Below are 100,339 nucleotides of genomic sequence, written 5' to 3'. Positions count from 1 at the left end.
TCGTCGAAAAAATAGAACAAAATGGACAAAAATAGGTCGGATCATAGAAATCCGACCTATTTTGTCAACGGTCTGAAGCCATGGCAGACGCCATGGCTTTTTCATATTACTTGTCCAAAAATGAAGAAAGCATCCAAATTTGCTTATCAATTTCCTCTGTCAGGGCGATATAAAGGTCAGCGGTAGAATGGTCTGATTTGTCTTCCGCCAGTTCTATGGTATGCTGAATTTCATCGCGGATTTGACGGTAATCGCTGACAAGTGCGGAAACCATTTCTTCGGCCGTTTTTTCGGATCCGTTTTCCTCGATTGTGCCGTGGTCAAGGTATTCTTTCATTGTGGCGAGCGGCTGTCCGCCGATGGCCAGCAAACGTTCCGCGACCACATCTGCTGTTTCTGCGGCATGGTTGTAAAGCTCTTCGAATTTTTCATGAAGGGTAAAGAACTGCGGCCCTTTTACATACCAGTGAAAACGGTGAAGCTTCGTGTAGAGGATGAACCAGTTGGACAAATTTGTATTCATTGAGTTTTCAAGTACAGGATTTTGCTGTTTTAATTGTTGAGAGATCATGTGATATTTCCTCCTCGTGTTTTTCATTTGTTAATTATATTATAACAAATACAAAATTAAAATCAATACTAAATTATAATTATTTTAAATAACCTTTTTTAAACAAATTTTTTATGACCGCGTGTTCCCAAATCCGCCATGGCAGAGCGTTGTGGAGGAGGATCAGGAGGCGGACGCCCCTGCCGATCGGATAGCGCAGTCTGTTCAGCCGCTTTTTTACCGCGAGGCGGCAGATCAGGTCAGCCACATCATCAGGGTTTCCGTAATGTTTGCGGCCAGCCGCAATATAGGCGGAGATCCGCTCAAAATATGTACTGTACCGTGATTCAGCTTCAGGAGCAGTGACTTGGGCGGCAAACGATGTCTCCCAAATCGCCGTCTGATACGATCCCGGCTGGACGACGGCCACATCGATCCCGAATGGGCGGAGTTCGAGGCGGAGGCTTTCTGAAAAGCCTTCAACCGCATGCTTTGATGAAGCATATGCCGAGAAAGCGGGGAAAGCGATTCGCCCGCTGATGCTGCTCAAATTAATGATTTTGGCGCCGCCGTGTTTCTTCATATAAGGTAGGACCGCTTTCGTTACCGCCATCAGGCCGAAAACATTTGTCTCATACTGTTTTCTGTAGTCGTCAAGAGAGAGCTCTTCAGCAAATCCGCCGTATGCCGTTCCTGCATTATTGACGAGAACGTCTATCTGTCCGTACCGTTTCAGCTCATCGGTAAATGATGAAATCGATTGTTCGTTTGTGACGTCTAGTTCAGCGACGGCAATCGATGAATCGATTGAAAGCTCGGCTATGCGGTTCCGCAAAGCTTCCGCTTTTTCTGGATGGCGCGCCGTTGCGATGACGAAATGAGTGCCGGCGAGTTTTAAAGCGGTCAATAAACCAAATCCGCTCGTCGCGCCTGTTACGATGGCGATTTTATTATTCAATGAGTTTCCTCCATTCAAAATTTTGGCTTGTTGACAAAAAAAGGCTTGTCAGCGGCAGTTTATCATTGATAAAATTTAAAAAGTGCTAAAAGACCTATTTTTTATAAAAACGCAAGAGAGAAAGAAGGCAGGGTGACACGATGAATGTTAAACGATCCCTCCTGTTCATTATTGTACTATGTCTGACGCTGTTTTTTCATAGCTCGGCTCAAGCAGGAGAAAAAAACAAACCGGAAATTAAAAGCGTTTCCGCCATATTGATCGATGGGAAATCGGGGCAGGTCCTCTATGAAAAAAACAGCCGCAAAAAAATGTACCCGGCCAGCATTACAAAAATTTCCACGGCGATTTATGCAATAGAAAACGGAAATTTAGAAGATCGTGTGAAAGTCAGCAAAAATGCCGCTCAAACGGAAGGATCAAGCGTATATCTGGAAGCGGGGGAGTCGGTTCCATTAAAACGGCTGCTCCAAGGGCTTTTGATGAATTCGGGAAATGACGCAGGAACGGCGATCGCCGAACATGTCAGCGGAAGCGTGAAACAGTTTGCGGATGATGTGAACGCGTTTATTGCTGAGCATGCCGGAGTGCATGACACTCATTTTGTGAATCCTCACGGACTGTTTGACAAAAATCATTATACGACGTCCGCCGACATGGCGAGAATTACCCAGTACGCCATGAAAAACAAAACGTTTCGAGCGCTTTTTTCAGAAAAGCAAACGGCTTGGCACGGACAGACGTGGGACACGATGCTGAAAAACCATCACCGAATGCTGACAGGTGAGATTCCTTACAAAGGAATAACCGGCGGCAAAACAGGGTTTGTGGATGAATCAAAGCATACCCTTGTCACGACGGCAACGCGGGGCAGCCTTGATTTAATCGCCGTCGTCATGAAGGCCGATAGCAAGAAAATGATGTACAGCGATACAAAAACGCTTCTGGATGAAGGATTTCACAATTACGAGACACAAGAACTCAAAAAGGGAGAGGCGTTTACCGACCAGAACGGGACGAGCCATGAGCTGAAAAACCCTTTATACGTGACGAAAAAGAAAGGCGAAGCCCTGAGTGAAAATGTAGACAGCGACGGAATCCTTAACATTAAAGGGGAGGACGGCAGGCTGCTTCAGGCTTTGCAAATCGCAGAACCTTTCAGCGCGGAAATAGCAAGCGGCACAGGTGGTGTTCACGGCCAGCCGCAAAGTAAAGGCGGATTGTTTTTATTTGTGTTCGGCCTAATCGGTTTATTGACGGCCAGCTATGCGGTCAAACGGATGAGGCAGCTGTAATATGATTAGGGAAGAGGCGCGCCGGCTCACAAGCCGGCCGTTTTTTATTTGCCCTGAAAAGGCAAATTTATCTTATAATGGAAACAAGCCAATGAAAGGGGACGGGAATAATGACATTTCATCAACTTAAAGATACGTGGGATCTCGAGGTTTTCTTTAAAGGCGGGAGCGGCTCCGCCGAGTTCCGTCAATATTTAAATGAGATTAAAGCACTGCTTTCAACTTTTAAACGCTCTGCCGAGGCTCTTACCGTTTCAAAAAGCAGCCTTGATGAATTGAAAGAAACCTTGGCGCTTTTTGAAACAATTGATGTTAAAATCCGCGAAGCAGACGCTTTTGTCGGATGTCTCCAAGCCCAGGACACCGCGGATTTAAAGGCGAATGCCCTTAATTTTGAAGTCACCCAGCTCGCTGCCGATGCGCAGAAGGCGCTGGTCGTGCTTGACAGCAAATTTGCCGTTGTCCCAAATGAAGAATGGGAAGCGCTTCTACAAGATGAAGGCCTTTCCGATATCGCTTATATTTTGAATGAAAGAAGGGAGCGGGTAACGGAAAAGCTTAGTTCCGAACAGGAAACATTGATTCAAGGCTTGTCTGTTGACGGATATCATGCCTGGGGCGATATGTACGACAGCATCGTCGACCAAATTCAAATTCCGTATGAAGAAGATGGCGAGACGAAAATTTTGTCTGTCGGACAAGCGCAGAACCTGACATCTAAACCTGACAGAAAGATCCGCCGCTCCGTATCGGAAAATTTGGACCACGGCTGGGAACAGCACGCTGATTTGCTCAGCAGCACGCTGAATCACCTCGCCGGTTTCAGACTGAACGTCTATGAGGCAAGAGGCTGGGACAATGTATTGAAAGAACCGCTGAACATCAACCGCATGAAGCAGGAAACCCTTGATGTCATGTGGCAGGTCATCATTGATCATAAAAAGCCGTTTGCAGACTATCTTTCCCGGAAGGCGTCTGTGCTCGGGCTGATTAAACTGAGCTGGTATGACGTCGAAGCGCCGCTCGGTTCAGCGGCAAAGGAATATTCGTATCAAGAGGCAGCCGCTTTTATTACCGGGCAGTTTAAAACGTTTGGAAAAAAGCTCTCCTCCTTTGCCGAAAAAGCGCTCAGAGACAGATGGGTTGAAGCTGAGGACAGGGGAGGCAAACGCCCGGGCGGCTTTTGCGCCAATTTTCCTGACAGCGGGGAATCGAGAATATTTATGACATTTGCAGGAAGCCAGTCAAACGTGTCCACGCTGGCGCATGAGCTTGGCCATGCCTTTCATCAGGAATCCATGCTGGACGTCAGGCCGCTGAACAGGGCGTACGCGATGAACGTGGCGGAAACAGCGTCCACTTTTGCAGAAATGATCGTGGCTGATGCGGCATTAAAACAAGCCGGTTCAGACGAAGAAAAACTCGTCCTTCTGGAAGATAAGGTTCAGCGAAGCGTCGCCTTTTTTATGAACATTCACGCAAGATTCCTATTTGAAACCCGCTTTTACGATGAACGAAAAAACGGCGTCGTATCCGCCGGAAGGCTGAACGAGCTGATGGAAGAAGCTCAGAAAGAAGCGTTTTGCGGAGCGCTTGGCGAGTATCATCCGTACTTTTGGGCATCAAAGCTTCATTTTTATATTACGTCTATCCCGTTCTACAATTTTCCTTATACGTTCGGCTACTTGTTTTCACTTGGCATTTACGCGCAAGCGCTGAAAGAGGGAGCGGCATTTGAAGAAAAATATATTGCGCTCTTAAAAGATACAGCCTCCATGTCTGTTGAGGAACTGGCGATGAAGCATCTCGGCGCCGATCTGACAAAGCGGGATTTTTGGGAAGCGGCCATTCAGCCGGCTGTCCGCGATGCAGAAGCATTGTTAGCGATGATATAAAGCCTTCCGCTAAGAGATTGAATGAGTTTCCGCAAAGTGGACATAGCTAAGGATAATGTGCATAGAGGAGTTGAACGGTATGAACCTATTTCGGATGGCCGTTATCGCTCTTGTCATGATCCTAGTGACCGGCTGCCGTTCAATAGCGGAAGAACATGCTGAAGGTAAGGAGGCCGTTCCCGATAACGCCCCTGTTTCAGATGTGGAAAGCGTGCCTTACGCTGCATTTGCATTGGAAGTGAACTATGGCCGTGGAAAGCACAATACGTTTGAAGCCGTATACGACAAACAGGAGCGGGAAAAAGCATCGATTAAAGACCGCCTGAACGGAGCGAACCGCGAAGGGGAAGAAGCTTTAAACGAAATGAAAATGGTTTTAAGCGAACTTTCGATCGCCAAATCCGATTCAAAGCAGGACGTGATCAGCAATGTGCTTGAGGCTTTCAATCTTGATGAGCGATATGACCGGTTTCATCTGCGGGTGAAATGGCCGGATGGTACGTCAAGAATCTATCACGGAAAATAAGCAAAAGAGCATTTCCAACGGAGGAAATGCTCTTTTTTGCTTACGATTTTAAAAAGTATTTTTCGATGTCATCAAGGAACAGATACGCTGCTTTGACACCGCCGGCCGTCGTCCAGATCGCATCGTCGACTTCGTGGGCGTTTCCGGTTTTTACAGCGTTCAATTTTTTCCAAAGCGGATCGCTTGTCCAATCGTTTTGCCATGTTTCTGCGTCTTTTTTGCTTTCCACAGGTTTATATGTGAAATAGAACAGGACATCTCCGTCCATCTCAGGAATCGATTCCTTGTTTTCCGTCATAAAAGCAAACTTATCGTCTTGTTTTGCAAACAGCTTTTCCTGTTTTTCAGGGAAATTGAAGCCCAGTTGCTGCAAAATGATCCCAGGGAATGAATCTTTATAATAAATTCTTGATTGGCCGGCCATAAATCTGACAACTGAGACCTGCTTCTTCTTTTGTTCGCCGAGTTTATCGCTTAATTCGCTGACTTTTTTATCGAAATCTTTTAAAATTTCTTTGCCTTTCTCCTCTTTATTTACAGCTTTTGCATAGAGGGAAAAGTTGTCCTTCCATTCGCCGCGGAGCGTTTCAGAGAAAACGGTCGGAGCGATTTTTTCCAGCTTGTCGTAGATTTTTTCTTGTCTCATTTTATTGCCGATGATTAAATCTGGCTTCAGTTCGGCAATCGCCTCAATGTTTGGCTCGCCTTCAAGACCAACCACTTTGACGCCTTTCATGTCATTTTTAATATGATTATACCAAGGATCGCCTGTCCAGGATTTAACTGCGCCCACTGGCTTAATTCCCAATTTCAGCAACGCTTCTGTTCCTTCATTTGTCAGTACGACAACCCTTTTTGGATTGGCCGGGATCTGATCCTCTGTACCCATAGCGTGTTTAACGGTTATCACCTTTTTATTGTCTTCGCCTTTTGAAGAGTCTTCTTTACCGCCGCTGCATGCCGCAAGAAGTGAAATCGCTAACATAGCGATGAAACCAAGCATTGTCCGTTTTTTCATGTTTGTCCTCCTCAGAATGTTGTTGTTCAACATGATCATAATTTTCAGCAGGAATTTTGTCAATTGTTAATTGAAAATGATTTTCAAGATCAGTGATATCTGATACAATAACCGTAGATGTTTCGAGTCAAACTAGGAGAATTTTAATCTATGCTCTTAAGAACGAATAAATATAGAACAATCGTACTGCTGTCCTTTATTTTGCTTTTGATTGCCGCACTTTGCGCAAGTGTCGTATACGGCTATACGAATACGTCGTGGTCTGTGGCTTATAAGGCGTTCACCGATTTCAGCGGATCCAATGAACATCTTGTGCTGAGAAATGTGCGTCTGCCGCGCGCGCTGATTGCCGCAACTGTGGGGGCTTCCCTCGGGGTTGCCGGGGCATTGATGCAAGCGATGACTAAAAATCCTCTGGCGGAACCCGGTATATTCGGTATCAACGCCGGAGCCGGCTTTTTTGTTGTGTGCTCTCTGTTTTTCTTTCATGTCGGCTCGCTTCAGGCGATCGCCTGGATCTCGTTTTTGGGGGCTGCCGCTACCGCTTTAATCGTCTATTTTGTCGGTTCCCTTGGCAGGGAAGGTTTGACTCCGGTGAAGCTGACGCTTGCGGGGGCAGCGATGTCAGCAATGTTTTCATCGCTGACTCAAGGGTTGCTTTCTGTTAATGAGGCGGCGCTCGAACAGGCGCTGTTTTGGCTCGCCGGCTCTGTCCAGGGACGCGACCTGAGCCTATTGACGACCGTCCTTCCATATATCGTTCCGGCATTCATCATCAGCTTTCTGCTTGGATCTAAAATCAATGTCTTAACGATGGGGGAAGATGTGGCCAAAAGCCTCGGCCAGAAAACATGGCTGATCAAAGCGCTGATGGCGTTGGCGATTATCCTGCTTGCCGGCGGTTCTGTCGCTGTTGCCGGACCGATCGTCTTCGTCGGGCTTGTCATACCGCATTTTGCGAAATTTATTGTCGGCAATGACCACCGCTGGATACTTCCGTATTGTGCCGTACTGGGCGCAATATTGCTTGTCTTCGCTGATATCGGCGCCAGATACCTGATTATGCCTGAAGAGGTGCCGGTCGGCGTCATGACGGCCATCATCGGAACACCCCTCTTTGTGTATGTTGCGAGAAGGGGGTTCCAAAATTGAAGAATTATCGCAAACTGAGGATTGGAAAAGGAAGCATCTCATTTTTAATCGGACGAAAGGCGTTGCTTTCATTCATCATCTTAGCGCTGCTGACAGCTTGTGCAATCGTCTTTAGCGCCGGTATCGGCGAGCGTTTTATTTATCCGGGTGAAGTCGCGAAAACATTTCTCGGCCTGGGAAATCCGGCGGATGAGCTGATCATCATGTCTTTCAGAATGCCGCGGATTTTGGTGGCTTTGTTTGCGGGAATCTGTCTGGCGGCAGCCGGCTCGATCCTGCAAGGGCTCATCCGCAACCCGCTTGCTTCCCCTGACATCATCGGTGTGACGGGTGGGGCATCTGTCGCTGTTGTCTTGTTTTTAATGCTGTTTTCAGATAAAAGCAATGCGCTGATCGTCAGCATCAGCTGGCTCCCTGTCGCCGCATTTGTCGGCGCGGCGCTTGCCGGAATGATCGTCTATTTTCTGTCCTATAAAAACGGCGCCTCAACCTTTCGGCTCGTGCTGATCGGGATTGGTTTTTCAATGCTTGCCAAGTCCTTGACGACATTGTTTATGATCAAAGGACCGATATACAGAACATCTCAGGCAAACGTTTGGATTACCGGATCAGTATATGGTTCCAACTGGCAGGATGTGAATATTTTAATCCCGGTTGCGCTTGTCCTCCTGCTGATTTGCGTCATCTCCGCCAGAAACGTCAACATTCAGACGCTCGGCGAGGAGCTTGCGACAGGCGTGGGAAGCTCTGTTCAGCGGAATCGCTTTTTGCTCCTGCTTTTGAGCACCGCTTTTGCCGGAATCGCCGTCGCGTTTTCTGGAACGATCGGATTTGTCGGTTTGATGGCCCCGCATATCGCAAGAAGGCTTGTCGGTTCATCATTCGGCGCCCTCTTGCCGGTTGCCGCGCTGATCGGAGGATTGCTTGTGCTGATTGCCGACATCATCGGACGCACGCTTTTTTCTCCCGTTGAAGTGCCTGCCGGTGTGTTTACTGCAGCGATAGGCGCCCCTTACTTTATCTACTTGCTGTATAAAAGCAGAAACCAATAAAAGGAGAGATTTCATTTATGAGTGCCATTTCAACAGAAACGTTAAGCTTAGGTTATGGAGAAACAATCATTATTGATGAGTTAAACTTAACGATCCCAAAAGGTGAAATCACCGTATTTATCGGCAGCAACGGCTGCGGTAAGTCGACTCTCCTTCGGTCTCTCGCACGTTTAATGAAGCCAAAGGGCGGTTCAGTGCTTCTCGAAGGCAGCTCCATCGCCAAACTTCCGACGAAAGAAGTGGCAAAGGAGCTGGCCATTCTGCCTCAAGGCCCTTCGGCTCCGGAAGGCCTGACCGTTCTCCAGCTCGTTAAGCAGGGGCGGTATCCTTATCAAAACTGGCTGAAGCAATGGTCGGCGGAAGATGAAGAGGCCGTGCAAAAGGCTTTGAAAGCGACAAGAATGGAAGAACTGGCCGAGCGCACAGTCGATTCCTTGTCCGGAGGCCAGCGGCAGCGCGCCTGGATCGCGATGACGCTCGCTCAGGAAACGGATATCATTTTACTGGATGAACCGACGACATACTTGGATATGACGCATCAAATTGAAATTCTGGACCTTTTGTTTGAATTAAATGAACACGAAAAGCGCACGATCGTGATGGTGCTGCACGATTTGAACCTTGCCTGCCGCTACGCCCACCACCTCGTCGCGATTAAAGACAAAAAGATATATGCCGAAGGCCGGCCTGAATCCATTATCAACTGCAAGCTTGTGCAGGACGTTTTTGAAATGGACTGCGAAGTGACGAAAGATCCGCTTTTCGGAACCCCGCACTGCATTCCGTACGGAAGAGGAAGATGCATCGTCCAGCAGGTGGTTCAGTCCCATGCTTAATTTAACAAAAGAGGAGCTTGAGTCATTGCTTCGTTTTCGCCTAGGAACGAAGCAGACCGGCTCCTTATTCTCTGTTAAAGGAAACATGCTCCTTGATGAGGATTTTTTAGAACGTTATGTAGAAGATATGAAAGACAGGCTGAACGCTCCGAATCAAAAAGTTGCGGCTTCGATGCTCGTCAAGCGCAGCGGGATGCTTGCTGCGCTGCATTTCTATCTGTTTACGGTTTGCGGAAAACGCTTGCCAGCCGCTCCCGCTTCCGTATCGTGGGAGATAGAAGCCGATGATCAAGGGTGGACGCCGTCGTTTTATTTTCACAAAGGTGCTGAGCTTATCGAAGCGGATCGCACCGAAGAACTGAAAAAATTGACCGAGGATATCTTCAGGCGCCATCTTGGCGCCCTGATCGCGGCCTGTCGGCGGACATTTTTGATTTCAAAGCATATTCTTTGGGAAAATATTGCGGTTTATCTGTATTGGATGTATGACACGCTTCTGGAAGATCCGAAGCTCAAGGCGCGGGCGGCGCAAGATTTTCATTTTCTTCTTTATGAAGCTGAGCCCGGCCTTTTTGAAGAAGGGGCTGACGAAAACCCTCTCAAAAGGTTTTATCCCAGACAGGACGCGGAGGATCGGACACGCACGACTTGCTGTCTGTATTATGCAACAGACAAAAACGGCGTCAAATGCAGGACATGCCCGAGAAATAAACGTAAAGAAAGGGTGTCGTGAGTGGAAAAACTAAAGGAGCAGCTGGACGGACTTGTTGAGAAATATACGGAACTGCTTTTAGGCGAAACGGACGAAGAACTGAAAGAACAGGTGAAGATGTGGATCATCTACAGCCATATCGCCAAAAGCATGCCGCCCCTCGCCAAGCATTGGAACGGAGCTTATCCGGATGCGAAGCAGGAGATAAAAGAAGTCATCCGCCAGATTAAAGAACGAAATGAAGCGCACCGAGCGGCTAATCAAAAAAAATAAGCAGGGAGACTCCTCTGCTTATTTTTTGTTTATTGGTTTTGCTGATATGGCGACTGGTCTTGCAATGTAGAATGGAATTGCTGATAAGACTGCTGGATTTTCTGGGCATCTTCTGCCTCCACCTTGTACCATCCGTTTTGAAACATCACCTGGTACAATCTGCGCTGTACGTTTTGCGCCTCGTTAAACAGCGGCTGAACGGCCTGGTAAAGCGATTCATGGCTTAATTCATTAAGCGCTGTCGAGTATGCTGCCGTCATGTATTTTTCAGTTGTCAGCAGTTCGTTGACAAAATCCCTGTCATTCATCGCGCTCGTTTTCGGGACAGGGGTTTCCTGATTGCCGATTTTCTGTTGGTTTTGCTGATTCATCATTGACCTCCTATTGCATGTATGCCGACGGGTTTTGCGTTTGATTTTGACGAAGCTGCTCCAATATCACATTGTAATGGTGATGGTGCATTTGTCCAACCCTGTCGAGTTCTGTTTTAAGAGACTGATCCTGGCATTGATCCGCCATAAAATGCGCTTTTTTCATCGCGAGCAAGTTCCAGTTCAGCATATCCTGCAAATACAGATGATCCTTTGTTGAAATGACCGGCGGCGGTGTTGTCATTCCTTGCTGTTGCTGCATGCGTCTGCCTCCTTTTAGCGTTTATTTTTAGATTTCCTAACACATCGGAAATTTATACCGGATGCTTAAAGGGGCTTAGTGATCTTCAGGAACATCCATATTATGCTTTTTATATTGCTGGTTTTGGCTTGTCCGTTTTCCGCCCGCCTCCGCCTTTTTATAATCCGGACCTGCATCGCCTTTTATGCTTGCGGCGCTGACTGCGGCAGAAGATGGATTTTTTCTTTCGCGTACCAAGGCCTTCACCTCCTCTCTATTGGTTTGTCCCAAAAGCGGGGAAACATGTAACCGTGGCAAAATAATACCCGCTGAAAAAATTTCAGAAATTTTGCACCAAGTTATTGAACTCGCTTCCAAAATCTTTTAAGATGAAAGAAGACAGGAGAGTTTATTTTTTTGGAGCAAAAATGAATGAATATTCATTCAAAGTGAGGGAGGATCTTTCATGGTCAAGCATATTCGTAAAGCCGCCGTTATCGGTTCCGGTGTAATGGGTTCCGGAATCGCGGCTCACTTAGCCAATATCGGGATTCCTGTGTTACTGCTCGATATGGTGCCGCGTGAATTAACAGATGAGGAAAGAAAAAAAGGCCGCACTCTTGAAGACCCGGATGTGCGCAACCGGCTGGCACAGTCAGCCGTACAAAAGCTGCTAAAGCAAAAACCGGCTCCGTTGACTTCGAAGAAGAATATCAGCCGTATCACCACAGGGAACATGGAAGACGATTTTGAAAAAATTAAAGATGCCGACTGGATTATTGAAGTTGTTGTCGAAAAACTGGAGATCAAGAAGCAAGTGTTTTCAAAGGTCGATCAATACAGAAAACACGGAAGCATCGTCAGCAGCAATACATCAGGCATCTCCGTCAGGCAGATGGCGGAGGGAAGGTCCGCTGATTTCAAAAAGCACTTTTTAGGAACGCACTTTTTTAACCCGGCCCGCTATTTAAAGCTGCTTGAGGTGATTCCGATTGACGAAACGGATCCCGAAGTGCTGGCTTTTATGAAGAAATTTGGCGAAGACGTACTTGGCAAAGGGGTTGTTGAAGCGAAAGACACGCCAAACTTTATCGCCAACCGCATCGGAACATACGGCTTGCTTGTGACGGTTCAGGAAATGCTGAAAGGCGGCTACACGATAGGCGAAGTCGATTCGATTACAGGTCCGCTGATCGGGCGCCCGAAAAGCGCAACTTTCAGAACGCTCGATGTCGTCGGGCTTGATACATTTTCGCACGTTGCCAAAAATGTTTATAACCAAGTCACTGGCGAAGAAAAAAACGTTTTCCGGCTGCCTGAATTTATTGAAAAAATGCTCGAAAAAGGCTGGATCGGAAGCAAAGCGAAACAAGGTTTTTACAAAAAAGAAGGAAAAGACATTCTTGAGCTCGATCCGATGACGTTGACCTACAGCAAACGCCAAACATTAAAAACATCGGGACTTGAAGCGGCCAAGCAAAAGAAAGGCGCAGGAGCGAGATTGAAAGCGCTTATTTATTCAGACGACAGAGCGGGAAGCCTTCTTTGGAACATGACAGCTCCGACGCTTGTCTATTCGGCTGAGCTGTCAGGGGAAATCGCTGACAGCATAACGGCAATTGATCAGGCGATGAAATGGGGGTTCGGCTGGTCGGAAGGGCCGTTTGAAATGTGGGACAGCATCGGTGTGAAAAACGCGGTGCAAAAGCTTGAAGCTGAGGGCTGGAAAGTCGCGGACTGGGTGAAGGAAATGCTCGCAAAAGGACATGAGACCTTCTACATTAAGGAAAACGGAAAGACGTTCTATTACTGTTTTGAAAGCGGCGAATACAGGGCGCTTCAAGAAAACAAGAAAACGATCCATTTGTCATCACTCAAAGAAACAAAAGGCGTCATCAAGAAAAACAGCGGGGCAAGTTTGATCGATTTAGGCGATGATGTCGCACTGCTCGAATTTCATTCGAAAAGCAATGCAATCGGCTTCGACATCATCCAAATGCTGAAATTTGCTCTTGAGGAAGTAGACGCCAATTATAAAGGACTTGTGATCGGCAACCAGGGCAAAAATTTCTGTGTCGGAGCCAATCTTGCGATGATGCTGATGGAAGCTCAGGACGACAACTATATGGAAATTGACATGATCATCCGTCAGTTCCAGGAGACGATGATGAAAGTGAAATACAGTACCAAGCCGGTCGTCGCCGCTCCGTTCGGGATGACGCTTGGCGGTGGGACTGAGCTTTGTCTGCCTGCAGCCCGTGTTCAAGCTTCAAGCGAGTCATACATGGGCCTCGTTGAAACAGGCGTCGGTCTGATTCCGGGCGGCGGAGGCAATAAAGAGCTTTATTTAAACTACTTGAAGGGGCTGCCTGAAGGCGTTAAACCGGATATCCAGGAGGCCGCGATCAAGACGTTTGAGACAATTGCCCTTGCAAAAACGTCGACTTCAGCTCAAGAAGCGAAAGAGCTGAACATCTTAACCGCAGAGGATCAAATCAGCAACAACCAGGATCACTTGTTATACGATGCTAAAAAACTCGTCCTGACGCTTTCCGAAAGCGGCTACCGTCCGCCGGTTAAAAAGAAAGTTCCGGTGACGGGCGAATCCGGCTATGCGGCGCTCCTGCTCGGTGCGGAATCGTTAAAGCTGTCCGGCGCCATCTCTGAACACGACATGAAGATAGCGAAAAAGCTGGCGTTTGTCATCGCGGGCGGGAGAGTTCCGTTCGGCGCTGAAGTAACGGAAGAATACTTGCTCAATTTGGAAAGAGAAGCTTTCCTGAGCCTTGTGAGCGAACCGAAAACGCAGGCGAGAATGCAGCATATGCTTGTAAAAGGCAAACCATTGCGTAATTAAGGAGGGAAAATAATGAAAGAGGCAGTTATTGTATCGGGGGCGAGAACCCCGATCGGAAAAGCAAAAAAAGGCTCATTGAGGACTGTCCGTCCCGATGATTTAGGCGCATATGCCGTGAGAGAGACGCTGAAAAGAGCTGGCGGTTATGAAGGGAATATCGACGATTTAATCATCGGCTGCGCTACGCCGGAAGCCGAACAAGGGTTGAATATGGCGCGCAATATCGGCGCGCTTGCCGGTCTGCCGCACACAGTTCCGGCCGTTACGATCAACAGATATTGTTCTTCAGGACTTCAATCAATCGCTTACGGGGCCGAAAAAATCATGCTTGGAGCTGCCGACACGATCATTGCCGGCGGCGCTGAATCGATGAGCATCGTGCCGATGATGGGGCATATCGTCAGACCGAACGCGGCGCTCGCGGAAACAGCTCCTGAATATTATATGGGAATGGGCCATACGGCTGAACAGGTTGCCGTTAAATACGGCGTTTCCAGGGAGGATCAGGATGCATTTGCTGTCAGCAGCCATCAAAAAGCAGCCAAAGCGATCGCGGAAGGAAAGTTCGAAGATGAAATCGTCCCGGTGGACGTCACCGTCAGAGAAGTGGATGAACATCACAAGCTGAAGGAGCGGACGTTTACTTTCTCCGCCGATGAAGGTGTGCGCCCGGGGACAACTAAAGACGTTCTGTCAACGTTAAAACCGGCGTTTTCGGCGGACGGCTCGGTTACGGCAGGGAATTCCTCGCAGACGAGCGACGGGGCGGCCGCAGTGATGATCATGGACAAAGAAAAAGCGGATGCGCTCGGGTTAAAGCCCCTCGCAAGATTTCGTTCGTTCGCAGTCGGCGGCGTTCCGCCGGAGGTGATGGGCATCGGTCCTGTTGAAGCTGTCCCAAGGGCACTGAAGATGGCGGGACTTGAGCTCTCGGATATCGGTTTATTCGAATTAAATGAGGCGTTTGCATCGCAAGCGATCCAGGTTATCAGGTCGCTTGGCATCGATGAAGAGAAAGTCAATGTCAACGGCGGAGCGATTGCGCTCGGTCATCCGCTCGGCTGCACGGGAACAAAGCTGACGCTGACGTTGATCCACGAAATGCGGCGGAGAAGCGAGCAATTCGGCGTTGTGACGATGTGCATCGGCGGAGGCATGGGAGCAGCAGGGGTATTCGAATTAGTTTAATCACAAGGGGGATGGAACAATGGAACAAACAAAAGACCATATGAAAAAAGGCGGAGCCTTTCTGATTGAAGAGGTGACGGCTGATCAGCTGTTTACACCGGAAGATTTCACAGATGAACATAAAATGATCGCCAAAACGACTGAAGATTATATTCTCGGAGATGTTTTGCCATACATCGACGAAATTGAAGAGCACAATTTCGATCACTCTGTCAGGCTTCTGAAAAAAGCCGGGGAACTCGGGCTTCTCGGTGCTGACGTTCCTGAAGAGTATGGCGGACTCGGGCTCGATAAAATCAGCTCGGCGCTGATCACCGAAAAATTCTCAAGAGCAGGAAGCTTTTCGTTATCGTACGGGGCGCACGTCGGGATCGGCACGCTTCCGATCGTATTTTTCGGAACCGAGGAGCAAAAGAAAAAGTATCTGCCGTCCCTTGCAACAGGGGAAAAATTTGCAGCCTATGCCTTAACAGAGCCTGGCTCCGGATCTGATGCATTAGGAGCAAAAACAACAGCCGTTTTGAATGAGGCGGGAACCCACTATATATTAAACGGTGAAAAGCAATGGATTACAAACTCAGCTTTTGCCGATGTTTTCATCGTCTATGCGAAAATAGACGGCGAACATTTTTCGGCCTTCATTGTGGAAAAAGATTACGCAGGTGTTTCCACAGGGCCTGAAGAGAAAAAAATGGGCATCAAAGGCTCTTCGACCCGCACGCTCATCTTAGACCAGGTTCAAGTTCCGAAAGAAAACCTTTTAGGCGAACCGGGAAAAGGGCATGTCATCGCCTTCAATATTTTAAATATCGGCCGTTATAAGCTCGCTGTCGGGACAATCGGCGCTTCCAAACGGGTCATCGAGCTGTCCGCTTCATACGCCAATCAGCGCCAGCAATTTAAGACGCCGATCGCAAAGTTCAGCTTAATCGGGGAAAAAATCGCCACTATGTCAGCGAGACTTTATGCGATGGAAAGCTCTGTCTATCGTACGGTCGGGCTGTTTGAAGACAAAATGGGCACCTTGAGCGAAGAAGAGCAAAAAGACGGGCGCCAAGTCGCGAAATCGATCGCTGAATATGCAATCGAATGCTCCCTTAACAAAGTATTCGGATCTGAAACGCTTGATTATATCGTTGATGAAGGTGTTCAAATCCACGGCGGTTACGGATTCATGCAGGAATACGAAGTGGAGCGGGCTTACCGCGATTCACGGATCAACCGGATTTTTGAAGGCACAAACGAAATCAACCGTCTCATCGTCCCGGGCACTTACTTGAAAAAAGCGATGAAAGGCGAGCTTCCTCTGTTTGAGAAAGCGAAGGCGCTTCAAGAAGAGCTGATGATGCTCATGCCTGAAGAACCAGGTGACGGCGTTTTGGAACAGGAAAAGTATCTGCTGAGAAACGCCAAAAAAATCGCGCTCATGATCGCGGGACTCGCCGCACAAAAATATGGAAAAGCGCTCGACCAGGAGCAGGAAATCCTCGTGAATATCGCTGACATTGTCAGCCAGGTCTATGCCATGGAAGCAGCTATATTGCGTACTGAAAAAGCCATCCAGGCAACCGGCGAAGACAAAAACGCCCAGAAAATTCTTTATACGCAGATTTTTGCACAAGTTGCCTTTCAGGAAATTGAAAGCCATGCCAAGGAATCGCTCATTGCGATGGAATCAGGCGATTCGCTGCGCATGATGCTGTCCGCGCTCCGCAAATTAACGCGCTTTACGCCTGTCAATGTCATTGAGAAAAAGCGCCAGGCAGCCAAAGGAATCTTTGAAGCTGAGAAATATATCGTTTAAACGAAAAGCCCTGCTTAGGCGGGGTTTTTAGCTGTTATAGAATGGAGCACGGTTTTAGGTTTTTCATTCGATCTGTGTTAAAATTACCTCGATTAAATGAGAGGGGTGTGTATGTATGGCTTTGGATTTTTACTGGTATCCGAAATGCGGGACATGCCGCAAAGCGAAAAAATGGCTTGAAGACCACGGCAAAGAAATCAATGGGATACATATCGCAGAACAGCCGCCAAGCAAGGAAAAACTGAAAGAGCTCTACGAGAAAAGCGGGCTTGAATTGAAGAAGTTTTTCAACACGAGCGGCCAAAAATACCGTGAACTCGGCTTAAAAGACAAGCTGCAAAGCATGTCTGAAGATGAGCAGCTGGAACTGCTGGCTTCGGACGGTATGCTGATCAAACGCCCGATTGCGACAGACGGCAGTAAAGTAACGGTCGGTTTTAAAGAAGATCAGTTTAAGACATACTGGTTATAACACATCAAAATATGATATCTTCAATGTAGGATCGATTAAAACACTTTATGGAGGGGTTAGTATGAGCACACCGAAAGAGTTGCGTTATTCAGAAGAACACGAATGGGTGAAAACAGAAGGAGATAAAGTCAGAATCGGCATTACAGACTTCGCCCAATCCGAACTTGGAGACATCGTATTTGTCGAGCTTCCTGAAGAGGGAGACGAAATCAAAGCGGACGAGCCTTTTGGCAGCGTTGAATCCGTAAAGACCGTTTCTGAGCTATATGCCCCGATCAACGGAAAAGTGGTCGAAGTGAATGAAGATCTGGAAGACAGCCCTGAATTCGTCAACGAGTCTCCGTATGAAAAGGCATGGATGATTATCGTCGAGCCGTCCGATGCTTCTGAAATCGAAAATCTGATGACAGCCGAGCAATATGAGGACATGATAAAAGAAGACTAAGGATTATTCAGGATAGCCATGTGTCGTTTGGATACTCTATATCAAGAGGGGGTGTCCAAATTGACGCTGAAAAAAGAACGTATTGATATTACAGAACATGTGGAAAGCCGATTAAAAAACGGCGGAATGCAGCTGTACCATGAGAATGAGCTGATCGGCCGAATGACCGGCAAGGATCAATACGAGTTGAAATCTGGATATTCATTCCAAGATGAAAAATTTTACAAAACGGCGGATACCGTAAGCGGTCCGGATGCTAAATATGTAGACTGTGATGACCACCAAGGCTGGTGTTAATCGAGTCAGGCGGTGAATATTCACTGCCTTTTTTTACAAGTAAATCATTAAAGGTGATCATATGCCGGAAAATGAAAAAGTCATGATCGTCGAAGGGAAATCAGATAAGCAAAAAGTGAAGCATGTCATCGAAGAGCCCGTGGACATCATTTGCACAAACGGAACGATCAGCCAGGCAAAGCTCGATGAATTCGCCGAAACGCTGTTTGATAAAGACGTTTATATCCTGGTGGATGCCGATGAATCAGGGGAAAAGCTCCGCCGGCAGCTGATGAGGGAGCTCCCCCAAGCTTCGCATCTATACATCGATAGAGTATACAAAGAAGTCGCTTCCGCCCCGAGTCAGCATGTTGCAGAAGTATTATTTCGTTCAAACATCCGGGTACATACAAAATATTTATTATAAAACGTATTGAGGTGCGGTTTAACAGATGCAAGAACTTCAAGAAAAAGAGCTGAAACGGCTTGAGCATGAGACCTGTCTTCTATATGTATACACGACGTTCTGCGGAACGTGTCAGCTGGCCGGAAGGATGCTGGAAGTCGTTGATGAAATGATAAAGGACATTCCTTTTTATAAAAACAATCTCAATTATTCCCCGGCATTTGCCAAGCAGCAGGAAATAGAAAGCGTTCCGTGCTTTATCCTTTACAAAAACGGGCAAGTCGTCAAAAAAGAATACGCTTTTCACTCCGTTTCCTACTTATACGATACGATTAAACAAAATGTTGTTGATTAAGGGCACTTTTGACATATTTCTCGGGAAATAACCAGCAAAAACTTGTCGAGCAATTCCTAAAGGAACTCCTGCGGCAGACAGAGAATCTGTAAGTATGACCAATTTACAGGAGGTTATACAGTTGGAGAAAATGGGATTGATAGAAAGAGAGGACAAGGCTCTTTTTTTAAAACCTCTATTATCTACAACGGCTTTGCTGATTACGTTTCAAGGCGAGAAAGAAGCTTTTACGTTAGCGATCAACGAAAAAGGGGAAATGGAAAAATCTGCTCTTGCAGAAAAAGCTCATTTGACCTTTTTTGGAGAGCAAAGCGAGATTATTGACCTTCTTCACGGCGATATTTCATTACAGCATCTCGTACAGCGCGGCACTGTTCAAGTAAAAGGCTCTTTCAGAGCTTTATTGAAGCTTGAAGCGATTTTATGGCTGACGGACGGCTTTTTTAAAAACAGCGATCTTTATTCAGAGACATTTTAAACATTTGAAAAATCGGCACATTCCGTGTATAAGTCAGACAGGGACGGGCGTTTACGTTCGTCTCTTTTCGCCGTAGGCCGATTGTCTTACGAAAAATAGTTGACAACTATTTTTTCGCATGATATCCTACTTTAAGATCATAATAATCAAAAAATAAATATATGTTTCTCTTATCCAGAGAGGTGGAGGGAAGTGCCCTATGAAACCCGGCAACCATCAACACGTGTTGAAATGGTGCCAATTCACGCGAAGCATTATGCTTTGAAAGATGAGAGAAAGGCCCAGACTATTCAAAAGCCTTTCTGCTCATGTGTGCAGAAAGGCTTTTTTCATTGTTTGATCAGGAATTTAGACAACTATGAGAATTGAGCAAGAAAGCAGGTGATGGCTTTTGATAAATCTTCAAAATGTTTCAAAGATTTATCGGTCAAAGCATGGAGATGTCAATGCTGTCCAGGATGTCACCCTTACGATTAAAAAAGGTGAAATCTTCGGAATTATTGGATATAGCGGAGCTGGAAAAAGCTCCTTGATCCGTCTCTTGAACGGACTTGAACAGCCGACTTCAGGCACGGTTGAAGTAGCCGGCAGAACAATCAGCGAGATCAAAGGGAAGAAGCTGAGGAATGCGAGGCAGGAAATCAGCATGATTTTCCAGCACTTCAACCTATTGTGGTCAAGAACGGTTCGCGACAATATTGCGTTTCCGCTGGAGATCGCCGGTGTCAGCAAAGCAAAACGTCTGAAAAGAGTCGCTGAACTGATTAAGCTTGTCGGTCTTGAAGGCAAGGAAAACGCCTACCCTTCACAGCTTAGCGGAGGCCAAAAGCAGCGTGTCGGCATCGCGCGGGCGCTCGCAAACAATCCGAAAGTTCTCTTATGCGATGAAGCAACATCAGCGCTTGATCCGCAGACGACTGACTCGATCCTGGGTCTTCTGTCCGATATCAATGAAAGGCTCGGACTGACCATTGTCCTGATCACTCATGAAATGCATGTCATCAGGAAAATCTGCCACAGAGTGGCCGTCATGGAAAACGGAAAGGTCGTGGAAGAAGGCGATGTGCTGAACGTTTTCCTCAAGCCGAAGGAAGAAATGACAAAGCGCTTTGTTCAGCAGGTAACAGAACCGGTGGAAACACAGGAAACGCTGAAGCATTTCCTCGAAGAAACGACATCCGGGCGGACGATCAAGCTCACCTTCGTCGGTGAAGCGGCCGAATCGCCGCTGATCACACAGATCATTCGGAAGTTCGATGTTGAAGTCAACATCCTTCAAGGCAAAATCTCGCAAACTCAGGACGGCGCATACGGTTCATTGTTCATTCATGTCGACGGACATGAAAACGAGGTCAACGATGTGGTCGATTTCATCAAGAGCCGCCAGGTAGAAGCAGAGGTGATCACGAATGTTTGAAAAACTGTTTCCAAACGTAGATATGGAGCAGCTGTGGGAAGCTACGTATGAAACGATATATATGACAGGAATTTCCCTATTGTTTGCTTTTATCATCGGAGTGATTCTCGGAATGCTGCTGTATTTGACTTCAAAAGGCAACATTTGGCAGAATCGGATTGTTAACGGTGTAATCTCGGCAATCGTCAATGTGTTCAGGTCTATTCCTTTTATTATATTGATTATTTTGCTGCTCGGTTTCACAAAGTTTTTAATGAACACGATCCTGGGACCGAACGCCGCACTTCCGGCTTTAATTATCGCGTCCGCTCCGTTCTATGCCCGCTTGGTTGAAATCGCTTTGCGCGAAGTCGATAAAGGCGTGATTGAAGCGGCGAAATCGATGGGAGCCAAAACATCGACGATCATATTTAAAGTGCTCCTGCCCGAATCGATGCCGGCCTTGATCTCTGGCATTACGGTTACGGCGATTGCACTGATCGGTTCGACGGCGATGGCCGGCGCAATTGGGTCAGGCGGACTCGGGAACCTTGCCTATGTAAACGGTTTTCAGATGAACAATCCCGATATTATACTCATCGCCACTATTTTCATCTTAGCTATTGTGTTTATCATCCAGTTTATCGGGGATTTTATAACAAATAAATTAGACAAACGTTAGGGAGGACATCAACATGAAAAAAGGTTTATTAACAGCTTTATTCATCATTTTTGCAGGCATTTTGGCCGCTTGCGGATCTTCCAGCAGCGAAGGAGATAAAGACAGCAAAGTCATCACAGTCGGAGCGACGCCGACGCCTCACGCTGAAATCCTTGAAGAAGCAAAGCCGCTTTTGAAAGAAAAAGGCTATGAGCTTAAAATCAAAAATTTCACAGACTACAAACTGATCAACAAAGCGCTTGCAACGAAAGATCTTGATGCGAACTACTTCCAGCACGTCCCGTATCTTGAACAGGAAATGAAAGAAAATAAAGATTACGATCTTGTTAACGTCGGCGCGGTACACCTTGAGCCATTCGGCATCTACTCTAAAAAGTATAAATCTTTAAAAGACCTTCCTGATGGTGCAAAAATTATTATGAGCAACAACGCCGCTGAACAGGGCCGCATGCTTGCAATGCTTGAAAATGCCGGACTGATCAAGCTGAAATCAGGCATTGAAAAAGTGGATGCGACAGTAAAAGATATTACAGAAAACAAGAAAAACCTCAAAATCAAAAACGATGTGGCGCCTGAAATGACGGCAAAAGCATACGAAGCCAATGAAGCTGACGCCGTGTTCATCAATGTGAACTACGCGATCCAAAACAAGCTGAATCCGAAAACTGATTCAATCGAACTTGAGTCTCCAAAAGACAATCCTTACGCTAACATCATCGCCGTCCGCAAAGGCGACGAAGATTCTGACAAAGTGAAAGCTCTGATGGACGTATTGCGCTCTGATGACATTAAAAAGTTCATCGACAAAAAATATGAAGGCTCTGTCATTTCTGTATCTGAATAAATGAAAGAACACCCCGGTTTCGAAGAAAACCGGGGTTTTTTTCGCGTATTTTTTGAAAAGAGGCTCATAATAAAAAAAGACTACCAACTGAAAATGGAGGAACAAAACGTGAATCAGCATGAATCTGAAAGCATTATCGAATCCGCACTGCATGAATATAAAGCTGGGATCGGCATCTTTTCCGAAAAAATGCCCGGAATTGCCGCCAAATACAACGAATTTACCGAAGAATGCTTTAAAAAAGGCGCGCTCAGCGAAAAGGATAAGCAGCTGATCGCACTGGGCATCAGTGTAAATACTCAGGATGAATATTGCATTATTTATCATATCAAGGGCTGCCTGGATTGTGGAGCGTCGGAGGAAGAAATTCTTGAAGCGGTCGGCGTAACTGCGGCATTTGGCGGAGGCGCGGCCATGAGCCAAGCGGTCACGCTCGTTCTGCAGGCGATGGAAGAATTCCAGCAAATGAAGCATTGATTTTGTCCGTGAAAGCATATTGAAAGCACACACATCTTTGCAGAGTTTGTATATAACTGGTACTATGTAAGAAAATCTCTGAAAGGATGATTCATTATTTGTTCAAGCCAAGATCAGCTTGACCTTGAATTCACGGCCGAAATGGAAAAAGCGATGCACAAGTCGCATGGAATGGGGTACGAGGAGTACAGCAGAAGCCATGTGAATCGGCTTGAAGTTGAGAAAAGACGCGAAAAGCAGTATCAAAAAAGCAAGCAGATCGTATCAGACTTACCCATGATCGGATAAAACGAGAGGGGGGCGGATGTGTCGATCCGTCCTTCTCCATGTTCTTAGAAGCCGCTTGACCATAATTAAAGGAAAAGGTAAAATTTAAATATGAATACATGATCATATACTAATTTAAGAGGGGGATTTAAAATGGCTCATTCTCACGGACATACAGGTCACAGCCACCATGGCAGCCGATCAGCAAATCAAAAAGCGCTGTTCATCAGCTTCGGTTTGATTTTTACTTTTATGATAATTGAAGTGATAGGCGGGATATTGACGAACAGCCTCGCTTTGCTGTCAGATGCGGGACATATGCTCAGCGACGCTGCGGCGCTTGGTTTCAGCCTCTTGGCGTTTAAAATTGGGGAAAAGGCCGCAAGCGCGAGCAAAACATTCGGCTACAGGCGCTTTGAAATTTTGGCTGCGTTTATCAATGGCATCACCTTGCTTTTGATTTCACTTTATATTTTTTGGGAAGCGTACAACCGCTTTTTCAGCCCGCCGGAAGTCGCCGGCAGTGGCATGCTCGCAATTGCAACGGTTGGTCTGTTCATCAACATTGCTGCAGCCTGGATATTAATGAAAGGCGACACAAGCGGGAATTTAAACATGCGGAGCGCTTTATTGCACGTCATCGGCGATATGCTGGGATCTTTCGGCGCGATTATCGCAGGCCTCCTCATGCTTTTCTTCAATTGGAATATCGCCGATCCAATCGCAAGCGTCGCCGTCGCGGCTTTGGTACTTGTCAGCGGGTGGCGGGTGACGAAAGACTCGGTGCATATATTAATGGAAGGAAAACCGAAAGACATTGATGTGGAAGCGCTTAAAAACGGCTTGCTTTCCATTCCGTCAGTCAGGGAGGTTCACGATCTCCACATTTGGTCGATCTCATCTGATATGCCGTCATTAAGCTGCCATATCGTGGCAGGCGAAAACAGTGACAGGGATAGAATCTTAAAACAAGTATCAAAATATCTAAGGAAAGAATGCAACGTGGAGCATGTGACGGTCCAAATAGAAGGGGAGCGCTGTTCCTGTCATGAATCGTGCAGCCTGGGATCAAACCGTTCCCATTCGTAATTCCCGCTCTTTGTCGATAGCTTGTTGATTGTAAGAAGCGCATAGTCTCGTCCGGGAAGTTTTCTTACCCCAATCTCTTTAAGAACAAAACGTTTTTTGTTAAACTTGAGAACATGTACACGAAAAGATAGAAAGACTATTGTTGTATTCACTTTTCATTTGTTATAAAATTAGAATGAGAATAAATTGAGAATGATGATTATATATATTGGAGGTATATTTCATGGCTGCTTCGACATTAACAATCAAAGATCTTCACGTTGAGATTGAAGGAAAAGAGATTTTAAAAGGTGTAAACCTTGAAATAAAAGGCGGGGAATTCCACGCTGTAATGGGACCGAACGGAACGGGTAAATCAACTTTATCCGCGGCGATTATGGGTCATCCTAAATACGAAGTAACAAAAGGAAGCATCACGCTTGACGGCAAGGACGTTCTGGAAATGGAAGTGGACGAGCGCGCTCAGGCCGGCCTGTTTTTGGCTATGCAGTATCCGAGTGAAATCAGCGGTGTTACAAACGCCGATTTTCTCCGTTCAGCGATCAACGCGCGCAGAGAAGAAGGCGACGAGATTTCTTTAATGAAATTCATCCGCAAAATGGACGAAAACATGGAATTTCTTGAAATGGACCCTGATATGGCGCAGCGCTACCTGAACGAAGGTTTCTCAGGCGGTGAGAAAAAACGCAACGAAATTCTTCAGCTGATGATGATCGAACCGAAAATCGCGATTCTTGACGAAATCGATTCAGGTTTGGATATCGACGCCCTTAAAGTCGTTTCAAAAGGAATCAACAAAATGCGCGGCGAGGACTTCGGCTGCCTGATCATCACGCACTATCAGCGCCTCTTGAACTACATTACGCCTGACCACGTGCACGTCATGATGCAGGGCCGCGTTGTGAAATCCGGCGGACCTGAGCTGGCGCAGCGCCTTGAGGCTGAAGGATATGACTGGATTAAGCATGAGCTTGGAATCGAAGACGAAACTGTCGGTCAAGAAGCGTAAGCGTTAGGGGGATAAACATGACATTGGAAACAAAACTATCTGTAGATCGGGAATATGTCAAAAGCTTCTCTGAGAAGCACCAGGAACCGGCATGGCTGCAAGATCTACGCTTAGAAGCGCTTGAAAAAGCCGAAGATCTGCCGCTGCCGAAACCTGATAAAACGAAAATTACAAATTGGAATTTTACACGGTTTGATAAGCATACTGTAGAAAATAAACCGCTTGATTCTTTGGATGATCTTTCAGATGAGGTCAAATCGCTGATCGATCTTGGAAATGAAGACAAAACGCTTTATGTCCAAAGAGACCAGACGCCGGCTTACCTTTCTCTTTCAAAAGAGCTGCAGGATAAAGGCGTCATCTTTACAGATATTCATACTGCGTTCCGCGAACACGGCGAGCTAGTCAAAAAATACTTTATGAAAGACGGCGTAAAAGCCGATGAGCATAAATTAACGGCATTGCATGCAGCGCTTCTGAACGGCGGAGCCTTCCTTTACGTTCCGAAAAACGTCGAACTGGAAGCGCCTGTGCAAGCTGTTTATGTCCATGAAAGCAATGATACAACGCTTTTCAACCATGTACTTGTCGTTGCTGATGACAACAGTGCAGTCACATATGTAGAAAACTACATCAGCACTGTGAACCCTAAGGAAGCGGTCTTTAACATCGTGTCAGAAGTGATCACAGGCGCGAATGCCCGCGTGCAATACGGCGCGGTCGACAACCTTTCCGCAGGGGTGACGGCTTATGTCAGCCGCCGCGGAACTGCACTCGGACGCGACAGCAAAATTGAATGGGCGCTCGGTTTGATGAATGACGGAGACACCGTTTCTGAAAACACGACAAACCTGCATGGAGACGGCACATTCGGCGATACGAAAACGGTTGTCGTCGGCAGAGGAGAACAGACTCAAAACTTTACAACGCAAATCATTCATCACGGAAAGCATTCAGAAGGCTATATTTTAAAACACGGCGTTATGAAAGATTCCGCATCTTCGATCTTCAACGGCATCGGAAAAATCGAGCACGGCGCGTCAAAATCAAATGCAGAGCAGGAATCACGCGTTCTTATGCTGAGTGAAAAAGCGCGCGGCGACGCCAACCCGATCCTTTTAATCGATGAAGACGATGTAACGGCAGGACACGCTGCCTCCGTCGGCCGCGTCGATCCGGTTCAGCTTTACTATTTGATGAGCCGCGGAATTCCAAAAGAAGAAGCAGAGCGCCTCGTCATTTACGGCTTCCTCGCACCGGTTGTCAATGAACTTCCGATCGAAGGCGTGAAGAAGCAGCTGGTCTCTGTGATTGAAAGGAAAGTAAAATAATGAATGCCAAAGATATTCGCGAACAGTTTCCGATTCTCAGCCAACAGGTCAACGGACACGATCTCGTTTATTTGGACAGCGCGGCTACATCGCAGAAGCCGCGCGTTGTCATCGAGACGATTGATGAGTATTACAACTCTTACAATTCCAATGTCCATCGCGGCGTTCATACATTAGGAACGAAAGCAACGGATGGATATGAAGGAGCTCGTGAGAAGGTCAGGAAGTTTATCAACGCGAAGTCGATGCAGGAAATTATTTTTACAAGGGGTACGACAACGGCCCTGAACACGGTTGCGCTCAGCTATGCCCGCGCAAACCTCAAGCCCGGTGATGAAATCGTCATTACACCGATGGAGCACCATGCGAATATTATTCCGTGGCAGCAGGCTGTCAAAGCAACCGGCGCCACGCTGAAGTACATTCCGCTTCAGGAAGACGGAACCATTTCCTTGGACGATGTCAGGGAAACGGTGACGGAAAATACAAAAATCGTCTCTGCTGCGCATGTTTCAAACGTTCTCGGTACGATCAACCCGATTAAGGAAATAGCCAAAATCGCGCATGACAACGGCGCGATCATGGTCGTAGACGGTGCGCAAAGCACGCCTCACATGAAAATTGACGTCCAGGATTTGGACTGCGATTTCTACACGTTTTCAGCCCACAAAATGTGTGGCCCGACCGGGATCGGGGTATTGTATGGAAAAAGAGCATTGCTTGAAAACATGGAACCCGCAGAATTCGGCGGAGAAATGATCGATTTTGTCGGTCTTTACGAATCGACTTGGAAGGAGCTGCCTTGGAAATTCGAAGCCGGCACACCGATCATTGCCGGTGCGATCGGCTTGGGAGCGGCGATTGACTTCCTTGAAGACATCGGACTTGACGAAATATTGGCGCATGAACACCGTTTGGCGGCCTACGCCCTGGAGCGCTTTAAAGAACTTGAAGGCGCGACTGTCTATGGTCCGGCCGAACGTGCAGGACTCGTGACATTCAACCTTGAAGACGTTCATCCGCACGATGTGGCGACCGTGCTTGATGCAGAAGGGGTCGCCGTCAGAGCCGGCCATCACTGCGCACAGCCTTTGATGAAATGGCTGAACGTTTCCGCCACTGCAAGAGCAAGCTTTTATCTGTATAATACGGAAGAAGACATCGACAAACTGATTGAAGCTCTTCAGAAGACAAAGGAGTATTTCACAAATGTCTTTTAATGTGAACTTGGATACACTGTATCGCCAGGTGATAATGGATCACTACAAAAACCCGAGAAACAAAGGGGTTTTAAATGACAGCATCGTCGTTGACATGAACAACCCGACATGCGGTGACCGAATCAGACTGACGATGAAGATAACGGACGGTAAAGTAGAAGATGCAAAATTTGAAGGCGAAGGATGCTCAATCTCAATGGCTTCTGCGTCCATGATGACACAGGCGATCAAAGGGAAAGACGTGGAGACCGCCCTTCAGATGTCACAGATCTTTTCAGATATGATGCAGGGCAAAGACTACGACGATTCGATCGATTTAGGCGATATTGAAGCTCTGCAAGGCGTTTCAAAATTTCCGGCCCGGATTAAATGTGCAACATTGTCATGGAAAGCCCTTGAAAAAGGCGTTTCCAAAGAAAACAGCGATAACGAATAAAGATTGGAGTGAGTTGGATGGCTAAGAAAATGCCGGATATCGGCGAATATAAATACGGTTTTGCCGACAAAGACGTTTCCATTTTCCGTTCAGAGCGGGGATTGACAAAAGAAATCGTTGAAGAAATTTCACGCATGAAAGAAGAGCCACAGTGGATGCTCGACTTCCGTCTGAAATCTCTTGAACACTTCTACAATATGCCAATGCCGCAATGGGGCGGAGATTTAAACTCATTGAACTTTGATGAAATCACGTACTATGTAAAGCCTTCTGAGCGTTCAGAAAAATCATGGGACGAAGTTCCTGAGGAAATCAAACAAACATTTGACAAGCTCGGAATCCCTGAAGCTGAGCAAAAATATTTGGCCGGTGTATCCGCGCAATATGAATCAGAAGTCGTTTACCATAACATGAAAGAAGATCTTGAGTCTCAAGGGATCGTCTTTAAAGACACAGACAGCGCTCTCAAAGAAAATGAAGACATTTTCCGCGAGCATTGGGCAAAAGTCATCCCGCCGACTGACAACAAGTTTGCGGCCTTGAACTCTGCGGTATGGTCCGGCGGATCATTTATCTACGTGCCAAAAGGCGTAAAAGTTGATACTCCGCTGCAAGCATACTTCCGCATCAACTCAGAAAACATGGGACAGTTCGAACGGACGCTGATCATTGTGGACGAAGGCGCTCACGTTCACTATGTAGAGGGATGTACAGCACCTGTTTATACAACAAACTCCCTTCACAGCGCGGTTGTTGAGATCATCGTTAAAAAAGGCGGCTACTGCCGTTATACAACGATTCAAAACTGGGCGAACAACGTCTTCAACCTTGTAACAAAGCGTGCGGTCTGCGAAGAAAACGCGACAATGGAATGGATCGACGGAAACATCGGCTCCAAGCTGACAATGAAATATCCTGCCGTTATCCTGAAAGGCGAAGGCGCGCGCGGCATGACGCTTTCTATCGCCCTCGCAGGAAAAGGACAGCATCAGGATGCCGGTGCGAAAATGATTCACCTTGCACCGAATACGTCATCCACAATCGTTTCAAAATCGATCTCAAAACAAGGCGGTAAAGTCACATACCGCGGAATCGTCCACTTCGGACGCAAAGCCGAAGGCGCCCGCTCAAACATCGAATGCGACACGCTGATCATGGACAACAAATCAACTTCTGATACAATCCCATACAATGAAATTTTGAACGACAACATTTCATTGGAGCACGAAGCGAAAGTATCAAAAGTATCTGAAGAGCAGCTCTTCTACTTGATGAGCCGCGGTATTTCTGAAGAAGAAGCAACAGAAATGATCGTCATGGGCTTCATCGAGCCGTTCACAAAAGAACTGCCGATGGAATACGCGGTTGAGATGAACCGTTTGATCAAGTTCGAGATGGAAGGGTCTATTGGTTAACATATAAAAAACGTTGAGGCGAACTTTTGAAGTTCGTCTTCTTCTTTTTTCTAAGAATTTGTTTGATCTCTCTACAGCAGTGGGGATTTGCAGGGGAAACCCTGCTTTTTTTATAATGTCATTTTTTTGTTCAACAACGGGGAGAATAACTTATTTCTTAAGAGTAACAATTAACTCGCAGTAGGCATATAATTGATGATTGGAAAATAGTTACTTTCGGAAAATTTTCTGAGGGGGAAAATTAAATGGCTTATCCATCGGTCAATTATTCAGCCAACATAAACAGTTATTCAGACATTGCACGACACAAGGAATGCATAGCAAATGAGTTAAGGTATTACTACTCAAATGTAGTGAATCATGCCCGTGCAGTTACCTGCTTAACCGATGATCACACAGTTGTGATTATGCATTTAAGAATTGATCAATATCGATTTTATGAAATTGTGGTTGTCGCAGGTCCGGATTATAATAAGATAAACCAAATTATTCAGCGGGTTTGGAGCTTAATTAGCAGAGCGACTAATATTTGTGGTTAATTACAGAAGTTATTGGGAAGGTGTCTACTTAATCTACAAGATGCGTTAAAGCAATGAGACACAAAGTTTAAATTCTGTGAGTTCATATCTATAAAACCTTTGTGTCATGCGGTTTGAACTATTTTATTAAAGAAGACTTTCATCAAGGATAGCGCTTTTTTAAAAATCAAGGTGGAAGGGTCTATCGGTTATATCTGATTTCAATTGATGGTACGCATCATATTTGTTTATGTCCCGCGGATATAATCTATTGCCTAGAGGCATGGAGATTGTAACTGCGGCTTTTTTGTTATTCCGTCTTTTAATTTTATCAACAAACAAATCTTTTATTGCTACAACCATCTTTTTCAGATTCATCGAAATAAGGAGAGAAAACCGATCATCGAAAATGATTTATAATGGTAGGTCAAAAAACCCCTAATTATTTGAAATTTTTTAATAATGTCATTGTGGAAAATTGACCTATTATGTAAAATGATTACCAAGAAGAAAAAGGTAATTTAAAGTGTCTATGTTTTTTCTGAAAATTAATATTCTAGGTGAGGGGAAGAGGATAAGTGAGCGTAATACCCTATGATTTAGTTGCAACGAAAATGAACTTTTGGTACACCGCTTTAAAAAACAATTGGCCAGGCAAGGCAGAAGATACTAGGAAAGAAGTTGAAAGAGAATTAGAACAAATGGAAGAAAACCAGGATGTGCTTGTTTATTATAACTTACTGTTATTTCGGCACAATCTTCAACTTGATTATATGTATTCTACTCCCGGCGTGAATTTAATTAATCGATTTGATGAGTTTAAAAAAATTCGTGATCAGAATAATCTGGAAGGGATGTTGGAGTATTATTATCATTTTTTTGCTGGGATGTATCATTTCAGACAAAAAGAATTAATACTTGCGTTGAATTTTTATAGGGATGCCGAGAAAAAACTAGATTCTTTTGATTGTGATGAACTGGAAAAAGCTGAATTTTACTTTAAAGCATCTGAAGTGTATTACCATATGAAGCAAAACATCCTATCAATGAATTATGCAAGTCGTGCGTATAATATATACAAAAAATATGAGACTTGTGGTGAGCGCCAAATACAAAGTCAATTTATTATTGCTGGTAACTGGTTAGATCATATGTATACTGAAAAAGCTTTACATAATTTAAATACAGCACTTGAAGAGGCAGAGACACAGGGTATTCTTCATCTTATGGGCTCTTCACATTTAAACATCGGAATATGTTATAACCAACTGGAAGAACTCGATAAGGCAACCGAACATTTTCAAAAGGCCCTGAATTTATATAAAGAGGAGAATCTCAGTTTTTTACCAAAAACATTATTCAACCTCGCCCATGTCAGGGCAAAGCAAGGAAAGTTGTCAATTACTGATGACCTATACTATGAAGGCAAAGAGTTGGCTGAAAAGAGCAGGAATTTAGATATGCTTGCAAAGTTTGATTTAATAAAAGGGCTTTATCTTTCATTTGATCTGGATATGGTTCGTGAATCGTTCAAGTTTTTCGAAAGTAAAGGCAAGTATGCAGACATGGAGGAATACGGTCTTATAGCAGCAGAACTATTAGAGAAAAAAGAAAAAATTCGAGATGCAGTGGAATTCTACCGGATAACAGTTAAAGCGAGAAGACAAATCCAAAGGAGTGCTTTTCTACATGTAAACTAAATTGTTCTAGGAGTAGTTAAAGCAGCAGGATTTCTTACTATAAAAAAGAAATTCTCCCAGCATTATTAAAACCTCAAATTTTGAATACTTGAGTATTACTTTAAGTAATCGCAGAAAGAAAGGTCGGTCTATGGCAAACTATTTAAAATCCAGAATCGTATCTTATCTGTTTATTCTTTTGGGAGTGGGAGCCGGATTCGTAATTTGCGAAGTGTCAATGGAACAGCTGGATTACTCCTCAGTTTGGGCGGTTTTTATCACAGGCTTTACAATTGGGGAATGCTTCATGATTAGAAAATGGTTAAGACGGGAGACTTCATGACGAAGAAAAGACTTGGCATGTTTTTGTCTCTATATGCTCTGTCAGCTTAGATTTCCTGTCCCGTTAAGCTGTTAAAAGAAATCGGGCTGCTATTCGATCGACGAGCATTCCACAAGGTTGCCTGCGAGAAAAAGCTCATCGTGAAAATACCCATCTCATCAACAATTTTTATACCTGTCTTAATCTTTTAAGCTTTGCTTGATACATGTAAATCATCCCCTTTCACCCACTTATACAGTATTTGTCCATTAAAAGAAGAACATGATCTTCTTGTCAAATATCTTTATTAGATCATATTGTCATGTATAATGAAGAGTATATCATGTGACATTCATACTGTATAAGAAAGGATATGACCAGTGAAAATGTTGAAAAAGGCTGTGTTGACAGCCGTTATTTTCTTGCTGGCCGCATTTGCAGGGAGTACAGAAGCCTTTGCTATGCCTTCCAAAGGGGCGGTGAAATTCAGGACGGATGCCAATACATATACGAAATCAGCCACTTCGATCGTTGTGACGGGAAAAAGTCCTGTTACGGGGACGATGGTTGCCGTCAGGCTGATCAATAAAAAAGGAACTGTCTTAATCTATCGAGATGTTCATTTAACACGCGGAAAACCTCATTTTCGGGTGAGCTTTCCGACGAAAAAGCTGAAACCGGGCAAGTATGACGTCTGGGTGGATGCCGTCAAAGGAAAGAAATGGCACGGGGAATTGAAGCGCTACATTGTCATCAAACATTGAACTCCATTATGATGAACGGAGGGCTGTGTAATGACTGCCGTGGGTTTTTGTGTATTATTATGTTCTGCATTTATCCATGCATCATGGAACTACCTTTCTAAAAAAGCCGATGGAGGCGTTCCGTTTATCTGGCTGTTCACAGCGATTGCAGCTGTTGTCTACACGCCGTTGGCCATAGGTGTTGTCATATATGAAAAGCCTGAGATCGGCAGCTGGCAGCTTGCCATCATCATGGCGAGCATCCTTGCCCACTTGGGCTTTTTTCTTGTTCTTCAAAAAGGGTACAAAAAGGGCGACCTTTCCCTCGTCTATCCGATCGCGAGAGGAACCGGCCCGCTGCTCACCTGTGTGCTGGCGGTCGCCTTTTTTGGCGAGACATTGACGCTGCCCGCTATTATAGGGATTCTTTTGATTGTGATCAGCATTCTTTTTTTCACAGGGGGAGCGAAGCGGTTAAAACAATCAGGCTCGTTCACACCGGTTCTTTACGGGCTGGCGGTCGGCGGTATTATTGCTGCATATACCCTCCTTGATAAAGCAGCGGTCAGCCGGTTTCTCATTCCGCCGTTGCTGTTGGATTATTGCAATACGCTCGGCCGTCTGATCATATTGACTCCTTTTGCCGCGAAAAGCTGGAGCGAAGTCCGGTTTGAGTGGAAGCATCACCGGATGGAAGCTGTCGGGGTCGGGGTTTTTAATTCTTTGGCTTATATTTTGGCGCTGAGTGTCATGGTATTTGCTCCGGTCAGCTATGTGGCGCCGGTTCGGGAAATCAGCATATTAATCGGAACGGTGATGGGGGCGGTTCTTTTGTCTGAGGGGTTCGGCAGGCTTAGAATTGTCGCGGCTGCCTTAATGGTGCTTGGCGTAATATCGGTAGCCATTGGTTAGGTTGTGTTCCATCGATGTGATCCGTTATATTTGTAGAATAAACAGAAATGAAAAAGGTGTTAGTCATGAAATCTTTTATTGTAGTCGGAGCGGGCGTCCTCGGTGCTTCTGCCGCTTATCATCTTGCAAAAAAGGGCGCGGAAGTAACCTTGATTGACCGCGGAGAGCGGGGAAGGGCTACAGATGCCGCGGCTGGAATCGTCTGCCCCTGGCTTTCGCAGCGCAGAAACCAAGTATGGTACAAGCTTGCAAAAGGCGGAGCGGCGTACTATGCCGATTTAATCAAGCAGCTTGAAGCTGACGGAGAATCAGATACGGGGTATAAACAGACAGGCGCTATCAGCTTGCATACAGACGAACGAAAGCTGGAGAAAATGGAAGAACGGGCGCATCTCAGGCGCAAAGATGCGCCTGAAATCGGCGAGATCACCCGTTTATCCCATGAGGAAACGAAGCTTTTATTTCCGCCTTTGGCAGAGGAGTACGGCTCTGTGCATATCAGCGGCGCCGCGCGTGTAAACGGAAAATTGCTCCGCCGCTCACTCGTGAACGCCGCACAGAAATACGGCGCTTCAGTTGTTGCCGGAAACGCTTCATTGCTCTATGAAGGAAACCGGGTAACAGGGATCTCCACAGCGGACAAAAAAATATACGCTGATCAGGTGCTGGTCACAGCGGGCGCTTGGGCGGACGAGCTTTTGAAGCCGCTCGGCGTGCGTTTTTCAGTCAGCTACCAAAAAGCGCAGATCGTTCATCTTCGTCTTCCGGATGCGGATACCGGCAGCTGGCCTGTTGTGATGCCTCCGAATGACCAATACATATTGGCATTTGAAGACGGCCGGATCGTTGCCGGCGCTACTCACGAAAATGAAGCGGAGCTTGATGATCTGCGGGTAACGGCCGGCGGCCTTCACGAAATTTTCTCAAAGGCGCTTGCCGTTGCGCCGGGTTTGGAATTGAGCGAGCTGCTTGAGACGCGCGTAGGCTTCAGGCCGTTTACACCGGGCTTTCTCCCCGTAATCGGCTCATTGCCGAACATTTGCGGGTTGCTCGTTGCCAACGGTCTCGGCGCTTCAGGGCTTACGTCAGGTCCGTACCTTGGCGCGGAATTGGCAAGGCTCGCCTTGGGAGAAGAGCCTGAGCTTGATATCGCTTTATATGATCCGGCCGGCGCGCTTGAAGGTTAAATCATTATGCAAAAAAAGTTCACCCGAAGCAAGAGTGAACTTTTTTCTTATTAACAGTTTTAAAATAGAATATTGTTCAATATAAATTCATGGAGTAAAATTTAGGAAATCTAGGAAAAAACCTAATTTTATTTGAAGGCATGCCGGTTTTTTGAATCGGCTGCCTCTGATTCCTAAACAAATTTGGGAAATGAAGGAGGGTCGCCATGATCCAGTTTGACTTTGAGTATTACAGGCCCCGATCTGCGCAGGAAGCGGTAAAGCTCTTTCAAAGTCTGGAGCGGGAGGGGAAAAAGCCGGCGTATTGTTCCGGCGGAACAGAACATTTGACGCCCGGACGGCTGAATGTGATCCATACAAATGCCGTTATCGATATTAAAGACATACCTGAGTGCAAAACTCTGCAATTTGAACGGCGTCACCTCGCTTTAGGCTCAGCATTAACATTGACGGAGGTCACGGAAAACGGCGGCTTTCCGCTGTTGAGCAAAGCGGTGAGAGAAGTGGCTGACCATACGGCGCGCAATAAGATTACGCTTGGCGGTAATATTTGCGGGCAGATCTTTTACCGTGAAGCAGTGCTGCCTTTTTTATTAACCGACAGCAAAGTGGTGACGATCGGAGACAAGGGGGAAAAGCGCTATTTGATTCACGACGTATTCGATCAGCAGCTGAAGCTGAACAAGGGAGAAATCCTTATTTTCCTTTTGATTGAAGAACGCTATCTTCATCAGCCTTTTGCAAGCATAAAAGTGAGGCAGCAATGGGATACGGGATATCCTTTGGCGACGATTTCAGCTCTTGAAATAGACGGACGCGTCCGCTGTGCATTTAGCGGTGTCTGCCCTTTTCCGTTTCGTTCATCAGAAGTGGAATCTGCGTTGAATGACGAATCGCTCCCTGTCGATCAAAGGGTGGATGAGGCGATCAGCCGCTTTCCCGGCCCTGTTTTGGACGATGCACAAGGGTCCGCTGAGTACCGCAAATTTGTCATCAAACATACGCTGTTTGACATTCTCGATATGCTGAAAAAGGGGCCGTTATGACAAGCGCTTGAATCCAATATTTGCAGGCGCGTGGGGTTCCATGAATTTGAACTGGCCGTAAAATCGGTGATGAACAAAAAAACAGAGGTTTTAAAAAAAGAGCGCCGGGCAGGCGCTTTTTTTGTTCAATTCAAAACGTCTGATCCCCAAATATCCTCCGCCCATTCAGGGTGATCAATGAATGGATTGCGGTTATGCTGGTATTGCTGATAGATGATGTCGTTCCGCTTTCTTTCGAGGGCATCGACAGGGTCTTCATGGTGCCATTTCAATAAAACCGACATTTTTCCGTGGTATGGTTTAGATCCGTTGTTCGTTGTGTCGTTCATTTCAAGATCCGGATGACCGTCATCTCCTTCATAGCGGACCGCCATATAGAAAATCATTCTGGCGACATCGCCTTTAATGCTTTTGTCAGGTTCCCAGGAATCGCCGTCATAGCGGTTTCCGGGGGAACCGGGATAGGGGCTGCCGCCTTCGTCGAAATCAAGGTTTCCGCGGGCGGCGTTTACTTGTACATCGCTGGGCCTGAGATGATGCAAATCTGTTCCGGGCCCTTTGCTTGTTCCGAAATCGCCGTGCGATTTTGCCCATACGTGCTCGCGGTTCCAATCGCCGGTTTGCCCCCCGTTCGCCTGTTTAGAGCGCGACTCCCTGGAATATAAGAGAATCACGTGATTTCGATTGGCCGGATCTTCGTCCGTTGCTTTCAGCGCTTCCCATACCTCACTGTAAGAAAGCTCTCTATGATCGTCGATTGTGTCGTGAAGCGCTTGTTTTAAAGCTTCGCCTGTTTTGCCTTGTGCCTGTTCGTAGTAATCCGCCGGAGCCGAGGACTGATGGGGCTGGACGTGTAAGGAAAACAACTGGAAGGCTTCTGCGTTTTGGGTGGGCGCGCACATCGCCGACAACATCAAAATAAACGGTATGAGACATTTTCGATTCATCTTTCGATTCCCTCCTTTTCATTCTTTCATTATCCAATCTTTTCATGAAAAGGAAATATCATTTTCGTTACGGTTTTCTTACGGTCTTGTAAATGAAGCTTTCCACCTTTCGAGGGCTTCCAAGCCGGCTTTTTCTTTCAGCTGTTTTTCCGCCGTTGGGACGCCTTCTTCAATGGCCGCGCAGTGTCCGAACAAATAATAGCGCAAGGCGGTATTCATGATGACTTGTTTTCTTTCATATTCGGTATCGGCCGATTCGTCTCCAGCGAGAACGGCCGTTATTTTTTCCGCCTGCTCCTCAGCAGACAGCGGTTTGTTGAGCTTTGCTTCATCTGCGTAAAGTCCGTATTTTTCCGGTTTTAATATAAAGGAATCGATCGCGCCGCTTTTTATCGTAAACACAAAGCTGCCTCTGTGGACCGGCACGTCTTCCGAGCCTTCCGCCCCTTGGACAATGAACACTTCTTTGTACGTCAAGCGCTGAAAAACGGGATGCATTTTCTGAATGGCCGTCCGGTGAAATGCGCCCATCATGAGCTTGTCGGCATCAGAGAAGTTGACCAGTTTTTCTGCTGTATTCAGCACGGTGCGGACGCCGATCTCTTCGCGGATTTTCTTCATCCGAACAAACGGTTTGCAAAATGTTTCGGCGGCTGCGAATCCGATGGAGGCCTCTTCCAGTGAGTGTGCCGTTTGTGCAGGATCAGTCTCAGAGGGGATTCCGAGTTTGTCCAGGACATCTTTTACGCTCGTTCCATATTTGGGCGGCAATGCATCACTGCCGTGGAGAAACACGGGGACTCCGTTTCCTGCAAGAAGGAGCGAGACGGGAATGGTTGCTAAAAAAGAATGTCTTCCTGTGTAAGGTCCCGCAAAATCGATGACCTCATCTTTTACAGCTTTGGAAAGGTTCAATGTTTTCGAGCTGTTCCGCAATGCTTCGGTAAACGCGAGCAATTCCTCAGGGGACTCTGTTTTCATCCGCTCCGCTATTAAGAATGCGGCGGTCTGAGCAGGGCTGGCATTTCCTGTAACGATCGCTTCTGCAGCTTGTTTGGCCTCTTCATAAGTTAAATCGCGGGAGCCCCTTTTTCCTCTTGCGACTTCTTTAATCCACTGTTGCAATGTGAACTCTCTCCTTTACATGCTGATCTTTCTTATGACTTTACATGAAAATGCAGAAAAGGAACAGTCGAGATTGTCGGCTTAATAATTGACAGAAAATATGACGATTTTCTGGATTGGCCGTGTTGATTTAGGTATTTTATCTGAAAAGATGCTGAAATTTAGAGGATTTTTCAATGCTATCAATGTTGTGATCATTTAATATGTTAAAAAAGTTAACGTGGAAGAAGGGGATGATCAAAAATGGGAATGCCGGCTTACAAAACTGAAGACGTGAAAAAGAACGAAAAACGCAAAAAGGAATTTCCGCATATTTATGTCATTCTGGCTGTCATGATTGGTCTCATGGCGCTTATGACATATGTGATTCCGGCGGGCGAATATGAACGGGTGGAAAGTCCGGACGGCAGGGAGATGATTGATCCGGCGTCCTACAAACGGATCGAACAGACGCCGGTTGATATCTTGGCATTGCTTACGGCGGTTCCGAAAGGGATGACGGAAGCGGCGCCGATTATCGTGTTTACATTTGCGATTGGCGGCGCTTTTGCCGTTCTGCGGAAAGCGTCTGTCATTGAGCTCGGCGTTCGTCTGCTGGCGGATCAGTTCAGGAACAAACCGGTTTTCGTTACGCCTGTCTTAATCTTCGTTTTTTCCGGCATTTCCTGTTTTATCGGGACGCCTGAGCTTTCCATCGTTTACGTTCCTGTCATTCTTCCTCTGCTGCTGTCTTTCGGATATGACCGGATGACAGCAGCAGCAATCGCATTGTGCGGGACGATCGCCGGCTTTACGAGCGCTTTGACAAACCCTTTTACTGTGGGGACCTCACAAATGATTTCCGGTCTCCCGCTTTATTCAGGGATGGGGTACAGGGCGGTTATCTTTGTTGTCATTACGGCGGTTGCCGCTGTATATGTGCTCAAATATGCGGAAAAGGTCAGGGCGCATCCTGAAAAAAGCCTGACGGGGAAAGAAGCGGTCGAAACGGTGCCTGCTTTTAAAGCAAGCGGACGGGTGAAATGGGCCGGCATCGCGGCGCTTGGGTTGTTTGCCGGCTTGATTGGCTGTGTCATTTATTTCAGGTGGGATATGCTGACAATGGCGGGCTATTTCCTGGCGCTCGGGATCATTCCTGCTTACATTGCCGGCATGAGCTCGAGAGACATTGCCGAGTCCTTTAATGAGGGCTTTAAAGAAGTGCTCGTCGGGGCGATGATTTGCGGCATTGCAAGAGCTGCTGCCGTCGTTATGGCCGACGGGCAGATCATGGATACGATTGTTTTCGGCTTGTCCCATGCGGTCTCACAGCTTCCTTCTTATTTAACGGTTACGGCGATGCTTTTGACACAGATGCTGTTTAACTTTTTTGTTCCAAGCGGGAGCGGACAGGCTTTAATTATGATGCCGATTATGGCGCCTTTGGCTGATATTGTCGGAATTACGCGGCAGACGGCGATTCTGGCTTTCCAATTCGGGGACGGTTTTTCAAACATCGTCTTTCCGACATCGGGTTACTTTATGGCGACGCTTGCGATCAGCCGGATTGCCTGGAATAAATGGCTGCGATTCATCCTTCCGCTGTTTGGCCTCTGGATGGGAGTGGCCGTGCTTTTCCTGATGTTTGCTAATGCTGTCGGCTGGTCGTAAATGGATAAAAAGGCGGGGGAATCCTCCGCTTTTTTATTTTCCCATCATTCCTTCAGAAGAAAAAATATGCAAAAATATGAAAAAACTAGACTTTGAACCTATCTGTGGATATACTAATTTAGTAATTGTTCGAATTTAAGATTGTCCGATATTTTCGGGCTTTAAGGAAGGTATCCGCGGATGAAAAAGATGGCCAGATTGTATATTCTCATGCTGAATGTGTTCATCGTTATGCTTGGTATAGGCTTGATTATTCCACTCATGCCTACGTTTATAGAAGAATTCGGCGCCTCAGGCAGCACGCTCGGATTGCTGATTGCGGCTTCGGGGATTACCCAGCTGCTGTTTTCGCCCGTTTCCGGGGAAATGACCGATAAATACGGAAGACGGAAAATGATCATTTTAGGCATCGGGGCGTTTGCGGTTTCCCAGCTGCTTTTCGCCTTGGCGAGCCAGATGTGGCTGCTGTTTGTTTCCCGCCTTCTCGGCGGAGCGGGGGCGGCGTTTTTGGTGCCGGCCATGTTTGCCTACATCGCTGACATCACATCGGAAAAGGATCGAAGCAAAGGGATGGGGCTGATCAGCGCCGCGATGTCTCTCGGCTTTGTCATCGGTCCGGGAGCAGGCGGATATTTGGCTGCGTTCGGGCTCACTTTCCCGTTTTACGTGTCAGCCGGATTAGCCGGCTTGGCGACAGTTTTATCGCTTCTTGTCCTTCCGGAAACGCTCAGTCAAGAAAAGATGCTTGAAAAGCGCCGCTCCGCTCAAAAGCGCGAACCGCTTCCAAAGCAAATGGCGCGCGCGCTGCGATCGCCGTATGCTTTTCTGTTTGTCCTCGTGTTCATCCTGAACTTCGGGATCATGAATTTTGAGGCGGTATTCAGCCTTTATGTCGATCATAAGCACGGCTTTACACCGGGAGACATTGCCTTTGTCATTACAGCGGCAAGCTTGATCGGCGTGTTCGTCCAGGCGGTGGCCCTCGGGATGCTGACGAACCGCTTCGGCGAGAAAAAGCTGATGAACATGACGCTGATCGGTTCAGCGGCAGCGCTTGCCGTCTGCTCGATTGCCGGTTCGTACTGGCTCGTTTTCGGAGCAACGATTGTTTTCTTCATGCTGACGTCCATCCTCCGTCCGGCGATTAACACGCTGATTTCAAAAATGGCCGGTGATGAACAGGGCTTTGCCGCAGGCATGAACAATGCGTTTATGAGTCTTGCCAACATCGTCGGACCGACGGTGGCCGGTCTGTTATTCGATGTGAACGTGGAAATTCCATATATTTTTGGTGCGGTCGTTCTCGTACTCAGCTTTTTGGCGGCAGTCAGCTGGGGGCGGAAGCAGCAGACCCGCGCAATTCCTGAAAAAGTATAAGGGAGCCGGCACATATGCCGGCTTTTTTCTATAGTGAAATGCTCAAATCATCAGCTTTACATCCTCCGATTGCCCCGTGTAAGGGATTTCTCACAAACCAAGCAGCATTTGAATTCTGAGCGCCAGTCTCAAGCGCAGGGTTGTGTCCGCATCTTTCAGGCTTTTCCCGAGCAATTCTTCACATTTTTCGAGCCTGTAGATGACGGTGTTTCTGTGGACATACAGGCGTTTGGCCGTTTCAGAAATCTGACAGTGCGTTTCCAGATAGACGGACAATGTTTGCAGGAGCCCCTGGTCATCCTTCGGCAGGCTGGCAAGCTGATGCAGCGCATGCGTGTAAAATGTCTTCAAATCATCAGCCGGAATCATGCGCAAAAGCTCAGAGACGTCTTTCATATGGTACGTCTGGATGAACTCGGTGCTCCCGGACAAATGGCCGGAATGGAGCGCGTCGACGGCTTCTTTGCAAATGTACGGAACGTCGCTCAGCTGATGGCTGAGGTTGCTGATTCCGAAAGAGATTGTCCGCTGAAAGTGCTCCGCTGCATGACGCTGAAACGTCTTTAAAAATCCGCCCACGGCTGCATTCAGTTCAGCCCAGCTGTCCGTCGCTTCGGCCAGCAGGAAGCACACGTTTCCCTTTGTGAAAAGGTGCGGAGGAAACGGGAAGTCAACCAGTTCTTCTTCCAGGCGCTCGAACACGGAATCTGATTCAAGCTGATTTTCCGTGAAGCTGAGCGATTTTTCGCGGCGGTCCAATTTGCCGGCGATGCACACATATTTTTGATCCCACTTGAGCTGAAATTCTTTGGCTCGGTTTTTAATTTCTTCAGCGGAGGAAAAGGCGCCGTCCAAAAAATTGCTGAAAAACTCGTTCCGCGCTCTTCGCAAATATTGTTTGAGCGCATTTTCCTTCATCAGCTCAAAGGCGATGACATTGGCGGCTTGTTCGATTGTTAACAGCAAGCCTTTGTCTGAAGAGGAAATCATCCCGCAGACAACGAGGAAGCCGCATTTTTTTTCATGAGTATAGATCGGAAATACCGAATAAGTTTGTTTGTCGGGAAGCGTTGAAAAACAGGTGAGCCCCGTTCTGTTTCCTTTTTGAAATATTCCTTTATAATGCGACAGCGTCCCGGCGGCATCCGCTTTTGAAGAGGCGATCAGCTTGAGGTGCTGATTGAATAGAAGAACGGGAAGCTTCAAAACAGCAGAGACGTTATGCAAGAGCGATTGAATGCTTTTGCCGCTCATAATATGGGTTGTGAATTTTTTTTGGGCGGTGATGGCCTGTTCGAGTTCTGCCGTCCGTTTGTCTAAAATATGGCTCAGTGTATGATTGACAATATCACCGAGGCGGACATCTTCATTTAGCTCGATGATCGGAAATGACCGCTCGTCGGCAAGCTTGATCACCTCGTCGGGTATTTTCTGCAAAAAGCGCGTTTTGATGCCGAGTCCGGCGCAGCCCCGCCTGATCATCCTTTCAATCAATTCCTTCAATAAAAAAGGCCGGTCTTTTAAATGGTATGCGGTCGTGACGAGGAGCTCGCCATGATGCAGATAATCGGCAATATCCGGCGCATCCATCATATTGATGTGTTCGATGTTCCGGGTCCCTCCCGTTTTTCCGGCGGCGAGCGTTGCGCCTTTAAACACGGGGAGGTTCATCATGTCATAGATATTCATTGATCTGTGCAGACCTCCTTTGTCATTTTAGCCATTATCAACAAAAAATGAGCGGATTTGTGACATTTATGCCGATGTTTATTTTTCATGTTACCAGTAAACTTGTATTTATATAGAGAGTTGTAAAGAAATATAACAAAAAAATAGAAAGGAAGTTTCTTTACATGACCATTGGTATTCATAAGATCGGAGAAAGTACAGCCCGCGATATCGAAGACATGATCAATTGGCTGGCATCATTCGGGGAAAGCGGAGAAGGAGGGGTGACAAGGCTCCTTTATTCAAAGCCGTGGCTCAGCGCTCAGCAGTCGCTAAAGGAAAAGATGGAGGGCTGGGGAATAGAGCCGTACTTCGATGATGCCGGAAATCTGTTTGGGAGAATAGAAGGTACAGAGAATCATGCGAAAGCGATCCTGACCGGTTCACACATTGACACGGTCATCAACGGAGGGAAATTCGACGGGGCATACGGGATTTTAGCGAGCCTTTTGTCTGCCAAAAACCTTCTGGATACATACGGCCGGCCGAAAACGTCGATCGAAGTCGTGTCTTTGTGCGAGGAAGAGGGAAGCCGTTTCCCCTTGACTTTTTGGGGATCGGGGAATTTAACGGGCTTGTTTGACTGTCAAAAGACGCCGGCTGTGCACGATCAGAACGGAGTATCGATCGAGCAGGCGATGAAAGATTGCGGTTTCGGAAAACGGCAGTACAGGCGCCCGTTCAGGCGTGATGCGAAGTGCTTTATCGAGCTTCATATTGAACAGGGGAGCATTCTTGAGGAGAGCGGCCGTCAAATCGGCATTGTCACGGACATCGTCGGGCAAAGGCGGTTTACGGTTATGGTCAAAGGAGAAAGCAACCATGCCGGAACGACGCCGATGAACGCCAGAAAAGACGCGGTGGCCGTCTCGGCATTGTGCATTTCCTATTTGACGAACAAAGCTAAAGCCGCTTATCCGCATTTAACGGCAACGGTCGGCAGGATTGAAGCAAAGCCGAATGTGCCGAATGTTATATCAGGCGAAGCTGTTTTTTCTCTTGATTTCCGCCATCATCATGAAGCGGTGTTGGACCGGTATTGCGAGGATATTTTTGCTTATTTCACAGAGCTGGCCGGCGAATGGAACATTCAGATCACAGTTGAGCAGACGACGGAAGCGAAGCCTATGAGGATGGATCAGGACTTGATCCAACTCTCGAAGCAGTCGGCCGAGGAGCTTGACGTGTCCTATCAGGAGATGGTCAGCGGGGCGGGGCACGATGCCCAGGTTTTCGGCCCGCATTGCCCGACGTCGCTCTTGTTCGTTCCGAGCCGGAACGGCATCAGCCATTCGCCGGAAGAATGGACAAAACCGGCTGATCTTGCAGCGGGCGTTGACCTTTTGACCCATGTATTATACAGGCTGGCATATGAATGAAAGGAGAAAAAGATCATGACAATTGGCGAAATGAATATTCCGAAACGAACAATTATGACTCCCGGTCCTGTTGAAGTTCATCCGAGAGTGCTGAGGGCGCTTTCCTCACCTGTACTGGGACAATTCGACCCTGCATTTACAGACATGATGAATGACGTCATGACGCTGCTTCGGCAGATTTTCCGAACGACAAATAAATGGGCATTTCCGATAGACGGGACATCTCGGGCCGGGCTTGAAGCCGTCCTTGCCAGTCTCATCAAACCGGGGGAACGGGTGCTCATTCCCATTTTCGGACGGTTCGGCTATCTGCTGGCAGAGATTTGCGAACGTTACCGGGCTGATGTTTATACAATGGAATGCCCGTGGGGAGACGTTTTTGAACCGAAAGAGATCATCTCTGAAATCAAACGGACGAAACCGGAGATCGTCGCGGTTGTGCACGGCGAGACATCGACTGGATGCATTCAGCCGCTCGAAGAAATCGGCCGGGCCTGCCGGGAGCTTGATGTGCTTTGTGTAGTCGACGCGGTGGCTACTATCGGAGGTACGGATGTCAATACGGATGAATGGTGCCTTGACGCGGTCGTCGGCGGTACGCAAAAGTGTTTATCCGTTCCTTCCGGTATGGCGCCGATCACATTTAACAGCCGGGTTGAAAAGCGCATCAATGAAAGGAAAAAGGTAGAACGGGGTATTGCCACAAGAGAAGATATCGAGCTTGAAACAGGACGCTTGCCGATTTCCAGCAATTATTTTGACCTTGGCATGCTGATGGATTATTGGGGTCCGAGGCGCCTCAATCATCATACAGAAGCGACTTCGATGCTGTACGGTTTACGCGAAGGAGCGCGGGTCGTTCTTGAGGAGGGGCTCCGCGAGCGATTCTCAAGACACCGGCTGCATGAAGCAGCGCTAGTCAAGGGCATCGAAGCGATGGGACTCGAATTGTTTACGGAAGGCCGGAAAAAGCTGCCGACCGTCACTTGTGTGAAAGTGCCTGAGCGGGTTGACGCGGATCTTGTCAGGAAGATGATGCTTGACGACTTCGGCGTCGAAATCGCCAGCTCTTTCGGGCCGTTGGCCGGAAAGATATGGAGAATCGGGACGATGGGGTACAGCTGCAGGAAAGAAAATGTTCTTTTTACATTGGCGGCTCTCGAAGCGGTGCTCATACGGACAGGTGCTGCTGTATCGCCGGGAAACGCGCTTCAGGCGGCTTTGGACTTCTATCATGAGAAGGCTTCAGAGGAGGAGGAATCTCATGAAAACATTTGACCTGCTTTTGAAAGGCGCTTCCGTCGTGTGCCCGGAAGGCGTAAGGAAAATCGATATCGGCGTCAAAAACGGGATAATCGCTGAGCTTGGCGTGCTTGACGGCGGTTCGGCCGAAAATATTTTTCAGGCCGAAGGTCAATACATTTTTCCGGGAACCGTCGATTGCCATGTTCATTTCAGCGAGCCGGGCCGGGCGGATTGGGAAGGTATTTCCAGCGGCTCGCGCATGATGGCTGCCGGCGGATGTACGACGTATTTTGACATGCCTTTAAACGGCGTTCCAGCGACCGTCACCGTTCAAGCGCTGGAAGAGAAGGCGGAGATCGCCGGGCGCAAATCGCTCGTCGATTTTGCGCTTTGGGGCGGGCTTGTCCCTAGGAATCGGCGGCATCTCAAACAGATGGCGGAAACAGGTGTAATCGGTTTTAAAGCGTTTCTGTCCGAATCGGGCAATGCGGAATTTCAGGCTGCCGATGATCTTTCGCTTTTAGAGGGGATGAAGGAAATCGCCGCCACGGGAAAAATTTTAGCGCTTCATGCCGAAAGCGACGCCATGACTAAGTTTCTCCATCAAGAAGCTCTCCTGAACGGGCGGACTGATGCGGATGCCTATGCGGCTTCGAGACCGCCCGAAGCGGAGACGGAAGCGGTATTTCGCGCCCTGCAATTTGCGAGGGTGACAGGCTGTGCGCTTCATTTTGTCCATATCAGCACAAAAGAAGCAGTCGATATGATCGATGAAGCGAGGCAATCCGGGATGGACGTGTCGCTTGAAACGTGTCCCCATTACCTTCTTTTCAGCCACAGAGCGTTTTTGAAAAAGGGCGCCTTGGCCAAGTGCGCGCCCCCGCTCCGTTCAGAAACGGGACGAATGAACTTGGTAAACCGTCTCCTTGAAGGGAAAATTGATATGGTATCATCCGATCATTCGCCGTGTCCTCCCGACTTGAGGAATGACGATATCTTACGTTCCTGGGGGGGAATCAGCGGAGGGCAGTTCACGCTTTTGGCAATGATTGAACTAGCGTTGAGGCATAAAGCGCCTTTCGAAAAGGTGGCGGAATGGACGGCGCTCGCCCCCGCCAGACGATTTGGTCTCGGAAATCGAAAAGGGCAGATTAAGATCGGCTGTGACGCGGATTTTGCGATCGTCAGCCTGAATGAAACGTATACCGTTACAAAAGACAGCTTGTTTGCAAAGCATAAAGAAAGCCTGTACGAAGAACATGTTTTCCCGTGCCGCATAACGGGGGCTTTTAATAGAGGAAGGCTCGTATTTGACGGATCCGACACGCGCGGGGCAGCAGGCGGAACATGGCTGAATGAAAGAGAAGCAAAAGCGGGTCACTGGAGCGCAACAAACAGCATGTGATCATGCTGTTTGTTGTGTGATGAACAGAAAAAATAATTTTGCGACATCAAATTTTCAATTATAATTTGAAAATTTTTGCAGAGGTTTATGCTATATTAGACTTGTAAATAAAAGATAGGAGGTATCAAGGTAGAAGAGAGGAAATAATGACAGCGCCTCCAGCCGCTAGCAAAAGAAGATATTGCAAAACAGACAATAGTCTCCCTCCGCGTTTATTCTTTAGAGAGAAACATAAGATTAAACTTACACTGATCAACCTCATGAGCCTGCTTCCTCAGAAAATAAAGACTACTTATCTCGTGAACGCCTTCAGGTCCGGTGAATAAACGGTTGTCCCAAAAAGCCGGAATACATAAAAATAGGAACTCAATGCTGTGCTAGAAGAATTTATTTTAAGGAGAGAATAATGAAGAAAAAACGGTTCGGAATTTTGTTCTTAGCTCTTTTCTTGTTACTGTTTAATACAGCTTCACAAGCGGCTGATCCAAATCAAAAAACAACTGAAGAAGTACTCCTAGACGCCTTTGATAAGTTTGGTTTAGTTAGTTCTGTGATTGGAAAAACAGACCCAGTTATATCAATAGGTCTTGATGATACTAGAAGCGAAGAAAAACTCCGAGAATACTTAGATGAGAACTTACCTCCAGATGCAAAAGAGAAATACGAAATTGAAATTATTAAAAGAAACGTTGAAGAAATGAAGAGGAAATCCGTGAGAATCTAAAACAAGAGAACTAATCAAAAAAGCAGGCTGAGAGGCCTGCTTTTCCTGTGGGTGTGGTTTCGGGTGCAATGCGATCGATCTGTGCCTATTCCAACGATCTCAAATAACCGGCCAATACAGAATCGATCCTTTCAGCCGTCAGCTTTTCGGGGTCCATGATCAAATGAAGCGCCAGCCCGTCGACAAGGGCGTACAAGTGCTCGGTTTCCTTTAGGACTTCGATCCCCGGTTTGGCGCCGGTACTCACCAGCATTTCAACAGCCGATTTACAGGCTGAATAAATGCCTTCATTCATCTCCTTTCTCAACGGTTTGAGCTCCGGATCGCTGAGCGATTTGGCCGTAAATGCATACCATGCCTCCATTTCCAGTTTTCGCTCCTCATCAAGAGGCATAAGCTGAAAAAGAAGCTGTTTGACGTTCTCAGCCGGTGTACCGTTAAATGTCATGCTCTCAATCCGCGTTTTGACCCGGTTTGCCACAAGCCTCATTGAATAAATGAAAAGCTCAGACTGTTGGGGAAAATAATGGCGCATCGATCCGGCCGAAAGTCCGGCTTCCTTAGCGACATTTCTGACGGTGCAATGTTCAAGTCCATCCCTGTGAATCACATTCCACACCGCTTCGGCAATTTTTTCTTTTTGTTTTTCGTGATCAACTATTTTTGGCATACACACATTATAACACGGCTGTATTATTTAATACATCTGTGTTATAATTTTTTAGTACAAATGTGTTAAAAAGAGAGGCGGATAAAAGGTGATTGGTTTATTGATTATAGCTTGTGAGATTGGTTTTTGGATTTTTATTCTGCTTGGCCTTATTTTTCGCTATATGGCAGGCTGGAAAAAGGCTGGTTTGATCATGTTTGCATGTACCCCGGTTTTGGATTTGCTACTTTTGGCTGCAACGGCGCTTGATCTGTACAATGGGGCGCAAGCGGATGTTTTGCACGGCATCGCCGCCGTTTATATCGGTGTCAGCATCGCGTTCGGGAGCCGCATGATCAAATGGGCGGATGAAAGGTTCGCCTATCGCTTTGCCGGCGGTCCGAAGCCTGACAAAGGCCCGCAGTACGGCAAGGAACACGCTAAAAAAGAGCGCAAAGGCTGGTTGCGGCATTTTATCGCATGGCTGATCGGGGCGGCGCTGCTGGCCGGGATGCATCTGTTCATCGGCGACCCGGAAAGAACGGAACCGTTAATCCGCATCGCTTCTTTATGGACGATCATCCTTGCCATCGATTTTCTGTACAGTTTCAGCTTTACCCTTTTTCCGAAGAAAGCCCGTTAAAAGAAGCCGGATGTCCGGCTTCTTTTTCATGTTCAAGTATCCCGCCGCTGAAAAAGGAAATGCTACAAGCAGACCTGGATCAAGTTTTCGAAAAAAACCTGTGATAAACTAAAAGAAGAGGTGAACTGCATTGATTTATATTGGATTAACAGGATGGGGGGATCATGACAGCCTGTATCCGCCCAAGACAAGCAGTCAAAACAAGCTGATCCACTATTCGGCGCATTTTCCGATCGTCGAGCTTGATGCGAGCTTTTACGCGATTCAGCCCGAGCGGAACAATGAAAAATGGGTGAAGGAGACGCCGGAAACCTTTCAGTTTATCATTAAGGCATATCAGGGAATGACGGGGCATCAGCGCGGGGAAATCCCCTTTGAAACGAAAGACGACATGTTTGCTGCTTTTAAGCTTTCGTTAACGCCATACATAAAAGCGGGCAAGCTGGCGATGGTCCTCTTTCAGTTTCCGCCATGGTTTGATTGCAAAAAAGAAAACGTCAATTACTTAAGATGGGTAAAAGAGAAAATGGGAGATATACCGTGTGCGCTTGAATTCAGGCATCGGTCATGGTTTATGCCCCAGTTTTACGACAAAACGCTCGCTTTTATGGAGGAACAGCAATGGATTCACAGCATTTGCGATGAACCCCAGGCGGGCGAAGGCAGCATACCGACGGTTCTTCATGCGACTGACAGCCAAAAAACGCTCGTCCGTTTTCACGGCCGCAACAAGGAAGGCTGGTTAAGGCCGTCTTCTGGGCAAAATTGGCGTGAGGTCAGGTATTTATATTTATATAATGAACAAGAATTAAAAGACTGGAAGAAAAACCTTGAGCTGCTTGAACAGCAGTCGAAAAACGTTTACGTGCTGTTTAATAACAATTCAGGCGGTGATGCGGCTCAAAACGGGAAGCAAATGAAGGAGCTGCTCGATATTGAATACAAAGGGCTTACGCCAAGGCAGCTCGATTTATTCAGCTAGAAAAGAGGACTTATTTTATGGAATATCTTATCTTGATCATACTCGGATTTATCGCGGGAACCATCGGCAGTCTTGTCGGGCTCGGCGGAGGGATCGTCATCGTTCCCTCGCTCCTTTTTCTGGCGGGGCTGCCGACGCTGTTTGACCATGTGACACCGCAAATGGCGGTCGGCACATCGCTGGTTGTCATCATATTCACAGGGCTTTCTTCAACGCTTGCGTATATGAAATATAAAACCGTAGATTATAAAAGCGGTCTTATTTTTTTCATCGGCTCGGGGCCGGGCAGCATCGCAGGTGCCCATGTATCGACATATTTCAGCTCAGACTCGTTTTCTCTATGGTTCGGGATTTTTATGATTCTCATTTCCCTTTCCTTAATGATAAAGAAAAGGGTGAAACCTGCCGAGAAAAAGCATACGGGCGTTATTAGAACGTTCACAGGAAATGAAGGACAGGAATATACGTATTCATATCATCCTTTAGCCGGAATCGCGATCGCCTTTGTCGTCGGCTTCCTCGGCGGGCTTTTCGGTATCGGAGGCGGCTCGCTGATGGTGCCGGCGATGATTCTTCTGTTTTTATTTCCGACAAGGGTCGCTGTTGCGACATCGATGTTTATTATTTTCCTTTCATCTGTCGCGGGCTCTGCCGGCCATGTCATCGCGGGCCATGTCAACTGGCTTTATGCGCTCGCATTGATCCCGGGCGCCTGGTTTGGCGGACAGCTCGGCGCCTACATTAATAAAAAGATGCAAACAAAGACGATCGTATTGATCATGAGGTTCGTATTGATCATCATCGGAATCAGATTAATCTATCAAGGCGTGTTTAGTTAAACGTTAGGGAGAGATTTGCATGACGGAAAAGCTCCATATTTACCATACGAACGATTTGCACAGCCATTTTGAAAACTGGCCGAAAATCGTCGATTATATTCAGACACAAAGACAAAAACATGAAGAGCAGGGGGAAGAAGTGCTTTTGTTCGACCTCGGCGATCATGTCGACAGATTCCATCCGATATCTGAGGCCACCTTCGGAAAAGCGAATGTGGAGCTGTTGAACCGTCTGCAGTATGATGCTGCAACGATCGGGAACAATGAAGGGATTACACTGCCGCATCAGGAGCTGGATACACTTTATGACAACGCACAGTTTCCTGTTGTTGTTTCCAATTTGTTTGACGAAAAAGGGAAGAGGCCCGGCTGGGCAGCACCGTATGTGCTCAAAAAGGTGAAGAGCGGTGCAACTCTTGCCATTCTCGGTGTGACAGTCCCGTATTATCCGATCTACCGGCAGCTTGGCTGGACGGTTGCAGACGCATTTGAAAGCATCGGCGAGATGCTCAGTGAAATCAAAGAAAAAGCCGATACTGTCATTCTTCTTTCACACCTCGGCATTTTGGATGATCAGCGCGTCGCGGAGGCTTTTCCCGAAATCGACCTGATTCTCGGCTCCCACACCCATCACCTGCTTGAAGAAGGGATGATGAAAGACGGCGTTATGCTGGCCTGCGCCGAAAAATACGGGAACTATGTCGGTCATGTTGAACTGACGTATAACGGAACGCTTGAGAACATCACAGCAACCGTTATGAAGACGGCAGAATGGAACGAAGAATCAGAGGAGACGATTCGTTTTCTGAAGGAAAAAGAGAAAGAAGCCGGACATCTGCTTGAAGAAGAAATTGCGACATTGGACAACATCCTTGAAACCGCCTGGTTCCGGAGAAGCGCCCTTCCGCAAATGCTGGCAGACGCCTTAAAGGAATGGTGTGAGGCGGAAATCGGAATGGTCAACTCAGGCATTGTACTGGAGTCTCTATCACAAGGCGCGGTGACGAAAGCGGATGTTCACCGCATCTGTCCGCATCCGATTAATCCGGTCAAACTGAAGCTGACGGGACGTGAGCTGAAAGAGGTCATCTTCCATGCATCATCGGAAGAAACCGAGAAACTGCGAATTAAAGGGCTCGGTTTTCGCGGCGAAGTGATGGGGAAAATGCTGTATGCCGGCCTTGACCCGGAAAAGCTCTCTGTCAACGGAACGGACATTGAAGATGATGCGTTCTACACGATCGCCACGATTGATATGTTTACACTCGGAACGCTGTTTCCGGCGATCCGCGATGCGGAAGATATCGAGTACTTTATGCCTGAATTCCTGCGCGATCTGCTCGCCTGGAAGCTTAAAAAAGCAAACCGGTTCTAATACAGATGCTCTAAGATTCGGGGCAAACCGGAACATGTCTCTCGCTTTATCATACATTAATGGTAAAGGAGGGATTGCGATGGTAAATTTAACTCCAATTATGATAGAAGATCAGCCGTTTACGGCTGTAACGGTCAAACTGCCGAAAACGAACTTTATGGCGGTAACCAATGACCATGGATATATTATGTGCGGAGCGCTTGACGTCGCCCTGCTGAATGATAAATTAAAAGAACGGAAAATCGTCGCCGCCAGAGCCGTCGGCGTGCGGACGATCGATCAGCTTCTCGAAGCACCGCTCGAATCTGTAACCGATGCGGCCGGAGAGCTCGGCATCCATCCCGGAATGAGCGGCAAAGAAGCCCTTTTAAAAATGGTGAAATAAAGTTGTCTGATTGAATCGTATATCCCCTCTTACAAGCATACACTTTTGATGTAAGGGGGGATTTTGCTTGCGAAGATTTCGCGGCCCTCTGTCAAAAAGAGGACCTTTGCCTTTTCGATATGTCATGCTGCTTTCGTTTGTATTTTTTATTTTTTCAACGGCCGTCAGCCTGTTGATCATCAACTCATCCATCAAACCGACGCTTCTGAACATCGCTGAAATGGAAACGAACCGGATTGCGACGCACGTCATCCAGGAAGCTGTCGAGGATTATATGAACCAAGATGAAAATGTGCAAAACATGGTCGAAATGAAGACAAATGAAAACGGGAAAGTAACAACGATCAATTTCAATTCCCATGTTGTTCGCGATATGCAGACCAAGATTACGAAACGGCTGCATGAAAATTTGAAAGTAACGGAAACAGAAGAATTTAATTCTTCTGCGAAAACGCCGGAAGACAAGAGTGATGGCGTGATTTATCAAATTCCTCTCGGCCAGACAACGGGAAATTCCCTGCTTGGAAACCTCGGGCCGAAAATACCGGTGCGCTTTAATGTTGTAGGAGATGTTTTTACAGATTTCAAAAAAAGTGTGGAACCGTACGGAATTAATAATGCATTAATTAATATTGGGATTCTTGTCGAAGTCAAGGTCCGTGTCGTCATACCGTTTGCGACAAAAACGGCGGTTGTCAAAAATACGATTCCGGCAACGATTCAAGCCGTGCACGGCGAAGTACCCGACTTCTACAGCGGCAACGGCAGCCAGACGGCGCCATCGATTCAAATCCCTTCAAAGGATGAAAAAACAGAACAAAAAAAGGAACAAAATAAGCAATGATTTCCAGGCGTTCTGCACACATCAGGCAGAATGCTTTTTTTTGCGTCCTGGAAACAGAATGTGTCTATTTTCTTAAAAAAATACTTTGACTTAGGCAAAAAGACTGTATATACTATTCAATAATAATAATTATTAGAAAATTCATTGTTTTCAGATGTTTCAATAAGGTAAAGGAGGAAGCTTATGGATAGTCGTCCGCAATGGGGAACAAGAGCGGGTTTTATTTTAGCAGCTGTCGGTTCTGCGATCGGTTTGGGGAATATATGGAGGTTCCCGGCTGTAGCTTATGAAAACGGAGGAGGCGCGTTCTTTCTGCCATATTTGTTCGCGCTTTTGACAGCAGGAATCCCACTTCTCATCATGGAATTTACAATCGGCCATAAATACAGGGGCTCAGCCCCGCTATCCTATGCCCGGATGGGGAAAGGAAAGGAGTGGATCGGCTGGTGGCAGGTCGCCATCTCATTTGTCATCTCGACGTATTATGCCGTGATCGTGGCATGGGCCATTTCTTACACTGTCTTTTCTTTCAATTTAGGCTGGGGTAAAGATACAGAAAATTTTCTAATGACTGAATATTTAAACAGAGTTGATATTGGAGGAGGAGCCATCGGGCAATTCGGAGGCTTCGTGCCGGGCGTCCTGATTCCGCTCGCGATTGTCTGGATTGTTTCCTTAGGCATTTTATTTGCCGGAGTCAAAAAAGGAATCGAAATTGCGAACCGCATCTTCATTCCGCTGCTTGTGGTCTTATTTTTAATCATCGTCATTTATTCGATTACACTTGACGGGGCTGCTCAAGGGCTGAATGCGTTTTTCACGCCTGATTGGAGCCAGATCACAAACGGAAAAGTTTGGGTGGCGGCATACGGCCAAATTTTCTTCAGTCTGTCGATCGCGTTTGCCATCATGATTACGTATTCCAGCTATTTGCCGAAAAAATCCGATGTTACAAACAATGCGTTCATCACCGGCTTCGGGAATTCGTCGTTCGAGCTGCTGGCCGGGATCGGGGTATTCAGTGCGCTGGGCTTTATGGCCGCGCAGCAGGGCGTTCCAGTTAAGGAGGTCGTCTCTTCCGGAATCGGTTTGGCGTTCGTCGTCTTTCCGCAAATCATCAATGAGTTTCCGGCGTTTAATGTGCTTTTCGGGTTTTTATTCTTTGGTTCGCTCGTTTTGGCAGGTCTGTCGTCTCTCATTTCGATCTCTGAAACATATGTTGCCGCGATTCAGGATAAATTCAACGTTCCGCGGCGGAAAGCCGTGCTGTTCGGCGGAGGGGCTGCTGCATTGTGTTCGCTCGTATTTGCGACAAAAGGCGGGCTGTTCTTTCTCGATGCAGCCGATTACTTTATCAACAATTTCGGAGTAGCGCTTGCCGGATTGATCGAAGTCGTTGCGATTGCATGGTTTGCGAAAGAGCTGAAAGCTTTGCAGGCTCACGCCAATTCGGTTTCCGACATTCAGCTCGGCGCCTGGTGGAGAATCTGCCTGAGCGTCGTCACGCCGATTGTTCTGGGGTATATGATGTTTGATAATATCAAGACGAATATCACAACAGCTTACGGTGATCTGCCGGTAGAGTTTCTCCTGAAATGGGGATGGTGCGTCGCTGTTGGAGCGATTGCAGCCGGATTTATCCTTTCGCTTTCAAAATGGAAGAACGAACTGAAATATACGCCATTTCAACATGACAAGGAGGTTTCCTCATGAACGGCGCATCTATAGCAATGATGGTGATCGGCATCGTCATTATTTGGGGAGGCTTGGCCGCAAGCATCATCAATGCGGTTGTGAAAAGCAAGAAAAGCCAAGCCGGTTAATCTCTGACAAGAAAACATCCCTATTCTTCTGAAATAGGGATGTCTTTTATTTTTTCTTTCGAAGCTCCTTCCGTTCCCATGCCCTTAAATGAGGATAAGGGTCAAAAGACCATTCGGTTCTTCCGTTGTCTTTATACATGCCGTAGTGAAGATGGGGCGGGAATTTTCCCGATGTTCCCGGCGGCCCATATCCCGTTGCTCCGACCGAGCCGATCACTTGGCCGGGTTCGACGATTTCTCCCACTTTCAAGCCTTTTGTGAATCCGTTCAAATGGGCGAAATAATGGTACGTATTGTTGATGTCTCTGATTCCGATCCGCCATCCGCCGAAACGATTCCAGCCTTTCATTTCCACAATACCGTAGCATGTCGACCGGACGGGGAGGCCGTAATGGGCGAACAAATCCGTCCCTTCGTGAATGCGCCTGCCCCCGAATCCGCGGGCATCTCCCCATGTGCTTCTATAGCTGTAATCTGATCTTACGGGAAGAGGAAAGGCGTGCTTGCCCAAATCAATGTGGCCGTATTTTTGAAAAAGCCTGATAAAGCCTGATATGATGCCGACCGTCTGATCTCTTTCGTAAAACTCCCACAGGCCGATGCGGATATTTTCTATGTCTCTTCCATATGTCAACAAGTATTGTCCAAACGTATAAAGGACGTCTTCATCCTGATCCGGTTCCGCCAGTCCGTCTCCGTTTCCGTCCATTCCAATTCCGTCAAAAACCTTGATGCTGAGCGGTGACGTATCTTTCGGGTTGGGGTTTTCAGGTCCGCTCCACACGCTTTGCGGAATATATATCCCGGTGTGCCCTTTTTGCTTCGGCAAGTCCTTGCGGTTTTTGCGGATATTGATTTCGTATTGGTCGACAGCCGCGAAAACATACCAAGGAATATGGGTTGCAGCTTCTGTTTTATGATAAAGGGCCATTCTCTTTTGCAGATCGGGCTCTTTTTTCTCCTTTGCAAGAGCGCACGGCTGCGATATGAGCAAAAGGAGGATGAGAACGGATAATACAGCTTTCACAGTGTCCTTAGCTCCTTTCAGTTTGAATACGGTTAGTTTGTGACATCTGCAGAAATCGATAATAAGAAAATGTTAGAAATTCGATCTTGTCTAATCATGCTCTTGTTCACAAATCTGTACTATGTTAAAGTGACTAAAGATGAAGATTTAGCATTTTTAATTTAAGCGGTTCCAAAGCAAGGGGACACATCCGGCGCTATGTTTTCGTATTGAACTTGACTACAATCCACAATGGAGATGATGGAATTGGCAAAGAAAGACGAGCACCTAAGAAAGCCCGAATGGCTTAAGATCAAGCTGAACACAAATGAAAACTATACGGGCTTAAAAAAATTAATGCGGGAAAACAACCTCCATACGGTCTGTGAAGAGGCGAAATGCCCGAACATTCACGAATGCTGGGCCGTTAGACGTACCGCAACCTTTATGATTCTCGGATCTGTCTGTACGAGAGCCTGCCGCTTCTGTGCGGTGAAGACGGGGCTGCCGACAGAACTTGACTTGAATGAGCCGGAAAGAGTCGCAGATTCTGTGAGCATCATGAACCTGAAACACGCGGTCATTACAGCCGTTGCCCGCGACGATTTAAAAGACGGAGGAGCGGGGGTATTCGCTGAAACCGTACGCGCCGTGCGGAGAAAAAGCCCGTTTACAACAATCGAAGTTCTCCCGTCTGATATGGGCGGAGATTATAATAATTTGAAAACGCTGATGGATACGCGTCCGGACATTTTAAACCATAATATTGAGACGGTCCGCCGCCTGACGCCGAGAGTCCGTGCGAGAGCTACATACGAAAGGTCATTGGAATTTTTGCGCCGCGCCAAAGAGATGCAGCCTGATATCCCGACGAAATCCAGCATCATGATCGGCCTCGGCGAAACAAAAGAAGAAATCATCGAAACAATGGACGACCTTCTTGCGAACAATGTTGACATCATGGCAATCGGCCAGTATTTGCAGCCGTCCAAAAAACATATTAAAGTACAGAAATATTACCATCCTGACGAGTTTGCCGAGCTGAAAGAAATCGCCATGGAAAAAGGCTTCAGTCACTGTGAAGCAGGGCCGCTCGTCCGCTCTTCATACCATGCCGATGAACAGGTAAATGAAGCGTCCAAAAAACGCCAGGCACAGGCATAACATGGGATGAAAAAACGCCAGCCGTTTGCGCTGGCGTTTTTCTTATTTTCAGGTCATGATTCGGTCGCTTTTCCTTTTCCGTCAAGGCCGTTTTCATCTGTACCTGTCGTTGTTTTGCCTTGCGGCGATTTTTGCATTTCCTTAATCGTATCGGCCATCAGCTGATCGACGTTTCTTGAATTGGCTCCAAGCCGGCTGAAGTTGGCGACGGACTGCATCATATCCGGATCATCGGAAATATAGATATGGTAATATCTCGGAATGACGGATGCCGCCGTCTTTTTGACTTGATCAGCCGTCAGTTCGCGCTGTCCGGAGTCCGTTTTGTACACGACAAGCGCTTCTTCGTCTGTTACAAGCGCTGACGCATCTTGAATATTGGGAAGCTGAACCGTTAAACTAGATATAATATGCGCCATTTCTTCCCGGTCGATTTGGGGCGCCTGCATTTCTTCCTTGTTTGCAACAGGTGTTGCCTGATGGCGCGCATATCCGAATCTGCCTTTTCGGTTGTCATTTCTGAACTTTTCATGATATTGAGGGTTCTTATCTGCAACGTGAACGGTATTTCCGTCTTCGTCATATATATTGTGTTCGGTATCGTTTAAGGCCGTCTGGCATCCTGCTAAAGGCACCGCCAGCAGCCCTGCTAAAAGAATTTTTTTCTTCATTCTGCTTTTCCTCCTCATTTATAGCTTTTCCAACGGGGAGGATTTATTCTTAGCAATTGATGGCGGCCCGGGTTTGAATTATCATATAAAAGAGGTGAAAAGAATGATTGTCGTTCAGAACGCTGCATTTGAAGTCGTCAAAGATGTGAAAAACGGTTTTAACGAAGAAGCGTTTAAAGCCAGATACTCCGATATTTTAAATAAATATGACTACATCGTCGGGGATTGGGGATACAGCCAGCTGAGGCTGAAAGGCTTTTTTGACGATCAAAATCAAAAGGCCACATTTGATACGAAGATCAGCACGCTTGATGAATATATTTACGAGTACTGCAATTTCGGATGTGCCTACTTTGTTTTAAAACGTCTGCGAAAATAAGCGATCATAAAAGGGGATGCTCTGATGATGTATTTTGTCGATCGACACAAAATCGAAAACACGCTGAACTTCCTGGAAGAGGAGCTTCGGCTTTATCAAACGCAGGAGGAATGGACTTCCGACGTCGAAAAAAAAGCGCTCGAACGAATCGGCCACACGCTGATCGAATGTATACTGGATATAGGGAACGATATGATTGACGGCTTTATTATGAGAGATCCTGGAAGCTATGACGACATAATGGATATACTGACCGATGAAAAGGTTGTCAGCCAAGCGGAAGGCGACAGTCTGAAACATTTGATCGCCTATCGGAAAACATTGGTTCAAGACTACTTGAATGTCAACCATGAAGAATTGGACGAGCTGCTCAGCAGGCATGCGGAAACGCTTGAGAAATTTCCGGCGCGGATCCGCGATTATTTAAACCATGAGCTCGGTCCGGTATCCGCATTCAAACCGCACTAAACAAAACTGGAGTGTACAACATGAAAACATACAAAGGATACTTAATTGATCTGGATGGAACAATGTACAAAGGGACGGAAAAAATTGAAGAAGCATGCGAATTCGTAAGGAAGCTGAAAAACCGGAACATCCCGTATCTGTTCGTTACGAACAACTCGTCGCGCACGCCGAAGCAAGTGGCGGACAAGCTTGTTTCATTTGATATTCCGGCCGAAGAGAGCCAGGTATTCACAACCAGCATGGCGACCGCCAATTTTATCGCCGAACAAAAACGAGATGCTTCCGTCTATGTGATCGGTGAGGAAGGCATCCGGCAGGCCATTGAGGAAAAAGGACTGGCATTCGGCGAAGAAGACTCCGACTTCGTCGTCGTCGGTATCGACCGCGGCATTACATACGAAAAGCTAGCCGTCGGTTGCCTTGCCATCCGCAACGGCGCTACATTCATTTCGACTAACGGCGATATCGCCATTCCTACAGAAAGAGGACTCTTGCCAGGCAATGGTTCTCTCACGTCAGTATTAACCGTTTCTACGCAGACAGAGCCAATTTTTATCGGCAAGCCGGAACCGATCATCATGGAGCAGGCGATGAAGGTGCTCGGCACAGATATCAGTGAAACGCTGATGGTCGGTGACAATTATGATACGGATATTATGGCGGGAATGAATTCCGGGATGGACACGCTTCTCGTTCATACGGGCGTGACCAAAAAAGAACACCTTGAAGCCTATCAGGAAAAGCCGACATATGTCATTGATTCATTGACAGACTGGATGGATCGCATCTAAACCGCAAAAAAACACTTGTCTTTTAAGGACAAGTGTTTTTTAATGCTTATTCCGTATCTTTTGCTCGATGCGCCAGTCTGCTGGATGCGGCTGCCGCAATCGCTCCGACGATATCATCCAAAAACGTGTGGCATTCGCCTGTTGATTTATCGTTTAATCGTGCGAGCACTCCCGGTTTGATTTTATCGATATATCCATAGTTTGTATAACCGATTGATCCATACAAATTCACAATGGAGAAGGATAAGATTTCATCGACGCCGTACAGGCTTTCATCTGTCTCGATTAAGGTTTGGAGCGGTTCCATGAGCTTTCTTTGCTCTCCCAGCATATCCAATTGAATCCCTGTAATCACGGCATTTTGAACTTCGCGTTTTTTCATGACCCGGTTGACATTCTCTTCACATTCTTCTTTTGTCAAGTTTGGATGATATTTCTTCTGCAGTACGTAGACAAGATCGGCAATTTCCGAAATCTTGACGCCCCGTTTCTCAAGCCATTCTTTTGCTGCTGTTTCGATTTGATGCATGCTGTTGTTTTCCGGCATCATTTTCACCCAATCTTTTTTTACTTAGTGTATACAAACAACCTTAAAAATGTAACGATTTTAGAACTCTTTTTCCGGATCGATTCATAATCGAATCCTTTCTTGATTACGATGTGTAGAAGGAGAAAAATTTATCAGGAAGTGATATCCGTGAAGGAACTGATCAAAGAAAAGTTCGGAATCCATATTCGCGACCTTACTTCTTACTTGTCTTATCAGGCTTTTCATACCCCGAATTCGATGTTTTTGATCATCCCGGTATCCCACTTAAGTCAGGATGAGCTGGCGGAATTGTTTAGTATGAGTCAGTATTTGCAAGAACAGCGCGACCCATACGTTTCATCTTTTATATTGACAAAGGACGGGGAGATGACATTTGAGGACAATGGCGCCTCATATGTGCTGCTTCAAGCTGCTCCCCGCATGACAAACAGGTCTGTTTCATTTGGGGCGGAGCTGGCCGAATTTCATCAGAAGGGAAGGGGATACCCTTACGAGGTAAAAGAAACCTCGCGGATCGGGCAGTGGAAAGAACTGTGGGGGAAACGGCTCGACCAGCTGGAACAATTCTGGATTCAAAAAACGCAGGCAAGACAGCTGCAGCCTTTTGAAAAACATTTTATCGAATCGTTTCCTTATTATCTCGGTTTAACCGAAAATGCGATTCAATATTTGGCCGATACCGAATTGGATGATCAGCCGCAGGCCGCCGACTCCGGGACGATTTGCCAGCAGCGGCTCACCTGTGAGGCTTTAAGACGCGAGCCGCTTATAAAAATCCCGATGGAATGGGTGTTTGATCATGCGGCAAGGGATCTTGCGGAATATGCCAGAAGCTTGTTTCACGAAAGGAAAAACTTCAATGAAATCGCATTGTTTTTTCAGCAATACGAACAAGCCGCGCCGCTTTCCTCATTTTCTAAGCGGCTGGTGTACAGCAGGCTGCTGTTTCCGCTCCACTATTTTGAGACGGTTGAGGGGTACTATATTTCTCCTGAATCAGAGCACCATTATTTTGAAAGCAGACTCGACCATTTATTGTCTCAAGCGCCGGCTTATGAGCAATTTCTGAACGGGATTCAAGAAATGGTGGGCATGAGAGCCGCAGGATTGATGAGCATGCCCCCTGTCAATTGGCTGAAAAGGACACCATAGATGCCGCGGTGTTCTTTTCTTCATGTTAACATTTCCGGATTTTTTCGATATGCTTAGACTGGAAGCTACTCTTAGAAAGGAACGAGGCAGCATGGACAAACCGTTTGTATATGTAACGAGAAAATTACCCGAAGAACAGCTTTCTGCGCTAAAAGAAGAAGCCCGTATTGAGATGTGGGAAAAGGAAGAAGAACCGTGCCCGCGCGCCGTTCTGGCGGAAAAAGCAAAAAAGGCGCACGGACTGTTGACGATGCTTTCCGACACGGTTGATGAGGAGCTTTTAAAAGGCGCGCCGCATTTAAAAGTGGTGGCCAATTTGGCGGTGGGTTATGACAACCTCGATGTGGCGGCTGCGAAAAAGCATGGCGTCATCTGCTGCAACACGCCCGGCGTGCTGACAGAGTCAACGGCAGATTTGACGTTTGCTCTGCTGATGGCATCCGCGCGCAGAATCGTCGAGGCAAGCGACTGGATTAGACAAGGAAACTGGACGGGCTGGGGGCCGCTGCTTTTGGCCGGAGCGGATGTCCATCATAAAACGATTGGCATCGTCGGAATGGGGAGCATTGGACAAGCCGTCGCCCGGCGGGCGAAAGGCTTTGGCATGGAGATTTTATATCATAATCGCACCCGCAATCCCGAGGCGGAAGCCGGACTGGGGGCAACTTATCTGTCCTTTGACGAACTGCTCGAACAGGCGGATTTTGTTGTATGCCTGACGCCTCTGACTGCTGAAACGAAGCATCTGTTTAACCGCAGCGCTTTCAAAAGGATGAAGCGCTCCGCTATTTTTATCAACGTCTCAAGAGGACAGGTTGTCAATGAAGACGATTTATATGAAGCCCTGATCGAAAAAGATATTGCCGGCGCAGGACTCGACGTCTTTGCGGAAGAACCCGTGCAAAAGGATCACCCGCTCGCCAGTCTGCCGCAAGTGACCGCGCTGCCTCATATCGGCAGCGCCACTGTCGAAACGAGAGAAGCCATGATGAGGCTTTGTGCGGAAAATATTGCGCTTGTCCTGGGAGGGAAGCCGGCAAAGACCGAGATTTGACGTTTCTTCCGGCCTGAGCGGGTCGGAAGATTTTCTTACAAAAATATTTCTGAATATATAGAATCTTATTATATCAATGTATAAAGCGTTTTCATGATTTGTTTTTCAGCAAATGTCATCTTGTCAAAAAAAGAATCCCCCATTATAATGTTTGTAACTTAAATGTCTGCGTTGTGTTTACAAATGTCCTCGCAGAGAGGACGACAAGAGAGAGAAAGGTGGAATTTCATTGAAGGCGATACGAGTGGGGCTGCTAGGATTAGGAACAGTCGGGAGCGGTGTGGTGAAGATTATTCAGGATCACCAGGATAAGCTGACACACCAAGTCGGATGCCCTGTTACGATTCAAAAAGTTCTTGTAAAAGATAAAGATAAGAAGAGGGATGTCGAACTTTCCAAAGATGTTCTGACGACGGAAGCTTATGATGTCATTCAAGATCCGGATGTGGATGTCATCATCGAAGTCATCGGGGGGATCGAGGAGACAAGACGCTATTTGCTCGATGCGCTTCAGGCGAAAAAACATGTCGTGACAGCGAATAAAGATTTGATCGCCCTCTATGGATCGGAACTGACGGCTGCCGCGAAAGAAAACGGCTGCGACCTTTATTTTGAAGCGAGCGTCGCCGGCGGAATTCCGATTTTGCGAAGCCTGGAAGACGGGCTGGCTTCAGACCGAATTACGAAAATGATGGGAATCGTCAATGGAACGACCAACTTCATTTTGACGAAGATGAATAAAGAAAACGCGCCTTATGCTGAGGTGCTGAAAGAAGCGCAGGAGCTCGGCTTCGCCGAAGCGGACCCGACAGCTGATGTTGAAGGTCTTGATGCGGCGAGAAAGATGGCGATTTTGGCCAGGCTCGGTTTCTCAATGAATGTCGATCTTGACGATGTCAAAGTGAAAGGCATTTCCCAAGTGTCTGATGAAGACATCAATTTCAGCAAACGGCTCGGCTATACGATGAAGCTGATCGGCATCGCCCAGCGCGACGGACAAAAAGTCGAAGTGAGCGTCCAGCCGACATTGCTGCCGGAGCATCATCCGCTGTCTTCCGTCCATAATGAATTCAATGCGGTTTACGTATACGGCGAGGCTGTCGGAGAAACGATGTTTTACGGGCCTGGCGCAGGAAGCATGCCGACTGCGACCGCTGTCGTATCAGATTTGGTCTCTGTCATGAAAAACATGCGTCTCGGCGTGAACGGCAGCAGCTTTGTCGATCCGCAGTTTGAAAAGAAGATCAAGGCGCCGTCTGAAATTTTTGCTCAGCAGTTTTTAAGAATTCATGTCAAAGACCAGGTCGGTTCGTTTTCAAAAATCACATCGATTTTTTCGGAAAGAGGCGTCAGTTTTGAAAAAATTCTGCAGCTTCCGATTAAAGGGCATGATGACCTGGCTGAGATTGTCATTGTGACACATCATACGTCTGAAGAGGATTTTACGGATATCTTGCAAAAGCTGAATGATCTTGAGGTTGTTGATCAGGTGAAAAGCACTTATCGAGTAGAAGGGAACGGTTGGAGCTAATGTGGAAAGGACTCATCCATCAATATAAAGAATATTTGCCAGTAACGGACAAAACACCGGAATTGACGCTGAACGAAGGAAATACCCCGCTCATTTACCTGCAAAATCTTTCGAAAAAGCTCGGAATCGAGCTTTATGTCAAAACGGAGGGTGTCAATCCTACAGGCTCCTTTAAAGACCGCGGGATGGTCATGGCGGTCGCCAAGGCGAAAGAAGAAGGCAATGACACGATCATGTGCGCTTCGACCGGCAATACGTCGGCTGCTGCTGCGGCTTATGCGGCCCGCGCCAACATGAAGTGCATCGTCATTATTCCAGACGGCAAAATCGCCTTCGGAAAGTTGGCCCAAGCCGTCATGTACGGCGCCAAAATCATTGCGATCGACGGAAACTTCGACGATGCCCTGAAAATGGTGCGCAGCATTTGCGAGAAAGAGCCGATTGCGCTCGTCAACTCTGTGAATCCTTACCGGATTGAAGGACAGAAAACCGCTTCCTTTGAAATTTGTGAACAGCTGGGCGAAGCGCCTGACATCCTTGCGATTCCTGTCGGGAATGCCGGAAATATTACGGCTTACTGGAAAGGCTTTAAAGAATATCATGAGAAAAACGGCACAGGCCTGCCGGTCATGAGGGGTTTTCAGGCGGAAGGCGCGGCCCCGATTGTCAAAAACAAAGTAATTGAAAAGCCGGAAACCGTTGCGACAGCGATCAGAATCGGAAATCCGGCAAGCTGGGACAAAGCGGTCAATGCTGCAAAAGAATCGAACGGAAAAATCGATGCAGTGTCAGACGAAGAGATCCTGCACGCTTATCAGCTCCTGGCAAGAGAAGAAGGCGTATTTGCAGAACCGGGATCGTGCGCATCCTTTGCCGGCGTGCTGAAACAGCTGCAAACGAAAGAGATTCAGCCGGGGGCGAAAGTTGTCGCCGTCTTAACCGGAAACGGCCTGAAAGATCCGAACACAGCCGTTGATGTGTCGCAGATTAAACCTGTCACACTGCCGACAGATGAAGAAGCGATTCTCGAACACTTAAAAGGAGCCGCTCGTGTATGACTGAGGCTGACATGCTGTTTTCCGTTACGGTTCCCGGAAGCACGGCCAATCTGGGCCCAGGCTTTGATTCAGTCGGCATGGCGCTGTCCCGTTATTTGAGACTGTCTGTTTTTCCTCATGATGAGTGGCGTTTCGAGGCTGAAACAGAAGTCGTAGCGGGAATACCTGAAGGAACGGATAATTTAATTTACCAGGTGGCCAAACGGACCGCCGCACACTTCGGAAAAGACCTTCCGCCAAGCCTCGTCAAAGTGTGGAGCGATATTCCGCTGGCTCGCGGTCTCGGCAGCAGCGCAGCCGCAATTGCCGCTGCGATTGAGCTGGCGAACGAGCTTGCCGATTTAAAGCTCTCTGACCGTGAGAAACTCCATTTTGCGAGCCTTGAAGAAGGCCATCCTGACAATGCCGGAGCATCGCTTTTCGGCGGACTTGTCATCGGACTTCATGAAGAAGATGAAACAGAGATGGTTTCGATGAAAGACATCGATTTGGATGTCGTTGTCGTCATTCCTTTTTATGAAGTGCTGACAAAAGATGCGCGGGATGTTCTCCCCGAAAGCCTCTCTTATCCGAAAGCGGTGGAAGCAAGCGCGGTCAGCAATATGCTCGTCGCCGGACTGATGGCGAAAGATTGGAAGCTTGTCGGCCGCATGATGCAAAAAGACCTCTTTCACCAGCCATACCGAAGGGCGCTCGTCCCTGAGCTTTCGAAAGTGGAGCATGAAGCAGGCCAAAACGGCGCGTTCGGGACGGCTTTGAGCGGAGCCGGTCCGACGATCCTTTCCTTTATTGAAAAAGGAAAGGGAGACGCGCTGAGAGCGCAGCTTGCTTCTAAGTTTCCGCATTGTGAAGTGGACTGTCTTCATGTCCCGGATACAGGCATTATCGTTGAAAGAAAATCAGTAAACAGTGTTTAACGAAAAAAGAGCTTTTCGGCTCTTTTTTTGTTTGCCTTCAAAACAAGGATTTTTATTTAGGAAGTCGAAGTAGTATGACAAACATACATGAGGAGGAGAAACGAACATGAAGCAGCTGATAACCGAAAAAGACCTCATCAAGCTTGTATCGATTACCGATCCGCAGTACTCGCCTGACGGTGCAAAAATCGCCTACGTGCAAACAAAAGTAAACGAAAAACAGGACTCTTATGATTCGCATATCATGGTCTACGATCGGAAACAACAAGCGTCAGTACAATGGACGTTTGGAAAAGGAAGAAACCAGCATCCGCGCTGGTCGCCCGACGGCAAATCCCTTGCATTTACATCCAATCGCGAGGAAACCACACAACTTTACGTGATAAGCGCCGCCGGAGGAGAAGCGAGAAAAGTGACCGATATTCCCTATGATGTATCACAGCCTGAATGGTCGCCTGACGGCAAGTCGTTGCTTTGTTCAGTGAGACTGACGAAAGAGGAAAGCGTTGACGATGAGAAAAAAACGGAGATTGAAGATCACGAACCGCTGGAAGTCGATTCTTTGTCATATAAATTAGACGGCCAAGGGTTTAAAAGGGGAAAGTATACGCAGCTTGTCCTCATTCAAGTGGAAACCGGGGAGATAAAACAGCTGACCGATCTAGAACGCGACCATTTCAGCCACGCATTTTCACCGTGCGGAGGCAGGATTGCATTTTGTGCTAATCAAACGGATATGCGTGTGAACGATGTCTATTTGATGAACCTTTCGACAGGTGATTTGAAGCGCCTTACAGGTCAAAACGGCGTTTTTTCTTCACTATCGTTTTCGCCTGACGGCAAACAGCTTGCATTCATCGGAAACGAAAAGGAATTTCAAAACGCCACGCTTAATAAAGCATGGCTGTATAATATCGAGACAGGAAAACTAACGTCTCTGACGGAAATGCTTGATGTCCATCTCAGCGATGCAGTGGCAGGAGACAGCCTTGTCGGAGGCGTTCTTCCGAAACCGGTCTGGACCAAAGACGGAAACGGCTTTTATGTCATTGGATCTGACCAAGGTTCGACAGGCATTTACTACATATCAATCGAAGGTCTTGCTTATCCGATCCGGTTGGAAAAAGAGCATCTGAACGGATTCAGCCTGCATCCGGATGAAAAAAGCTTTGCGGCATCGATAGCCCTGCCCGTCCGGCCGAGCGAACTTTACCATCTCCCATTGGGTGAAGACAAAGCGGAGCGATTAACAGATGCCAACCAAGCGTTTACGGAAGAGCATATCATATCGGAACCGGAGGAGCTTCAATTTCAGACAGCGGACGGTCTGACAATTCACGGTTGGCTGATAAAGCCTGCTCAATATGAAAAAGGAAACACGTATCCGCTCATTCTGGAAGTGCACGGCGGTCCTCACGCCATGTATGCGAATGCTTATTTTCACGAATTTCAAGTGCTGGCCGCAAAGGGAAGCGCCGTCGTATATGTTAATCCGCGGGGAAGCCACGGCTACGGACAGGATTTTGTCAATCGGGTGAGAGGCGACTACGGCGGAGGAGATTTTAAAGATGTAATGGCAGCTGTTGACTACGCGTTGGAACAATATGATTTCATCGATCAAGAAAGGCTCGGAATCACAGGAGGAAGCTATGGCGGCTTTATGACAAACTGGGCTGTCGGCCACACGAATCGCTTTAAAGCCGCGGTGACGCAGAGGTCCATTTCCAATTGGATCAGTTTTTACGGGGTAAGCGACATCGGCTATTTTTTCACAGACTGGCAGATCGGAGCGGACCTTTTTGAAAATCCCGGCAAACTGTGGGAACATTCGCCCCTCAAATATGCGGACAAGGTGGAGACCCCTCTTCTCATCCTCCATGGCGAACGGGACGACAGGTGCCCGATTGAACAGGCGGAGCAGCTGTTTACGGCATTGAAAAAAATGGGGAAAGAAGTAAAACTCGTCAGATTCCCGAATGCGTCGCACGATTTATCAAGAAGCGGGCATCCGAAGCAGCGGATCAGACGGCTTGAGTATATTGCCGGCTGGTTTGAAGATTATCTATAAAAAAAGAAAAGGCTGCCGTAATGAACGACAGCCTCCTCAAATTAAAATACTTGTTCTACTTCAATGACGCCCGGAACTTCTTCTAAAAGGGCGCGCTCAATTCCAGCTTTAAGGGTGATAGTGGAACTTGGGCAGCTTCCGCATGCACCGAGCAGGCGAAGCTTGACGATGCCGTCTTCAACATCGACGAGTTCACAGTCACCGCCGTCGCGGAGTAAAAATGGACGAAGTTTGTCCAGCACTTCCTGTACTTGTTCTTTCATTTCGACCTCTGTCGTCATTCGTATCGCTCCTTTCAAATCATACAACCATTATATTCAGTCGAACAATAAAAAGCTATTGTTTGGTTTCACTCGTTTTCCCACATATTATATCATATTTGCCGGCAAAGACAAAAAGCGATTTTCATTTCAATATGGAGCGAAAGGACAAAATAGAATAAAATAAAGACAAAGAGAAAGGAGCTGCCGCTGATGAAAAAACAAGCCGAGCTTTTTGTTTACGGTGCCGACGTTCTTTGTCCAAGCTGTGTCAACCTTCCATCATCAAAAGAAACGTATGAGTGGCTCGAAGCCGCCCTGAAAAGAAAATATCCCGATCAGCCTTTCTCGATCACGTACATTGATATCCATCAGCCGCCGGAAAACGATCCTGCAAAACAGGAAATCTCCGAAAAAATCCTGAACGACGAATATTTTTATCCGCTCGTCATGGTCGGTGATCAAGTGGTCGGCGAAGGAAATCCGAAGCTGAAAGACGTGTATAAAGAAATGGAAAAGCAAGGTTATAAGCCTGCATGATAAACAGCAAGGGATAGACATGTCCCTTGCTGTTTTATTTTTTATGATTGCACTTTTCTTAAAGCGGACAGACTAACTACCAGCCGAAAAATAAGGAGGGATAGCCAGCATGTCCAGCATTGAAGGTCAAATCATGTCAGGCGATTTTGATGACGAAATGAATGTTTTTTCATTAAAGAAAATCAAGCAGTTTCAAACGCAGACCAGCTTGAAAGAAAACCAGATCACGGCTCTGCAGCAGTATTTAAGGCAGCATGAGCACGACGAGGGAGGACAGATCATCACCCTTTACGATCAAATGCTTGTGCCTTTATCGCAAGAGGATATTAAAGCCTTGCTGCATGACTTAACAAAAGTCCAGTCATTATATCATTAACGAAAAGCTTTTTTCCCTTTTATACTCGTTTTCCGGCTCTGATGTCATCCGTCATTCCGGGATAAGGGGCTTTTGAAATCAGATCTTCATTATCGATTCCGGCATTTTCAATGAATGTGATATCGGCGAATTCCGGTACGACATATTTTGGATACGTCTCATATTTTTCGCGCGATTCTTCCATTAAGTCGATGTGGTCATTTTGATAGCAGACTGTGATATCAGGGCGTTCATGAACCCATTTAGGGAAGAAGATGATGCCGTGCATCCGCTTTTCATTGGGCATGAAATTCAAGGAAACGTCAGTCCCTGTCGGTTCTGTCCATGATACTTTATAGACGCCTTCAGTCAGCTTGACGATATCGGCTTTTTGATCGCGAACCCAGCGTCCCCCGACCATTCCGCTGTGAATGCGGTAATCAATGGTATGGTCATTTTTAATGTAGATTTCATATTCCCATCCGTTTTCATACGTATAGATCATATGGCTTCCGACAAACTCTTTGACATCTTGATTCATATGAACCGCTCCTTATTTGTTTATTGTAAAATCGAACATGTTGATATTTACATATATAATTATAAAATGTCATCAAAAACAATGTCAAACGAAAATACTTTCTGAGAGATTTGCAACAATACAGAAAATGGTTACGATTGATGTCAGAATTTTGAGTTATTTTAGGAAATTAAGCCAATATTTAGAAAAGTGATTGTCAAAAAATAAGCGATTCTGTAAAATGAAAAACAACCCATAAAAAGGAAGAGACATGGGAGGAAAGGAAGGATAAACGATTGAAGACAAAAATTGCTTATGAGGAAGTCGCGGGAATGCTTAATCAATGGTATGTCATGATCAAGCGCCATGAAGTAGCACAAGCGGTCTCGATTAAATACGACATTGAGCACCGGCTGCCGAATATGGAAGAAAATCAAGATCTGCTTCTTTATTTTAATCTTTTAGACTATCGGCACAAACTGCTGACAGAAGAGTTTGCCGCTTCCACCAAATTGTTCGAGGATATTCAGGAGCAAAAAGCAGATATGCAAAGCACAGATGACATGATCGAATATTATTATTTCTTTTTCGCAGGCATGTACGAATTTCATAAAAAGGATTATACAAATGCCATCAATTATTATAAACTAGCCGAGGAAAAGCTCAGGACAATCCCCGATCAAATCGAAATCGCCGAATTCCATTACAAACTGGCTATCGCCTACTATCAAATCAAACAGAATTTCCTCTCCTTAAACCATGCAAAAACAGCTCTAAAAACCTTCAAAGCACATGATGATTATATTCAAAAAGCGATCAGCAACGATATGCTGATCGGAGCAAATAAACTCGATTTATTTCGTTTTGATGAAGCCGAACAGCATTACAAGCAAGCCCTAAAACACGCGGCACTGATCAAGCACCACGTTCTCCTCGGCATGGCTCACCACAACTTAGGATTGAGCTATGTCAATCGCAATCTCCTCACCTTGGCCGAACATCATTTCAAAGAAGCGCTGCTTATTAAAGAGCATGAAGAATCGGTTTACGGCATCCACTCCATGTTTGAACTGACACATGTGCTGTACAAATCAAATGTTGTCAAAGAAGCCCGCAAATTGTATGAAACAGGATTTTTCCGCGCGGAAAAAGCAGGAGAAAGGGAATATTTGTCGAAATTTAAACTTATTCATGCTCTGTATGATGAACAGGATCCACTTACGGTTGAACATGCTTTAGAATATCTTAAAACGATCAATCTCTGGACGGATGTAGCGGAATTAACATTTGATATCGCACTTTACTATAAAGAAAATGGAGAAGCAGACAAAGCTGCCGAATATTTTGAAGAATCTCATCATGCAAGAGACCAAATTCTTAAAAGAACGGAGGAGTTAAAGTGAAAAAGATGATTGCCGTTGCGTTGACTGCCGTCTTTGCCAGCCTTGTCGTTTTAAGTTTTTCGTCTCAGCCGAAGGGAAATGCCGAGTTTGCCGGTCGCGCCATTTTTCTTGACGATAAGCCGGCCCAGCTGATGGCGGGCAGAGCGATCTTTCTCGACAGCTTTGACGGAAAAGCGCCTGCAGCTTTGCAAAAGACTGCATAAGCTGATTTGTTGCTGTACAAGCTGTTAAACTGGCGCCGAAGCCGGCGCCCTTTTTTTTTGCAGCAATGAGAGACAAGGAGTCAGAACATGATACATATTCAAAATAAATCCGATACAGCGGTTATCGTGCTGCACGAAATATACGGGATTAATCGGCACATGCACGAAGTTTGCCGATTGATAGCTGAGCAGGGCTTTGATGTTATTTGTCCCAATTTGTTAAATCGTGATCAACCGTTTGATTACGCTGAAGAAAAAACAGCCTATCTTTTTTTTATGGAAAACGTCGGTTTTCCCGGCGTTTTGCGCAAAATAAATACAATCATATCCAAGCTGGATCGTCAATATCGCAAGATCATCTTACTCGGGTTCAGCGTCGGAGCAACCGCTGCCTGGCTTTGCAGCGAAGATGAGCGTGTCGATGGGATCGCCGGATACTACGGCTCCCGGATAAGGGACTATCTGGACATATCGCCTTCGTGTCCGGCACTGCTTTTCTTCCCGGAAAAAGAGCAATCCTTTGACGTTGACTCATGTATGTCCCAATTGGAATCAAAGAATGTCAAAACGGTGAAGCTGAAGGGAGAGCATGGATTTAGCGACCCGTATTCCGTAAAATACAACCGGCAGTCCTCGCAAATTGCTTATGAAATGATGATGGAGTTTTTAATAGCTTTATAAAAAGCGGGACAGGCATGGGAACGGTATAATAGGTATGACGCTCAATTCAAAAAAGCTCGCCGATGACAAGGGGGCTTTTTTGAGTAGAATCTTATCTGAGGGAATTCGAATTAAACTGTTCCAAGGATAGACTTCTTACAAAGGCTTCATTTGCGAAATAAAGTTTTGGTAATAATTGTAATTTTAGGAGGGGACAACATGGAAGCTTTTGCAGAATATTTAGAGGGAATTGATCACCCGGAACATCGGGCCCGAATGGAGGAAGTGTTGAGCTGGACAGCGAAGACATTTCCAAATTTAACGCCGAAAATCGCCTGGAATCAGCCGATGTTTACCGATCACGGCACATTTATTATCGGTTTCAGCACAGCGAAAAATCACCTGGCTGTTGCCCCTGAAAGCACGGTAATTGATCGTTTTTCTGAAGAAATCGTGCAGGCCGGCTATGATCATACGAAGCAGCTTGTCCGTTTCCGGTGGGATCGTCCGTTTGATTTCTCATTGCTTAAAAAAATGATCGAGTTTAATATTGCGGATAAGGCGGACTGTTCAACTTTTTGGCGGAAATAAAAAAGCGCAAAATAAGGGCGTTCTCTCATGAAGGCGAGAGAGCCCCGAATGAAGCGATCCCTTCGCCGAATAATGCGATTTCTCATCACATTCTACCTTTTTATTGCTTTTCTGAGAGTGAAAAACCTAACATCTGCCTAACGATGTAACTGCAGTTTTATTAAAACTTAATATGGAAAAAAACCTTAATATATCAGGGTTTCACGAACATCCGCGAAACCCTGCGAAACTTTACCCGTTATGATGCTTATACATCCAAAGCAAGCCTGATTTCAGCAAACGAGGCACTCTGCCGATCAACGGCCGTTCGGCGACCAAACCGAAGCCGGCTTTTTTGCCGAGTGAACCGAGCACGCCTTTCAGCTTGAATTTCGGCATCGTTTCAGGAAGAGGTTCGTCTTTCCAGCGCAGTTCAAGCACTTGGACGATTTGTTCCGCCTGGGCTTCGGCCAGCTGTGCGCTCGGCGCGTGAGGCAAGCTTGCGCAGTCGCCGACAACATAAACGTGTTCGTCTCCCGGCAGGTTATGGTGCGGCGTCAGGACGACGCGCCCTTGCGGATCTTTTTCCACATCGAGATCCCGAACGACTTGATTCGGCTGTATCCCCGCTGTCCAGACGATGGCGTCAGCTTGTATCGGGTCGTCATGATTGTAGACGATGCCTTCTTCCACCTTTGTGATGTTGGCGCAATTGATAATCTTGACGCCGTGATCTTCAAACCAGCTTTGAACATATTTGCTCAATCGCTTCGGGAAGCTCGACAAAATCAATTCTCCCCGGTCAAAAAGGATGATGTTCAAATCCTTTCGGCTCTCCCTCAGCTCGCTCGCAAGCTCAACGCCGCTCAGTCCTGCCCCGACGATCGCAACGGTGGCTTCCGCATTTAAGTTGTTGAGCGCCTGGTACGTGCTGCGTGATTGATCGATTGTCTGAATGCTGTAGGTATGTTCAGGCGCCCCGGGAACGTTGTGATATTTATCTTCACAGCCGAGCCCGATGACGGCGTCATCATAAGATATCGGCTCCCTGTCATGAAACAAAACTTTTTTCCCTTCCAAATCAACAGACGAAATCGTCCCGTATTCAATCTTTAACTTCGGGTGATCCGGGAAGGACACTCTGATATGATGATCGGAAATCGTCCCCGCAGCCAGTGCGTAGTACTCCGTTTTCAAACAATGGTAAGGGTTTTTGTCGATTAAAGTGATCATCACATCATCTGGCAGCTGGTTAGGCAGCAAACGATGAATGATCCGCATATTTCCGTACCCGCCGCCGAGCAAGACTAAATTTCTCATTGGTAATTCCCCTTTTCCCCTCAGATTAAGAAACTAACCTTATTCATTGCAAAATTAAAAAACTATGTAAATACCCTCTAGAATTATATCTAATTTGATGTAAAATCACAATATTTCTCGGGAAAATAACCTACATATCCGCTTTGAATCGATAATTAGTAAAACTCTTTAAGGTATTAATATGTTACAAAAGCTTTATTCCTCAGCCTTAAACTTTGACTATTGAAACGTAAATAGGGTACGATAAAAAAGCGATGTGAGGTGAAATAAAGTGTTTCCAATCGTTGAGTTTTGCGTCAGCAATCTTGCCCAAGGTTCTCAGGAAGCAAAAGAAATATTGGAGAAAGATCCGAATCTGGACGTCGTCGAATACGGCTGCCTGAGTTACTGCGGACAATGCATGCAGACCATGTATGCTCTTGTAAACGGAGAAATGGTGACAGCGAATAATCCGGCTGAATTGGTCGAAAATATATACAAGTTCATTGATGAAAATGAACTTATTTAAAAACGGGGTCATTTTGGTGATCTCGTTTTTTCATGCAAAGCCTTTGTTTGAAAGGGTTTACATAAAAAGAGAAAAAATTCTTAAAAATTTTTGTGGACAGGCCAATCATTAATTGTTATCTTAATAAAAGTTTAAAAAATAATAAGAGGTGTGGTCATGAACATTTTATGGGGACTTCTTGGTATTCTGGCGATTTTCGCGATTGCTTTTCTGCTTTCTGAGCACAAGAGTAAAATTAACATAAGAACGATTTTAATCGGTTTGGCGATCCAGCTCCTGTTCGGATTCATCGTTCTCAAATGGGAAATGGGGCGGGAAGTGTTTCTTTCGTTTACGAAAGCCGTTCAGCATCTCGTCAATTATGCGAATGAAGGGATCAGCTTTCTCTTCGGGCCTCTCTTGCAAGTAGGCGACAGCGCTGCCTTCGCTTTAAGCGTACTTCCTGTTATCATCTTCTTTTCATCGCTGATTGCGGTTCTTTACCACTTACGGATCATGCAAGTCATCATCCGCTTTATCGGCGGCGGATTGGCAAAACTGCTTGGAACAAGCAAAACGGAATCTCTTTCTGCAGCTGCCAATATCTTTGTCGGACAAACTGAGGCGCCGCTTGTGATTAAGCCGTTTATCGCAAACTTAACAAAGTCGGAGCTGTTTGCCGTTATGACAGGCGGACTCGCATCAGTGGCCGGTTCTGTTTTGTTCGGTTACGCCCTTCTTGGGGTTCCTCTCGAATATTTGCTTGCAGCGAGCTTTATGGCTGCACCTGCGGGCTTGATTATGGCAAAAATGCTTATTCCCGAAACTGAAAAACCGAAAATTGAAGAAAAGGATATTCAAATGGCTGAAGACGAAGACGCAGCAAATGTTATTGATGCCGCTGCAAAAGGGGCATCAACGGGTCTTTCTCTTGCTTTGAATGTCGGCGCGATGCTGCTTGCGTTTGTTGCTTTGATTGCCGTTTTAAACGGAATTCTTGGAGGAATCGGCGGATGGTTCGGTTTTAAAGACCTTTCGCTTGAATTCATTCTCGGCTATGTATTTGCACCTCTCGCCTTTGTCATCGGCGTGCCTTGGGATGAAGCGGTTCAGGCCGGAAGCTTTATCGGTCAAAAGCTCGTGCTGAATGAATTTGTCGCTTATTCCAATTTTGCTCCGATGTTTGATCAGCTTTCCGTCAAAACCGCTTCGATTATCAGCTTTGCGCTGTGCGGTTTCGCAAACCTGTCTTCTGTGGCGATTTTGCTCGGAGGATTGGGGGGAATGGCGCCGAGCCGCCGTTCCGATATCGCCCGTCTCGGCTTGAAAGCCGTTGCTGCCGGAACATTGGCCAACCTTACAAGCGCGGCGATCGCCGGTATGTTTATCGGATAACATGATAAAAGCTCCCTGCAAATGAACGCAGGGAGCTTTTATGTATGAAAAACGGGGGATAGCCATATTGTATCCATCCCTTTCAGCTTTTATACTAGAAGAAAGTAAAAAAATGTGGAGGCGGCTATGAATTCTTTTCGTTTTACTAAAATGCACGGCTTAGGAAACAGCTATATATACGTCAATCAGTTTGAAGAACATCTCCCTGAGGAGCTGTTGTCAGATTTGGCCGTCAAAGTGTCCTCCGTTTACACCGGAATCGGTTCAGACGGAATGATACTCATCTGTCCTTCAGATCAAGCGCCGGTTAAAATGAGGATTTTCAACAGCGACGGATCTGAAGGCAAAAACTGCGGAAACGGTTTGCGCTGCGTTGCAAAATACGCGTATGAACATAAACTGGTGAAGGAAACATCTTTTTTAATTGAAACCCTTTCAGGCTTGGTAAAGGCTGAGATTGAAGTGAAAGAAGGAAAAGTTGTGTCGGCTACAGTCGATATGGGCGAACCGCGCCTTCTTAAATCAGATATGCCGATGCGCGGTGAACAGGGGTCGCAGACGATCAATGAAAAGATGATATTCGGCGGCCGTGAAATGAATGGTACCGCTGTATCCATGGGCAATCCCCACATCGTCTTTTATTTGGACGATATTGAAAAAGCGCCGCTTACAACGATGGGACCGCTCATTGAAAAAGATGAAAGGTTTCCGGAAGGGGTTAACGTAGAATTTGTAGAAGTCGAAAATGACAAAGAACTCCATTTCCGTGTATGGGAAAGGGGTTCAGGAATTACCCAGGCATGCGGTACGGGCGCCTGCGCCGCCGCAGTGAGTTCGATACTCAATGGCTATTCCAAACGAGACACGGACATTACCGTCCATCTCGCCGGCGGCGATTTGATCATTAATTGGAAAAACGACGGACGCGTCATGATGACAGGACCCGGTGAAACGGTATGTGAAGGCGAGTTTTTTATATCATGAGTCGGTCCGTTTGAGAAATCGGACGTGCGACTTTATAATAAAGGTACACATGAGCTTTTAGGAGGTGTGATGTTATGAGCGAAAAAACGGTTACGGTCACGGAAGCGGCTGCTCTTCATATCAAGGATATGATGAAAGAGCATGAAGAGGAGAACGCATTCTTGAGAATCGGAGTAAAAGGCGGCGGATGCAGCGGCCTGTCATACGGCATGGGTTTTGAACATGAAAAAAACGAAGATGACAATGAATTCGTCCAGCACGGAATCACAGTGCTTGTAGACCAAGAAAGCCTGGATATCATGAACGGTACGGTCATTGATTTTAAACAATCGATGATGGGCGGAGGCTTCACCATCGATAATCCAAACGCCATCGCTTCATGCGGATGCGGATCATCATTCAGAACCGCAGTGAATGCAAGGAAGCCTGAAGAGTGCTGACGGCTTAAAGGGCGTCATATCAACGTTTTTTAGACGTTGGAATTATCGATGATATGATTCGATCATCTAATCGGAAACGGATGCGCAGGATTGTTAATTGCGCTGGAAAATCCGTAATCAACAGTCATTATTCGGAATAAAAACGACCCTGATTTACGGTCGTTACGGTTGTTAATAACGTCTTTCTTAGCGATGAGGCTAAAACCATCGTTAAGGGAGGCGTTTTTATTATGGCGTTAAAAAAGAAGCGCAAAAGGGCGACAACGGTTTCCGGAGGACAAAAAGGCTACCCCAGGCTATTGCTTGCCGAAGCGCTTGAAATTGCATTGGCCGGTAAAAGAACGGAGGGCCTGCGCGATAGGACTCTCATCGATTACAGGAAGGTGTGGCGTTATTTTACCGACTGGCTGAATGACAACTACGAAATTACATACATTGACGAGATTACAACGGAAATTTTACGGAATTACATCAATTACATGAAGTACGATAAGCCACGTTATCACGGACACAAGTATATAAAGTCAGATGATAATCGCTTAGGGCTATCCGATACAACGATTAATATTAATTTGCGGACCATAAAAGCGTTGTTTAATTACCTGGATCGCGAAGAGTTGATCAGGGTGAATCCGACTGATCGCGTTAAATTAATTCGGCAGGATATCGACCTTACGAACTGCTTTACGGTCGATGAGATCAAGGCGATATTGCGGCAACCGAATTTAAGGGATTATGTCGGTTTCAGGGATTATTGCGCTATGAGTTGCTTGTTAGACTCAGGACTACGGATTGAGGAATTATTGAGTCTTCGCGAAAGGGATATCGACTTGAGAAGTCGATTCATTACAATCAATGCTGATGTAAGCAAGAACAGAAAGCACCGACTGGTTCCTATTTCTGCACACTGCGTAAAATTGTTATTGCAACTCATTACCGAGAATAAATCGCATTTTGCTACTGATCGCATTTTTCTATCGAGTTACGGAGAACCGTTAGGTGCAAATCACTTCAATAAGCGTCTAAAGTATTACGCAGAAAAAGCAGGCGTTAAAGATAAGAAGGTAACCGCGCACGTTTATCGTCATACGTGGGCTAAAACGATGATTTTAAATGGTTGTGATCCATTCACCTTACAAAAAATTGGGGGATGGGCCGACATAAGAACAATGCGACGTTATATACAGATGGATACGAAGGAAATGCGGAGGAGTCACGATGATTTTTCACCGCTAACAACGATTAAAAAGAAAAGAACATAAAAACAAAAAAAAGACGACCACCCGTCGGAAAAAATCCGATAGATAGCACGTCCTCACCTACGTCTATCTTATCGAAAAAAAGCGTTCCAGTCAACGCTTATTTGAGTGCGCCTAATTTTCCGATATGGGTCGGTACGTCTCCAAGGGGAGAAAACCGAATGTACACGAAAGAATCCGCTAAAATGGCGTCTTTTCGTTCTGTGGACGAGCTTAACGGCGCCATCCGCACGCATATATACCGCAATAAATCCGCCCTAACGCCTGCCGCTATCGAGGTTCTGAAGGTGTTGTCGCGTCATGCCTGCAAAACGCCAGGCGTCGCATATTTGAAGCTGCAATCGATCGCGGACTTGATCGGCCGACACCGTACCACAGTTATCCGGGCAATTAAGCGGCTAATAGCCTGCGGCATCATCCGCAAGGAAACGAAATTCCGGCCGGTATCCGGTGGCAACGGCGCCAATATTTACGTGATTTTGCCGGCTGATAATGGCGATGCTACTCCGCAAATGCAACCCCGCTCGACAGCGGACAAGCCTACGGAATCATCGGCTGAAACACCGAAAAGTGCAAGCGAATCTGTTATTTCTAAAAGCGTAAATAAATTACTACGTAATACGTATAGTGCGTTCAAATCTGCGGTCGAATCGTTTGTAAGCGATCGGAAGCTGACGAATAGGCTGTACGGTATTTACCTCGCGCATACGTCGTATTTAAAGGGCGCTTATGATTCCGAGACGCTCGAAGAAATCGGCTTGTATGCGGTGCGTCAGACGTTCATTGCGACAAAGCGCAAACACATTCGGAATCTTGCCGGCTATTATAACGGTGTGCTGGACCGAATGTTAGACCGCCTATATGAAATGCGATTCGATGAGTTGACGCGTTCCTAACCGGTAAACAGAAGGACAGGACGTCGTTTCGCTTCGGTTGACTCTGCGGATGGATGTGCGATTTCGTACGTTAGTGAGACGGGGAGGTCTTCGAGTATATTGGCTTGGATGTTGTCACAATTTGTGACGAGATCATAACGGTTGATCAAGTACGAACAGTCGTTAAGGATGGCGAACCTTGGTTCGTCGCAAAAGATGTTGCGGAAGTATTGGAATTTAGCGAGACCGCACAGATGACAAGGCATCTTGATAGCGAAGAAGTCATGTCTGTCAAATTGACAGGTATGAATATGAACTCAACGCTGATCAATGAGGCCGGGCTTTACTCCGTGATCTTGCGAAGCCGCAAACCAGAGGCCAAACAGTTCAAACGCTGGATCACTCACGAAGTCATCCCAACAATCAGAAAAACAGGCGGCTACGCAGCGATTCTCAAACGAAAACAGCAGAAAATTAGGCGCTTCGACGACTACCTATACGCTAGCTTCCGACAAGCCGCATGGACGGTAAAAGCCCGTGAAAATCGTGTTAAAAACGTTGGGCTATTGGCGGAGTTCGAAACGTTCCTCCAAGCGTAGTTTAATTGTCTCAATTTGCGACAATTGCCGGAAGATGCAGATTGTAAAAGACGTTGACATACCGTTTGAATAACAAAAGGAGTGTGTTTTGCATGGCAAACGAAGTTTTTCCGATAAAATCAAAACGCGATTATAACAAGTTCATAAAAGCGCTCAAGCCGGGGCGCGATCAGTGGCTGGCGCAATTAGGCACGGCATTCGGTCTGCGCATCAGCGACTTGCGGCTTCTGAAAATCGGACAGCTTCGAGGCCAGAAGTCGATTACCTTATGGGAGAAGAAACGCAAGAAAAAACGTGTGATTACGTTCAGCTCTTCCGTTCTCAAAATCGTTTCCCTACTCGAAGGTGATGACGACGATTACGTATTTGCCAGTCGCAAAGGTGGCGAGCCGATCAGCCGCGTTCAGGCTTACCGCATTCTAAGCGACGCAGCTAAGCGAGCCGGCATTTACGATAAGATCGGCGGCATCGGTACGCATACGCTGCGCAAGACTTTCGGATACCGTCTTTACCAGTCCGGCGTTCCGCTCTCACGCATCATGGTGATTCTTAACCATTCGAGCGAGCGCGATACGGCAAAGTACATCGGGATCACTGCGGAAGAGATCGAGGCGGCATATGAGTCGATCGAGGTATAGCGGCAGGGTGGCCGCATCCATCAGCGAGACGTGCCGGGCGGGGGCGACTGTCCGAAACTCAGGGGGTGCGCCACTACACTACGCAACGTATATCGATAACCTACGAATAGCCGCAACACTTTGTGTATCGGCGTTGCATGGCGCATCTATGGCCGTTAGACTTGTCGGAAGTAGAAACGATGTTGCATCCGCTTGCCTGACCAACTGCAGCAATACCGGTCCTATATGCACGATCTTATACATACCTACCGGCGCCAGACGCAATCATGATCGTTGATTTAATGCGGTTTAAAACGTGCATAAAGTAGGGTCGATTCAGTGCGATCGACATTGACCAGCAAACGCTGTCATATCAATGCTTCGTTCGATTGTTCAATGTAACAAAAACAGATTGTGTTACATTCGATATACAAAAAGATGAATGTTTTATTCAACGAAAGTTTTTGCTTGCGCCCGCCCCCCCAGACCGCCCACTCAATCCCGCCTCATCTGCCGTTCGGAACTTGCGTACAATTTTTCGAACTCGGAGGGTCATGACGGTTTAGGACGTCAAAATCAACGTTTGAATATGAATATAGCGCCCCCTTCGATTCTGCATTTGAAAAGCCCGTTCAATCAGCGTTTCCGGGCGTTTAAATCGTCACGGAGACCCATGCTATTGTGCAAAAAGAAAGACGCCAATTAAGGCGCCTTCATCTCGTTTTAAATCCGTTCAAAAAGCTCTCTCCGTCCTTTTCTGTCGAAATAAGCTGCTGGGCGCTTTGGCTGATGCGCTGAGCAAGCGCCTGCTGCGCTTTTCCTTCAAAGCTGTAGAGAAGCGATGAATAAACGCTGTTCATTTCTTTTTGTATATCGTCTACTTTAAACTTCGGTCTTAGCGTCGTTTTAATGCCTTCAAGCTTCGTTGCGGCTGTTACCCTCATGCCCGTTTTCAGCATTTGAAGCTGGTTGCGCCGTATGAAGAGAGTATCTTCTTGATCTCCGTTTAAGTTGTTGAGTGAAGCTAGTTTGTTGAAATTTTCCATTGTTTCATCTCCTAAAGTTTAAGCCAATTTGCCAGCATTTTGTCTTTCGATTTAAAATCTTTTGCAATCTGCGCCAGGTATCCGCTGATGTCTTCTAAATCTGAAATCGTGTCCTTTAATGAGGCGATGTACGCTTTTTCGGCATGAACATCGTAAAATAGCGGATTGCCTTTTTTGTCAAACGACTGCGCCAGGTTTTTCAGCGTATTGTTTACATCGTCAAGCGTCAGCTTGTCGTATAAACCGTGACCGACTTGACGGTAGGTATCATGTTTCAGGTCGTTGATCTCGGCGTCGTGTTCCTGATAAGCGTTTTCGGCTTCCCGTTTCATCGTCCGCAGATCGTTGATAATCGCATTTACTTTTTGCGCGAGCTGTTTGGCGACTTCGGGCGTTACTTTAATTACGCCACTTCCGGATGCAACTTCCGGTGGGAGCATCGCTTTTAAATTTTTATCGTATACTAGCTCATCGCCCTCTATATTTTGGACGTTTCCGTTTTTGTCGAAGGCGAAGTTATTACTCCCGACCCAATGTGTATCAGGCATTCCTAAGATTGCGGTCTGAAAGAAATACCCAGCGTTTTGCCCGATTTGTTGGAATACATCGCCCTGCATTCTCGCCTCGCGCACCGCATTTGATAATTCAGGGTCCTTCGTATAAATTGTCGTTCCGTTGTGCCGGTCATACTCGTTCCACCAGCCAGCCCCGACCATATCATCCGGATTGACAATTGATTTTATGGACCGGTCATACTCACCGTTATTAATTTTCTTTTGCTGCTCCTCAGAGTGCAGGTGAACGATTGAAGGGCTGTTAAACGCTACGGCATAGATTTTGTTGTTGACCGCACTATATTCAGCCTCTGCGCCGCCAAGCGAGTGTCCGGTTGTTGAAATAACCGTCGAGGTGCCTTTATACTTTTGTTTAACTTCCCGTACCAAGTCGTCGGCTTGACCGATTTGGGATGATTTCGTAATTAATTTATATTTACCGGTGCTAAGCATCGCGTCTTGTGAGGGGGTTGCGTTGTATTTTCCTATTGTTTTTGATGTATCCTTCACATCTTTTTCGATTATGTATTGCGATTTCTTTTTCGGATCAAGACCCATCACAACGTTACCGCCGTCTGCATCAATGACATCCTGAAAGAATTGGCTCTTGGGATCAGTTCCCGCGAAGCCTACGACGACGTTTTTAGGGTTATCTGATTTTACCCACTTACCACCTTGAGTCTTTTTGCCCTGGGAAAAAACTACGGCATCTAGTCCTGTATCATGGTCTCTCTTAATCTTTTCGACAAACCAATAGGTTTTTTGATCTGTTTGTATTGGTTTCCCTGTCTTTAACTTACTATCTAATCTATCTCGATTGTAAGATTCTTGACTTAGCGTATAATAAGTTTTATCTGTTATTTTTGGAACTTTTATCTTGTCGCTCATATACATCGCCTCTTTATTTTTGTAAAATAGGATAAGAAAGGGTTGATTTTCAAATGAAAAAGTACATAATTATCCTTATTTTAATAATTATAGCAGTTGGGGGATTTTTTATGAAGCATCAGCACGATCAAAAAGAAAAAGAGATTGCTTTATTTGAAGAAGCTCAGAATCATATGGAAAAATTTTTAACAACTAACTATAAAGATGTGGATGATATCCATTTTTCTGAGGATTACTACATTAATCCAATGGGTGGTATTACTGTGAAGGGTTATACTAACGGAGATAAAGAGTTTGAAGGTTTGTATGATCCGGGAAATAAAGAAATATTGTCATATACCGTGGATGCTGAACCTAAAGAAGAATGTAAAGATGAGTTGTGTACTCGATGATAGGAATAATAGCCCGCTCACCAGAGACGGGCTTTTTTCTTTATATGCGCTTTTTCATGCCCTACCGCACTATATGGTTTACTGTTCGTCTTTAATCTCCTCAACATAAAATAAGTCCTCTATAGGCACGTTTAATCCTCTACTAATAATAAATAATGTTGTGATGTCATATCTGGTATTTGTTTTAAATCTGCTTATCGTAGCCTCAGTAGTACCAACTAACTCAGCCAATTCCTTCTGGCTTTGAATTCCCTTCTCCTTCATAACTTCATTTAACCTAGATCTAACTATAAGCTTTTTCAAAAATTCACACACCCTTTAGGCAAGTCTAATTAATTTCATCTTACACATTTGTAATTTTTTTCGCAATAGGTGTTGACTTACGAATTACACAAGTGTAATATTATCATCAAGATATTACAGATTACGCATATGTAAGGAGTGCTTATATGAAAGCCTTAAAAGATCAAATCGTCAGTGTGTGTCATTGGGAATTACTAATCGTGGACTTCGTCCTGTACGATCCGAAAACGGGGGCCATCGATTATCGAGAACCTACCGAAGTACTGCATCTTGGATCCGATATCGCGCTCGAAGTGAACGAAGCCTATCTCACGCTTTATAGAATGCGTGGCAAAGAGGGCGAATGGGAAATCGGTGAAAAGTGCGAAGTACTGTACGATCTGCCGCTCGAATTTCCTGTCGGATTTAATTTCGGTTTAACAACTGAAGAGGTCGCGAAAATGACTGTACTCGATTTCATGCTATTCTTGGCGCAAAAAAAGGAGGAGACGCTATGAGCGAATTAACATGGATTGACGCAGGGGAGCAGCCGAAGAAAATGACCGTGGACTTCGTTTTTATTTATTCGGACACCGGTGAAGAAAGCCGCGAACGGGTAGAGGTCTTAAACGTAGGTCGCGACTATGTACTTTATATAGACGAGGAGTGGCTCAATCTTTATCGACTATATCACGGTCCTCACGGTTTAGAAATCGGTCAGCGTGCGGAATTGATTTACGATTTACCATACGTCTCTGACTCGGAGATGGATCTCGAAACTATTGCGAATATGAATACGGTGGAGCTTTTAGCGCATCTTGGCGGACAATTAAAGGAGGTAGTCGGAGAATGAACGTTTATTATAGAAAAACAGTTGTCGGTTGGTGGAATGTCTATCCCGCAGGCTCAGACGATCAATTCGTTAACCTAAACCCGGAAGAATTCGCCGCACTCTTGCCGCAAGTGTCCCGGAGAGCATTCGCAGGCTGCGCCGAAATCGGCGTCACGGCAGCGCGAGAACTATTCGGTGAGGAGGTGCAGTCGGCATGATGGATACATTTCAACCGCAAGCAGTAAAGCTACATTATCATGGGGAAACGTTCGATACAAAACAGGAAATACACGAAATTTCGGACGCCTGGTTAATTGCGGCCGATGTCATTGGAACATGCTCGGATGACGGGCTGGTGTTTTACGATACTGGCCAATTAGAAAAAGGGTCGGACGGATATCATCTTTATGAAAGCAACTATCCTCGATTTTTTATGGTAGACACGTCAAAGGTAGGAGCAGACCTCCGCAAAATCGATGTTTCTGAGCTCGCAAATTTATCGTTTGCAGATTTTGTTCGAATTGGTTTTTCACTAGGGGAGGGTGCACGATGATACAGTATACAGTTTCTAAAGCGGCAGTAAAAAAAGCAACGGCGCGCCTCGGCCTTTCAAAAGCGCAGGTACAAAACGTATTACCGAAGTATGCTCAAGGCGCTTCGTTCGTCTGGTCACTCGAATCAACAAGCGGCAGCCAGTCCGTTTATGATAATCCCCGCGAACAGGTACGCCTGGTCATTGCGGAAAATGGCACGATTTTAGACGTTTTCCCGGCGGACTATGCGCTTCAGTCTCCGAACGCTTTGTCTGAAGACGTCCTGCAAACGTTAAAAGAAACGACACGTAACGCCTTAATTGCGAAAAGAGACGCAGTTCATTGCAAATGGTGCGAGGTAGAGGTCGACTTCCATTCGAACAGCTACGAGATTGCTAGGCGGAGGCTAGCCTTAATAGAGGCGACCGGTGACGATGAGCTGCAAATAAAAAGGCGGCTGGCCCAGCTTTGCGCCGAAAATAAACGGCTGCACAACGAAAGGTCTGCGTTGAGGAAGGAAAGGACCGAGTTGGAACGCGCCCTTGTGCCGTATATATAACCCATGAACCGTCCGGTTATAAAAGTAAATTCGCAGTTAATAATGAGGGGGGTAAGATTCGTCGATGCTTTATTTGAATGGGAAATAAAAAAGACGAACCGTTGCGGGAACAACTAAATCCGTCTTTAAAATTATCGAAAATAATTTGATTAAAACACTAAACATTTGAATTTAATGACCGATATTAATCTAGTAGTCTATACGCATCCGGGGACGAATGGGTTTCCGGGTGCGAAAAAATAAATATTTTTTTAGATTCGACGGACATAGACTTCTTTTCTAATTCGAATTTATTTAAGTACGGGTGAAAACTTTTTTTAGTTTAAAATCCACCCATTATATTATCTATTGCAATTATAATCACAAAAAGGAGGATTGTCAAGCACAAAATGAAAAACAAAATTACTTTACTCGAAAGTCAGTTTGTTCTATGTGTTTCGTGGTTTTCAAATGAATTAAAGAAGGTGGTAAAAATAGATTCTGGATAGTTCTCGAGGGTATGTTCACCGTTACTTGTGCTTGCCATATCGCCAATTACTTTCGCAGTTATATGTGAGGACGTATGTCTGGCTCGGAAAGTCGTTTCGCAACTATAAATAAGGATAGAAATCTGTGTTTTTAAAAAATGAAGAGGATGTGAAGAGGTTGAATAAAATCAATGAACCGAAGAAAAAACTTCCGAACAACAAACAGGAATTACTATCTCACGATAATTATGAAATGTATAACCTAGACCTTTTGCGTAAAGTTTTTCCGAGAATCATAGACGATTATAACTCTTCTGTCGGTCGTACGCAGCGTAAGTTTCAAATCCGGGATATAATTGCGCTTTATTTTTATCTACTTTCGTATGTGGACGGCACCCACACCCTAAAAAATGGAGATGAAAACGATCGTTTTGGTGCAAGTTTTCCGGGGCGACAAAAGATAGCGTCTGAGCTGGGGATCGCAGAAAGCCGGATAAAGAAACTGGTGGATATTCTATTAGCGAATGGACTGCTTCTCGACGTAAGAGACGTATGGATAGGGACAAATCGATATAAGTGGTATTTCGTTTCTTTCTGCCCGCGGATCAGCGATGACGGTTATATTGTCTCCGAGGAAGGAGAGGAAATAGTCCCCGATCCGTCCGTTTATGAATGATACATGCATTAGATGCCTGTTTGGATACAGCCATTAGAGGTACGTTTGCAAAGGGCCATTAGATATCCGAGTAAACATACCAAGGGAAACATACCAACGTTAAACATACCAACAAATAATAGCGCTCATATACATTCGCGCGGATATTTTTAATAAAAGATATATCGCGAGTAAATGAGCATCCGCAAGCGTGAGCGTAAGCGAACGATTGCAATGTTTTAAATAAGGAAGGAGGAAACAAGGTGAAAGAAGTTAATCCAAAGAAAGAGCTTGAACATAAAATAAATAGATGGAAAATCGAAGTCAACTCCGAATTTATGGATGCCGCACGCCTGAATCGCGAGGTGGATGCCGCGCTTTCGGCATACATCCAGGCTTCCGGAAAAAGTCCGTTGCAATCGGCGCCGAAGTTAATGAAACTTATTACCGATCTGTTCGTCAAAGTCCACGAAAATATCGAGCGGCTTCAAATAAAAGAACGGACCCGGGAAGAGTGGGAGCAGGAAGAGCGAAAGTATATGCCGCCCATGCCCTTCGAGGTTCCGGAAGGCTATCGAGTGTGTGCTTGCTGGAATTGTAACAATGTTTTTCGGCGCCTTGGAAAAAAGAAATATTGCAGCGACGCTTGCGGACAGGAGCAAAGAGACGCGGATAAACGGTTGAAAAGGACCGGCACATACTTGGCTCCCAAGCGCGACGGATATCTCCCTAACCGCGAAGAAAATGCCGGTCAAAAGGACAAAGTCCGCCTTGTTTTCACCGATCAAATAGAATTATACGGGAAGCGAGAGTCAGACGGAAACCGTCCATATTCTCCCCGCAGAGATACAAAAGCCAAGCAGTCGGGTGATATAAAATTTGGTCAGGTTGAGAGCGACGGGGAAGAGAAGTCAGAGTATGAAAAATTCAGAGATGGCGAGAGTCCGGGTATCTTTACAGTGAATATTGCATCGGGTCTTAAAATCTATCATACAAACGGGAAAAAACACGAATATAGTGAGAGGGATACTGGCGCGTGGTATCTCTTTCAAACTTGCATTAGTCATTCTGGCTAATGCTTTTTTTATGCCTTTTTTTCGGCACTTAGTTAAGAAAATTTAACAAAGGGGGATCGAAAACATGGAATTGACCGGTGATCAGGTTTTGAAAATTCGCCGAATTTATAGGCTATCACAAAAGGATGTAGCAGATTTGACGGGTGTTTCTGAGGCTTTTATTTGCATGATTGAAAACGGAAAGCGAAAAATTACTCCAAAAGTCTCCAGGAGATTAATTAACAAATTGAGCCTTAATCCGGAAAAAGTGATTAGCCTGCTTGAATTCTACGCGCAAACGGAGGTTGTGAAATGAATCAGCGAAAGATTAACTCGAGACGAAGCAAACTCGGCCGTCTAGCCCGAAATCATTGCGCCAACTATAAAAGTGGCGGCGCCTGCGATCTTCAGCGTTGCGGTTTGTGTACCGTTGAAATCAAAACGGATTCAATACAGGGGAATATCTGTCCGTACTTTATGCGAAACGTTCTGCCCGCAGAGCCGGCTTTAATGTGGGAGTATCTCGAATACTTACCGGCCGATCATCCGTTACGGAACAAGTCGAACTGGGCGGGAAATTGCAAACGTTGCGGCCAGCGGTTCGAACGCAGTAGTAACCGGCAACAATACTGCGCTGGATGTGCGGTTGAAAATGAAAAGGAAAATAGCCGGCGAAGGAATCGTGATTATCGTGATAGACAAAGAAAAAGAATGACGATTTAGACGTCCGTAAACGTTGATATGACGGGCTTTATAAATGCAAAAAACGGCACCCGGCTATATTACTATTAGAATTCGATTTTTGCATCGGAAGGGGAGTTAGTTTTGTGTAACGTTCTGATATACGTTAAGCCTACCGAAGCTCTTACGGTAGACGCCGAAACCGGGGAAATCATCCGCCGATCGTCCGGCCACACCCGTGACCTAAACATCTCGCGGACGGTGCTAGAATGTCGGGCTTACGAAGAAGAAGCGAAGATCGTTTATAAAAGGGGGCGCATAGATGTTCTGCGTTGTAACGGAAACTGAATACTACGGATCATACGGACCGGCCGGTGTTTCCTATCTTCGCGAAAGCAAAGACGGGGAGCAGCGGTATTTTTTATTTCCGGGCGGGGGTGCGAGCATAAAACTCGATTGTACTGCCGGCAGATACGAAATACGCAACATAGACGGCGAATTGTTGTTTCTTACAACGGTCAAAAACGTGTACTCTTCTGAAATTGGATACGTCCGGGAGCTTTTCAACCGTGCAATGGATTGCGCTGTCGAATATGGTGCAAAAAATGCAATGATTGAATGCGGAAAAGACGTCATGGACGCAGATGAATTCGAAAAAGAATTACCGGCCAATGAGAAGGTCGCAAGAACTGAAAAACAGGGGGAATATTGAATGACTAAATTCGAAGAGATGCTAGAGAACTACGAACAAATGGAAACTACTCGAAAAAGAGCCCGGGATATCGTATTAGAAGCCAAAACGAGCTATCGTGAAGAGCTATCCCAGATAACTAATGACAGGATGTTGTCAAATGAAGGTAAGCAGATAGAGAAAGAAAAACTAAACCAAAGATACCGGGATATATTTCTGGGCGAGATGATGAAGATAAAAGATAAAGCCACGGAGGCGGCTGATAAAACGATTGATCTTGCGACAAAAATTCTCCTAGAAGACCCAGCGCAGCCGGAAGAAACCGAGGTTGCAACGTTCAACCAAAAGCTGGCAGACCTGAAAACATCCCTTCTTCTTGCTCCGAATCCGGAACGAGGAATAGAGAGTTTGGAAGCGTTCATTGAGGATACGTCGGATCCGTACCTTGCGAAAAAGCTACAGAGCGAATTTTACGGCATGGCCGCCTCTATTGTGAAAGACGGATCGGCCGCCGAGAAAGTTAAACTGCATGGTTTGTACGAACATATCAAAGTGAAATCCATGACTGAGGAGCAGAAACGTGCTGAAACATTTAAAGGGCTTGCTACAGCCGGAAAAAACAGCGACCTGTTACTTGATGGCGGCGTTCACCATAACGCCATTAAGGAGTTGCTTGGATCCGAAACAGCAATGTACGCCAATAAGCCTCACGAATACTTTGACAGAATGATTGATGAGAACAGCTAAATACTTTTTTGCGATGATGAACGGTTTCTGACATTGCCGTTCGGAGCAAACCTCCTCATTTTTGGGCGCCAATTAACGGCGCCTTTTTTTATTTCGACAAAAAGGGGCGATTAGATGGTTAAAGTAAAAACACCGTTTAGAACGGAAGATGAAGCTAACAAGGTTGCCGAAGCAATTGGAGTAATTAATTATGTGAGCGAAAAGGCACTGAATGGAGATCCTGCTTTTACGAAAGAACAAGAGGCAAAGATTAAAGAAGCAATCGAGACATTAAATCAATATAGTCCACAAGAAATCCTGCTGTTTACTTATTGGTCAGTAGTAGGTGGTCAAGAGTGACAGGAGCAACAGTCGGAGAAATACGCGCCCGTTTGATCCTTGATATGGCCGATTGGTCACGGAGCCGGGATCGAGTTCGGAACGACATGTCGCAGATGGGACGGTCGTCCGAAAATCTTTCGAAACAGATGGGCCTCGTACAAAAGGCGTCGCTGGCCGTCGGCGGTGCGGTAGTCGCCGGTATCGGAGCATCCGTCAAGACTGCGGCAGACTTCGAAGCTGCCATGTCGAACGTTAAGGCGATCAGTGGCGCAACCGGCGACGAATTCGAAGCGCTAAAGAACATCGCGGCCAAGATGGGTGCCGAAACGAAATTTACAGCGGTAGAGGCGGCGGAGGGACTCCAATTTTTAGCAATGGCGGGCTTCAGCGTAGAGGACCAAATCGGATCATTGCCGGCCGTCCTTAACCTGGCGTCAGCATCAAACGAAAGCCTCGGACGTTCAGCCGATATCGTTTCAAACATCATGACGGGCTTCGGAATCAAAGCGGAAGAGTCCGGACATGCGGTCGATGTGCTTGTTAAAGCGATGACGACGGCGAATACGGACCTCGGCCAATTGGGCGACGCCATGAAATACGTGGCCCCGGTTGCAAACGGACTAGGTTATTCGATAGAAGATACGGCCGCAGCTGTCGCGAAAATGTCAGACGCCGGTATTCAGGGATCGATGGCGGGTACGGCGCTGAGGGCGACGCTATTACACTTGTCGAATCCGGTAGGGCAGACGGCGAAGGCGGTCAAAAAGTACAATCTCGAACTGGAAGACGCAAACGGAAACCTCAAGTCGCTGCCGGAACTGATCGGATATATTTCGAAGAATCTCGAAGGGATGTCAGACGCGCAGAAAACGGCGACAGCGGCACAGCTCGTCGGAACGGAAGCGGCGTCCGGATTCGTAACGTTGCTTGGCGTTGGTGAAAAAGGTCTGCGGGATTATTCTAACGCACTAAAGAACGCCGGAGGTACGGCGGATCGTGTAGCCAAGACGCAAATGGATAACCTGAAAGGGTCGTTCGAAAAGTTTAAAAGTGCGCTCGACGGGCTCGGCATCAAGATCGGTAACGAGTTTTTGCCTACTTTCCGAAAAATTGTAGAAGAGGGAACGAAAATACTCGATTTCCTTAACAAGTTGAATCCGGGGATCATTACGACTGGTCTGGAAATGGCCGGGACAGCGGCAGCGATTGCGCTCGTAGCTGCCTCAGCCGTTAAGCTCGGTGTTGCGCTGAAAAGCTTAACGTTGGGGCCGGTTGGGCTGACGATTACGGCTCTTTCTCTTCTCGGCGGCTTACTCGTCGGCGTTAAAAATAGTTATGACGCAATGAACACCGTTAGTTTGGAGGCTGCGGAGACAAAGCAGAAAGAGATCGAGTCGCTCGATAAGGTCGCATCGGAATTCGATAAGCTTCAAGCAAAAACGAAGTTGACTGCGGATGAGTTTGCTCATTATCTCGATTTAAACGATCGGCTGAAAACGGAGACAGATCCGGAGGTTATCAAAAGTCTTAAAGACGAGCAGGCGGGATTGAAGGAACGGTCTGGTCTTACAAATGCGGAATTTGACCGTTTTCTAAAACTAAATGATGACATCGTTAAGAAGGCACCTGAAACAAATGCGGCCATTAGCGAACAGGGAAATGCTTTCGCGAAAAACACCGAGGCTGTTAAAAAGTTGAGTGCGGCTAAGGCGGAGGAGCTTCGGACCGAATTAGAAAAACAAAAAGCTACAGCTCAGAGCAAAGAGGCTGAATACCTTCAAAAACAGCAGAATCTTAAAACAGACATTAAAAAATTAGATGGAGAGCGAGCAGAACTAGAAGGGAAGATTACTGATCAAACGCAAAAAGTAAAGGACATAACTGACGAACTTAACACAGCAAAAGAAAATGGTAACGAAAAAGCGCAGTACCAAGCCGAAATTAATTTAGCCGCCGAAGAAGCGACGCTCAATAAATTGCGGGAACAACTTGTCGCAAACCTCGACAATCTACAGACAAAGCGAGAAAGCTTAGGTGAAGTACAAAAAGAGCTCGGCAAACTGAAGGATATCAACCAGAAATTGATTGATATTGAGCTGCAACAAGTCGGTTTGAACGCGAAAAAAGGCGAAGGCGTTGACGTTCTGAGGAAGGAACTTTCGCGTCTGGAAGGCGTGAAATTCAAACTCGAAAATAACACGTCTGAGGCAGATAAAAAGACGAAGAAATATCGCGATTCAGTAAAGGCTGTCGATAAAGAAATTTCGCAACTTAAATCTGCTTTAGGCCGGGTTCAGGCCATCACCAAAGAAGCGGAGACTATGAACGAAAGACTAGCCCGAAGGATCAATAAAAAGATCCACGTCACTTACAGCGCGGACGGATCGGAAATCGAAGAGAGCGCGGAGACATTTAAGAAGACACATGGTAAGGGCGGACAAGAGGTACCGTACCACGTCGGGGGTATCATCGGCCGCGGACAGATCAACAGACTCCATACCGGAGGGCTTGCGTCTAAGTTCGAAAACGCACCGATGAGCCACGAAGTTGATATCCGTGCACTGCGGAACGAAATGGTTCTAACGGAAGCACAACAAGCGAATTTAATGCGGATGATTGACGCTGGACATACGGCGGCAGTCGGAGGAGAACTCGGAATATCAAGCGAGGTCATCGGAATATTGCGTTCGATTGACCAGGGCGTCAGACAAAATCACAATGTGGCTGTTCAAATTGACGGAGAAACGGTTGCTTCCGCAACATACCCGCACATTGATAGGAAATTTACCCAAGATATTGCGATACAGTCACGCTTTCTTGGACAAAAGAGTTAAATTTCGGACTGTCCAGGCCGTCTTTCGTTCGACAATTTCCGCGAATAGTTCAAAATCCCCACCGTTTAACCGATAATAGGATACGGACTAATCAAATATGAAGGCGGGATACCAATGAAAGAAAAATTTCCGAAAATATTGTTTGTTCTCGGCTGGATCGTAATTGTGGCCGGCATATTGACGAACATCGAAAGTACCCTGTATCTTAACGCGAATCAATATGTACCGGAAGGCAGATCTCCTGATCCAATACGAATGATGCAGATCGTTTCTGACATCGTTGATCCGTTATATAAAGGCGGCATACTGATCGCACTGTCGTATCTATTGAGTTACGTCAAAGGTTTCGGAAAAACTGAATAGAGCGTCTAGCCCTGTCCTTCGTAGGATGGGGCGCTTTTTTTCGTTAATACGAATAGCAACGCTTGTCATACAGCGGAAGTTTGGGTATCATGATGGTAACGAGATTCATCGCTATGGAAGATCGGCATTAACAGCCATTTCGAATAATAACAATCGCGCAAATTATTTACAAACGTTGATATGACGCGGTTTTCATCTACCGTAAACTGATCGAATGATTCACCATCGATAATCCAAACGCCATCGCTTCATGCGGATGCGGATCATCATTCAGAACCGCAGTGAATGCAGGGAAGCCTGAAGAGTGCTGACATATTGGCATCAGGTCAACGATATGGAATAAGAAAAACGCCTTTCATTGCGATGTTTCATCGTGACGAAAAGGCGTTTTATTATGATCTGGGGGAATAGAAATGAAACTCGTATCAACGCTCGGCTTGTCAAAAGCGGACGTTACCGCGTTTTTTCATGAGCATTGGGGAAGTCCGGACATGGTCAATTCACACGGAACATTCCGCTGCGATGAATTGGAAGGATTCGCTGTGACAGATGAAAAAGGCGATATTAAAGGCCTGGTTACGTACGTCATCGCCGGAAACGAATGTGAAGTCGTCTCCTTGGACAGCATTGCCGAAAATAAAGGGAACGGCTCACTCCTTTTAAAAGAAGTGGAACGTGTTGCAAAGCGAAAACAGTGTCAATCGCTTAAATTGATCACGACGAACGATAATATGCGGGCGCTTATGTTTTACCAAAAGAGAGGCTATAGATTGGCCGAGCTGTATGTAAACGCAGTTGAAAAAGCAAGAAAAGTAAAGCCTGAAATTCCCTTTGCCGCTGATAACGGCATTCCGATTCGGGATGAGATTCTTTTGGTAAAAGATTTAACATAATCTGTTTTCCGCTTCGCTCAATGCAGCCACCCCGCTCAAGTGTTGAGCAAGGTTTTTGCAACGGGGCTTCCGGAACCATCGTGTTTATTTCTGGTTAAAGATTCGGTTGAGATTGCTCGTGTTGTTGGTGATTGAGGTGATATAACGGCTTCCGCTTTCCATTTCCTTGTTGCACAGAGGGCATAGAGGGCGATCGCTGCTCGTGAAATTTTTTCTCATCCATCCGTTGCATTCCTCAGCCGTACATTCCCACGTACTGATATCTTCCTTTGGCAGAGGCTCTTGATTGCGATTGTTGTAATAAGACATATCGTCACTTCCTAACAAGTGTTTTTTGGAGTTCATTTAAGAATATTTTGTGAATCTTAAGACATTCTATTCGTCAATTTGTTATTCTATACTGGACAGGTTTATTTAAAGTCCAAGCCCAGTAAAAAAAAGGGGTTCAACCATGGAAAAAATCAACTGCAGAAGCTGCGGCGGGCTTACGCCTTACGATTCAAAAGTCTGTGAGGCATGCGGCTGCGAAAAACCGCTTCCAAAAGCACAGAAAATTACGGACCGGATTGTCTTGACTGCGGCGGGAGTGGTCGGCATCTTAACGATTGTGCTGATTTTGGGAACGATCTTCTCATATTTGAATATCATATAATGAAAAGGAGCCGGTGTCAGGCTCCTTTTCATTTTTATTTGTTTTCAAACATGCTTGTAGAGTGCAGCGGCTGCACGCGCGCTTTAGGATCCATGTAAGCTTTCGCATTGTTGACAGCGGTCGGCGCTTCTCCAAATCCGCTGGCAATCAGCTTGACTTTTCCTTCGTATGTGCAGATGTCGCCGGCTGCATAGAATCCCTCGATGTTCGTTTCCATTGTGGACTTGACGACGATCGAATTTTTCTCGATTTCAAGCCCCCAGTTTTTGATTGGTCCGAGAGATGAAACAAAGCCGAAGTTGACGATCACATCGTCGACATCGATGATTTCTTTTCTCTCGCCTTTCACTTCCTCGATGACGATCTGTTCAATCCGCTCGGCGCCGATCAGTTCGGTCGGAACAAACGGTGTCAACACATTGACTTTTGAATTGTGCAGGTTTTCGACGCTGTGTTCATGTGCGCGGAATTTATCGCGGCGATGAATAATTGACACCTCTTTTGCGATCGGTTCCAGCATAAGCGCCCAGTCGACGGCGGAGTCGCCGCCGCCCAACACCGCAACGCGTTTGCCCGCAAATTGATTCAGATCATCTATAAAGTAATGAAGGTTTGCATTCTCGTATTGAGCCGCAGATTCGAGCTCGAGCTTTCTCGGCTGGAATGCTCCGTTTCCGGCTGTAATAATCACCGTTTTAGAATAGTGGATTTCTTTGTTGGTGATGAGCTTGAAAATACCGTCAGCTTGTTTTTCAACGCTTTCGACGGCTTGCTCCAGACAAACGGTCTGATCAAATTTCGCCATTTGCTCTTTTAAATTGTCGACCAGCTCCTGAGCGCGGATTTTAGGGAACCCGGCTACATCGTATATGTATTTTTCGGGATACAAAGCGGACAGCTGACCGCCGAGCTGCGGCAGGCTTTCGATTATTTTGACGCTCGCTTGCCGCATTCCGCCGTAAAATGCGGTAAACAAGCCGACAGGGCCGCCCCCGATAATTGTAATGTCATATACTTTTGAGTCTTCACGCATGAAAATAATGCCCCCCTAAATGAAAATTGTTCTTAATTATATCATATCACATAAAATAAATACGAGCGCGTCTGTTTTTTTAGGCACGGGAAATATTACCGTCTGATCTAAAGTCTGCCGCCCGAGCATATTTAACCTTGAAAAAGCAAAAGCGAGCGGCTATGATGTAGTTGTGAACAATTTGTTAAAGATTCGTGAATATTTTTCGACGCACAGCCGAAAAACATTCCGTTGTTCGGCAAACTAAAGTGAAGGGTTTCACAAACTTTTTTTCATAAAAAGCCTGAAGCCGGCAGAAGATAACCCAAAGGCTATTTTTAATCCGGCTTAGCAGTAAAATACAGAAAAGGTGGATGTGATTCCGTTGAATAAGCCAAAAGTAGTAGTATTAGGTGCAGGTTATGGTGGATTAATGACCGTGACGAGACTTGTTAAAAAAATCGGCGTCAATGAAGCGGATGTTACGCTTGTCAACAAGCACAATTATCATTATGAGACAACCTGGATGCACGAAGCGAGCGCAGGTACGCTTCATCATGACAGATGCCGCTATCAAATTAAAGATGTCATCAATACATCCCGTGTCAATTTCGTTCAGGATACGGTAAAGAAAATCGATAAAGAAGGAAAGAAAGTCGTCCTTGAAACCGGCGAGCTTAGTTACGACTATCTTGTCGTGGCGCTAGGGGCCGTCCCTGAAACTTTCGGAATTTCTGGATTGAAAGAGTATGCTTTCTCCATTTCAAACATCAATTCGTCCCGGCAGCTTCGCGAGCACATTGAATATCAGTTTGCGACGTATAACACAGAAGCCGAGAAGCGCCCGGAACGCCTGACGATTGTTGTCGGAGGAGCGGGTTTTACCGGCATTGAATTTTTGGGCGAATTGGGCAACCGCATTCCTGAGCTGTGCCGCGAATACGATATCGACCGCCAGCAGGTTCGTTTAATATGCGTGGAAGCCGCGCCGTCCGTTCTCCCGGGCTTTGATCCGGAGCTTGTCGATTATGCGGTCAACTATCTTGAAGGAAAAGGCGTTGAATTCAAAATCGGCACGGCTGTGAAAGAATGCACGCCTGACGGAATCATCTGCGGAAAAGATGATCAGACCGAAGAAATCAAAGCAGGCACTGTCGTATGGGCCGCAGGTGTCCGCGGCAACCCGATCATAGAAGAATCAGGCTTTGAAAACATGCGCGGCCGTGTGAAGGTAAAACCTGATCTGCGCGTTGAAGGCCATGATGATATATTTGTTATCGGAGACTGCTCGCTGATCATAAATGAAGAAACCGAAAGGCCTTATCCGCCGACTGCGCAGATTTCCATGCAGCAGGGCGAAACGTGCGCAAACAATCTGGCCGCACTGATTCACGGCAAAGAAACGGAAACGTTCTCATTCGATAATAAAGGCTCTGTCGCTTCTCTAGGCGAACATGATGCAATCGGCGTCGCATTAGGGAGAAAGATGACGGGAACGACGGCGTCCATGATGAAAAAAATCATCGACAACCGCTCGCTGTTCATGATCGGCGGGCCGGGACTTGTGCTGAAAAAAGGAAAGTTTAAATTTTTCTAATCAGATAAGTTCAGCGTGACCCGCAACCCTTGCAGTCTAGGAAGGCCGAGCATCGGAAGCTGACTTTCACAGGATGTGATGACGGCGGCGTTCAGGCGGGACGCCTGGGCGATTAGCCGCCGAGCCTTCTCCTATTCCTGAGCACCGACTTAGCAGCCCTGACAATGAATGCGAGGGTTTCTCGACACGGTGAAGCCTGCAGCAGAAGCTGCGGGCTTTTTATTCGGGGTTAAAAACTTCAAAAACGAAAGAAAAAGGAAGAAAGATTATCTTTTAAGCGCTTACATCAAATGATCTGTTATATTTTCTGACTTTATTATTGACAATGTTCATGATATATTATCAGAAAATTAAGAAAAAAGGTGTGTATCTAATGAAGACGACGTCAACCCATCGCCTTGAATCAACCTGTACTTTCTGTTCGGGAAAAGGCTATTTTCAGCTTCTGCTTGGTGGTTCGGAAACGTGCAGCAACTGCAAGGGAACGGGAAAAGACCGCTGATCGCCGCTTTCCAATGATTGACTCAAGTTCCTTCCCCAATGTACACTAAAAGAGGTGAATTGGGGGTGGAGGCTTTGATTAGTTTACCAGTTGTCATCATTTCAGTTGTCTTATTTTTCGTCCTGTTTTTCGGTATCGGTTTTCTGCTGAATATGCTGCTCAGGATGTCATGGATCATGGCTGTCATTTATCCAATTGTATGCCTTTTCATTGTGAATAAAGAAAAGCTGATTCGCTATGTAGAGGCGCCGGGAGAGGCATTTTCCGGCCTTTTTGACAGAGTGGCTTCATTGGCTGCTGCCGATATCATCATTTTAGCCAGCGGAATGGCCGGAGCCCTATTGTCGGGCGTCACGATTAAAGCGCTGCGAAAAAGGGGATATCAAATGTTTTAAGCCTTCTTCTTCAAGGGAGAGGGTTTTTTGAATTTAATTTTTTCACTTTTCTCAAAACTTTTCCGTCATCTGAATATTTCTGTTTCCGCTTGGAAACAACTAGATGGTGAGAGGAGTGGAAGATTTGAGAAAAGTGATGACAATGTTCCGGCGTTTCTTGATGACAGTTTTGTTTGTCCTTGCTTTTATGACGACCTTCTTTGCCGTTTCAGGCGTGGAAGCACAGGACATATCCAGCTGGGCGAAAGAACGCGATCTGTCCTTGAAACAGCTGATGCTCACCTTTAAATCACTTCCGGAAGAAAAAGCGGAAAAAACATCTCTGTCTGCCGCAGAACAAATTAAAAACAAACCGAAATCGCTTGAAGATGCCTTTGACTGGACCAAGTATCCGAAGCAAAAAGTCACCGCGACCGGATATACAGCAGGGGCTGAATCGACGGGAAAACAGCCTCATCATCCAGATTACGGGATTACATATTCGGGAGTCAAAGTCAAAAGAGATTTATATTCAACCGTTGCTGCCGATCCGTCGGTCTTTCCGATCGGCACGATATTGTTCATACCGGACTACGGCTACGGCGTTGTTGCAGATACCGGATCAGCGATTAAAGGGAAACGGCTCGATTTGTACTATGAGACGGTTGAGGATGTTTATAAAGAGTGGGGCAAAAAAACACTTGATGTTTATGTCATTAAAAAAGGAAACGGCACCATTACCGAAGAGGATCTCCTGAAGCTCAATGAAAATAAATCGATGCAAGTATTCAGGCAAAAATATAAAATGGCGAAAGAATAAGAAAAAACGTTTAAGACCCGTGCGTCTTAAACGTTTTTTTGCTCTACATCAATAAATAATCGAGAAGCAGCGTCAGGGCAATGCCGGTCAAACCGCCGAAAAACACTTCGATCGGCTGATGGCCGAGCAGTTCCTTCAGCTTCTTCTGTTTTTCTTCTTGATGGCTTTTAGGGAAATCTTTCGCTTCGTTGACAAAGCGGTTGAAATCGCGGACAAGCCGGTTGATCACTGTTGCTTGTTCTCCGGCATGTCTTCTCACTCCGGTTGCATCAAACATTGTAATAACGGCGAATATGGCGGAAACGGCGAACAAAGAAGAATCCATCCCGTGATCAAGAGCCACGCCGGTTGAAAGCGCTGTAACGGCTGCTGAGTGTGAACTCGGCATTCCGCCAGTGCTTGTGATGAGCCGCCAATCCCATTTTTTCGAGACGACAAAGTAAATGGGAACCTTGATAAACTGAGCGAAAAAGATCGCGGCAAAGCTTGCCAGTAAAGGAAAGTTTGTGAGGATTTCCATTTTGCAGAACATCCTTTCTATAAAGAAAATAGAGATGAATTCAAAAAAGCACTCAGTTATTTGCTAAAATATATAATATGAAACCCCATCGGGAAAAAATGTTTTTCCTATTATAACATTGTTGTTTCAATTTTACTCACTTTGCTGATAAGGAGCTGTGAACGCATGTTTTATGCCTTTAAAGACTTCGAAAAAAAAGAAACGCTTTTAATCGGACTGTTTAAAAAAAGCCGGCTGTACGGGAAGGCGGAAGAAATCGACCGCCTTTTGGACGGCCAGCTTTCTCAGCTGCTGAAAGACGGGGATGTATCTTCCAAAAAAACGAAAGTGTCTAAAATATTTACCCCTTCCCTTCAGGGAGTCAAACGCATCTATATCGTCGGATTGGACCGTGAAGCGGAATTTACCTTCGAGGATGCGAAACAGTGCTTTGCCGAAGCTGTTCAGCAGATTCACAAAGATCGAAAGCAGGAGTTAACCGTCATGCTCGACAGCTTCGTATCCGAAGAGGTCCCAGCCGCTGACGCCGCGCATGCATTGGCTGAATCATGCATGCTGTCATGCTATGAAGTGCAGGATTACAAGCACAGAGCAAATGTGCCTGATCAATGCCTGCAAAGCGTCTATGTTTTGACAGACCATGACCTGAAGGAAATTCAGGCGAGTTTGCACGTCGGGCAGGTGTACGGAAATGCGACGAATTCGGCGAGAACCCTCGTGAACATGCCGGGGAACATGCTGACAGCCGCGGATCTCGCGTCATACGCCGCTGAATTGGCAGCAAAATACGAATTTGAATGTGAAATTCTCGAAAAGGCTGAAATGGAAGAGCTCGGGATGGGCGGTCTCCTCGCGGTCAACCAAGGATCAGAAGAGCCGCCGAAAATGATCGTCTTAAAATATCAGGGAAAAGAAGCATG

At 46.3% G+C, this 100,339-nt stretch carries 114 protein-coding genes, 2 pseudogenes and 1 riboswitch (1 of these 117 running past the window's edge); of the genes and pseudogenes, 94 read left to right on the top strand and 22 right to left on the bottom strand.

Annotation, left to right across the window (positions count from 1 at the left end; translation table 11 throughout):
- Positions 1-106: 106 nt before the first annotated feature.
- Both QMZ64_RS15485 and QMZ64_RS15480 read right to left on the bottom strand, forming a co-directional pair.
- Complete coding sequence (locus tag QMZ64_RS15485) at positions 107-571, bottom strand: Dps family protein (protein ID WP_043927172.1); 465 nt, start codon at positions 569-571, stop codon at positions 107-109.
- A gap of 79 nt (positions 572-650) precedes the next feature.
- On the bottom strand, positions 651-1,508 hold the full coding sequence (locus QMZ64_RS15480) for an oxidoreductase (RefSeq protein WP_265625706.1): 858 nt from the start codon (positions 1,506-1,508) through the stop codon (positions 651-653).
- A gap of 140 nt (positions 1,509-1,648) precedes the next feature.
- On the opposite strand from QMZ64_RS15480, the gene QMZ64_RS15475 reads away from it, so the two are divergent.
- The 3 genes from QMZ64_RS15475 to QMZ64_RS15465 all read left to right on the top strand — a co-directional run bounded on the left by QMZ64_RS15475 (position 1,649) and on the right by QMZ64_RS15465 (position 5,224).
- The gene (locus QMZ64_RS15475; protein WP_265625708.1) at positions 1,649-2,803 is read left to right on the top strand and encodes a D-alanyl-D-alanine carboxypeptidase family protein; all 1,155 of its coding nucleotides are present in this window, start codon (positions 1,649-1,651) and stop codon (positions 2,801-2,803) included.
- Positions 2,804-2,913: 110 nt separating this feature from the next.
- A complete protein-coding gene (locus QMZ64_RS15470; RefSeq protein WP_265625709.1) occupies positions 2,914-4,698 on the top strand; it encodes a M3 family oligoendopeptidase in 1,785 nt (594 codons plus the stop codon).
- Positions 4,699-4,777: 79 nt separating this feature from the next.
- Positions 4,778-5,224: a YusW family protein gene (locus QMZ64_RS15465; protein ID WP_243942244.1), complete on the top strand. Its 447-nt coding sequence runs from the start codon at positions 4,778-4,780 to the stop codon at positions 5,222-5,224.
- Between the two features lie 40 nt (positions 5,225-5,264).
- Here the strand turns inward: QMZ64_RS15465 and QMZ64_RS15460 are convergent, their stop codons facing one another.
- Positions 5,265-6,242: an ABC transporter substrate-binding protein gene (locus QMZ64_RS15460; RefSeq protein ID WP_265625710.1), complete on the bottom strand. Its 978-nt coding sequence runs from the start codon at positions 6,240-6,242 to the stop codon at positions 5,265-5,267.
- A 150-nt stretch (positions 6,243-6,392) separates the two neighbouring features.
- Here QMZ64_RS15460 and QMZ64_RS15455 point away from each other — a divergent pair, with 150 nt between their 5' ends.
- From QMZ64_RS15455 to QMZ64_RS15435, 5 genes are read left to right on the top strand one after another with little or no spacing between them, the layout of a single operon-like run.
- Entirely contained in the window at positions 6,393-7,394 is a 1,002-nt protein-coding gene (locus QMZ64_RS15455) for a FecCD family ABC transporter permease (RefSeq protein WP_243942248.1), read from the top strand.
- Complete coding sequence (locus QMZ64_RS15450) at positions 7,391-8,446, top strand: FecCD family ABC transporter permease (RefSeq protein WP_265625711.1); 1,056 nt, start codon at positions 7,391-7,393, stop codon at positions 8,444-8,446. The genes QMZ64_RS15455 and QMZ64_RS15450 overlap by 4 nt, the downstream gene beginning before the upstream one ends.
- A 17-nt stretch (positions 8,447-8,463) precedes the next feature.
- Positions 8,464-9,282, top strand: coding sequence for an ABC transporter ATP-binding protein (locus tag QMZ64_RS15445; RefSeq protein ID WP_020452888.1), 819 nt, complete (start codon positions 8,464-8,466; stop codon positions 9,280-9,282).
- Entirely contained in the window at positions 9,275-10,015 is a 741-nt protein-coding gene (locus tag QMZ64_RS15440) for an IucA/IucC family C-terminal-domain containing protein (RefSeq protein WP_265625712.1), read from the top strand. The genes QMZ64_RS15445 and QMZ64_RS15440 overlap by 8 nt, the downstream gene beginning before the upstream one ends.
- On the top strand, positions 10,016-10,267 hold the full coding sequence (locus tag QMZ64_RS15435; RefSeq protein WP_020452886.1) for a YusU family protein: 252 nt from the start codon (positions 10,016-10,018) through the stop codon (positions 10,265-10,267). It begins immediately after the preceding gene.
- A 29-nt stretch (positions 10,268-10,296) separates the two neighbouring features.
- On the opposite strand, the gene QMZ64_RS15430 is transcribed toward QMZ64_RS15435, so the two are convergent.
- From QMZ64_RS15430 to QMZ64_RS15420, 3 genes are all read right to left on the bottom strand, one after another.
- Positions 10,297-10,638: a spore coat protein gene (locus tag QMZ64_RS15430; protein WP_009329552.1), complete on the bottom strand. Its 342-nt coding sequence runs from the start codon at positions 10,636-10,638 to the stop codon at positions 10,297-10,299.
- A 10-nt stretch (positions 10,639-10,648) separates the two neighbouring features.
- A complete protein-coding gene (locus tag QMZ64_RS15425) occupies positions 10,649-10,900 on the bottom strand; it encodes a hypothetical protein (RefSeq protein ID WP_023856221.1) in 252 nt (83 codons plus the stop codon).
- Positions 10,901-10,975: 75 nt separating this feature from the next.
- On the bottom strand, positions 10,976-11,137 hold the full coding sequence (locus tag QMZ64_RS15420; RefSeq protein ID WP_265625713.1) for a YuzL family protein: 162 nt from the start codon (positions 11,135-11,137) through the stop codon (positions 10,976-10,978).
- Positions 11,138-11,345: 208 nt separating this feature from the next.
- Between QMZ64_RS15420 and QMZ64_RS15415 the strand changes: the two genes are divergently transcribed.
- The 26 genes from QMZ64_RS15415 to QMZ64_RS15290 all read left to right on the top strand — a co-directional run bounded on the left by QMZ64_RS15415 (position 11,346) and on the right by QMZ64_RS15290 (position 35,733).
- Entirely contained in the window at positions 11,346-13,736 is a 2,391-nt protein-coding gene (locus tag QMZ64_RS15415; protein WP_265625714.1) for a 3-hydroxyacyl-CoA dehydrogenase/enoyl-CoA hydratase family protein, read from the top strand.
- A 12-nt stretch (positions 13,737-13,748) separates the two neighbouring features.
- A complete protein-coding gene (locus QMZ64_RS15410; RefSeq protein WP_165428013.1) occupies positions 13,749-14,924 on the top strand; it encodes an acetyl-CoA C-acetyltransferase in 1,176 nt (391 codons plus the stop codon).
- A gap of 19 nt (positions 14,925-14,943) precedes the next feature.
- A complete protein-coding gene (locus QMZ64_RS15405; RefSeq protein WP_265625715.1) occupies positions 14,944-16,728 on the top strand; it encodes an acyl-CoA dehydrogenase family protein in 1,785 nt (594 codons plus the stop codon).
- 115 nt (positions 16,729-16,843) lie between these two features.
- Complete coding sequence (locus tag QMZ64_RS15400) at positions 16,844-17,200, top strand: arsenate reductase family protein (protein ID WP_265625716.1); 357 nt, start codon at positions 16,844-16,846, stop codon at positions 17,198-17,200.
- Positions 17,201-17,261: 61 nt separating this feature from the next.
- The gene (gene gcvH / locus QMZ64_RS15395) at positions 17,262-17,645 is read left to right on the top strand and encodes a glycine cleavage system protein GcvH (protein ID WP_265625717.1); all 384 of its coding nucleotides are present in this window, start codon (positions 17,262-17,264) and stop codon (positions 17,643-17,645) included.
- Between the two features lie 60 nt (positions 17,646-17,705).
- The gene (locus tag QMZ64_RS15390) at positions 17,706-17,942 is read left to right on the top strand and encodes a YusG family protein (protein ID WP_152846592.1); all 237 of its coding nucleotides are present in this window, start codon (positions 17,706-17,708) and stop codon (positions 17,940-17,942) included.
- A gap of 61 nt (positions 17,943-18,003) precedes the next feature.
- A complete protein-coding gene (locus QMZ64_RS15385; protein WP_020452877.1) occupies positions 18,004-18,348 on the top strand; it encodes a toprim domain-containing protein in 345 nt (114 codons plus the stop codon).
- 25 nt (positions 18,349-18,373) lie between these two features.
- Positions 18,374-18,682, top strand: a complete 309-nt coding sequence (locus QMZ64_RS15380; protein WP_265625718.1) for a thioredoxin family protein — start codon at positions 18,374-18,376, stop codon at positions 18,680-18,682.
- 121 nt (positions 18,683-18,803) lie between these two features.
- Positions 18,804-19,160 carry an SCP2 sterol-binding domain-containing protein gene (locus QMZ64_RS15375; protein WP_243942262.1) on the top strand — a complete coding sequence of 119 codons (357 nt, stop codon included), beginning with the start codon at positions 18,804-18,806 and terminating at the stop codon, positions 19,158-19,160.
- A gap of 167 nt (positions 19,161-19,327) precedes the next feature.
- Positions 19,328-19,435: riboswitch (SAM riboswitch) on the top strand.
- 116 nt (positions 19,436-19,551) lie between these two features.
- Positions 19,552-20,577 carry a methionine ABC transporter ATP-binding protein MetN gene (gene metN / locus QMZ64_RS15370; protein ID WP_020452874.1) on the top strand — a complete coding sequence of 342 codons (1,026 nt, stop codon included), beginning with the start codon at positions 19,552-19,554 and terminating at the stop codon, positions 20,575-20,577.
- Positions 20,570-21,238: a methionine ABC transporter permease gene (locus QMZ64_RS15365; RefSeq protein WP_243942264.1), complete on the top strand. Its 669-nt coding sequence runs from the start codon at positions 20,570-20,572 to the stop codon at positions 21,236-21,238. The genes metN and QMZ64_RS15365 overlap by 8 nt, the downstream gene beginning before the upstream one ends.
- A gap of 13 nt (positions 21,239-21,251) precedes the next feature.
- Complete coding sequence (gene metQ, locus QMZ64_RS15360) at positions 21,252-22,082, top strand: methionine ABC transporter substrate-binding lipoprotein MetQ (RefSeq protein ID WP_165428005.1); 831 nt, start codon at positions 21,252-21,254, stop codon at positions 22,080-22,082.
- A 93-nt stretch (positions 22,083-22,175) separates the two neighbouring features.
- A complete protein-coding gene (locus QMZ64_RS15355) occupies positions 22,176-22,559 on the top strand; it encodes a carboxymuconolactone decarboxylase family protein (protein ID WP_031305044.1) in 384 nt (127 codons plus the stop codon).
- 141 nt (positions 22,560-22,700) lie between these two features.
- On the top strand, positions 22,701-22,847 hold the full coding sequence (locus QMZ64_RS15350) for a YuzK family famiily protein (protein ID WP_020452871.1): 147 nt from the start codon (positions 22,701-22,703) through the stop codon (positions 22,845-22,847).
- Positions 22,848-22,979: 132 nt separating this feature from the next.
- Positions 22,980-23,915, top strand: a complete 936-nt coding sequence (locus QMZ64_RS15345; protein WP_265625719.1) for a cation diffusion facilitator family transporter — start codon at positions 22,980-22,982, stop codon at positions 23,913-23,915.
- Between the two features lie 223 nt (positions 23,916-24,138).
- Complete coding sequence (sufC, locus tag QMZ64_RS15340; RefSeq protein ID WP_020452869.1) at positions 24,139-24,924, top strand: Fe-S cluster assembly ATPase SufC; 786 nt, start codon at positions 24,139-24,141, stop codon at positions 24,922-24,924.
- 17 nt (positions 24,925-24,941) lie between these two features.
- Positions 24,942-26,255 carry a Fe-S cluster assembly protein SufD gene (gene sufD / locus QMZ64_RS15335; protein WP_023856210.1) on the top strand — a complete coding sequence of 438 codons (1,314 nt, stop codon included), beginning with the start codon at positions 24,942-24,944 and terminating at the stop codon, positions 26,253-26,255.
- On the top strand, positions 26,255-27,475 hold the full coding sequence (gene sufS, locus QMZ64_RS15330) for a cysteine desulfurase SufS (protein WP_265625720.1): 1,221 nt from the start codon (positions 26,255-26,257) through the stop codon (positions 27,473-27,475). Before sufD ends, sufS begins: the two co-directional genes overlap by 1 nt.
- Positions 27,465-27,911 carry a Fe-S cluster assembly sulfur transfer protein SufU gene (gene sufU, locus QMZ64_RS15325; protein WP_020452866.1) on the top strand — a complete coding sequence of 149 codons (447 nt, stop codon included), beginning with the start codon at positions 27,465-27,467 and terminating at the stop codon, positions 27,909-27,911. The genes sufS and sufU overlap by 11 nt, the downstream gene beginning before the upstream one ends.
- Positions 27,912-27,928: 17 nt before the next feature.
- Positions 27,929-29,326, top strand: a complete 1,398-nt coding sequence (gene sufB / locus QMZ64_RS15320) for a Fe-S cluster assembly protein SufB (RefSeq protein WP_145651693.1) — start codon at positions 27,929-27,931, stop codon at positions 29,324-29,326.
- A gap of 245 nt (positions 29,327-29,571) precedes the next feature.
- Positions 29,572-29,865: a hypothetical protein gene (locus QMZ64_RS15315; RefSeq protein WP_165428001.1), complete on the top strand. Its 294-nt coding sequence runs from the start codon at positions 29,572-29,574 to the stop codon at positions 29,863-29,865.
- Positions 29,866-30,422: 557 nt separating this feature from the next.
- The gene (locus tag QMZ64_RS15310) at positions 30,423-31,544 is read left to right on the top strand and encodes a response regulator aspartate phosphatase (RefSeq protein WP_243942270.1); all 1,122 of its coding nucleotides are present in this window, start codon (positions 30,423-30,425) and stop codon (positions 31,542-31,544) included.
- A gap of 681 nt (positions 31,545-32,225) precedes the next feature.
- A complete protein-coding gene (locus QMZ64_RS15305) occupies positions 32,226-32,609 on the top strand; it encodes a hypothetical protein (protein WP_075751330.1) in 384 nt (127 codons plus the stop codon).
- Positions 32,610-32,639: 30 nt separating this feature from the next.
- Positions 32,640-33,500 (top strand): DMT family transporter, encoded by an 861-nt coding sequence (locus QMZ64_RS15300; protein ID WP_265625756.1) that lies wholly within the window; start codon positions 32,640-32,642, stop codon positions 33,498-33,500.
- Between the two features lie 65 nt (positions 33,501-33,565).
- Positions 33,566-34,687, top strand: coding sequence for an NAD(P)/FAD-dependent oxidoreductase (locus tag QMZ64_RS15295; RefSeq protein WP_265625757.1), 1,122 nt, complete (start codon positions 33,566-33,568; stop codon positions 34,685-34,687).
- A gap of 206 nt (positions 34,688-34,893) precedes the next feature.
- Positions 34,894-35,733 carry an FAD binding domain-containing protein gene (locus QMZ64_RS15290; RefSeq protein ID WP_265625758.1) on the top strand — a complete coding sequence of 280 codons (840 nt, stop codon included), beginning with the start codon at positions 34,894-34,896 and terminating at the stop codon, positions 35,731-35,733.
- A gap of 125 nt (positions 35,734-35,858) precedes the next feature.
- On the opposite strand, the gene QMZ64_RS15285 is transcribed toward QMZ64_RS15290, so the two are convergent.
- Entirely contained in the window at positions 35,859-36,680 is an 822-nt protein-coding gene (locus QMZ64_RS15285) for an endonuclease I family protein (protein ID WP_265625759.1), read from the bottom strand.
- A gap of 78 nt (positions 36,681-36,758) precedes the next feature.
- Positions 36,759-37,805 carry an anthranilate phosphoribosyltransferase gene (locus tag QMZ64_RS15280; protein ID WP_265625760.1) on the bottom strand — a complete coding sequence of 349 codons (1,047 nt, stop codon included), beginning with the start codon at positions 37,803-37,805 and terminating at the stop codon, positions 36,759-36,761.
- Positions 37,806-38,048: 243 nt separating this feature from the next.
- On the opposite strand from QMZ64_RS15280, the gene QMZ64_RS15275 reads away from it, so the two are divergent.
- Together QMZ64_RS15275 and QMZ64_RS15270 are read left to right on the top strand one after the other, a co-directional pair.
- Positions 38,049-39,455: a YfcC family protein gene (locus QMZ64_RS15275; protein ID WP_265625761.1), complete on the top strand. Its 1,407-nt coding sequence runs from the start codon at positions 38,049-38,051 to the stop codon at positions 39,453-39,455.
- A gap of 180 nt (positions 39,456-39,635) precedes the next feature.
- Positions 39,636-40,832 carry an MFS transporter gene (locus QMZ64_RS15270; protein WP_265625762.1) on the top strand — a complete coding sequence of 399 codons (1,197 nt, stop codon included), beginning with the start codon at positions 39,636-39,638 and terminating at the stop codon, positions 40,830-40,832.
- Positions 40,833-40,922: 90 nt separating this feature from the next.
- Here QMZ64_RS15270 and QMZ64_RS15265 read toward each other — a convergent pair whose 3' ends face one another.
- Entirely contained in the window at positions 40,923-42,521 is a 1,599-nt protein-coding gene (locus QMZ64_RS15265) for a PucR family transcriptional regulator (protein WP_265625763.1), read from the bottom strand.
- 164 nt (positions 42,522-42,685) lie between these two features.
- Here QMZ64_RS15265 and allC point away from each other — a divergent pair, with 164 nt between their 5' ends.
- The 4 genes from allC (at position 42,686) to QMZ64_RS15245 (ending at position 47,313) form a co-directional block, all read left to right on the top strand.
- Complete coding sequence (allC, locus tag QMZ64_RS15260) at positions 42,686-43,939, top strand: allantoate deiminase (protein WP_265625764.1); 1,254 nt, start codon at positions 42,686-42,688, stop codon at positions 43,937-43,939.
- A 15-nt stretch (positions 43,940-43,954) separates the two neighbouring features.
- On the top strand, positions 43,955-45,217 hold the full coding sequence (locus tag QMZ64_RS15255) for a pyridoxal-phosphate-dependent aminotransferase family protein (protein WP_265625765.1): 1,263 nt from the start codon (positions 43,955-43,957) through the stop codon (positions 45,215-45,217).
- Complete coding sequence (locus QMZ64_RS15250) at positions 45,204-46,589, top strand: allantoinase (protein ID WP_265625766.1); 1,386 nt, start codon at positions 45,204-45,206, stop codon at positions 46,587-46,589. The genes QMZ64_RS15255 and QMZ64_RS15250 overlap by 14 nt, the downstream gene beginning before the upstream one ends.
- A 406-nt stretch (positions 46,590-46,995) precedes the next feature.
- A complete protein-coding gene (locus QMZ64_RS15245; RefSeq protein WP_265625767.1) occupies positions 46,996-47,313 on the top strand; it encodes a YolC/YozM family protein in 318 nt (105 codons plus the stop codon).
- An 85-nt stretch (positions 47,314-47,398) separates the two neighbouring features.
- On the opposite strand, the gene QMZ64_RS15240 is transcribed toward QMZ64_RS15245, so the two are convergent.
- The gene (locus tag QMZ64_RS15240) at positions 47,399-47,983 is read right to left on the bottom strand and encodes a TetR/AcrR family transcriptional regulator (protein WP_265625768.1); all 585 of its coding nucleotides are present in this window, start codon (positions 47,981-47,983) and stop codon (positions 47,399-47,401) included.
- 88 nt (positions 47,984-48,071) lie between these two features.
- Here QMZ64_RS15240 and QMZ64_RS15235 point away from each other — a divergent pair, with 88 nt between their 5' ends.
- The 8 genes from QMZ64_RS15235 to QMZ64_RS15200 all read left to right on the top strand — a co-directional run bounded on the left by QMZ64_RS15235 (position 48,072) and on the right by QMZ64_RS15200 (position 54,853).
- Positions 48,072-48,605, top strand: a complete 534-nt coding sequence (locus QMZ64_RS15235; RefSeq protein ID WP_243942286.1) for a hypothetical protein — start codon at positions 48,072-48,074, stop codon at positions 48,603-48,605.
- A gap of 130 nt (positions 48,606-48,735) precedes the next feature.
- A complete protein-coding gene (locus QMZ64_RS15230) occupies positions 48,736-49,587 on the top strand; it encodes a DUF72 domain-containing protein (protein WP_145651719.1) in 852 nt (283 codons plus the stop codon).
- A 17-nt stretch (positions 49,588-49,604) separates the two neighbouring features.
- Positions 49,605-50,426, top strand: coding sequence for a sulfite exporter TauE/SafE family protein (locus tag QMZ64_RS15225; protein ID WP_265625769.1), 822 nt, complete (start codon positions 49,605-49,607; stop codon positions 50,424-50,426).
- A 19-nt stretch (positions 50,427-50,445) separates the two neighbouring features.
- Positions 50,446-51,801 carry a bifunctional metallophosphatase/5'-nucleotidase gene (locus QMZ64_RS15220; protein ID WP_265625770.1) on the top strand — a complete coding sequence of 452 codons (1,356 nt, stop codon included), beginning with the start codon at positions 50,446-50,448 and terminating at the stop codon, positions 51,799-51,801.
- 79 nt (positions 51,802-51,880) lie between these two features.
- Positions 51,881-52,186, top strand: coding sequence for a YunC family protein (locus tag QMZ64_RS15215; protein ID WP_003184991.1), 306 nt, complete (start codon positions 51,881-51,883; stop codon positions 52,184-52,186).
- Positions 52,187-52,253: 67 nt separating this feature from the next.
- The gene (gene yunB, locus QMZ64_RS15210) at positions 52,254-53,030 is read left to right on the top strand and encodes a sporulation protein YunB (RefSeq protein ID WP_035337643.1); all 777 of its coding nucleotides are present in this window, start codon (positions 52,254-52,256) and stop codon (positions 53,028-53,030) included.
- Positions 53,031-53,213: 183 nt separating this feature from the next.
- On the top strand, positions 53,214-54,743 hold the full coding sequence (locus QMZ64_RS15205) for a sodium-dependent transporter (protein ID WP_043054462.1): 1,530 nt from the start codon (positions 53,214-53,216) through the stop codon (positions 54,741-54,743).
- Positions 54,740-54,853 carry a methionine/alanine import family NSS transporter small subunit gene (locus tag QMZ64_RS15200; RefSeq protein WP_003184985.1) on the top strand — a complete coding sequence of 38 codons (114 nt, stop codon included), beginning with the start codon at positions 54,740-54,742 and terminating at the stop codon, positions 54,851-54,853. The genes QMZ64_RS15205 and QMZ64_RS15200 overlap by 4 nt, the downstream gene beginning before the upstream one ends.
- A 46-nt stretch (positions 54,854-54,899) precedes the next feature.
- On the opposite strand, the gene QMZ64_RS15195 is transcribed toward QMZ64_RS15200, so the two are convergent.
- The gene (locus QMZ64_RS15195) at positions 54,900-55,880 is read right to left on the bottom strand and encodes a M23 family metallopeptidase (protein WP_020452846.1); all 981 of its coding nucleotides are present in this window, start codon (positions 55,878-55,880) and stop codon (positions 54,900-54,902) included.
- A gap of 231 nt (positions 55,881-56,111) precedes the next feature.
- Between QMZ64_RS15195 and lipA the strand changes: the two genes are divergently transcribed.
- Positions 56,112-57,023 carry a lipoyl synthase gene (gene lipA, locus QMZ64_RS15190; RefSeq protein WP_009329538.1) on the top strand — a complete coding sequence of 304 codons (912 nt, stop codon included), beginning with the start codon at positions 56,112-56,114 and terminating at the stop codon, positions 57,021-57,023.
- A gap of 53 nt (positions 57,024-57,076) precedes the next feature.
- Here lipA and QMZ64_RS15185 read toward each other — a convergent pair whose 3' ends face one another.
- Positions 57,077-57,694, bottom strand: a complete 618-nt coding sequence (locus QMZ64_RS15185; RefSeq protein ID WP_035337641.1) for a YhcN/YlaJ family sporulation lipoprotein — start codon at positions 57,692-57,694, stop codon at positions 57,077-57,079.
- A 103-nt stretch (positions 57,695-57,797) separates the two neighbouring features.
- Here QMZ64_RS15185 and QMZ64_RS15180 point away from each other — a divergent pair, with 103 nt between their 5' ends.
- The 3 genes from QMZ64_RS15180 to QMZ64_RS15170 are packed head-to-tail and all read left to right on the top strand — an operon-like array spanning position 57,798 to position 59,332.
- Complete coding sequence (locus QMZ64_RS15180) at positions 57,798-58,073, top strand: YutD family protein (RefSeq protein WP_003184977.1); 276 nt, start codon at positions 57,798-57,800, stop codon at positions 58,071-58,073.
- 27 nt (positions 58,074-58,100) lie between these two features.
- A complete protein-coding gene (locus QMZ64_RS15175; RefSeq protein ID WP_035339277.1) occupies positions 58,101-58,541 on the top strand; it encodes a DUF86 domain-containing protein in 441 nt (146 codons plus the stop codon).
- Positions 58,542-58,561: 20 nt separating this feature from the next.
- A complete protein-coding gene (locus tag QMZ64_RS15170; protein ID WP_265625771.1) occupies positions 58,562-59,332 on the top strand; it encodes a TIGR01457 family HAD-type hydrolase in 771 nt (256 codons plus the stop codon).
- Between the two features lie 46 nt (positions 59,333-59,378).
- Here the strand turns inward: QMZ64_RS15170 and QMZ64_RS15165 are convergent, their stop codons facing one another.
- Positions 59,379-59,879 carry a phosphatidylglycerophosphatase A family protein gene (locus QMZ64_RS15165; protein ID WP_243942296.1) on the bottom strand — a complete coding sequence of 167 codons (501 nt, stop codon included), beginning with the start codon at positions 59,877-59,879 and terminating at the stop codon, positions 59,379-59,381.
- 111 nt (positions 59,880-59,990) lie between these two features.
- Between QMZ64_RS15165 and yutH the strand changes: the two genes are divergently transcribed.
- The 6 genes from yutH (at position 59,991) to QMZ64_RS15135 (ending at position 67,662) form a co-directional block, all read left to right on the top strand.
- A complete protein-coding gene (yutH, locus tag QMZ64_RS15160; RefSeq protein WP_265627903.1) occupies positions 59,991-61,034 on the top strand; it encodes a spore coat putative kinase YutH in 1,044 nt (347 codons plus the stop codon).
- 91 nt (positions 61,035-61,125) lie between these two features.
- Positions 61,126-62,088 carry a 2-hydroxyacid dehydrogenase gene (locus QMZ64_RS15155; RefSeq protein ID WP_265625772.1) on the top strand — a complete coding sequence of 321 codons (963 nt, stop codon included), beginning with the start codon at positions 61,126-61,128 and terminating at the stop codon, positions 62,086-62,088.
- Between the two features lie 229 nt (positions 62,089-62,317).
- On the top strand, positions 62,318-63,619 hold the full coding sequence (locus QMZ64_RS15150) for a homoserine dehydrogenase (RefSeq protein ID WP_243942303.1): 1,302 nt from the start codon (positions 62,318-62,320) through the stop codon (positions 63,617-63,619).
- Positions 63,619-64,677 (top strand): threonine synthase, encoded by a 1,059-nt coding sequence (thrC, locus tag QMZ64_RS15145; protein ID WP_075751823.1) that lies wholly within the window; start codon positions 63,619-63,621, stop codon positions 64,675-64,677. The genes QMZ64_RS15150 and thrC overlap by 1 nt, the downstream gene beginning before the upstream one ends.
- Complete coding sequence (thrB, locus tag QMZ64_RS15140) at positions 64,674-65,594, top strand: homoserine kinase (RefSeq protein WP_165427982.1); 921 nt, start codon at positions 64,674-64,676, stop codon at positions 65,592-65,594. Before thrC ends, thrB begins: the two co-directional genes overlap by 4 nt.
- A gap of 106 nt (positions 65,595-65,700) precedes the next feature.
- The gene (locus QMZ64_RS15135) at positions 65,701-67,662 is read left to right on the top strand and encodes a S9 family peptidase (RefSeq protein ID WP_243942305.1); all 1,962 of its coding nucleotides are present in this window, start codon (positions 65,701-65,703) and stop codon (positions 67,660-67,662) included.
- 41 nt (positions 67,663-67,703) lie between these two features.
- Here QMZ64_RS15135 and QMZ64_RS15130 read toward each other — a convergent pair.
- Positions 67,704-68,002 (bottom strand): annotated as a pseudogene (locus QMZ64_RS15130) (NifU family protein).
- A gap of 133 nt (positions 68,003-68,135) precedes the next feature.
- Between QMZ64_RS15130 and QMZ64_RS15125 the strand changes: the two are divergent.
- Together QMZ64_RS15125 and QMZ64_RS15120 are read left to right on the top strand one after the other, a co-directional pair.
- On the top strand, positions 68,136-68,462 hold the full coding sequence (locus QMZ64_RS15125) for a YuzD family protein (RefSeq protein WP_035337631.1): 327 nt from the start codon (positions 68,136-68,138) through the stop codon (positions 68,460-68,462).
- A 109-nt stretch (positions 68,463-68,571) separates the two neighbouring features.
- Positions 68,572-68,838 (top strand): hypothetical protein, encoded by a 267-nt coding sequence (locus tag QMZ64_RS15120; RefSeq protein WP_243942307.1) that lies wholly within the window; start codon positions 68,572-68,574, stop codon positions 68,836-68,838.
- A 19-nt stretch (positions 68,839-68,857) separates the two neighbouring features.
- On the opposite strand, the gene QMZ64_RS15115 is transcribed toward QMZ64_RS15120, so the two are convergent.
- Positions 68,858-69,358, bottom strand: a complete 501-nt coding sequence (locus QMZ64_RS15115) for a phenolic acid decarboxylase (RefSeq protein ID WP_009329528.1) — start codon at positions 69,356-69,358, stop codon at positions 68,858-68,860.
- A 275-nt stretch (positions 69,359-69,633) separates the two neighbouring features.
- Here QMZ64_RS15115 and QMZ64_RS15110 point away from each other — a divergent pair, with 275 nt between their 5' ends.
- From QMZ64_RS15110 to QMZ64_RS15095, 4 genes are all read left to right on the top strand, one after another.
- Positions 69,634-70,740, top strand: a complete 1,107-nt coding sequence (locus tag QMZ64_RS15110) for a Rap family tetratricopeptide repeat protein (protein WP_265625773.1) — start codon at positions 69,634-69,636, stop codon at positions 70,738-70,740.
- Positions 70,741-70,745: 5 nt separating this feature from the next.
- A complete protein-coding gene (locus tag QMZ64_RS15105) occupies positions 70,746-70,943 on the top strand; it encodes a hypothetical protein (protein WP_154495611.1) in 198 nt (65 codons plus the stop codon).
- Positions 70,944-71,030: 87 nt separating this feature from the next.
- Positions 71,031-71,624, top strand: coding sequence for a dienelactone hydrolase family protein (locus QMZ64_RS15100; protein ID WP_243942311.1), 594 nt, complete (start codon positions 71,031-71,033; stop codon positions 71,622-71,624).
- Positions 71,625-71,822: 198 nt separating this feature from the next.
- On the top strand, positions 71,823-72,194 hold the full coding sequence (locus QMZ64_RS15095) for an iron chaperone (RefSeq protein ID WP_265625774.1): 372 nt from the start codon (positions 71,823-71,825) through the stop codon (positions 72,192-72,194).
- Positions 72,195-72,425: 231 nt separating this feature from the next.
- On the opposite strand, the gene QMZ64_RS15090 is transcribed toward QMZ64_RS15095, so the two are convergent.
- Positions 72,426-73,493: an NAD(P)/FAD-dependent oxidoreductase gene (locus tag QMZ64_RS15090; protein WP_243942314.1), complete on the bottom strand. Its 1,068-nt coding sequence runs from the start codon at positions 73,491-73,493 to the stop codon at positions 72,426-72,428.
- A 271-nt stretch (positions 73,494-73,764) separates the two neighbouring features.
- Between QMZ64_RS15090 and QMZ64_RS15085 the strand changes: the two genes are divergently transcribed.
- From QMZ64_RS15085 to QMZ64_RS15050, 8 genes are all read left to right on the top strand, one after another.
- Positions 73,765-74,001, top strand: a complete 237-nt coding sequence (locus QMZ64_RS15085) for a YuzB family protein (protein ID WP_003184941.1) — start codon at positions 73,765-73,767, stop codon at positions 73,999-74,001.
- A 156-nt stretch (positions 74,002-74,157) separates the two neighbouring features.
- On the top strand, positions 74,158-75,375 hold the full coding sequence (locus tag QMZ64_RS15080; protein ID WP_243942316.1) for a NupC/NupG family nucleoside CNT transporter: 1,218 nt from the start codon (positions 74,158-74,160) through the stop codon (positions 75,373-75,375).
- 126 nt (positions 75,376-75,501) lie between these two features.
- Entirely contained in the window at positions 75,502-76,359 is an 858-nt protein-coding gene (gene dapF / locus QMZ64_RS15075; protein WP_301441422.1) for a diaminopimelate epimerase, read from the top strand.
- Between the two features lie 74 nt (positions 76,360-76,433).
- Positions 76,434-76,799, top strand: a complete 366-nt coding sequence (locus QMZ64_RS15070; protein WP_301441421.1) for a HesB/IscA family protein — start codon at positions 76,434-76,436, stop codon at positions 76,797-76,799.
- Between the two features lie 230 nt (positions 76,800-77,029).
- Positions 77,030-78,061, top strand: coding sequence for a tyrosine-type recombinase/integrase (locus tag QMZ64_RS15065; protein ID WP_301441420.1), 1,032 nt, complete (start codon positions 77,030-77,032; stop codon positions 78,059-78,061).
- Positions 78,062-78,219: 158 nt separating this feature from the next.
- Entirely contained in the window at positions 78,220-78,954 is a 735-nt protein-coding gene (locus tag QMZ64_RS15060; RefSeq protein WP_301441419.1) for a helix-turn-helix domain-containing protein, read from the top strand.
- 119 nt (positions 78,955-79,073) lie between these two features.
- Positions 79,074-79,532: a BRO-N domain-containing protein gene (locus tag QMZ64_RS15055; protein ID WP_483298505.1), complete on the top strand. Its 459-nt coding sequence runs from the start codon at positions 79,074-79,076 to the stop codon at positions 79,530-79,532.
- Positions 79,533-79,597: 65 nt separating this feature from the next.
- Positions 79,598-80,170: a tyrosine-type recombinase/integrase gene (locus QMZ64_RS15050; RefSeq protein WP_483298504.1), complete on the top strand. Its 573-nt coding sequence runs from the start codon at positions 79,598-79,600 to the stop codon at positions 80,168-80,170.
- A gap of 692 nt (positions 80,171-80,862) precedes the next feature.
- Here QMZ64_RS15050 and QMZ64_RS15045 read toward each other — a convergent pair.
- The gene (locus QMZ64_RS15045; protein ID WP_268326287.1) at positions 80,863-81,195 is read right to left on the bottom strand and encodes a hypothetical protein; all 333 of its coding nucleotides are present in this window, start codon (positions 81,193-81,195) and stop codon (positions 80,863-80,865) included.
- Between the two features lie 11 nt (positions 81,196-81,206).
- The gene (locus QMZ64_RS15040; RefSeq protein WP_301441417.1) at positions 81,207-82,637 is read right to left on the bottom strand and encodes a lipase family protein; all 1,431 of its coding nucleotides are present in this window, start codon (positions 82,635-82,637) and stop codon (positions 81,207-81,209) included.
- Positions 82,638-82,747: 110 nt separating this feature from the next.
- Between QMZ64_RS15040 and QMZ64_RS15035 the strand changes: the two genes are divergently transcribed.
- The gene (locus tag QMZ64_RS15035) at positions 82,748-83,029 is read left to right on the top strand and encodes a DUF1433 domain-containing protein (protein WP_483298503.1); all 282 of its coding nucleotides are present in this window, start codon (positions 82,748-82,750) and stop codon (positions 83,027-83,029) included.
- Positions 83,030-83,107: 78 nt separating this feature from the next.
- Here the strand turns inward: QMZ64_RS15035 and QMZ64_RS15030 are convergent, their stop codons facing one another.
- Positions 83,108-83,332, bottom strand: coding sequence for a helix-turn-helix transcriptional regulator (locus QMZ64_RS15030; RefSeq protein ID WP_301441415.1), 225 nt, complete (start codon positions 83,330-83,332; stop codon positions 83,108-83,110).
- 146 nt (positions 83,333-83,478) lie between these two features.
- Between QMZ64_RS15030 and QMZ64_RS15025 the strand changes: the two genes are divergently transcribed.
- From QMZ64_RS15025 to QMZ64_RS14955, 15 genes and pseudogenes are all read left to right on the top strand, one after another.
- Positions 83,479-83,829, top strand: a complete 351-nt coding sequence (locus QMZ64_RS15025) for a hypothetical protein (protein WP_301441414.1) — start codon at positions 83,479-83,481, stop codon at positions 83,827-83,829.
- Complete coding sequence (locus QMZ64_RS15020; RefSeq protein ID WP_301441413.1) at positions 83,826-84,164, top strand: hypothetical protein; 339 nt, start codon at positions 83,826-83,828, stop codon at positions 84,162-84,164. Before QMZ64_RS15025 ends, QMZ64_RS15020 begins: the two co-directional genes overlap by 4 nt.
- Complete coding sequence (locus QMZ64_RS15015; protein ID WP_301441412.1) at positions 84,161-84,361, top strand: hypothetical protein; 201 nt, start codon at positions 84,161-84,163, stop codon at positions 84,359-84,361. Before QMZ64_RS15020 ends, QMZ64_RS15015 begins: the two co-directional genes overlap by 4 nt.
- Positions 84,358-84,696, top strand: a complete 339-nt coding sequence (locus QMZ64_RS15010) for a hypothetical protein (RefSeq protein ID WP_301441411.1) — start codon at positions 84,358-84,360, stop codon at positions 84,694-84,696. Before QMZ64_RS15015 ends, QMZ64_RS15010 begins: the two co-directional genes overlap by 4 nt.
- Complete coding sequence (locus tag QMZ64_RS15005; RefSeq protein ID WP_301441410.1) at positions 84,693-85,235, top strand: hypothetical protein; 543 nt, start codon at positions 84,693-84,695, stop codon at positions 85,233-85,235. Before QMZ64_RS15010 ends, QMZ64_RS15005 begins: the two co-directional genes overlap by 4 nt.
- Before the next feature lie 645 nt (positions 85,236-85,880).
- On the top strand, positions 85,881-86,378 hold the full coding sequence (locus QMZ64_RS15000; RefSeq protein WP_232513489.1) for a hypothetical protein: 498 nt from the start codon (positions 85,881-85,883) through the stop codon (positions 86,376-86,378).
- 242 nt (positions 86,379-86,620) lie between these two features.
- A complete protein-coding gene (locus QMZ64_RS14995) occupies positions 86,621-87,433 on the top strand; it encodes a hypothetical protein (protein ID WP_301441409.1) in 813 nt (270 codons plus the stop codon).
- A gap of 64 nt (positions 87,434-87,497) precedes the next feature.
- Entirely contained in the window at positions 87,498-87,728 is a 231-nt protein-coding gene (locus QMZ64_RS14990) for a helix-turn-helix domain-containing protein (RefSeq protein ID WP_096748297.1), read from the top strand.
- A gap of 687 nt (positions 87,729-88,415) precedes the next feature.
- Positions 88,416-88,805, top strand: a complete 390-nt coding sequence (locus tag QMZ64_RS14985) for a hypothetical protein (protein WP_301441408.1) — start codon at positions 88,416-88,418, stop codon at positions 88,803-88,805.
- Positions 88,806-89,531 carry a hypothetical protein gene (locus tag QMZ64_RS14980; protein ID WP_301441407.1) on the top strand — a complete coding sequence of 242 codons (726 nt, stop codon included), beginning with the start codon at positions 88,806-88,808 and terminating at the stop codon, positions 89,529-89,531.
- A gap of 114 nt (positions 89,532-89,645) precedes the next feature.
- Positions 89,646-89,870 carry a hypothetical protein gene (locus QMZ64_RS14975; protein ID WP_301441406.1) on the top strand — a complete coding sequence of 75 codons (225 nt, stop codon included), beginning with the start codon at positions 89,646-89,648 and terminating at the stop codon, positions 89,868-89,870.
- On the top strand, positions 89,867-92,686 hold the full coding sequence (locus QMZ64_RS14970) for a phage tail tape measure protein (RefSeq protein ID WP_301441405.1): 2,820 nt from the start codon (positions 89,867-89,869) through the stop codon (positions 92,684-92,686). The genes QMZ64_RS14975 and QMZ64_RS14970 overlap by 4 nt, the downstream gene beginning before the upstream one ends.
- Positions 92,687-92,800: 114 nt before the next feature.
- On the top strand, positions 92,801-93,049 hold the full coding sequence (locus QMZ64_RS14965) for a hypothetical protein (protein WP_301441404.1): 249 nt from the start codon (positions 92,801-92,803) through the stop codon (positions 93,047-93,049).
- A gap of 218 nt (positions 93,050-93,267) precedes the next feature.
- A pseudogene (locus QMZ64_RS14960) lies at positions 93,268-93,360 on the top strand (iron-sulfur cluster assembly accessory protein); the annotation flags it as partial.
- 102 nt (positions 93,361-93,462) lie between these two features.
- Positions 93,463-93,942 (top strand): GNAT family N-acetyltransferase, encoded by a 480-nt coding sequence (locus QMZ64_RS14955; protein ID WP_243942320.1) that lies wholly within the window; start codon positions 93,463-93,465, stop codon positions 93,940-93,942.
- 84 nt (positions 93,943-94,026) lie between these two features.
- Here QMZ64_RS14955 and QMZ64_RS14950 read toward each other — a convergent pair whose 3' ends face one another.
- The gene (locus QMZ64_RS14950) at positions 94,027-94,251 is read right to left on the bottom strand and encodes a cold-shock protein (RefSeq protein WP_265625776.1); all 225 of its coding nucleotides are present in this window, start codon (positions 94,249-94,251) and stop codon (positions 94,027-94,029) included.
- A 142-nt stretch (positions 94,252-94,393) separates the two neighbouring features.
- Here QMZ64_RS14950 and QMZ64_RS14945 point away from each other — a divergent pair, with 142 nt between their 5' ends.
- Positions 94,394-94,594, top strand: a complete 201-nt coding sequence (locus tag QMZ64_RS14945; RefSeq protein ID WP_020452822.1) for a hypothetical protein — start codon at positions 94,394-94,396, stop codon at positions 94,592-94,594.
- A gap of 34 nt (positions 94,595-94,628) precedes the next feature.
- Here the strand turns inward: QMZ64_RS14945 and yumC are convergent, their stop codons facing one another.
- Positions 94,629-95,627, bottom strand: a complete 999-nt coding sequence (gene yumC, locus QMZ64_RS14940; RefSeq protein ID WP_050820794.1) for a ferredoxin--NADP reductase 2 — start codon at positions 95,625-95,627, stop codon at positions 94,629-94,631.
- A 358-nt stretch (positions 95,628-95,985) separates the two neighbouring features.
- Here yumC and QMZ64_RS14935 point away from each other — a divergent pair, with 358 nt between their 5' ends.
- The 4 genes from QMZ64_RS14935 to QMZ64_RS14920 all read left to right on the top strand — a co-directional run bounded on the left by QMZ64_RS14935 (position 95,986) and on the right by QMZ64_RS14920 (position 98,899).
- Complete coding sequence (locus QMZ64_RS14935; protein ID WP_265627904.1) at positions 95,986-97,203, top strand: NAD(P)/FAD-dependent oxidoreductase; 1,218 nt, start codon at positions 95,986-95,988, stop codon at positions 97,201-97,203.
- 373 nt (positions 97,204-97,576) lie between these two features.
- Positions 97,577-97,705 (top strand): YuiA family protein, encoded by a 129-nt coding sequence (locus QMZ64_RS14930; protein WP_003184925.1) that lies wholly within the window; start codon positions 97,577-97,579, stop codon positions 97,703-97,705.
- Positions 97,706-97,779: 74 nt separating this feature from the next.
- Positions 97,780-98,100: a YuiB family protein gene (locus tag QMZ64_RS14925; protein WP_011198260.1), complete on the top strand. Its 321-nt coding sequence runs from the start codon at positions 97,780-97,782 to the stop codon at positions 98,098-98,100.
- Positions 98,101-98,233: 133 nt separating this feature from the next.
- Entirely contained in the window at positions 98,234-98,899 is a 666-nt protein-coding gene (locus QMZ64_RS14920) for a 3D domain-containing protein (protein WP_301441423.1), read from the top strand.
- A gap of 43 nt (positions 98,900-98,942) precedes the next feature.
- On the opposite strand, the gene QMZ64_RS14915 is transcribed toward QMZ64_RS14920, so the two are convergent.
- On the bottom strand, positions 98,943-99,419 hold the full coding sequence (locus tag QMZ64_RS14915) for a divergent PAP2 family protein (RefSeq protein ID WP_043927710.1): 477 nt from the start codon (positions 99,417-99,419) through the stop codon (positions 98,943-98,945).
- A 165-nt stretch (positions 99,420-99,584) separates the two neighbouring features.
- On the opposite strand from QMZ64_RS14915, the gene QMZ64_RS14910 reads away from it, so the two are divergent.
- On the top strand, positions 99,585-100,339 hold the 5' portion of the coding sequence (locus tag QMZ64_RS14910; RefSeq protein ID WP_265625778.1) for a leucyl aminopeptidase. The gene runs 736 nt beyond the window's last position; only the first 755 of its 1,491 coding nucleotides appear in the window; its start codon is at positions 99,585-99,587; its stop codon lies off the right edge, out of view.

Source organism: Bacillus sp. LB7 (assembly GCF_030449715.1).
GTDB lineage: Bacteria > Bacillota > Bacilli > Bacillales > Bacillaceae > Bacillus > Bacillus paralicheniformis.
Note: the sequence above shows the minus strand (reverse complement) of the source record. Positions and strands in the feature narration are given on the sequence as shown.

Bases quoted from the DNA above. Each gene is read 5' to 3' on its own strand.
- QMZ64_RS15485 (WP_043927172.1), bottom strand. From the start codon at position 571: ATGATCTCTCAACAATTAAAACAGCAAAATCCTGTACTTGAAAACTCA.
- QMZ64_RS15475 (WP_265625708.1), top strand. From the start codon at position 1,649: ATGAATGTTAAACGATCCCTCCTGTTCATTATTGTACTATGTCTGACG.
- QMZ64_RS15470 (WP_265625709.1), top strand. From the start codon at position 2,914: ATGACATTTCATCAACTTAAAGATACGTGGGATCTCGAGGTTTTCTTT.
- QMZ64_RS15465 (WP_243942244.1), top strand. From the start codon at position 4,778: ATGAACCTATTTCGGATGGCCGTTATCGCTCTTGTCATGATCCTAGTG.
- QMZ64_RS15460 (WP_265625710.1), bottom strand. From the start codon at position 6,242: ATGAAAAAACGGACAATGCTTGGTTTCATCGCTATGTTAGCGATTTCA.
- QMZ64_RS15455 (WP_243942248.1), top strand. From the start codon at position 6,393: ATGCTCTTAAGAACGAATAAATATAGAACAATCGTACTGCTGTCCTTT.
- QMZ64_RS15445 (WP_020452888.1), top strand. From the start codon at position 8,464: ATGAGTGCCATTTCAACAGAAACGTTAAGCTTAGGTTATGGAGAAACA.
- QMZ64_RS15440 (WP_265625712.1), top strand. From the start codon at position 9,275: ATGCTTAATTTAACAAAAGAGGAGCTTGAGTCATTGCTTCGTTTTCGC.
- QMZ64_RS15430 (WP_009329552.1), bottom strand. From the start codon at position 10,638: ATGAATCAGCAAAACCAACAGAAAATCGGCAATCAGGAAACCCCTGTC.
- QMZ64_RS15425 (WP_023856221.1), bottom strand. From the start codon at position 10,900: ATGCAGCAACAGCAAGGAATGACAACACCGCCGCCGGTCATTTCAACA.
- QMZ64_RS15415 (WP_265625714.1), top strand. From the start codon at position 11,346: ATGGTCAAGCATATTCGTAAAGCCGCCGTTATCGGTTCCGGTGTAATG.
- QMZ64_RS15410 (WP_165428013.1), top strand. From the start codon at position 13,749: ATGAAAGAGGCAGTTATTGTATCGGGGGCGAGAACCCCGATCGGAAAA.
- QMZ64_RS15405 (WP_265625715.1), top strand. From the start codon at position 14,944: ATGGAACAAACAAAAGACCATATGAAAAAAGGCGGAGCCTTTCTGATT.
- QMZ64_RS15400 (WP_265625716.1), top strand. From the start codon at position 16,844: ATGGCTTTGGATTTTTACTGGTATCCGAAATGCGGGACATGCCGCAAA.
- gcvH (WP_265625717.1), top strand. From the start codon at position 17,262: ATGAGCACACCGAAAGAGTTGCGTTATTCAGAAGAACACGAATGGGTG.
- QMZ64_RS15385 (WP_020452877.1), top strand. From the start codon at position 18,004: ATGCCGGAAAATGAAAAAGTCATGATCGTCGAAGGGAAATCAGATAAG.
- QMZ64_RS15380 (WP_265625718.1), top strand. From the start codon at position 18,374: ATGCAAGAACTTCAAGAAAAAGAGCTGAAACGGCTTGAGCATGAGACC.
- QMZ64_RS15365 (WP_243942264.1), top strand. From the start codon at position 20,570: ATGTTTGAAAAACTGTTTCCAAACGTAGATATGGAGCAGCTGTGGGAA.
- metQ (WP_165428005.1), top strand. From the start codon at position 21,252: ATGAAAAAAGGTTTATTAACAGCTTTATTCATCATTTTTGCAGGCATT.
- QMZ64_RS15355 (WP_031305044.1), top strand. From the start codon at position 22,176: ATGGAGGAACAAAACGTGAATCAGCATGAATCTGAAAGCATTATCGAA.
- QMZ64_RS15350 (WP_020452871.1), top strand. From the start codon at position 22,701: ATGGAAAAAGCGATGCACAAGTCGCATGGAATGGGGTACGAGGAGTAC.
- QMZ64_RS15345 (WP_265625719.1), top strand. From the start codon at position 22,980: ATGGCTCATTCTCACGGACATACAGGTCACAGCCACCATGGCAGCCGA.
- sufC (WP_020452869.1), top strand. From the start codon at position 24,139: ATGGCTGCTTCGACATTAACAATCAAAGATCTTCACGTTGAGATTGAA.
- sufD (WP_023856210.1), top strand. From the start codon at position 24,942: ATGACATTGGAAACAAAACTATCTGTAGATCGGGAATATGTCAAAAGC.
- sufS (WP_265625720.1), top strand. From the start codon at position 26,255: ATGAATGCCAAAGATATTCGCGAACAGTTTCCGATTCTCAGCCAACAG.
- sufU (WP_020452866.1), top strand. From the start codon at position 27,465: ATGTCTTTTAATGTGAACTTGGATACACTGTATCGCCAGGTGATAATG.
- sufB (WP_145651693.1), top strand. From the start codon at position 27,929: ATGGCTAAGAAAATGCCGGATATCGGCGAATATAAATACGGTTTTGCC.
- QMZ64_RS15315 (WP_165428001.1), top strand. From the start codon at position 29,572: ATGGCTTATCCATCGGTCAATTATTCAGCCAACATAAACAGTTATTCA.
- QMZ64_RS15300 (WP_265625756.1), top strand. From the start codon at position 32,640: ATGACTGCCGTGGGTTTTTGTGTATTATTATGTTCTGCATTTATCCAT.
- QMZ64_RS15295 (WP_265625757.1), top strand. From the start codon at position 33,566: ATGAAATCTTTTATTGTAGTCGGAGCGGGCGTCCTCGGTGCTTCTGCC.
- QMZ64_RS15290 (WP_265625758.1), top strand. From the start codon at position 34,894: ATGATCCAGTTTGACTTTGAGTATTACAGGCCCCGATCTGCGCAGGAA.
- QMZ64_RS15285 (WP_265625759.1), bottom strand. From the start codon at position 36,680: ATGAATCGAAAATGTCTCATACCGTTTATTTTGATGTTGTCGGCGATG.
- QMZ64_RS15275 (WP_265625761.1), top strand. From the start codon at position 38,049: ATGGGAATGCCGGCTTACAAAACTGAAGACGTGAAAAAGAACGAAAAA.
- QMZ64_RS15270 (WP_265625762.1), top strand. From the start codon at position 39,636: ATGAAAAAGATGGCCAGATTGTATATTCTCATGCTGAATGTGTTCATC.
- QMZ64_RS15265 (WP_265625763.1), bottom strand. From the start codon at position 42,521: ATGAATATCTATGACATGATGAACCTCCCCGTGTTTAAAGGCGCAACG.
- allC (WP_265625764.1), top strand. From the start codon at position 42,686: ATGACCATTGGTATTCATAAGATCGGAGAAAGTACAGCCCGCGATATC.
- QMZ64_RS15255 (WP_265625765.1), top strand. From the start codon at position 43,955: ATGACAATTGGCGAAATGAATATTCCGAAACGAACAATTATGACTCCC.
- QMZ64_RS15250 (WP_265625766.1), top strand. From the start codon at position 45,204: ATGAAAACATTTGACCTGCTTTTGAAAGGCGCTTCCGTCGTGTGCCCG.
- QMZ64_RS15245 (WP_265625767.1), top strand. From the start codon at position 46,996: ATGAAGAAAAAACGGTTCGGAATTTTGTTCTTAGCTCTTTTCTTGTTA.
- QMZ64_RS15240 (WP_265625768.1), bottom strand. From the start codon at position 47,983: ATGCCAAAAATAGTTGATCACGAAAAACAAAAAGAAAAAATTGCCGAA.
- QMZ64_RS15225 (WP_265625769.1), top strand. From the start codon at position 49,605: ATGGAATATCTTATCTTGATCATACTCGGATTTATCGCGGGAACCATC.
- QMZ64_RS15220 (WP_265625770.1), top strand. From the start codon at position 50,446: ATGACGGAAAAGCTCCATATTTACCATACGAACGATTTGCACAGCCAT.
- QMZ64_RS15215 (WP_003184991.1), top strand. From the start codon at position 51,881: ATGGTAAATTTAACTCCAATTATGATAGAAGATCAGCCGTTTACGGCT.
- QMZ64_RS15205 (WP_043054462.1), top strand. From the start codon at position 53,214: ATGGATAGTCGTCCGCAATGGGGAACAAGAGCGGGTTTTATTTTAGCA.
- QMZ64_RS15200 (WP_003184985.1), top strand. From the start codon at position 54,740: ATGAACGGCGCATCTATAGCAATGATGGTGATCGGCATCGTCATTATT.
- lipA (WP_009329538.1), top strand. From the start codon at position 56,112: ATGGAGATGATGGAATTGGCAAAGAAAGACGAGCACCTAAGAAAGCCC.
- QMZ64_RS15185 (WP_035337641.1), bottom strand. From the start codon at position 57,694: ATGAAGAAAAAAATTCTTTTAGCAGGGCTGCTGGCGGTGCCTTTAGCA.
- QMZ64_RS15180 (WP_003184977.1), top strand. From the start codon at position 57,798: ATGATTGTCGTTCAGAACGCTGCATTTGAAGTCGTCAAAGATGTGAAA.
- QMZ64_RS15175 (WP_035339277.1), top strand. From the start codon at position 58,101: ATGTATTTTGTCGATCGACACAAAATCGAAAACACGCTGAACTTCCTG.
- QMZ64_RS15170 (WP_265625771.1), top strand. From the start codon at position 58,562: ATGAAAACATACAAAGGATACTTAATTGATCTGGATGGAACAATGTAC.
- QMZ64_RS15165 (WP_243942296.1), bottom strand. From the start codon at position 59,879: ATGCCGGAAAACAACAGCATGCATCAAATCGAAACAGCAGCAAAAGAA.
- yutH (WP_265627903.1), top strand. From the start codon at position 59,991: ATGTGTAGAAGGAGAAAAATTTATCAGGAAGTGATATCCGTGAAGGAA.
- QMZ64_RS15155 (WP_265625772.1), top strand. From the start codon at position 61,126: ATGGACAAACCGTTTGTATATGTAACGAGAAAATTACCCGAAGAACAG.
- thrC (WP_075751823.1), top strand. From the start codon at position 63,619: ATGTGGAAAGGACTCATCCATCAATATAAAGAATATTTGCCAGTAACG.
- thrB (WP_165427982.1), top strand. From the start codon at position 64,674: ATGACTGAGGCTGACATGCTGTTTTCCGTTACGGTTCCCGGAAGCACG.
- QMZ64_RS15135 (WP_243942305.1), top strand. From the start codon at position 65,701: ATGAAGCAGCTGATAACCGAAAAAGACCTCATCAAGCTTGTATCGATT.
- QMZ64_RS15125 (WP_035337631.1), top strand. From the start codon at position 68,136: ATGAAAAAACAAGCCGAGCTTTTTGTTTACGGTGCCGACGTTCTTTGT.
- QMZ64_RS15120 (WP_243942307.1), top strand. From the start codon at position 68,572: ATGTCCAGCATTGAAGGTCAAATCATGTCAGGCGATTTTGATGACGAA.
- QMZ64_RS15115 (WP_009329528.1), bottom strand. From the start codon at position 69,358: ATGAATCAAGATGTCAAAGAGTTTGTCGGAAGCCATATGATCTATACG.
- QMZ64_RS15105 (WP_154495611.1), top strand. From the start codon at position 70,746: ATGATTGCCGTTGCGTTGACTGCCGTCTTTGCCAGCCTTGTCGTTTTA.
- QMZ64_RS15100 (WP_243942311.1), top strand. From the start codon at position 71,031: ATGATACATATTCAAAATAAATCCGATACAGCGGTTATCGTGCTGCAC.
- QMZ64_RS15095 (WP_265625774.1), top strand. From the start codon at position 71,823: ATGGAAGCTTTTGCAGAATATTTAGAGGGAATTGATCACCCGGAACAT.
- QMZ64_RS15090 (WP_243942314.1), bottom strand. From the start codon at position 73,493: ATGAGAAATTTAGTCTTGCTCGGCGGCGGGTACGGAAATATGCGGATC.
- QMZ64_RS15080 (WP_243942316.1), top strand. From the start codon at position 74,158: ATGAACATTTTATGGGGACTTCTTGGTATTCTGGCGATTTTCGCGATT.
- dapF (WP_301441422.1), top strand. From the start codon at position 75,502: ATGAATTCTTTTCGTTTTACTAAAATGCACGGCTTAGGAAACAGCTAT.
- QMZ64_RS15070 (WP_301441421.1), top strand. From the start codon at position 76,434: ATGAGCGAAAAAACGGTTACGGTCACGGAAGCGGCTGCTCTTCATATC.
- QMZ64_RS15065 (WP_301441420.1), top strand. From the start codon at position 77,030: ATGGCGTTAAAAAAGAAGCGCAAAAGGGCGACAACGGTTTCCGGAGGA.
- QMZ64_RS15060 (WP_301441419.1), top strand. From the start codon at position 78,220: ATGTACACGAAAGAATCCGCTAAAATGGCGTCTTTTCGTTCTGTGGAC.
- QMZ64_RS15045 (WP_268326287.1), bottom strand. From the start codon at position 81,195: ATGGAAAATTTCAACAAACTAGCTTCACTCAACAACTTAAACGGAGAT.
- QMZ64_RS15040 (WP_301441417.1), bottom strand. From the start codon at position 82,637: ATGAGCGACAAGATAAAAGTTCCAAAAATAACAGATAAAACTTATTAT.
- QMZ64_RS15035 (WP_483298503.1), top strand. From the start codon at position 82,748: ATGAAGCATCAGCACGATCAAAAAGAAAAAGAGATTGCTTTATTTGAA.
- QMZ64_RS15025 (WP_301441414.1), top strand. From the start codon at position 83,479: ATGAAAGCCTTAAAAGATCAAATCGTCAGTGTGTGTCATTGGGAATTA.
- QMZ64_RS15020 (WP_301441413.1), top strand. From the start codon at position 83,826: ATGAGCGAATTAACATGGATTGACGCAGGGGAGCAGCCGAAGAAAATG.
- QMZ64_RS15015 (WP_301441412.1), top strand. From the start codon at position 84,161: ATGAACGTTTATTATAGAAAAACAGTTGTCGGTTGGTGGAATGTCTAT.
- QMZ64_RS15010 (WP_301441411.1), top strand. From the start codon at position 84,358: ATGATGGATACATTTCAACCGCAAGCAGTAAAGCTACATTATCATGGG.
- QMZ64_RS15005 (WP_301441410.1), top strand. From the start codon at position 84,693: ATGATACAGTATACAGTTTCTAAAGCGGCAGTAAAAAAAGCAACGGCG.
- QMZ64_RS14990 (WP_096748297.1), top strand. From the start codon at position 87,498: ATGGAATTGACCGGTGATCAGGTTTTGAAAATTCGCCGAATTTATAGG.
- QMZ64_RS14985 (WP_301441408.1), top strand. From the start codon at position 88,416: ATGTTCTGCGTTGTAACGGAAACTGAATACTACGGATCATACGGACCG.
- QMZ64_RS14980 (WP_301441407.1), top strand. From the start codon at position 88,806: ATGACTAAATTCGAAGAGATGCTAGAGAACTACGAACAAATGGAAACT.
- QMZ64_RS14975 (WP_301441406.1), top strand. From the start codon at position 89,646: ATGGTTAAAGTAAAAACACCGTTTAGAACGGAAGATGAAGCTAACAAG.
- QMZ64_RS14965 (WP_301441404.1), top strand. From the start codon at position 92,801: ATGAAAGAAAAATTTCCGAAAATATTGTTTGTTCTCGGCTGGATCGTA.
- QMZ64_RS14955 (WP_243942320.1), top strand. From the start codon at position 93,463: ATGAAACTCGTATCAACGCTCGGCTTGTCAAAAGCGGACGTTACCGCG.
- QMZ64_RS14950 (WP_265625776.1), bottom strand. From the start codon at position 94,251: ATGTCTTATTACAACAATCGCAATCAAGAGCCTCTGCCAAAGGAAGAT.
- QMZ64_RS14945 (WP_020452822.1), top strand. From the start codon at position 94,394: ATGGAAAAAATCAACTGCAGAAGCTGCGGCGGGCTTACGCCTTACGAT.
- yumC (WP_050820794.1), bottom strand. From the start codon at position 95,627: ATGCGTGAAGACTCAAAAGTATATGACATTACAATTATCGGGGGCGGC.
- QMZ64_RS14930 (WP_003184925.1), top strand. From the start codon at position 97,577: ATGAAGACGACGTCAACCCATCGCCTTGAATCAACCTGTACTTTCTGT.
- QMZ64_RS14915 (WP_043927710.1), bottom strand. From the start codon at position 99,419: ATGGAAATCCTCACAAACTTTCCTTTACTGGCAAGCTTTGCCGCGATC.